The sequence below is a fragment of the Reticulibacter mediterranei genome, from assembly GCF_016587455.1.
In genome coordinates, this window is record NZ_BNJK01000001.1 from 3,571,647 (window position 1) to 3,686,989 (window position 115,343).

Annotated in this window: 106 protein-coding genes, 3 tRNA genes and 6 pseudogenes (2 of these 115 cut by a window edge); 76 read left to right on the plus strand and 39 right to left on the minus strand. The window is 52.6% G+C overall.

From position 1 onward, the window contains the following. From K3T83_RS15225 to K3T83_RS15250, 6 genes are all read right to left on the minus strand, one after another. Positions 1–275, minus strand: the 5' portion of a protein-coding gene (locus K3T83_RS15225) for an AIM24 family protein (RefSeq protein ID WP_220203824.1). Its footprint begins 688 nt before the window's first position; 275 of the gene's 963 nt are visible here — the first part of the coding sequence; the start codon lies at positions 273–275; its stop codon lies beyond the left edge, outside the window. 178 nt (positions 276–453) lie between these two features. Continuing rightward, positions 454–1,644, minus strand: coding sequence for a cysteine--tRNA ligase (gene cysS / locus K3T83_RS15230; RefSeq protein ID WP_220203825.1), 1,191 nt, complete (start codon positions 1,642–1,644; stop codon positions 454–456). Beyond that, the gene (locus tag K3T83_RS15235; RefSeq protein ID WP_220203826.1) at positions 1,631–2,416 is read right to left on the minus strand and encodes a TatD family hydrolase; all 786 of its coding nucleotides are present in this window, start codon (positions 2,414–2,416) and stop codon (positions 1,631–1,633) included. The genes cysS and K3T83_RS15235 overlap by 14 nt, the downstream gene beginning before the upstream one ends. 50 nt (positions 2,417–2,466) lie before the next feature. Beyond that, positions 2,467–2,619, minus strand: a complete 153-nt coding sequence (locus tag K3T83_RS15240; RefSeq protein ID WP_220203827.1) for a hypothetical protein — start codon at positions 2,617–2,619, stop codon at positions 2,467–2,469. An 82-nt stretch (positions 2,620–2,701) separates the two neighbouring features. Continuing rightward, on the minus strand, positions 2,702–4,729 hold the full coding sequence (locus K3T83_RS15245) for a TOMM precursor leader peptide-binding protein (protein WP_220203828.1): 2,028 nt from the start codon (positions 4,727–4,729) through the stop codon (positions 2,702–2,704). Next, on the minus strand, positions 4,729–6,918 hold the full coding sequence (locus tag K3T83_RS15250) for a TOMM precursor leader peptide-binding protein (RefSeq protein ID WP_220203829.1): 2,190 nt from the start codon (positions 6,916–6,918) through the stop codon (positions 4,729–4,731). The genes K3T83_RS15245 and K3T83_RS15250 overlap by 1 nt, the downstream gene beginning before the upstream one ends. A 117-nt stretch (positions 6,919–7,035) precedes the next feature. Here K3T83_RS15250 and K3T83_RS15255 point away from each other — a divergent pair, with 117 nt between their 5' ends. The 6 genes from K3T83_RS15255 to K3T83_RS15280 all read left to right on the plus strand — a co-directional run bounded on the left by K3T83_RS15255 (position 7,036) and on the right by K3T83_RS15280 (position 13,341). Next, positions 7,036–7,605, plus strand: a complete 570-nt coding sequence (locus K3T83_RS15255) for a hypothetical protein (RefSeq protein WP_220203830.1) — start codon at positions 7,036–7,038, stop codon at positions 7,603–7,605. 313 nt (positions 7,606–7,918) lie between these two features. Beyond that, positions 7,919–10,087, plus strand: a complete 2,169-nt coding sequence (locus K3T83_RS15260; RefSeq protein WP_220203831.1) for a peptidase domain-containing ABC transporter — start codon at positions 7,919–7,921, stop codon at positions 10,085–10,087. A 186-nt stretch (positions 10,088–10,273) separates the two neighbouring features. Continuing rightward, a tRNA-Met gene (locus K3T83_RS15265) sits at positions 10,274–10,349 on the plus strand. A gap of 223 nt (positions 10,350–10,572) precedes the next feature. Then, on the plus strand, positions 10,573–11,715 hold the full coding sequence (locus tag K3T83_RS15270) for a pentapeptide repeat-containing protein (protein WP_220203832.1): 1,143 nt from the start codon (positions 10,573–10,575) through the stop codon (positions 11,713–11,715). A gap of 198 nt (positions 11,716–11,913) precedes the next feature. Next, positions 11,914–12,831, plus strand: a complete 918-nt coding sequence (locus K3T83_RS15275) for a Dam family site-specific DNA-(adenine-N6)-methyltransferase (RefSeq protein WP_220203833.1) — start codon at positions 11,914–11,916, stop codon at positions 12,829–12,831. Positions 12,832–12,942: 111 nt separating this feature from the next. Beyond that, on the plus strand, positions 12,943–13,341 hold the full coding sequence (locus K3T83_RS15280) for a response regulator (RefSeq protein WP_220203834.1): 399 nt from the start codon (positions 12,943–12,945) through the stop codon (positions 13,339–13,341). A 154-nt stretch (positions 13,342–13,495) separates the two neighbouring features. Here K3T83_RS15280 and K3T83_RS15285 read toward each other — a convergent pair whose 3' ends face one another. Then, positions 13,496–14,158, minus strand: coding sequence for an NUDIX hydrolase (locus tag K3T83_RS15285; protein ID WP_220203835.1), 663 nt, complete (start codon positions 14,156–14,158; stop codon positions 13,496–13,498). Positions 14,159–14,336: 178 nt separating this feature from the next. On the opposite strand from K3T83_RS15285, the gene K3T83_RS15290 reads away from it, so the two are divergent. Both K3T83_RS15290 and K3T83_RS15295 read left to right on the plus strand, forming a co-directional pair. Next, positions 14,337–14,771, plus strand: a complete 435-nt coding sequence (locus K3T83_RS15290; RefSeq protein ID WP_220203836.1) for a nucleotide triphosphate diphosphatase NUDT15 — start codon at positions 14,337–14,339, stop codon at positions 14,769–14,771. 220 nt (positions 14,772–14,991) lie between these two features. Then, positions 14,992–15,330, plus strand: a complete 339-nt coding sequence (locus K3T83_RS15295; protein WP_220203837.1) for a hypothetical protein — start codon at positions 14,992–14,994, stop codon at positions 15,328–15,330. 69 nt (positions 15,331–15,399) lie between these two features. Here K3T83_RS15295 and K3T83_RS15300 read toward each other — a convergent pair whose 3' ends face one another. The 4 genes from K3T83_RS15300 to K3T83_RS15315 all read right to left on the minus strand — a co-directional run bounded on the left by K3T83_RS15300 (position 15,400) and on the right by K3T83_RS15315 (position 20,173). Next, entirely contained in the window at positions 15,400–16,266 is an 867-nt protein-coding gene (locus K3T83_RS15300) for a nucleoside hydrolase (protein ID WP_220203838.1), read from the minus strand. 487 nt (positions 16,267–16,753) lie between these two features. Beyond that, complete coding sequence (locus K3T83_RS15305; protein WP_220203839.1) at positions 16,754–17,878, minus strand: tyrosine-type recombinase/integrase; 1,125 nt, start codon at positions 17,876–17,878, stop codon at positions 16,754–16,756. Positions 17,879–17,897: 19 nt separating this feature from the next. After that, positions 17,898–19,646: a hypothetical protein gene (locus tag K3T83_RS15310; protein WP_220203840.1), complete on the minus strand. Its 1,749-nt coding sequence runs from the start codon at positions 19,644–19,646 to the stop codon at positions 17,898–17,900. Between the two features lie 110 nt (positions 19,647–19,756). Further along, positions 19,757–20,173: a hypothetical protein gene (locus K3T83_RS15315; RefSeq protein WP_220203841.1), complete on the minus strand. Its 417-nt coding sequence runs from the start codon at positions 20,171–20,173 to the stop codon at positions 19,757–19,759. Between the two features lie 101 nt (positions 20,174–20,274). On the opposite strand from K3T83_RS15315, the gene K3T83_RS15320 reads away from it, so the two are divergent. Next, a complete protein-coding gene (locus K3T83_RS15320) occupies positions 20,275–21,375 on the plus strand; it encodes a toll/interleukin-1 receptor domain-containing protein (RefSeq protein WP_220203842.1) in 1,101 nt (366 codons plus the stop codon). Positions 21,376–21,455: 80 nt separating this feature from the next. Here the strand turns inward: K3T83_RS15320 and K3T83_RS15325 are convergent, their stop codons facing one another. From K3T83_RS15325 to K3T83_RS15360, 8 genes are all read right to left on the minus strand, one after another. Beyond that, complete coding sequence (locus tag K3T83_RS15325) at positions 21,456–21,758, minus strand: hypothetical protein (protein WP_220203843.1); 303 nt, start codon at positions 21,756–21,758, stop codon at positions 21,456–21,458. 746 nt (positions 21,759–22,504) lie between these two features. Beyond that, positions 22,505–24,208 carry a hypothetical protein gene (locus K3T83_RS15330; RefSeq protein ID WP_220203844.1) on the minus strand — a complete coding sequence of 568 codons (1,704 nt, stop codon included), beginning with the start codon at positions 24,206–24,208 and terminating at the stop codon, positions 22,505–22,507. 67 nt (positions 24,209–24,275) lie between these two features. Continuing rightward, positions 24,276–24,635 carry a hypothetical protein gene (locus K3T83_RS15335; protein WP_220203845.1) on the minus strand — a complete coding sequence of 120 codons (360 nt, stop codon included), beginning with the start codon at positions 24,633–24,635 and terminating at the stop codon, positions 24,276–24,278. A gap of 18 nt (positions 24,636–24,653) precedes the next feature. Then, positions 24,654–25,172 (minus strand): hypothetical protein, encoded by a 519-nt coding sequence (locus tag K3T83_RS15340; protein WP_220203846.1) that lies wholly within the window; start codon positions 25,170–25,172, stop codon positions 24,654–24,656. A 20-nt stretch (positions 25,173–25,192) separates the two neighbouring features. Next, the gene (locus K3T83_RS15345; RefSeq protein ID WP_220203847.1) at positions 25,193–25,789 is read right to left on the minus strand and encodes a glucosaminidase domain-containing protein; all 597 of its coding nucleotides are present in this window, start codon (positions 25,787–25,789) and stop codon (positions 25,193–25,195) included. 139 nt (positions 25,790–25,928) lie between these two features. After that, a complete protein-coding gene (locus K3T83_RS15350; protein WP_220203848.1) occupies positions 25,929–26,381 on the minus strand; it encodes a hypothetical protein in 453 nt (150 codons plus the stop codon). A 12-nt stretch (positions 26,382–26,393) separates the two neighbouring features. Then, the gene (locus K3T83_RS15355; RefSeq protein ID WP_220203849.1) at positions 26,394–26,606 is read right to left on the minus strand and encodes a hypothetical protein; all 213 of its coding nucleotides are present in this window, start codon (positions 26,604–26,606) and stop codon (positions 26,394–26,396) included. A gap of 9 nt (positions 26,607–26,615) precedes the next feature. Then, entirely contained in the window at positions 26,616–26,843 is a 228-nt protein-coding gene (locus tag K3T83_RS15360; RefSeq protein ID WP_220203850.1) for a hypothetical protein, read from the minus strand. Between the two features lie 208 nt (positions 26,844–27,051). Between K3T83_RS15360 and K3T83_RS15365 the strand changes: the two genes are divergently transcribed. Then, complete coding sequence (locus K3T83_RS15365; protein WP_220203851.1) at positions 27,052–27,846, plus strand: helix-turn-helix domain-containing protein; 795 nt, start codon at positions 27,052–27,054, stop codon at positions 27,844–27,846. A gap of 96 nt (positions 27,847–27,942) precedes the next feature. Here K3T83_RS15365 and K3T83_RS15370 read toward each other — a convergent pair whose 3' ends face one another. Beyond that, on the minus strand, positions 27,943–28,260 hold the full coding sequence (locus K3T83_RS15370) for a hypothetical protein (RefSeq protein WP_220203852.1): 318 nt from the start codon (positions 28,258–28,260) through the stop codon (positions 27,943–27,945). 152 nt (positions 28,261–28,412) lie between these two features. Between K3T83_RS15370 and K3T83_RS15375 the strand changes: the two genes are divergently transcribed. The 4 genes from K3T83_RS15375 (at position 28,413) to K3T83_RS15390 (ending at position 31,879) form a co-directional block, all read left to right on the plus strand. Then, positions 28,413–28,634: a helix-turn-helix domain-containing protein gene (locus K3T83_RS15375; RefSeq protein ID WP_220203853.1), complete on the plus strand. Its 222-nt coding sequence runs from the start codon at positions 28,413–28,415 to the stop codon at positions 28,632–28,634. A gap of 397 nt (positions 28,635–29,031) precedes the next feature. Then, a complete protein-coding gene (locus K3T83_RS15380) occupies positions 29,032–30,486 on the plus strand; it encodes a CCA tRNA nucleotidyltransferase (RefSeq protein WP_236064903.1) in 1,455 nt (484 codons plus the stop codon). A gap of 134 nt (positions 30,487–30,620) precedes the next feature. Next, positions 30,621–31,385 carry a Nif3-like dinuclear metal center hexameric protein gene (locus tag K3T83_RS15385; RefSeq protein WP_220203854.1) on the plus strand — a complete coding sequence of 255 codons (765 nt, stop codon included), beginning with the start codon at positions 30,621–30,623 and terminating at the stop codon, positions 31,383–31,385. Positions 31,386–31,405: 20 nt separating this feature from the next. Then, entirely contained in the window at positions 31,406–31,879 is a 474-nt protein-coding gene (locus K3T83_RS15390) for a hypothetical protein (protein WP_220203855.1), read from the plus strand. Between the two features lie 174 nt (positions 31,880–32,053). Here K3T83_RS15390 and K3T83_RS15395 read toward each other — a convergent pair. Together K3T83_RS15395 and K3T83_RS15400 are read right to left on the minus strand one after the other, a co-directional pair. Next, positions 32,054–32,478: pseudogene (locus tag K3T83_RS15395) on the minus strand (cellulose-binding domain-containing protein). A 33-nt stretch (positions 32,479–32,511) separates the two neighbouring features. After that, positions 32,512–32,670 carry a hypothetical protein gene (locus K3T83_RS15400; RefSeq protein WP_220203856.1) on the minus strand — a complete coding sequence of 53 codons (159 nt, stop codon included), beginning with the start codon at positions 32,668–32,670 and terminating at the stop codon, positions 32,512–32,514. Between the two features lie 536 nt (positions 32,671–33,206). On the opposite strand from K3T83_RS15400, the gene K3T83_RS15405 reads away from it, so the two are divergent. The 5 genes from K3T83_RS15405 (at position 33,207) to K3T83_RS15425 (ending at position 41,157) form a co-directional block, all read left to right on the plus strand. Then, positions 33,207–34,280, plus strand: a complete 1,074-nt coding sequence (locus tag K3T83_RS15405; protein ID WP_220203857.1) for a LacI family DNA-binding transcriptional regulator — start codon at positions 33,207–33,209, stop codon at positions 34,278–34,280. 338 nt (positions 34,281–34,618) lie between these two features. Then, positions 34,619–35,947, plus strand: a complete 1,329-nt coding sequence (locus tag K3T83_RS15410) for an ABC transporter substrate-binding protein (RefSeq protein ID WP_220203858.1) — start codon at positions 34,619–34,621, stop codon at positions 35,945–35,947. Between the two features lie 123 nt (positions 35,948–36,070). Further along, entirely contained in the window at positions 36,071–37,063 is a 993-nt protein-coding gene (locus tag K3T83_RS15415) for a carbohydrate ABC transporter permease (protein ID WP_220203859.1), read from the plus strand. A gap of 36 nt (positions 37,064–37,099) precedes the next feature. After that, on the plus strand, positions 37,100–38,035 hold the full coding sequence (locus K3T83_RS15420) for a carbohydrate ABC transporter permease (RefSeq protein ID WP_220203860.1): 936 nt from the start codon (positions 37,100–37,102) through the stop codon (positions 38,033–38,035). Positions 38,036–38,067: 32 nt separating this feature from the next. Next, positions 38,068–41,157 (plus strand): beta-galactosidase, encoded by a 3,090-nt coding sequence (locus K3T83_RS15425; protein ID WP_220203861.1) that lies wholly within the window; start codon positions 38,068–38,070, stop codon positions 41,155–41,157. Between the two features lie 85 nt (positions 41,158–41,242). Here the strand turns inward: K3T83_RS15425 and K3T83_RS15430 are convergent, their stop codons facing one another. From K3T83_RS15430 to ftsH, 4 genes are all read right to left on the minus strand, one after another. Continuing rightward, complete coding sequence (locus tag K3T83_RS15430) at positions 41,243–42,289, minus strand: aldo/keto reductase (RefSeq protein ID WP_220203862.1); 1,047 nt, start codon at positions 42,287–42,289, stop codon at positions 41,243–41,245. 559 nt (positions 42,290–42,848) lie between these two features. Then, entirely contained in the window at positions 42,849–44,624 is a 1,776-nt protein-coding gene (locus tag K3T83_RS15435; protein ID WP_220203863.1) for an ABC transporter transmembrane domain-containing protein, read from the minus strand. Continuing rightward, the gene (locus K3T83_RS15440) at positions 44,621–46,369 is read right to left on the minus strand and encodes an ABC transporter ATP-binding protein (RefSeq protein WP_236064905.1); all 1,749 of its coding nucleotides are present in this window, start codon (positions 46,367–46,369) and stop codon (positions 44,621–44,623) included. The genes K3T83_RS15435 and K3T83_RS15440 overlap by 4 nt, the downstream gene beginning before the upstream one ends. Before the next feature lie 608 nt (positions 46,370–46,977). Continuing rightward, the gene (ftsH, locus tag K3T83_RS15445; protein WP_220203864.1) at positions 46,978–48,972 is read right to left on the minus strand and encodes an ATP-dependent zinc metalloprotease FtsH; all 1,995 of its coding nucleotides are present in this window, start codon (positions 48,970–48,972) and stop codon (positions 46,978–46,980) included. A gap of 400 nt (positions 48,973–49,372) precedes the next feature. On the opposite strand from ftsH, the gene K3T83_RS15450 reads away from it, so the two are divergent. From K3T83_RS15450 to K3T83_RS15460, 3 genes are all read left to right on the plus strand, one after another. After that, the gene (locus K3T83_RS15450; protein ID WP_220203865.1) at positions 49,373–49,573 is read left to right on the plus strand and encodes a hypothetical protein; all 201 of its coding nucleotides are present in this window, start codon (positions 49,373–49,375) and stop codon (positions 49,571–49,573) included. A gap of 18 nt (positions 49,574–49,591) precedes the next feature. Further along, a tRNA-Met gene (locus K3T83_RS15455) sits at positions 49,592–49,664 on the plus strand. A 22-nt stretch (positions 49,665–49,686) separates the two neighbouring features. Continuing rightward, positions 49,687–49,759: transfer RNA gene (locus K3T83_RS15460), tRNA-Met, on the plus strand. A 139-nt stretch (positions 49,760–49,898) separates the two neighbouring features. On the opposite strand, the gene K3T83_RS15465 is transcribed toward K3T83_RS15460, so the two are convergent. The 4 genes from K3T83_RS15465 to K3T83_RS15480 all read right to left on the minus strand — a co-directional run bounded on the left by K3T83_RS15465 (position 49,899) and on the right by K3T83_RS15480 (position 54,037). Then, positions 49,899–52,196: an amino acid permease gene (locus K3T83_RS15465; RefSeq protein WP_220203866.1), complete on the minus strand. Its 2,298-nt coding sequence runs from the start codon at positions 52,194–52,196 to the stop codon at positions 49,899–49,901. Positions 52,197–52,531: 335 nt separating this feature from the next. Then, on the minus strand, positions 52,532–52,672 hold the full coding sequence (locus K3T83_RS15470) for a hypothetical protein (protein WP_220203867.1): 141 nt from the start codon (positions 52,670–52,672) through the stop codon (positions 52,532–52,534). A 273-nt stretch (positions 52,673–52,945) separates the two neighbouring features. Beyond that, a complete protein-coding gene (locus tag K3T83_RS15475; RefSeq protein ID WP_220203868.1) occupies positions 52,946–53,797 on the minus strand; it encodes an SDR family oxidoreductase in 852 nt (283 codons plus the stop codon). Between the two features lie 54 nt (positions 53,798–53,851). Next, entirely contained in the window at positions 53,852–54,037 is a 186-nt protein-coding gene (locus K3T83_RS15480; protein WP_220203869.1) for a hypothetical protein, read from the minus strand. 87 nt (positions 54,038–54,124) lie between these two features. Here K3T83_RS15480 and K3T83_RS15485 point away from each other — a divergent pair, with 87 nt between their 5' ends. Continuing rightward, positions 54,125–54,313 (plus strand): hypothetical protein, encoded by a 189-nt coding sequence (locus K3T83_RS15485; protein ID WP_220203870.1) that lies wholly within the window; start codon positions 54,125–54,127, stop codon positions 54,311–54,313. A 111-nt stretch (positions 54,314–54,424) separates the two neighbouring features. On the opposite strand, the gene K3T83_RS15490 is transcribed toward K3T83_RS15485, so the two are convergent. The 3 genes from K3T83_RS15490 to K3T83_RS15500 all read right to left on the minus strand — a co-directional run bounded on the left by K3T83_RS15490 (position 54,425) and on the right by K3T83_RS15500 (position 57,381). Beyond that, complete coding sequence (locus K3T83_RS15490; protein ID WP_220203871.1) at positions 54,425–55,441, minus strand: zinc-binding dehydrogenase; 1,017 nt, start codon at positions 55,439–55,441, stop codon at positions 54,425–54,427. A 245-nt stretch (positions 55,442–55,686) separates the two neighbouring features. Further along, positions 55,687–56,022, minus strand: coding sequence for a DUF190 domain-containing protein (locus tag K3T83_RS15495; protein ID WP_220203872.1), 336 nt, complete (start codon positions 56,020–56,022; stop codon positions 55,687–55,689). 6 nt (positions 56,023–56,028) lie between these two features. Further along, positions 56,029–57,381 (minus strand): DUF190 domain-containing protein, encoded by a 1,353-nt coding sequence (locus tag K3T83_RS15500; protein WP_220203873.1) that lies wholly within the window; start codon positions 57,379–57,381, stop codon positions 56,029–56,031. A 353-nt stretch (positions 57,382–57,734) separates the two neighbouring features. Between K3T83_RS15500 and K3T83_RS15505 the strand changes: the two genes are divergently transcribed. The 3 genes from K3T83_RS15505 (at position 57,735) to K3T83_RS15515 (ending at position 61,463) form a co-directional block, all read left to right on the plus strand. Continuing rightward, positions 57,735–58,967: a right-handed parallel beta-helix repeat-containing protein gene (locus K3T83_RS15505; RefSeq protein ID WP_220203874.1), complete on the plus strand. Its 1,233-nt coding sequence runs from the start codon at positions 57,735–57,737 to the stop codon at positions 58,965–58,967. A 192-nt stretch (positions 58,968–59,159) separates the two neighbouring features. Further along, positions 59,160–59,621, plus strand: coding sequence for a hypothetical protein (locus K3T83_RS15510; protein WP_220203875.1), 462 nt, complete (start codon positions 59,160–59,162; stop codon positions 59,619–59,621). 423 nt (positions 59,622–60,044) lie between these two features. Next, positions 60,045–61,463 carry a DUF512 domain-containing protein gene (locus tag K3T83_RS15515; RefSeq protein WP_220203876.1) on the plus strand — a complete coding sequence of 473 codons (1,419 nt, stop codon included), beginning with the start codon at positions 60,045–60,047 and terminating at the stop codon, positions 61,461–61,463. 97 nt (positions 61,464–61,560) lie between these two features. Here the strand turns inward: K3T83_RS15515 and K3T83_RS15520 are convergent, their stop codons facing one another. Continuing rightward, positions 61,561–62,442 (minus strand): SDR family oxidoreductase, encoded by an 882-nt coding sequence (locus K3T83_RS15520; RefSeq protein ID WP_220203877.1) that lies wholly within the window; start codon positions 62,440–62,442, stop codon positions 61,561–61,563. A gap of 265 nt (positions 62,443–62,707) precedes the next feature. Here K3T83_RS15520 and K3T83_RS15525 point away from each other — a divergent pair, with 265 nt between their 5' ends. Beyond that, entirely contained in the window at positions 62,708–63,319 is a 612-nt protein-coding gene (locus K3T83_RS15525) for a TetR/AcrR family transcriptional regulator (protein ID WP_220203878.1), read from the plus strand. An 82-nt stretch (positions 63,320–63,401) separates the two neighbouring features. Here the strand turns inward: K3T83_RS15525 and K3T83_RS15530 are convergent, their stop codons facing one another. The 3 genes from K3T83_RS15530 to K3T83_RS15540 all read right to left on the minus strand — a co-directional run bounded on the left by K3T83_RS15530 (position 63,402) and on the right by K3T83_RS15540 (position 66,371). Then, entirely contained in the window at positions 63,402–64,022 is a 621-nt protein-coding gene (locus tag K3T83_RS15530) for a biotin transporter BioY (protein ID WP_220203879.1), read from the minus strand. A gap of 169 nt (positions 64,023–64,191) precedes the next feature. Further along, positions 64,192–64,851, minus strand: a complete 660-nt coding sequence (locus K3T83_RS15535; protein WP_220203880.1) for an SOS response-associated peptidase — start codon at positions 64,849–64,851, stop codon at positions 64,192–64,194. A 212-nt stretch (positions 64,852–65,063) separates the two neighbouring features. Beyond that, positions 65,064–66,371, minus strand: coding sequence for a helix-turn-helix transcriptional regulator (locus tag K3T83_RS15540; protein ID WP_220203881.1), 1,308 nt, complete (start codon positions 66,369–66,371; stop codon positions 65,064–65,066). A gap of 367 nt (positions 66,372–66,738) precedes the next feature. Between K3T83_RS15540 and K3T83_RS15545 the strand changes: the two genes are divergently transcribed. The 5 genes from K3T83_RS15545 to K3T83_RS15565 all read left to right on the plus strand — a co-directional run bounded on the left by K3T83_RS15545 (position 66,739) and on the right by K3T83_RS15565 (position 74,834). Beyond that, positions 66,739–67,161 carry a hypothetical protein gene (locus K3T83_RS15545; protein ID WP_220203882.1) on the plus strand — a complete coding sequence of 141 codons (423 nt, stop codon included), beginning with the start codon at positions 66,739–66,741 and terminating at the stop codon, positions 67,159–67,161. A 240-nt stretch (positions 67,162–67,401) separates the two neighbouring features. Then, a complete protein-coding gene (locus K3T83_RS15550; RefSeq protein ID WP_220203883.1) occupies positions 67,402–68,286 on the plus strand; it encodes a 4-hydroxy-3-methylbut-2-enyl diphosphate reductase in 885 nt (294 codons plus the stop codon). A 47-nt stretch (positions 68,287–68,333) separates the two neighbouring features. Next, complete coding sequence (locus K3T83_RS15555) at positions 68,334–69,677, plus strand: helicase-associated domain-containing protein (RefSeq protein ID WP_220203884.1); 1,344 nt, start codon at positions 68,334–68,336, stop codon at positions 69,675–69,677. A gap of 260 nt (positions 69,678–69,937) precedes the next feature. Further along, positions 69,938–70,432 carry a YajQ family cyclic di-GMP-binding protein gene (locus K3T83_RS15560; RefSeq protein ID WP_220203885.1) on the plus strand — a complete coding sequence of 165 codons (495 nt, stop codon included), beginning with the start codon at positions 69,938–69,940 and terminating at the stop codon, positions 70,430–70,432. Positions 70,433–70,652: 220 nt separating this feature from the next. After that, positions 70,653–74,834, plus strand: coding sequence for a tetratricopeptide repeat protein (locus K3T83_RS15565; protein WP_220203886.1), 4,182 nt, complete (start codon positions 70,653–70,655; stop codon positions 74,832–74,834). A gap of 73 nt (positions 74,835–74,907) precedes the next feature. On the opposite strand, the gene K3T83_RS15570 is transcribed toward K3T83_RS15565, so the two are convergent. Both K3T83_RS15570 and K3T83_RS15575 read right to left on the minus strand, forming a co-directional pair. Further along, positions 74,908–75,423 (minus strand): alpha/beta hydrolase fold domain-containing protein, encoded by a 516-nt coding sequence (locus K3T83_RS15570; protein WP_220203887.1) that lies wholly within the window; start codon positions 75,421–75,423, stop codon positions 74,908–74,910. 65 nt (positions 75,424–75,488) lie between these two features. Beyond that, entirely contained in the window at positions 75,489–77,051 is a 1,563-nt protein-coding gene (locus K3T83_RS15575; protein ID WP_220203888.1) for an acetyl-CoA carboxylase biotin carboxylase subunit, read from the minus strand. Between the two features lie 303 nt (positions 77,052–77,354). Between K3T83_RS15575 and K3T83_RS15580 the strand changes: the two genes are divergently transcribed. From K3T83_RS15580 to truA, 44 genes and pseudogenes are all read left to right on the plus strand, one after another. Further along, complete coding sequence (locus K3T83_RS15580; protein WP_220203889.1) at positions 77,355–79,556, plus strand: methyl-accepting chemotaxis protein; 2,202 nt, start codon at positions 77,355–77,357, stop codon at positions 79,554–79,556. 228 nt (positions 79,557–79,784) lie between these two features. After that, complete coding sequence (locus K3T83_RS15585) at positions 79,785–80,222, plus strand: RrF2 family transcriptional regulator (protein WP_220203890.1); 438 nt, start codon at positions 79,785–79,787, stop codon at positions 80,220–80,222. 100 nt (positions 80,223–80,322) lie between these two features. Beyond that, positions 80,323–80,718 (plus strand): response regulator transcription factor, encoded by a 396-nt coding sequence (locus K3T83_RS15590; protein WP_220203891.1) that lies wholly within the window; start codon positions 80,323–80,325, stop codon positions 80,716–80,718. A 20-nt stretch (positions 80,719–80,738) separates the two neighbouring features. Beyond that, positions 80,739–81,695: a cysteine synthase A gene (cysK, locus tag K3T83_RS15595; protein ID WP_220203892.1), complete on the plus strand. Its 957-nt coding sequence runs from the start codon at positions 80,739–80,741 to the stop codon at positions 81,693–81,695. Positions 81,696–81,919: 224 nt separating this feature from the next. Continuing rightward, positions 81,920–82,753, plus strand: a complete 834-nt coding sequence (locus K3T83_RS15600; RefSeq protein ID WP_220203893.1) for a hypothetical protein — start codon at positions 81,920–81,922, stop codon at positions 82,751–82,753. A 735-nt stretch (positions 82,754–83,488) separates the two neighbouring features. Then, complete coding sequence (gene rpoB / locus K3T83_RS15605) at positions 83,489–86,986, plus strand: DNA-directed RNA polymerase subunit beta (RefSeq protein WP_220203894.1); 3,498 nt, start codon at positions 83,489–83,491, stop codon at positions 86,984–86,986. A 182-nt stretch (positions 86,987–87,168) separates the two neighbouring features. Beyond that, positions 87,169–91,497: a DNA-directed RNA polymerase subunit beta' gene (gene rpoC, locus K3T83_RS15610; RefSeq protein ID WP_220203895.1), complete on the plus strand. Its 4,329-nt coding sequence runs from the start codon at positions 87,169–87,171 to the stop codon at positions 91,495–91,497. Positions 91,498–91,608: 111 nt separating this feature from the next. After that, the gene (gene rpsL / locus K3T83_RS15615; RefSeq protein ID WP_220203896.1) at positions 91,609–92,058 is read left to right on the plus strand and encodes a 30S ribosomal protein S12; all 450 of its coding nucleotides are present in this window, start codon (positions 91,609–91,611) and stop codon (positions 92,056–92,058) included. Positions 92,059–92,349: 291 nt separating this feature from the next. After that, positions 92,350–92,820 carry a 30S ribosomal protein S7 gene (rpsG, locus tag K3T83_RS15620; protein WP_220203897.1) on the plus strand — a complete coding sequence of 157 codons (471 nt, stop codon included), beginning with the start codon at positions 92,350–92,352 and terminating at the stop codon, positions 92,818–92,820. 9 nt (positions 92,821–92,829) lie between these two features. Further along, a complete protein-coding gene (gene fusA / locus K3T83_RS15625) occupies positions 92,830–94,905 on the plus strand; it encodes an elongation factor G (protein WP_220203898.1) in 2,076 nt (691 codons plus the stop codon). A gap of 369 nt (positions 94,906–95,274) precedes the next feature. Continuing rightward, positions 95,275–96,480: an elongation factor Tu gene (tuf, locus tag K3T83_RS15630; protein WP_220203899.1), complete on the plus strand. Its 1,206-nt coding sequence runs from the start codon at positions 95,275–95,277 to the stop codon at positions 96,478–96,480. 84 nt (positions 96,481–96,564) lie between these two features. Then, positions 96,565–96,870: a 30S ribosomal protein S10 gene (gene rpsJ / locus K3T83_RS15635; protein WP_220208233.1), complete on the plus strand. Its 306-nt coding sequence runs from the start codon at positions 96,565–96,567 to the stop codon at positions 96,868–96,870. A 105-nt stretch (positions 96,871–96,975) separates the two neighbouring features. Beyond that, positions 96,976–97,785, plus strand: a complete 810-nt coding sequence (rplC, locus tag K3T83_RS15640; RefSeq protein WP_220203900.1) for a 50S ribosomal protein L3 — start codon at positions 96,976–96,978, stop codon at positions 97,783–97,785. Between the two features lie 5 nt (positions 97,786–97,790). Further along, positions 97,791–98,516, plus strand: a complete 726-nt coding sequence (gene rplD, locus K3T83_RS15645; protein WP_220203901.1) for a 50S ribosomal protein L4 — start codon at positions 97,791–97,793, stop codon at positions 98,514–98,516. A 15-nt stretch (positions 98,517–98,531) separates the two neighbouring features. Then, positions 98,532–98,828, plus strand: coding sequence for a 50S ribosomal protein L23 (gene rplW, locus K3T83_RS15650; RefSeq protein WP_220203902.1), 297 nt, complete (start codon positions 98,532–98,534; stop codon positions 98,826–98,828). A gap of 81 nt (positions 98,829–98,909) precedes the next feature. Continuing rightward, positions 98,910–99,749 (plus strand): 50S ribosomal protein L2, encoded by an 840-nt coding sequence (gene rplB, locus K3T83_RS15655; protein WP_220203903.1) that lies wholly within the window; start codon positions 98,910–98,912, stop codon positions 99,747–99,749. Positions 99,750–99,752: 3 nt separating this feature from the next. After that, complete coding sequence (gene rpsS, locus K3T83_RS15660; RefSeq protein ID WP_220203904.1) at positions 99,753–100,040, plus strand: 30S ribosomal protein S19; 288 nt, start codon at positions 99,753–99,755, stop codon at positions 100,038–100,040. 18 nt (positions 100,041–100,058) lie between these two features. Then, positions 100,059–100,406 carry a 50S ribosomal protein L22 gene (gene rplV, locus K3T83_RS15665; RefSeq protein WP_220203905.1) on the plus strand — a complete coding sequence of 116 codons (348 nt, stop codon included), beginning with the start codon at positions 100,059–100,061 and terminating at the stop codon, positions 100,404–100,406. A gap of 27 nt (positions 100,407–100,433) precedes the next feature. Then, positions 100,434–101,246, plus strand: a pseudogene (rpsC, locus tag K3T83_RS56270) (30S ribosomal protein S3); the annotation flags it as partial. 378 nt (positions 101,247–101,624) lie between these two features. Further along, the gene (gene rplP / locus K3T83_RS15675; protein ID WP_236065121.1) at positions 101,625–102,005 is read left to right on the plus strand and encodes a 50S ribosomal protein L16; all 381 of its coding nucleotides are present in this window, start codon (positions 101,625–101,627) and stop codon (positions 102,003–102,005) included. Then, positions 101,992–102,201: a 50S ribosomal protein L29 gene (rpmC, locus tag K3T83_RS15680; protein WP_220203908.1), complete on the plus strand. Its 210-nt coding sequence runs from the start codon at positions 101,992–101,994 to the stop codon at positions 102,199–102,201. The genes rplP and rpmC overlap by 14 nt, the downstream gene beginning before the upstream one ends. After that, positions 102,201–102,563, plus strand: coding sequence for a 30S ribosomal protein S17 (gene rpsQ / locus K3T83_RS15685; RefSeq protein WP_220203909.1), 363 nt, complete (start codon positions 102,201–102,203; stop codon positions 102,561–102,563). The genes rpmC and rpsQ overlap by 1 nt, the downstream gene beginning before the upstream one ends. Positions 102,564–102,577: 14 nt before the next feature. Beyond that, positions 102,578–102,949: a 50S ribosomal protein L14 gene (gene rplN / locus K3T83_RS15690; protein WP_220203910.1), complete on the plus strand. Its 372-nt coding sequence runs from the start codon at positions 102,578–102,580 to the stop codon at positions 102,947–102,949. A gap of 59 nt (positions 102,950–103,008) precedes the next feature. Further along, positions 103,009–103,353: a 50S ribosomal protein L24 gene (gene rplX, locus K3T83_RS15695; RefSeq protein WP_220208234.1), complete on the plus strand. Its 345-nt coding sequence runs from the start codon at positions 103,009–103,011 to the stop codon at positions 103,351–103,353. 2 nt (positions 103,354–103,355) lie between these two features. Then, entirely contained in the window at positions 103,356–103,898 is a 543-nt protein-coding gene (rplE, locus tag K3T83_RS15700) for a 50S ribosomal protein L5 (RefSeq protein WP_220203911.1), read from the plus strand. A 14-nt stretch (positions 103,899–103,912) separates the two neighbouring features. After that, complete coding sequence (locus K3T83_RS15705) at positions 103,913–104,098, plus strand: type Z 30S ribosomal protein S14 (protein WP_220203912.1); 186 nt, start codon at positions 103,913–103,915, stop codon at positions 104,096–104,098. Positions 104,099–104,180: 82 nt separating this feature from the next. Continuing rightward, the gene (gene rpsH / locus K3T83_RS15710) at positions 104,181–104,576 is read left to right on the plus strand and encodes a 30S ribosomal protein S8 (protein ID WP_220203913.1); all 396 of its coding nucleotides are present in this window, start codon (positions 104,181–104,183) and stop codon (positions 104,574–104,576) included. A gap of 13 nt (positions 104,577–104,589) precedes the next feature. After that, the gene (gene rplF, locus K3T83_RS15715) at positions 104,590–105,165 is read left to right on the plus strand and encodes a 50S ribosomal protein L6 (protein ID WP_220203914.1); all 576 of its coding nucleotides are present in this window, start codon (positions 104,590–104,592) and stop codon (positions 105,163–105,165) included. Between the two features lie 165 nt (positions 105,166–105,330). Then, positions 105,331–105,510 (plus strand): annotated as a pseudogene (locus K3T83_RS15720) (50S ribosomal protein L18); the annotation flags it as partial. 261 nt (positions 105,511–105,771) lie between these two features. Next, a pseudogene (locus K3T83_RS56275) lies at positions 105,772–105,939 on the plus strand (50S ribosomal protein L18); the annotation flags it as partial. Positions 105,940–106,070: 131 nt separating this feature from the next. Next, a pseudogene (rpsE, locus tag K3T83_RS15730) lies at positions 106,071–106,568 on the plus strand (30S ribosomal protein S5); the annotation flags it as partial. A gap of 250 nt (positions 106,569–106,818) precedes the next feature. Then, on the plus strand, positions 106,819–107,004 hold the full coding sequence (rpmD, locus tag K3T83_RS15735) for a 50S ribosomal protein L30 (protein ID WP_220203916.1): 186 nt from the start codon (positions 106,819–106,821) through the stop codon (positions 107,002–107,004). 5 nt (positions 107,005–107,009) lie between these two features. Beyond that, positions 107,010–107,471: pseudogene (gene rplO, locus K3T83_RS15740) on the plus strand (50S ribosomal protein L15); the annotation flags it as partial. Between the two features lie 169 nt (positions 107,472–107,640). Next, entirely contained in the window at positions 107,641–108,969 is a 1,329-nt protein-coding gene (gene secY, locus K3T83_RS15745) for a preprotein translocase subunit SecY (RefSeq protein WP_220203917.1), read from the plus strand. A gap of 47 nt (positions 108,970–109,016) precedes the next feature. Next, positions 109,017–109,694 (plus strand): adenylate kinase, encoded by a 678-nt coding sequence (locus K3T83_RS15750; protein WP_220203918.1) that lies wholly within the window; start codon positions 109,017–109,019, stop codon positions 109,692–109,694. A gap of 2 nt (positions 109,695–109,696) precedes the next feature. Then, positions 109,697–110,449: a type I methionyl aminopeptidase gene (map, locus tag K3T83_RS15755; RefSeq protein WP_220203919.1), complete on the plus strand. Its 753-nt coding sequence runs from the start codon at positions 109,697–109,699 to the stop codon at positions 110,447–110,449. Between the two features lie 409 nt (positions 110,450–110,858). Next, positions 110,859–111,080 carry a translation initiation factor IF-1 gene (gene infA / locus K3T83_RS15760; protein WP_220203920.1) on the plus strand — a complete coding sequence of 74 codons (222 nt, stop codon included), beginning with the start codon at positions 110,859–110,861 and terminating at the stop codon, positions 111,078–111,080. Positions 111,081–111,279: 199 nt separating this feature from the next. After that, on the plus strand, positions 111,280–111,396 hold the full coding sequence (gene rpmJ / locus K3T83_RS15765; RefSeq protein WP_220203921.1) for a 50S ribosomal protein L36: 117 nt from the start codon (positions 111,280–111,282) through the stop codon (positions 111,394–111,396). A 79-nt stretch (positions 111,397–111,475) separates the two neighbouring features. Next, positions 111,476–111,859, plus strand: coding sequence for a 30S ribosomal protein S13 (gene rpsM, locus K3T83_RS15770; RefSeq protein WP_220203922.1), 384 nt, complete (start codon positions 111,476–111,478; stop codon positions 111,857–111,859). A gap of 21 nt (positions 111,860–111,880) precedes the next feature. After that, on the plus strand, positions 111,881–112,285 hold the full coding sequence (gene rpsK / locus K3T83_RS15775) for a 30S ribosomal protein S11 (RefSeq protein WP_220203923.1): 405 nt from the start codon (positions 111,881–111,883) through the stop codon (positions 112,283–112,285). Positions 112,286–112,328: 43 nt separating this feature from the next. Beyond that, the gene (gene rpsD / locus K3T83_RS15780; RefSeq protein ID WP_220203924.1) at positions 112,329–112,955 is read left to right on the plus strand and encodes a 30S ribosomal protein S4; all 627 of its coding nucleotides are present in this window, start codon (positions 112,329–112,331) and stop codon (positions 112,953–112,955) included. A 266-nt stretch (positions 112,956–113,221) separates the two neighbouring features. Then, on the plus strand, positions 113,222–114,202 hold the full coding sequence (locus K3T83_RS15785; RefSeq protein ID WP_220203925.1) for a DNA-directed RNA polymerase subunit alpha: 981 nt from the start codon (positions 113,222–113,224) through the stop codon (positions 114,200–114,202). Between the two features lies 1 nt (position 114,203). Further along, a complete protein-coding gene (locus tag K3T83_RS15790; protein WP_220203926.1) occupies positions 114,204–114,830 on the plus strand; it encodes a bL17 family ribosomal protein in 627 nt (208 codons plus the stop codon). Positions 114,831–114,839: 9 nt separating this feature from the next. Further along, positions 114,840–115,343: the 5' portion of a tRNA pseudouridine(38-40) synthase TruA gene (truA, locus tag K3T83_RS15795; RefSeq protein ID WP_220203927.1), read on the plus strand. It continues 303 nt past the right edge of the window; 504 of the gene's 807 nt are visible here — the first part of the coding sequence; the start codon lies at positions 114,840–114,842; the stop codon falls past the right edge of the window.

Here is a 115,343-nt window from a genome sequence, read left to right on the forward strand (position 1 = left end):
ATATCTACAACTGGCACCAGTTCCCCATCGATCGAGATCGTCATATCGCCGATTTGAAGCGGCCCTTTGGGGTTATGCAACTCACCTTTCGGCACCGCATTGCCAAACATGCTATTGGTATATTCTTCATATTGATTGGGGGGCGCATATCCACCTGTCGGGCCATAGGCAGTACCCTGCGGAGGGTGTGGTGGCCCTCCCTGCACAGGCGCTCCACATGCTGCACAAAACTTCACGCCTGGCGCGAGTTGACTCTGACAGCGAGGGCAAACCATATCGAGAACCTCCTTGTCAAACAACCAATTTGTGCCTCTGTTATATCAGTATTCAGAGGAATCGGCAAGAGAAAAATCATCTTTCAATAAACATCACTCCATGTAACAGTCAATGAGGAGTCTATCATTACATGAAGTGATGCTCGTATCGTGAGAGGATTTTATTACGTCAACTCAACTAGACGCATAGGCCCAGCACGTTAGTCAAACGGAGAATCTCCGCTCCGGTCTCAAGGTTCGGCTCCGCGATTACCTTCGCAGCTGCCTCTTTCAGCAGCACAACAGCCTGTGGCGTATCGAGATCATCATCCATCGCAGCAGTAAACTGATGGCGCAGCATGCTATCTTCGCCAGATGCACTGCGCCCAACCAGACGGCGCACATGTTGCAATTGCTCGACAGTTTGCGTTGCCACCGACAGATCTTCGGCAAAACACTCCCAGGGATGGCGATAGTGATGGCTCAACAGCGTCAAACGAATGGCATCGGCGCTGTAGTCTTTCAAGAGATTGCTTACCAGCGTCAGGTTGCCCAGCGATTTGCTCATCTTCTCGCCATCCTGATAGACCATCCCCGTATGCACCCAGAAGCGCGAGAAAGGAGCCTTACCAGTATAGTGTTCGGATTGCGCAATTTCGCAGGTATGATGGGGGAAGGCCAGATCAGCGCCACCACCATGAATATCGATCTGCGGCCCGAGATGACGCATCACCATCGAGCTACATTCGATATGCCACCCTGGACGCCCCGGACCCCAGGGACTCTGCCACGCCGGTTCGCCGGGAGCCTGCGCCTGCCACAGCACGAAATCGAGCGGATCTTTCTTGCGAGTATCATCAGGGAAGTTGCCCCGCTCGTTGGCAATAGTCAGCATGGATGCGTAATCCTCCAGGCCAATCGCACGAGCCATCGCGCCAAAATCGGGGTCTTTCTTAATGCTATAGTAGACACATCCCTCGCTGACGTACGCATAGCCGCGCGCCACCAGCGTTTGCACCACCTCGATAATGTGCGGGATCTCGTCAGTAGCACGGGCGTAGACGGCAGGACGGCGCACGTTGAGCGCATCCATATCGCGCAAAAAGCGCTCTGTTTCGCGCCGACCCAACTCGTCCCAGGCCATGCCAAGCTCACGAGCTTTGCGCAAGACATCATCGTCTATGTCGGTGACGTTCTGGACGTAGCGGACGGTATAGCCGGTATATTCAAGATAGCGCATCAGCGCATCAAAAGAGACGTAGGTAAAGGCGTGGCCCAGATGGGTTGTATCGTATGGCGTAACGCCACAGACATAGACGCGCACAGTATTGTCGTCAGACAATGGGGTAAAGGTTTCCAGGGATTGAGTCAGCGTATTAAAGAGCTTCATTATGTTCTCCTAGACCGAACAAGCGAACGGCGTTTGTGGTAGTAGCATGGGCGACCTCCTCCAGGGTCATGCCGCGAAGATCGGCCAATTTCTGGGCCACATGTGTCACGAAGAGAGGCTCATTGCGTCTGGAGCGAACAGGTTTCGGGATAAGATAGGGGCTATCCGTTTCGACCAGGATGCGATTAAGGGGGGCCATACGCGCCACATCCGGTAGCGCATTGCCTTGTTTAGTGAGGGGACCAGCAAAAGAGAGCATAAACCCATCAAAAGATAAGCACTCCTCAGCCTGTGCCACATCGCCGGAGAAGCAGTGAAAGACGCCACGCAATCCTTGCCCATGCGCACGTAGCAACTCCATCACGTCATCGTGGGAGTCCCGCACATGGATGATACAGGGAAGTTGAGTTTCGCGAGCAAGTTGTAGATGTGCGCAAAAGACGGCTCGCTGGACATCGCGAGGCGACAGCATCCGAAAATAGTCCAGGCCAAACTCGCCAATCGCCACTACCTCTGGCTCGCGTGCAAGGGTGCGCAGTTGCGCCTCCACGTCCTCCGTATAGGTGGTGGCATCATGAGGATGGACGCCGACACCTGCAAAAATGACGCCGGGATGCTCTTTTGCCAGGCGAAGCGCGAACTGACTGGAAAGCAGGTCGCAGCCTGGATCAACGATGCGGGTCACACCTCCTGAGATAGCAGCCTGAATGGTCGCTTCACGGTCGCTTTCAAAGCGAGCGGTGTCGATATGCGCGTGACTATCGACAAGCACAGCATGTATACCTTTCCTGATCTCTTTCCATCCGAGAGATCACCAGAATTTTACAACAAGCCCAACAAGCCAACGAGCGAGAAAACAGGCATGAGAGAGGCGAGCAAGGGAGGGAGTAAGAAGCTGCACAGACTATTCATCTTTTCCTGTTGATAACCCTGCATCAGCCTCTTCGTACGCTCGCCCATCTTACTCGCCATCATTAAATGCTGTATCCTCTATACTTCATTCGCTATAGTATAGATGACGGCAGACAGGGGTGTCAAATTCACTGATGTACCCGCTTTAAGAAAACGGATGCGGATGCGGATTGACCTCCGCATCTATCAAAGGATGATCCTGATAACCCAACGTAAATGGTACTTGATATAGCCTCTCAAGACCTGTGACGCGACGATTCTCCTGTCCAAAGGTCATCGGGAGCAGGCCGGGCATAAGGATCTTCACACAGTGCAAGCCGCACTGTTGATGCTCCGGCGCGGTTTGATCGATGGCGATGATGTCAGTCCCACGCTTGCCGTAGAAGTCGATCAGGCACTCAAGATCGTCTCGCAGATCCAGGCGCTCCGATGGATACTGATAGAAATCAGGAAAGGCTTGCTGAAAGGTGTGCGCGCGCGGAGTGTGATATAAGAAATCCAGGCGCTCAAACGCCTCTGGCAGAAAGTACACTAGCGGATGATCGTCTATCGTCTGCACAAGGCTCGCGTCTGCCAGCAGTTTCAATGCCTCTGCTCGCTGCTCCTGATCCAGATGGCGTGGGACAGCCAGAAACATCGCGAATTCGCGCAGGGCTTTCAACAACGCCTGCTCTGGATGCAGATGCGATCCCGCCGCAACATAGACCTTTGGCATCCCTTCTCGATCCTGCTCATCGACTCCCAATACACAGATGCAAGGGATCGTGTGATCTAAGGTGATATCAAAGGCATGGATTGTATAACCAGAACGATATTCAATATGCTCAACAAGCACACGAATCGTGGCATCCTCAACAGAACGGAGGTCAAGACGCGGCACGCCCAGTTGAGCATACCACATCAGCAAGAAGGCATCGCGCTCCACCACTTCAAGGATACCGTGAAAGATGGCCTCTTCAAGACAATTGCCCAGAGCACAACCATTGGAGGCATCAAAGACAAAGTGCGGATTTTCCTCACTGACAGGAACCCCATAATAGGCGCAGTGTTCCGGCACGAGCAGAGGCGAGCGTTGCTGAAACGAATATCCCCATACCCAGTTGCAGGTCAGATCGTGATGGTATGGCACTATCTGATCGCAGGTATGTTCTTTGTGTTGCTCGTATTGCTCCTGTGTATGCAATCCCAACGTTGTAGGATCAAGCACCGCTTTTTCCTGCTGTATCAGTTGCCGATAGCTTGCCTGTACTACTGTGTACTTCCTTCTGGGATACAGGCCCGCATAGCGCTCAATCGCTTCCAGCACAGCTACCAATTTGCTCTGTTCAGGGCGCACCGTGCAGCCAGTCCCATGAACCGTCTCCGTTGCCGAGGCCAGTTGTGAAGAGGCCAGCGGCAGCAAATGCTGGTTATCAATCGTAAGCGAAGGGACGAGGCCGATTTGCGGATCGACATAAGTAGCAAGGATCTGTTCAGCGCTTGCTACAGGCTGCTTGAGGCGGTAGGTGTGAACATCCACTTTGAGTCGCGATTGCAGGACAACGACCGCCTGTTCCGCGCTGTCTTCGGCCATTTCTCCACACTCAGCACACGAAGCCAGCGCAAGAAAAGGGTGCCGCGAACATTCCAGCGTCTCCAACGAGACGGTAAGTAAGGCGCAGGCCGTTTGTATGTGCTCAGGCCGCCGCAAATAAGTGCTGACCTCCTCAATAGCCAGCGCCGCCAATGTTCCCGCGCTGAACGACGAGAGCCAGGGTTGAGATATCTTCCCTTGATTGTCTTGCGCTTCTTGATCCTGATAGATGTAGCGCTGCAAAAGCTCGCGCTCTGCCTGCGAAAGCGCAGCCTCTAATAACCGCAGTTCGGCACAGTGCGTACAGCCCTTCTTCTGTGGCAGCACACAGGGTCCGATTATGCCCTGATCAAACTGCGTATACACAGGAAGCAGGGCTACCCGCGCCTGTAAACAGCGGTGATTGATCTCTTGTAGCATTCGCGGCGACCAGATATCGCTACAATAGACAATGATATCGCATGCTGCCAGTTGTTGAGGAGTACTTTCTACGCTGCATGAAACGATCTCATAGATGTCCGCTGTGAGCCGTTGTACATCCTGAAAGATCAGTCCTTCGCCGATCAGTCCAATCAAGCCTTTTTTAGCCCCCCTCACCATTATTCTCCCTCCTGCAACACTTTTCCACTCACCAGCACACGCACGATAAATGGCTCCATTCGCGCCAACGTTGGATCATGATCAAGCGGCGCAACAAATGCATGCATCCTATGCGACCACAGCTTTTGCAGCAACCATTTCTGCCGATCCAACCATGTCTCCGGGGCCACGCTGAATGAAGGGACAGACAGATACTTTCCACGCAAGGTTAATGGTAACGCAGGTAGCGGGGCCGCTGGATAGTCAAGTAGCGACAATCCCTTGTGGTTGTCGTGGGACAATCCCTTGCGGTTGTCGCTGTGCAATCCTTGACAGTTGTCGTGGAACAATCCCTTGCGGTTGTCGCTGTTCGGAGAATGTTTCGCTTGATGCCACCATAACGCCCGTTCCAGTCCTCGACAAAGCGCCTGCTTCTCGTCACAATCTGTACTATATGCAACGACCTGCTCGCCGGCACAGATTGCGAACGTGGGAACTTGCAACGCGCCTTTCACATCGTACGCCGTTATCTGCACGTCAGCTATCTTGAGCAGTTGATAGAGATAGTGGCCTTCCGAAGTCATGGGCATTTTGAGCAGATCGACCTGCTGAGCCTCCCTCATCTGCTCAATGGTGAGGAGGTTACACCAGTCCAACAGCGCCCGGCAGACCGCTTCATCCCACGACATTCCAGCAGCAATTCCTCGTTCATCAGAAGAGAAAACATGAGTCGCAGGCACAAGCACTGCTCGCTGCGTCTGCATATCCATAGCCCAGGTCCACATCCCATCTTCTGATGACGAAGTTTCTCCCCCCAGCAGTTGCTCGCCTGCGATGAAAGGATGCTGTTGCATCATTTCAGTAGAAAGCAAGCGCCGTCGATCCACAACAGTTGCCGCATAGCACACATACGCCTTTTGCGCGGCCTGGATGATAGCATCTCTTGCATCGAGATCTACAGTAACAACGCTGGCTGGTTCATGCCTGGATAGATGCACTTTATAGGTTGCGAGAGGAACCTGAACAAAATGATCGTCAACGGCTGTAAAAATCCCGACGTGCTCATCAACGTGGGTCGCAAAGTTTTCCAGAAACACGGCGGGATCGATTGGCTCCTGTCGCTGCACCTGCTGGATCTGTTCAAGAAACTGCGCTGCGGTTGGAAAGGTGGGACGCTGACAGGACCGACAATGAGGATGCGGCAAAAATGTATGGTCCTCGCTCACACCTGTTGCAAGATCAACCGCGATGAGATTTTCAGCCATTTCTGTAGAACCGGCCTGCGTAAAATAGCGAAACATCCCGAACATCAACAGGTTGCCGATCATGGTTGCTTTCGCCAGAGTAAGCGGCTGGCTGGTGTGAGACAACGATTGATCTTGAAATTCGTAGTGCGCACGCTGCTCAGCAGGGAGATTCGCCTGTAGCCGCCTCCATGCACATTCCCAGCACGCCCCGGTCTTCGACGAGACCAGCGGACCAGCCCAAACTGTCTTATCAACTACAATAGCCTGGTTGAGAAGCTTCTGTTGCTCAATACACAACCTGTTTAGCAATCGCGCCCGTGTTAATATGGGTCGTTCTACGATATGCACAATAGCATCATACGGCTGGATAAGCGCGCGTATCTTGTTCTCGTTTTCCCATGAAGGCGCTTCGATCAGACGTATTGTTTGTTCATCAGCACAGAATTCACGTAATTTCTGAAGAGATTGCAGAGCACTTTCATCTTCTGAGGCATCAAGCAGGTCAATATGTTTCACACCACATCGTATACTCGTCCTGACGAGCGCATCGAGGCTCAAACTGGACCCAATGAGCAGCAATTGTTTGTTGCGAAAAGCCTCGAACTGATGAGCAGCCGACGCTTGAAAGGAGTCAATAAAAACAATGTCGGGAGCATACGCCGCAAGCAGCGCCATGTCAGGAGCGGGCTGTTGATCCTGGCTTATATCTTTCAGAAAATCATGGGCCAGGAGCTTTGCCACCAGATTGGCGACCATCTTTTTTCGCTCTTCATCCAGCCCTTCCGTTATTTCCGCAAGCGTTACCTCGCCATTGAGATGAGGAACGAGGTGTACAAGCAATGCATACAGGCTTTTTCCTTTCAGCAAGAGGCTATTCTTGTTCCCTCGTAGATAGACGCCGTTCGACACAGCAATGTAATCAACATCTGCTTTAAATTTTGGGCGCATGCTTTGTGCCAACATGGTATGGTCCGTTCTTTAAAAGAAAAGTGTCCAGGCAAATAGGCGCTTCATCTCTATTTACATGGTTTTTATCGTAAAAGCAAAAGAGGTATAAAAAGCAGAGATAAACTGAAGGATGTGCTTATTTTTTCATGTACCCCTGTTCAAGATCTTTTTATCAATCTTGAACAAGGTATATTGTCAGCTACCGCAAAGAAATTAGCGGAAGCAACTATGACAACTCTGGTGGCAGCTGTGACAACTGCAACTCTGGTGACAGCTGTGACAACTGCAACTCTGGTGACAGCTCTGGCAGTTGTGGCAGCTCTGACAATTATGGCAGCTCTGACAATTATGGCAGTTGTGGCAGTTGTGACAATTGCAACTGTGACAGCTCAGGAAACGCCGATGGCAGTTACCAGTACCCCCCTGAATCTCTTCCAGGTTCTCGTCGGTCAGGTCGATGAAGTCAACGAACTGATTAGCAAGTTTCATGATATTGTCCTTTCAGTATCAAACGATATGTTTTTTCACTCGCTCTCAAATTCCCTGCGTCTTTTCGGCGACTCAATATCCATAAGCCGCTATAAAAACAGTATAACGAATCATACAATCGATTTTCTTTACATTTATAATTCTAATCTTTTTCATAATAAAAAGAGAAATATATTGATAAATTCTACTAATAGAGAGGTTTCAATTCTCTGAGGCGCTATACTGCTTTAGGAGTTACTTCATGGGTTGTAAAAGGAGATATCATCATATGGAGTCGCGACACTCTTTTTTCCGTCCGCAAGCAATACAGGCATATTTGCAGAAGCAAGAAAAGGATATTCTTCCCCGTTTTTTCTCTCCCTACACAGCTATCCTATCTTACCTTTTGCTCTTCCTCCTATTTATCATTGGACTATTTGCCTGGTGGACGGTCACAATACTGAGATAAAAACGTCATCTATCATCATCATTATCTAAAAGTTTCAAGCAAATGTGGGGCTGGTTTACATAGGAGATCATATTCAGTATGTTTAGACGTAAAATACCGGAAATCTTACAAATGAATGCCGTAGAATGTGGGGCGGCCTGCTTAGCTATGATTCTTAGCTATTATGGGCGTACAACAAGCATCTCGGAGCTACATCAACACGCGAATCCGGGTCGCGATGGTCTCTCGGCTCTCAGCATTGCACAAACCGCGCGACACTATGGTTTAAAGGTGAGGACGATCTCGCTGGCCGTTAACGACTTTCGCTTCATTCCTTTGCCTGCCATTGTCTACTGGGAATTTAATCATTATCTGGTCGTAGAGCGCTGGTCTCCATCTTTTGTGGATGTGGTCGATCCCGCTGTAGGCCGCAAACGTCTCCCAACCGAGGAGTTCGACGCTGGTTTTACAGGTATTGTGTTTCTCTTTGAACCGGGCACACTGTTTGATACTCGCAAACGCAAGCAAAAGATATCTTTACAAACATATTTGCTGCAATATTTCAAACAATCTCCTTTCGTGTTCCTGCAAATCTTGCTGGTCTCTCTTCTGCTACAAGCGTTTGGCCTGATCATTCCCATTGTGACCAAAATTGTTATCGACCAGATTCTCCCTCACAGGATGATCAATATTCTTCCTCTTCTGGGGATCGGCCTGCCGCTGATACTCCTTGCCCAACTTATCACCATGCTCCTACGCTCATCGCTGCTGGTCTATCTTCAGGCACGCGTCGATACCTCGCTCACCTCAAACTTTTTTGCTCATCTGTTGCAACTTCCCCTGCGCTTCTTTCAATTGCGTTCGAGTGGAGACATTCTGGCACGCGTAACAAGCAATACTATGATTCGCGATCTTGTCAGCAACCAGTTGACCGCCACCATTCTGGATGGCAGCATGGTGCTGATCTATTTGCTGATCCTGCTCTCACAATCGCTGGTCTTCAGCGGACTGGCCCTCACCATCGGCCTGCTTCAGGTGATCTTGCTGATCGTCACTAATGGCCCTATCCGTCGGCTGGCCCGTCGCGAGTTAGATGCGGAAGGAGAAACGCAGGGCTATGTAACAGAAATGCTCACTGGCATCGAAACGCTCAAGGCCATCGGCGCGGAGCAGAAAGCCTTTCAGCGCTGGTCCAATTTCTTCGTCAAACAGCTCAATATCTCCGTACGCCTGAGCTACATCACCTCAATCATTGGCGCATTCACCACAATTCTCAATATAACTGCTCCCCTTGCACTACTCTGGATAGGCACGACACTAATCCTTAATGGCTCCATGCAAACGGGAACAATGCTCGCGCTGGGCGTACTGGTTGGTGAGTTTCTCTCGCCACTGACATCATTAGCAGCCAGTGGACAGCTTTTACAGGTGACACGTTCCCACATCGAACGTCTCGCCGATGTGCTAGAAACCCAACCTGAACAATACGACCAGCGGGTGCAACAGGCTCCTCGACTGACAGGACACGTTACGCTGAAGCAGGTCAGTTTTCAATATACACCTGATGCGCCAAAGGTGTTAAACGACATCACAATAACGATAGCTGCCGGGCAAAAAATCGCTATTGTGGGGCGCACCGGATCAGGCAAAAGCACGCTCGGCAAACTGCTGCTGGGATTATATAGTCCAACCGAAGGGGAGATTCTCTTTGATGACATCCCCTTACAGAAGCTCGACTTTCAGACGGTGCGCGCCCAGTTTGGGATTGTCATGCAGAATGCACACACGTTTAGTGGCTCAATCCGCCAGAATATCACCTTCAACCATCCCGATATCTCGATGGAGCAATTAATCAAGGCGACACAGACGGCGGCCCTCCACGATGATATTCTCCAGATGCCGATGCATTACGACACATTTATTGCGGAGGGCGGTTATGCACTCTCAGGAGGACAACGCCAGCGCCTCGCCCTTGCCTGCGCGCTGGCCCACGAACCGGCCATCTTGCTGCTCGACGAGGCGACAAGCTCTCTGGATGTCGTCACCGAGCACAACATAGAGCAAAACCTGAAAGCGCTGCAATGCACCCAGATTATCATCGCCCACCGCCTCAGCACCATCCGTACGGCCGATTGCATTTTCGTGCTGGACGAAGGGGAGATCGTGGAATCCGGCACTCATCAAGAATTGTTGAAGAAAGACGGCTATTATGCCGAATTGATTCGCAACCAGCTGGGAGCAGAGCCAGCTTCGGCGAGCGGTCGGTGACAATCGGGTTAAAACGAGCGAGAGCTGAGGTATTCGCTCAATTTTTCAGCGCCCTCGTTGAAACGGCTGAAAAAAAGTATTGACGACCAGGGGGAGCTATGATATTATGGTTGGCGTAGAGCGAAGGACGTTCTAGCGGGCTTTCGTCGCTGGATATGTCTGGAAGGCTTCTACAGGCCGATTTAAGGCGGCTTAGCTCAGGTGGTAGAGCAAGGGACTCATAAGCCCTGTGTCACTGGTTCGAGTCCAGTAGCCGCTACCAATAAGCCCTCGATCCTATTATACAGTGGGTCGAGGGCGTTTTTTTAGCCTTCCTCCTTAATTCCATTATCAAGTATTTATTTCCAAAAGATGACCAGAAGTATAAGTTAGCCACAAAAAAGTTTGGGATCAAAACAAGCAATCAGTAATGAGAAAAGCGGCTTCATAGAATTTTGTAAATCTACTCTGTTTGTTCGTCTATCTTAATAGAAAGAGGAAAATGTATGGCAAACACAGAGCATACAGAGATTTTGAGGTCAGGTGTGGATATGTGGAACAGGTGGCGGAAGGGGCATGCTTCTATTCAACCCAACCTGAGAAGAGCCAACCTGAAAAGAGCCAATCTCAGAGAAGCCAATCTCAGAGAAGCTAATCTCAGTGGGGCAAATCTTAGTGGAGCCGATCTCAGCAGAACAGACCTCAGAAATGCCAATCTCGGCAGGGCCGATCTCAGCGGGGCAATCCTCAACAGAGCAAATCTTTACAGGACCAATTTCAGAAATGCCAACTTGAGAAGAGCCGATCTTAGAAATGCTGATCCTATCAGAGCCGATCTCAGTGGGGCCGATCTCAGTGGGGCCGATCTCAGTGGGGCCGATCTCAGCTTAGCTACGTTAGTGGAAACAAATCTTACAGAAGCGATCCTCACAAATTGTCGCATTTATGGGATAGCAGTTTGGAGTGTGGAGCTACAAGGAACAAAACAAAACAATCTGGTCATCACTCCTGACGATGAACCGATCATCACTGTTGACAATCTCAAAGTGGCTCAATTTATCTATCTCTTATTGAACAACGCAGAAATCCGTTCTGTCATAGATACCATCACCTCTAAAGTCGTTTTAATTTTAGGGCGCTTCAGTCTAGAAAGAAAAGTTATATTAGATGCTCTGAGGCATGAATTACGAAACCATAATTATTCGCCAGTAATCTTTGACTTCGCTCCACCAAAAAGCCTGGATTTAACAGAAACCGTTAGCACTCTAGCCCACCTTGCACGTTTTATTATTGTTGACCTGACCGATCCAAATAGCGCTCCCCATGAAATAGCAACTATCGCTCCTCAATGTATCAGGCCGATCAAACCAATTATCTCCAGTAAACTCATCACCAAAGATGGAAAAGAAGTAGAGCAGTGGCGCGAATATGAAATGTTTCGGGATTTAAGGCGACGATACCATTGGATACTAGACACCTTCCGCTATCAGGATATTCCTCATCTCATCAACTCACTCCAGGAGGATATTATTCAACCGGCAGAAGAGAAGATTCATCGTTGGGAACCAGAAAAAGAGAGGATCAAGGAATTAGAAGAAAAGAACAGGCAATTAGAGGAAGAGATAGAGAAACTAAAGTGGGGACAATAAGCTACCCTACAAAATTTTCTTTTCTACGAAGCTTTTTCTAAATTGGTCTATTTGCTCACCTATCTCGATAGAGAAGGTAGATAGCGTTGGAAATACTCTTCATCGTCAGCATGTCAGATCAAAAATAACTTGACGACTTTAATATACCCATGTATAGTATTAAAATCAGATTTTTGTTTCATTAGACTGGAAATCGTGTTGAAACAACAGGCTCTCATCGATGAAATTGCAACCACGCCCCTCAAAAAGCATACCTCCGTCACGATAGAGACATCTATCAAAGCATCCAGACAGCAACTTCTCAAATGGGTAGGCAATAAACAGCGCTTCGCCAGAGAAATCATCTCTTATTTTCCTACAGACTATGGCACATATTTTGAACCTTTTCTGGGTAGTGGCGCTGTCTGGGGAGCGTTAGAACCCGCAAAAGCACTGGTATCTGATGCATTTGCACCACTTGTAGAGATCTGGCAAATCCTGCAAAACGATCCAGAACAATTGAAGCAATGGTATGCAGAGAGATGGCACAGGATGATGGCTGGGGAGAAAGTGGCGGGCTATGAAAGCATCAAAGCAGCTTACAATACCGCTCCAAACGGGGCAGATCTCCTCTTTCTCTGCCGAGCCTGCTATGGAGGTGTCGTCCGCTTTCGCAAAAGAGATGGCTATATGTCCACTCCCTGCGGCGCTCATCAACCTATGCCGCCCACAAATTTTGCCAACCGCGTTGACAACTGGCACCCTCTTACAAACAATGCCACTATCGCTCACATGAACTATGCCGCAGCAATGCAGATGGCACAGGCGGGAGATATTATCTATTGCGATCCACCCTATAGCTTCAGTCAGACCATTTTATATGGAGCACAATCCTTTCATCTCGCCGATCTCTTTGAAGCAATTCGTAGTTGCAAAACTCGCGGCATCCGTGTAGTTCTGAGCATCGACGGAACAAAACGCTCGGGCAATACTATCTGCAATGTTTCCATTCCAGATGGACTTTTTGAACGCGAAGTGCTTGTGAATTGTGGTCATTCGATGTTAAAACGATTTCAAATGGACGGAAAGACGATGCAGGATGAAGGCGTAGCAGACAGACTCTTGCTCACGTACTAAAGCTTCACCGCTTCATAAAAGCTCTGCTATGCAGTGAAACTCTTCTCAGCCATATGACGTAGAGAAAGTGAGATTGTTTTCGGCCACGACCAAAATAAAAGGACTTTTTCCATGTCTGATGTCGATGAAGCTTCAGGGACATCTCAACCTGAGATTAAAACTATTCTGGTGGTGGAGGATGACGCTGATGTTGGTGAGTTCTTTGTCCTCGCGCTGAAACAAGAAACATCCTATCAAAGCCTCCTGGTCCCCAACGGCTTTGAGGCATTGAAGCTGGCCAATACCATTAAGCCGGACCTCTTCGTGCTGGATTATCAACTTCCCAGTATGAACGGCATCGAACTCTATGACCACCTCCACGCTATGCAAGGGCTAGAAGATGTCCCGGCCCTGTTCATGAGCGCCAACCTGCCCACTGGAGAACTGAGAAAACGTCGTGTCTACTATATCAAAAAGCCATTTGAACTAGAGGAGTTGTTGCAGACCATCGAAGATCTATTAGCAGAATAATGCACTCATTAGACCTGGAACGCCGCTTCACATTGAATATGTTCTTATAATGTGTATAAGCAGTACTCCACCGCCACATAAGTTGCCACTTAGTATACCTCTGGTGGAGTACCATTTTTCTGCCTACAACACTCTTCCCGACACAAAACTGCTGTCATCTATCGAAATATGCTCGTTGATCTCCTCGCCAGACGCGGAAAGCTTCGGGAATACGTTGTCTGTGGCCCGGATCTATATTTGAAGGCAGATCATGCTCGGCAAACCAACCACTGTCCAGCACCTCCTGTATGTGTGAAGGAGGTGTGACTACACTAATATGTAGAGGACGGCAGAGAAACAGGATATGATAGAGATGATGACGTGAGCGCGTTCCACACAGGCGAGAGTCGTTGATCCCAACCAGAGCAATCGGCTCACAGCTTACGCCAGTTTCCTCCAGCACCTCACGAACTGCTCCCTGAGCTGGCGACTCACCAACCTCCAGCCCACCACCAGGCAGAGCCCACAAACCGTTATCGGCTCGCCGAATCAACAAAATCTTGCCATCGTCGCCAACCACGGCCCCATCAGCAACGGGAAACGGAGCCGGACGTGCAAAAACGGTCGCACGCAACGGCTCAAGTGCAGATAGTGGCTCTCCCGTTGCCAGCGCAAGCAGTTCCAGCGCGACACTCTGGACTTTCCGATAATTATCGCGGTTATAGATAGTATCGGCATACTGCAAACCATTGGCGCTACAGTCTCGCAAAATATCCGCACACAGGGCCAGTTGTTGAGCAAGGCTCACTCCCGGCTTTTCGTCATCACGGGTGGTCATATATCCTTCTTTCATGCACTAATAGTAGTACTACCAACAACATATCATTACAGAGTATAGCAGATAATTTATGTTGGTATGGAAAGAGCAAGCATGTGTTATACTCTTTGTTGGAGAACTGTTGAGATGGTTTTCCACTGTATTCCATCCTGATCGTTAAAAGGAGAAGAAATACTATATGGCTCAACGACCAATGGTGGGGGTTGGTGTGATCGTTACCAGAGACGATTACGTGTTGCTCATGAAACGACATGGCTCTCATGGCAGCGGAACCTGGTCCATGCCGGGCGGACACCTGGAATTTGGCGAATCGCCCCAGGAGTGCGCCATCCGCGAGACGTTTGAAGAGACCGGCATTACCATTGATAATGTTGTATTTCGTTCCATCACGAATGATGTCTTTGAGAAAGAAGAGAAACATTACATCACGATCTGGGTGGAAGGTGCCTATGTTTCAGGCGAGGCTATCATCAACTCCGCCTACGAAATGACGGAAGTAGGCTGGTTCTCCTGGGGCTCCTTACCCGTTCCCCTCTTCTTGCCTTTCCGCAATCTGCTAGAGGGAGCAGGCATGCCTCCTTTCGAGAGGAAAAGTCTTTTAACGAGCGAATGAAGGTACGTCAGTATCTATCACTACTCTATAGATAATCGCATCTTCCCTTCGTTCTGCCATAACGCGAAAGACGTTGACGAAACCATCAGGGGCAGCCATGCTTCTTTATCTGTCATGAGTCACAATTAGCTATTTCCTCGTATAGAACATATAATTACTAATACGATTACAATTGATTCATACTCATTGCGCTCATCTTATGAGCGAAGAGGAGGCAGGGATGGCTCAACAACGGGTCAAGGTCTTGCGTCGTCAGAGAATCTTTAACCGGGCAGTATGGAGAAAGTCCAGCCGCTTTACAACGAGCGGTCTTGTTACAATGGGTATCGGCGTTGTCTTGATCAGCATTGGTGCCTCAATCAACACCGGTCCCTATTCAAGCGAAGGGTTGCTCATCGGCTTCGGTGCAATCATTGCACTTGTCGGCATCGTCAGACTGCTCATCGGCTTTATTAATCCAGCAATTCCAGAGGATCTCCAACCGCCTGCCGAGACCGAAGAGAACGTCGCACACGTAGAAATTCTCCCGAGAGAACCCGAGGAGGACGATTCTGTCTAACCCTGTTGTATAGCAAAATAGTGTAAAAGGAGCAAGGGCAGGGCGGCCTCTGCTCCTTTTTTCATCCTTTTATGCAAATGCTCCAAAGTAATGCTCAAAAAAGCGGTCTGGCCGCACCTGGGTCGCAACCTCATGCGTTTCACCCCCCTGCCAATGCGTCAGTCCCGCTAGCCGCTCGCTCGCAAGCTCAATTTCGACACTGCCGCGCTCAAACGTACAGATATCTGGTGCAAAGAGCGTGGTAGCCGCCAGGGGATCGTGAAAGGTCACGATATCGTTGCGCTGAAACCAGACATCGGCAAAATCCAATACTGGCCTCAACAGTGGTGTCTGACAACGCTGCCTGAACTGATCGGTCTGCATTGTCACCTGAAGCGTCACATCCAACCCGATTGAGCGATGCACAGGTGGAGCAGCACGATAGACAATTGAGGTCGCGTGAGGATCAACCAGAGCATTCCATTCGCACGCTCCGGGACCACCGCGCGAGTAGATCCCGCACATCAGAACCAGCCCTTTGAGCAGAGAGGGGATCTCAGGATCGCTGCGAAAGAGCAGAGCAATATTGGTCAATGGGCCAATACACAACAAGGTGATCTCTCCCGGATGCTGGCGAATGGTTTGACGCAGAAACTCAATCGCTGCCCCACGCGGGAAGGATGTCTCGTGATCCCACCGATCGAGCGCTCTGGCCTGAGGAACATCTGGCTGTTTCTGGGCTATCAACAGCGGATCGGGCGCGCCAGGATAGATGGGAATAGCTTTGCCAGCCACTTTACACTGCGCGCTTGCCAGCATAGCACGCTTTTCGACATCACCGGTTACGGTGGTAATGCCAAGCAGTTCACATTCTGGTTGTGCCAGCAGATAGGCCAGGCAGAGCGCATCATCGATATCGCTGCCAATATCGGTATCGAGTAAGACCTTGATCGACATAGGGAACCTCCATCGCTAGATGTAGATTTATCATAGCACAAATGGAGGATTGCAAAGGAATAGTTCCAGGCCCAACGAGCGAGAGGTGCGGAGTGTCCCTCTCGCTCATCCGGCGAGCGCCCCATAAAATGGAACGTCGCACCAGGAGGCATGGCAGCTTCTGGTTCCGAAAAGCCGCCATGACTGTATGAGTAGATACAGGAGAGATCAGCAGGAGATACTGATGGTATTCGTTCTCAAACTGCGCATCTCAATCCCATAACATTCTGCACTCGATGGGGATTACTTACAGATGTTAGTATAGAGGTCTTCTGTTAAAGCATGATTATTTGAAGGTAAAAAGTTTGCAATGCTCAAATCAAATAATACGCAGATCGACGATTAAAGCGCCTTCACAGTATAAATAAATCTAGCCCAATTATTCGCACTTTCACCAAAGTACCAATAATTGAGCGTAAAATCAAAGATTGCTGCTAATTAAGTCCTGCTATCTTCTCTTTCGAGAGTTACGCCAGTCGCGCAACTCTTGACGTTTCTCCTTAGATTTTTGGTGCATCCGCAGGCCATCAACAGGTGAAAACCGGGTGTACAGATCTTTATTATCCTGCTCAGCCAGGCGCACATACACCTCGATCATATCCCAACTCTCATGACCAAGTATCTCCTTCAGAACGACCGTAGGCATGCCATTTTTTATGCAGTTGACTGCAAACCAGTGACGGCATACATGAGGTGTAACCCGTTTGTCTTTAATGCCAGAAACTTCCTTGAGGCGCTCAAAGATGCGTTCTGCACTGGCTGTACTTAATGGCTTACCCCAGGCATTCAAAAACAGAGAGTCGTCATGCTCAGTAGAGCCGCCACGCCAGTATCTTATATAGGTATCCAGATGTTGGCGTGCCACCTTCCCAAACGGCACCTTTCGCTCTTTTGCTCCTTTCCCTCGAATATAGATCATTCCTTTTCCCCAATCAATGTCAGCAAAGAGTATCCCGCATGCCTCAGAAATGCGTACGCCAGTGGAAAGCAGTAACCATAAAAATGCACGATCACGAGCAGACAGAGCCTTACGCTCATCGGGAGTAAAAGACCTTCCTTTAGGAGCGCGATCACAAGCAGCATCCAACCTAAAAAGCTCTTCCTCAGTAAAAACACGAACAAGCACCTTTTCAGCTTTATACTTTTCCACATAAGCCATCGGGCTAGCTTTTAAGTAGCCATGCCGAACCAACCAGTTAAAAAAGATCATCAGGTAATTGCTATATGTTTCTACCGTGCGGCTACTATATGGCTTCCCCCGACTACTTACGGACGTACGAAGATGAGAAAGCCATTGAAGCACCTCAACCTCTTTAATCTCATCAATTCCAATATCATCAATCGTCCGTTTGCCATCATTATCTGATAATTCTTCATTAAATTTACCAACAACATAACGAAAGAAGAGAGGCATCACACGAGCATAATTGTTTTTCGTAATCATAGAGCGACCGGCAGCCGGTTGAGCAGCAACGTACATTTCCAACGCCTTCGAGAGCGTTAGAGATTGTTGCTTCTCTTCTTCCTGTTCAATAGACTCCCCAGGCTTCTGACGGCGTTTCGAGAATTTCATAGTTTCCTCCAACCTTATTTCAAGCGTTAGCAGCGGCTTTCATGCGGTACAGCACACGCTTTTTCTCAACAACTTCCGAGAACTCAATGCGACGATCGTTCATGTAGTGGTCCACTTCCCCAGCGACAAAGTGCAAGGTCGCTGAAACGTCAGATGTGACCTCCTTTTCCTCCTCAGAGAGATCAGTCTCATACCCACGTCGAAAGGCTTCAATGGTCGGGAGCCAGCCCGCCATCTGTGCAATCGCCCGTTCCATATTGGCCTCTCGCTTGCGTTTGCGCACAAAAGCTGCCAACTCTTCGACCGGCAGCGGTTCAGCAGAAGCAGCTGGGGCAACTGGACGAACGCGTTTCTTTTTCGCCGAGTGCAGATGCTCGACAGGAGGCAGCACAGGCGGGGAGAAGGGACGCGCTTCTAGTTCTTCATCGGCCAGGCGCAGCAGTTCTTCGCGTTCCCGTTGTTCCTGTTCATACTCGCTCTCAGGAAGTGGCTGCTCGACACATGCACGCTGGATGACTTCCCAGGCAGGATGCACCGGCCAGCGGGAACGATTGGTATCATCAGAGGGGATCACATAGCGCAGCCAGCCATCAGGCAACCCATCAGCACCGCCACCTGGATGCCCAACGGCATAGGTCCACAGGTCGCCAATATGCTCAAGCATTTCATAGGCACCAGAGACACCAGGGAACTCTCGAAAAGGCGTACGCGTGAAACGGACCTCGACGCGCCATACGATCATCTCAGGAGAGAACTCAATCCCTAGCTGTTCCGCACGTAGACGCCACTTGTCATAGAACCAGCGCTTTTCAGGCGAGTGATATTTGATTTCGTGTGTTTTGTTATAGATCACCGCCGAGACCGGCGAGGTATGCATACCAAAGGAGAGACCCGCTATCTTTTTCCAGCGCCGTTGTATGCTCGACGGACCATCAAGCAGCCCCGCATCGATTTCAGCGGGACGTTCCGTGTCAAGGACTGCACGCGAGAGAAAGCACTCTTTCAAATTGAGCGAGGGCAGATCCAGGTACAGCACATCGGCGGCCAGGTCCAGTGCAGAAAGATCGAGGAGAATGTGCTCTCCATAGAAGGTGCTCAGGAAGACATGCACCGCCGAGAGCGCCCGGCCCAGGTCGCCGCCACAATCCATCTGAAGGTATTCAGAAGAGAGGCGCACCCGGCCAATAATCCCGGTCTTCTTGCCCCGTCCGACTGAGAGCGTGATCTTGTCGTTTTCCAATATCCACTTGAATTGTGAGCCACCCTTATCACGCATGTGCAAGGTTTGCTCTTCTTTCTTTCCTGTGCCAAACACCCAGCGTGTCGGCACCAGCTCGTCAAGCTCCTGTGCCTTCTGCTTGAGGGCATTCAATTCCTCCTGCAATGTGACATCCAGTTCCACCCGCACCGGCTGATAGTCTCGATCAGTAGGCCGGATGGTATAGTACGCCGTGTCTGGACTAAAGGAGAGAACCACAGGCGAGGGAGCCGGTTCTTCGTCCTCATCATCAGCGGCAGCAGGGATCGGATCAAGAGAAGGTTTCTGCCCTGCTTCCACACCAAAGACCGGGAGCCGGTGCAGCCGTTCTTGTTTGCGCAGGTCTCGCTTGAGCAGCAGCGAGGAGGACGTTTCCCCGGTCTCTGCATGCCGATAGACCACATGCCAGGTTCGGGTATCAATTTCCTCTACATCTATGGGACGCAGTTTACTATAAGGCCAGGCCGAGCCAAGCCGCTGTAACAGCTTGCGTTTATACCATTCAAGCATGAGCATCACCTCCTTGTACAAAAGAGAAAAGAGAAAGAAAAAAAGAGACATCAACAACAATGTATTTGAAGCGGTCCGGTTCACTTGCGGGACCGCTTCGTGCAGCGTTATCAAGAGGCAACATCACAACATCCTCCTTCCTCATCAGCACCAGCAGGTATTCTGTCCATCAGGCAAGGGTAACAGCTTGTCCCGATCCACTCCTCTGCTACATCATCAAAGGGACAGACCCATGTACGAGGCACAGGACAACGGCCAGTGTCAGCAGCGCCAGGCACTTCTATCTCGATGAGAGAAAGCACTTCTAGCACAATGGAAGGATCAAGGACGACCTGGACCCCAAAGGCCCGATAGTGAAGCGATCCTCCGCATAGGTCAGAGGCCGCATAGGACACGTAGGAGAGTTGATAGGCGTGCATCGCCGTTTCGATGGCAGTAAAGGCGCTAGGAGCCGACACATAGACATCGACATCAGCCAGAGCAGAAGGAGAGAAGTTGCGCCAGAGGGCCACACCATACCGATTCATTGCACACCTCCTGCTTGATGAGACATAAGACAGTGAGAGACGAAAAGAGCAGAGACAATTCGTTTCTGTTGTAGAAAAGCAACACAGTAGAGGATGGAATAATGGCAGATCAAAAGCACCTTCAACAGCTTCAAAAGAGCATAAGCCAGTGGAACCAATGGAGAGCGAAACACCAAGAGATTGTACCGGATCTTAGCTTTGCCAATCTCAGTGAAGCCGATCTCAAGGGAGTCAAGCTCAGTGGAGCCGATCTCAGCTTTGCCAATCTCATCGGAGCCGATCTCAGCAATGTCAATCTTAGCTTTGCCAAGCTCAGTGGAGCCAATCTCAATGGAACCAATCTTAGGGGAGCCACTCTTAGAGGAGCCAAGCTCAGTGGAGCCAATCTCAGCATTGCCAATCTCAGTAGAGTCGATCTCATCGGAGCCGATCTCAGGGGAGCCAATCTTAGGGGAACCGATCTCAGTAGAGCCAATCTCATCGGAGCCAATCTCATCGGAGCCGATCTCAGTGGAGTCGATCTCAGTAGAGTCGATCTCAGTGGAGTCGATCTCAGTGGTACTACTATAGGCGGGACACCGTTCGGAGATCGTGATTTTCGCAAGATCAAAGGTCTTGCTTCTATTCGGCATGATGGCCCATCTCCATTGAGTATCAACAGCCTCTATCTTTCTGAGGGCAACATCCCAGAGGAGTTCGTGCGAGGGACAGGAGCGCCAGATGCCTTCATCGACTATATGCGCTCGTTGGTTGCTCGACCAATTGAGTACTACACGTGCTTCATCAGCTATTCCAGCCAAGATCACAACTTTGCCGAACGCTTGTATGCTGATCTGCAACACAAAGGGGTGCGTTGTTGGTTTGCTCCCGAAAACCTCAAAATTGGAGACAAGTTCAGATCGCGCATTGACGAGTCCATTCGCATGCATGACAAGCTGCTGTTGGTCCTCTCGGAACACTCGGTCAAAAGTGACTGGGTAGAAACAGAAGTCGAGACTGCTTTTGAGAAAGAATACCGCACGAACCGTCTGGCCCTCTTTCCCATCAAGCTGGATGAAACGGTCATGCATACCAACAAAGCATGGGCCGCTGATATTCGCCGCACGCGTCATATTGGCGATCTCACCCACTGGAAAGATCACGACGCTTATCAACAAGGATTGCACCGCTTGTTGCGGGACTTGAAGCAGGAGAAGGTATAGCCATACATTCTCTGTTTGCCCTAAGCAATACCGAGCAGTTCCGGGATGGACCCCGAACATCCGTGTGCGACTGCGAGAGCCTAAAATTGGACCTCTTGCACCGTCTGGTCCCCTGCGGGCGAACAGAGAGCGGGACTCAGGACTAATGCAGGTGGCAGGCAACCCCCGCTCTCTGTCCGGGCAAAGCCTACCAGACGCCACAAGAGGCAAGCGCAAGCGTCCAATTTCTTCACGGCTCTCTTGCGCAGAGTGAACGTCTCGGCACCTGGAAGAGCCTCCGGCGGGAACGAGAGGGGATCTAGGCCACAGCAGGTCAGGGCCAACAACAATCCCACTGTTTTTCGCCAGCATGAGACGTATTGCAGCAGGGCAAGATTGATCACAGCCAGGAATGTTTCTTCCTTCTGCTCGTGTGGACAGAGGGCCGAAATCAGCGGAAAACGGCCTTTTTTTGCCTTCTTGCACGTCAAAGATGCCCAAAATCGGCCCCAAGAAACTCGTAGAGGCATCGATACGTCTGGATATATAATCACCCTGCCAAGTCGAAACAGAAGCATTCTTGAGCCTCTCAGCGAGTGGGCCTCTATCCGCCTCTAGAGCCATTCCATAACAAGCATACGGCATATGAGAGATGTCGAAATCATAACCTATGGTTATGGATTGTGGATACATGTTTTGCATGTTTTTCTCCTTTCTTTTTAGATGGACATCGAAATAGTTTGGGATCTCCAAAGAGCGAAAGCGCACAGGGCAGAACCACGCGCAAACCATCGAGGCACAGGCCAGCACCAGCGTCGAGCGCCGAGCGCTATCGGAGACGGGAGACTTCCACCACTCCCCCACCTCCCCAGGAAGGAGACAGCGAGCAAGGAGAGAAGGCAACAGGCAACAACCAGACAGAGAGCACGCGAAGAGGCAGAGCGCACTCGTTGGAGCAATGCGCACCAGCGCGATCGCTGCAGACCAGAGCGCCAGGCCAGCAGTAAAAGCACCGCGCGACCAGGCGCAAGAACACCAGCGCAGGAGACACAGGCAGAGCAACCGAGCATAGCGCACCTCCAAGAGCGAGGAAAGCGCACCCAGCACGACCAGACGCCAGGCGCACACGTTCCTCAACACAGCACAACGATCAAGAACGAGGACCAGAGCCAAGCACACGCGCCCCCTTCTGAGAGTCATCACTGCGAGCAGCAGGACCACTTCGCCGTGAGAGAATATCAGCGAACACCTGGCGCTTGAGGGTGGCGAGAAATTCAGCATCTTCCCGTTCCTGCTGGACCTTGATTTGCAGAAGCAAAATGTCAGCTTCCGCTTTCGCCTCGACCATCTGACGTTCACCTTCCGCTTGCGCGATATCGCGATAGAGCGCCGCCTTTTCACGCTCACCACGAGCAATGAGCTTGAGCGCACTATTATCCACTTTAGCGAGGAAGAAGGCGGTCACGGCATCGCCCAGGAGAAAGCCCACCACACGCGAGGCGACGAAGACATAGAGCGTATTCATGTTGGCATTGCGAGAGGCTGAGATGATATGGAGCAGAAAGGCCGATTGACTGATGCCGTTGATAATGGCGAAGATCAGCCACATGAGCGTCCCAAAGGTGACTTCCATCTCTTCACGCTTGGAGACCGAGCCGTTCACCTCGCGCTTCTCGGCCAGGTCGCGCCGTTTGATGGCAACGCCAAAGGTCGTGAACATCATCGCCAGGTCAATGAAGAGTGCGCCGCCCCAAATGATATAGGTGCCGTTATCACCAGGGGCGACCAGGCTCGTGAGGATGTAAGCCACTTCTGAGGTTGTCAGGGCAACGAAGGCAATCGGCCCCACGAAGAGCCAGATGCGCAGAAAGAAGAGCATCACACTCTCATGAAATGGGCGACCATGACGCGCCGACTCGACCAGGTTCATACGCCGGACACGTAGTTCTTCTTGCGTCATCACAGAAGTTGATTTCGTTGGACCATCTGTGTAGACAGGAGGCAGAAGGCGACCGTTACCCACTGTGGCCGGTCCATCATCGGTGTTGCGCTGCCCAAAGAGGGAAGACGCCAGGCGAGCGAAGAAGCCTGGCTGATGAGCCCGTTCATTCGCCTGCTGAAGACGCTCAGCCGCTTCACGCGCTTGCTTTCGTTGCAGTTCCAGGTACTCCTCCTCACTCAAGCCCGACTCATGTTCTCGGCCACGCTGATCCACAAAAACCAGCGGTTGCTGTTGCTGTTCCATAGACAAAGCTCCTTTCTGTTGAGGACGGGAGGCACCCCGCACTCGTTCTTGTTCCAGTAACGCTAATGCTCGTTGTCGGGCCTGTTCGGTCAGTGCCTCGTTGTTACGGACACGCTCTTGTGCCTGATCAATCTCTTGCGCCGACCTTACCCCTTTTCCTTGTTCTGCACATGCACGACAGCACACCTCAAAAAAGGTATCCCTCCGGCAGTTTTGACAGACCGGACGCCGACACTGCCCACAGGTAGACGAACCGCCAGGCCCACCACAGAGAGCACAGGGTATCGCCTTTGGAAATGACGGCGCACCCATAGGTAATCCTCCTTTTTGTCCCGCCTCGCGAAACGGAACCCTGAGAAAGTACAAGCCCCTTGCTTCCCGCTCACGCAGGGCCGGGAGATAATTCCAGAAGTCTTGATGAAGCTGTGCCTTCTCCGTCTCCGTTGCCGCTTGGTACGCCAGTGCCGAGTCAGCATAGGGGTCATCTTCCACATACTCGGCCAGGCGATGCGGCAGCTCGGCGACGGTGATGCCCAGCGGGTGCCGATTGGTCTGTTGACAGAACTGTAAAAAGTCTTGCAGTGCTTGACGACGTGCGGCACGATCCATCAGAGCACCTCCCTTGTCAGGACAGGAAAGCGGCTATCTCAACGAGCGAGACAGCCGCAGCACACACCTACTCGTCGTCGCCAGGCACGCCCAGGTCTTCCAGACGTGCGACACGAATACGCACAATCGGCTCACTCTTGAGCACATTGCCCTCATCATCGGTGACATCACGCATGCCAGGCTGAACCGCCTGAATAATCGCCTTGACCTTATGGTCTGTGTAGTCCTTGAGCAGCTCGTTTTTCGAGCCGACAAGTTCTTTGTATTGAGGGCTGCGATCAGAGATTTGACAGGAATGCACACCAGAACGAGCGTCAGAAATTTCCAGCGAGAGGAAGCGCCATTTGGCACCAGCAGCATGCTCTTCATCTGCTTTATTGCCAACAACACGCATGCCTCGCACGATACCAGTTAAAACTAAAGCCATGATGTTTTATCCTTTCCTTCACATCAGGGGAGCCAGGCCAATGCAGGCACCATACTCTGCAATAGTGAGCAGGTCTCCCTCTTCTTTGCGATAATGGCCGTTACCCACGACCGCTAAAATGACAACTAACTGAATTTCGATGTCCACCGGATCAGGTAAGGCCGCAATCACATCGCGCAGGTCATCAAGCGTTTTTGCCATCTCCACCAGGACGCGTTGTCCCTTATACTCGATGTAGACTGAGGCATAGCCAACCGGCGTATGATAGCGTCTGCCACCTTTGCGCCGAAACTTCCGGTCAAAGCGACGATGGCAGCGCTGGCAGAGCACCATTGTCTCTGCATCCTCCTTCCAGGTCTCGTATTGCCGCTTGTGGGCAATCGAGAGATGCACCATATAGGGTTCATGTGTCTGCAAATTTTCGGCAATGCTCCGGTTCGGAGCGCCGCAGCCCTCGCACACATTCCCCGCCTTGAGCTTCTTCTCCTTTCCGTTGGGTTTCCAATCGGCGGGATAGATGGCCGGATTAAAGGGCATCGTCCTGCACCTCCCACCAACTAGACCAGGACGCGCCCGGAACGCCAGGCCGCCACGCTAGAGGTGACCGCCCGGATATAGGCTGACTCGTCGTTGTCATCAGCAGCAGGGGCATAGACCGGGATCACTCGCGCAATCGTCGTCAAGCCACGTTGCTTGATGTAGTAGTTACCGATCAACTGATACCAGGCTTCAAAGCCCTGTTCCCAGCTCCTAAAGAAGGCGTAACAGCTTTGACCTGGCTGACAGGAGTTGCCAACCGTGTTGACGCACACACTGCCAGAGAAGCACCTCAAGTTGCCGAGCGAATGTGTGATGACGGCCATTCCTTGTGTGCCGCAGGAACTTTCATGCAGAAAGAAGGCCAGCGGCCAGGCCGGATCGATGCCATACTGCACGCCCAGGTCATAGAGCGTTTGCCCTTTGCCATGAGCGGGAGAATGACAGGCGATCAGCACCTCGTTGATAAAGGAAGCCGAAATAGAGGGACGCCCTACTAGACTGTCAGCGGTAGCGGCGGGACTGGCCATCGATTGCCCCGGTTTGCCGCCTTGCATCATTGCCAGTCCGAAGAAAAGAACCAGCAGCAAGAAAAGGATGCCAAGCACTCGACCCATGATGTGACCTCCATTGTTGACTTGACAGCCAGGCTCTCACCGCCGACAATAGAGGGCGAGTGAGGAACCTAGCGACTGAAGACGCGATCCACAACTCAAACCGCCGACTGAGGTGTACCAGACCTCAGCCGGCACTTTGTTAGAGCAACCAGGTACGCAGACGCAGCCAGAAGAGGGCAAGAGCCAACTTTCCCAGGTCCACGAACCCGAAAGAGAGAGGCCCGATCTCCCTGACCTCCAAGTGCTTCTCTTGCGACCAGGGCGAACCGGCAGGACCAGCCCAAGCAGGCCGAGCAGCAGGCGAGAACACATCATCAGGTGGCTCAGGGATATACCCATGTGTTGCACAGTAATCATTGAATTGATCGATCAGGGCATCGAACTCAGAGAAGGTCAGGCTTACCTCATCCTCATCAGCCCCAGTCACTTGCCGCCGCAGGCGTACTTCAGACCCGGCATCAAAGACCACCAACAAGCGGTTGATATCATAGCGGCCCCACACAGCATCAGACGGCCCGTAGGAAGCCGACACCTCGACGTAACGCGTTTCTCCCTGTTCATTAAGAATATGCGGGCAATGACGATCAGACACGAATGTACCTCCTTAGCGATGTTTCGGACACCAGTACACAGAAAAACCTGCCAGCTTTACAGAGACAATATCCAGGCGGTTCTGACAGCCAGGGCAAACGGCCCGAGCGTTACAGGAACCAAACGAGCAGCGATAGAGCGAGACCGAGCCAGCAGGACGGACCCATTGATGCTGATGCAACTGCTTGAGCAGCTCAACGGCTGAGACAACCTCATGCTGCTTCATGAAGACCTCCTAACGAGAGCACGAAACCAGACGCGTGTACGAAGGCCGTTCCCGCCCGGTTCCACACTCGCCGCAGAACCGCGCACCTACCTCGTAAGCCGTGCCGCAAAGATCGCAGCGAGCAGGCGAATGAGCACTACCAGGACGATCTACAACAGTGATCTGAGATGCCGCCTCTCGCCTCGATATCGGTAAGATAATCGGCTGAGGTTCGCGACGACTTCCCAACATATTCATAATTGCCTCCTTACAACAGCGACAAGTGACTTTTGTTAATTGCCAATTGCCAAGTGACATTCACTAATCGAATTATAAACTGTAGAAACTCGTTTTGTCAAGGGTATAATTGCCAATTGCCAAAAGTCGTCTTTACTATTGACAATTGACAAGGTATAATACTAAGTAGACATGAGCTATAGCAAAAAAGAGAACAAGGGAGATAAACATGGAACAAGAATTCTATACAGCAAAAGAAGTAGCAGAAATATTAAAGAAGTCTATCAGGACAATTTACCGGGATGCTCAAAATGGAGAAATACCATCAGTTGGGAAGCGGCCTAATATACGCTTTCCCAAAGAAGCAATAGACATTCTTGCAGAGGTAAACCTTCAAAATGAGGATAACGCGCTTTCATTCTCTGTATCAACTGTTGCTGAGTCATGGGCCAAGCGAGAACTAAATAGACCCTATGAGGATGAAGACACTGTACCATTCAAAACTGTATTAGAGTGGAGGAAGAGGAACAATGATATCACGATGAACCTCAGGCGAGGCAAAACAGTCCTAGGTTGGGTAACATTCTTGCCACTGGATGAAGAAGTAGCCCTAAACCTCGTATATGGGCAAATAAGAGAAAAAGATATTCCACCACAAGCAGTGAAGAAATGGACTGATCCCAAGTTGTCCGTCTATGTTCCGGTGATAGAAGTTATATCAACCGGCAAACTTGGAAAAGATAAAATATTAGGAGCCGAGCTTATTAAAAGAACCATCAAATGGGCCACTTCCCTAACCATTCAACACGACATCAAAAACTGGTATGCGGTGGGAGCCACTCCCGAAGGGCAAAATCTACTGGAAGACTTAGGGTTCAAATTGCTCGTAACGCAGGATGAAGGCAAAAGAAAAGGCTATACGCTCGCAACAGGCGACCAACAAGCTAAACTCATCAACAAATTTGCTACAGAGATGGGCGGTACAAACGGCTCACCACAGACAAGCAAGAAAGCAAGCAATTAGAGGTGAAAAATAACCGCTAACACTGCACAAATAGCAACCAAACATAAAGCCCTTGCAGACCTTAATACAAGGTACGGCAAGGGCTTTTATCCAGCCCTATACAGTAAACGACTCATTGATATAAGAAAGAAGCTGTTCAGAACTCTCAAGCACGCCATCACGCCCTTTAGACCCAGGTATCCGACGCCCAACTTCAGAAATAAAGACACTCAAAGCAGCCTTCATCAACTCTAACTCTTCAACCAGCAAGTCCGCCGAACTCGCGTAGGACAACTTGAAGAGAAGCACCTGGAGCATCAGCATATCAGCGCTCCGTTTAGCAGAAGGCATCTTGTTCTGCATAAGATATGCTCCATAAAACTGAAGAATTGCCCGGAGCGCCAGGACATCATTTTGCGAAATCGGCACAGCCATCTATTTTCATCCTCCTATACCAATCACAGTCAGCAGACTGAACTTTAAAGATCAAACTCCGAATAGCACTATTATCAGTTTAAACCCACAAGCTTACTACTGTCAACAAGCTACTACTGATAAAATGGCTCATCATAGGCATGGAGAAAACAATGATACGACTTCGTATCAAAGAAATTGCAGAAGCAAAAGGGTTCAACCAATCATCTCTATCACGCGCAGCAGACATACACTTTATGACCGTCAAGCGCATTTATCAGAACCCATACAAAGAAGTCACAACAACAACTCTCGACAAAATCGCACGAGCATTAGGTGTGAGCGTTTGTGATCTTATAGAGGAACTGCCAGGAGACACTAAACCGGAAACCTAAGACCAAATCAAACGACATTTGCCAAATGACATTTGCCAAATGACATTTGCCATTTTTAAGATCCACAATCAAAGTGTTTCCATAGTCAGAGAAATGGCTTGAGCAGCCGTTGGACACCAAAAGTACCTTATAATTGCCCGCAGATAAGTTCTAAATATCTCTTCATTTTTTCTACTCTCCTATTGGCTTGTAGAGCCAAATGAAAGCAGCAAACAAGCATAGCAGGAGAACCTTAAAGCATGATAAAATAACGGTAAAGCTTTATTGAAAATTTCCTGTGTGTCGTTTTTTCATTGTTTACCTCTGCCGCTGAAAATCTGTGCCGCTATCCTCTTTATAGGAGCCATCCGACATGATACAATAGTCCCATTGTAATATGAAGGCAAAAGGATACCGTATGGTCTGGTCCAAGACAGCTTTCCAGACACGCGACGCAACACAACAAATACATAGTGCAGATATCAATAACAGCATGATAGATATTATTACAACGCTGGCGCATGAGTTTCGCGCACAGCACAAACAACTATATATGGTTGGTGGAACGGTGCGCGATGTCTTGCTTCATCGTGGCGAATCCGCTGATGCGGATCTGGCGACCGATGCTCATCCTGATGAGATTAAGCGTCTGGTCGCGCCCACGAAACCTGGTGCCGTCGTTCTGGTCGGCGAGCGCTTCGGGACGGTGCGCCTGCTCTATGATGCCAATATTGTTGAGATTACAACGTTCCGCACCGAACGTTACAACCCGGAGTCGCGCAAACCAGAGGTGTGCTTCGGCACTGATCTGGAAGAAGACCTGCGCCGTCGGGACTTTACGATTAACGCGTTGGCCCGCGATCCGCTAAACGGCCACATTATCGATCCGTTTGGAGGGCGACGCGACCTGGAAGCACATATCTTACGGGCCGTTGGCGATGAGCCGGACAAGCGCTTCGACGAAGATCCACTCCGTCTCCTGCGTGCGGTCCGTTTTGCAGCCCAGCTCGACTTCTCGCTCGAAGCGGAAACCCGCTTCTCCATCGCTCGTCAGGCAAACAAGCTTCAGAAGATCAGCCGCGAACGTATTCGCGACGAAATGAATAAGCTCCTCCTCTCGCAACATCCCGCCAAAGGTCTCGATTTGCTCGTCGAGCTGGGATTGATAGAGTGGATCATCCCGGAAGTGCTGGAACTGCGCGGCGTGAGCCAGCAACCTCAACCCCGTGCAGCGACCTCGAAAGATGTCTACGCCCATGTGCTGCGGGTCGTCGAACGTTCCTCGCCGCGCATGGCTACACGTTGGAGCGCCTTGCTGCACGACATCGCTAAGCCACGAACGCGTACAGTTGAAGATCATAAGGTCCATTTCTTCGGTCACGAGGACGTTGGCGCTTATATGGCTCGCGATATCCTGAAACGACTCCATTTCGACCGAGACTTTATCGAAAGCGTCTCACGCATCGTGCGCCTGCATATGCGCGCCAACGCCTACCTGTCCGATTGGACCGATGGCGCGGTCCGACGTTTGATGCTGGACAGCAACGACGATTTGCACGACCTGCTCGACCTTTCGCGGGCAGATATCACCAGCTATCGCGTTGACAAGGTGACGCGTGCGGTGGCCCGTGTCGCTGAACTGGCCGAGCGCTGCCAGCGCTTGAAAGAGGAGGCCGAACGTGTGCCGCTGAAGAGTCCTCTCGACGGCAACGAGCTTATGCAACTCTTTGAGCGTGGTCCCGGTCCCTGGCTACGTCCCATCAAAGAGCATCTGCTGAGCCTGGTTATCGATGGTGTACTCGCGCCCGATGATAAAGAGGAAGCCACGAAGATTGCCAGGACATTGCTAGCAGAGCAAGAAAAACAGGACTGATCATGTGCCTTTGATTTATAGCAATGCGAGAGCAGCACAATAGTGCTGTTCTTACCCGAAACATCGCTATAAATCGTTCGTTCTCTTTTTATTTTTCAATAATCGTCCATATGGTGGGTGCCAGGGAGAAAGAAATGACAGCATTACGCGACGATATTGTACAGTTTCTCAACACATACCTTACGATCGACACATTTAGAGATTATTGTCCCAATGGGATGCAGGTCATCGGTCGCCCCGAAGTCAAGCGTGTAGCGCTGGCCGTCAGCGCCAATCTGGAAAGCTTTCGCCTGGCAGCCGCCGGAGACGCGAATATGCTCATCACGCATCATGGCTTATTTTGGGAGAACATGCCACGCGAGATCGGTGCGATGATGAAGGCGCGTCTCAAAACTTTATTTGAGCATGATATTACTTTATTAGGATATCATCTCCCTCTCGATGCCCATGCTGAGTCAGGCAACAATGTGCTCTGGCTGAAACAACTCGGCTTCACGCTGGAAGGGATTACGCTGGGCAGTGCGCGCGGCAAAGCGATTGGTGCTATTGGCACGGCCCCCGGTCGGCACATATTACCCGACCTGATCGAACAGATTACAAGCGTATCTGGTGCCTCGCCACGAGTCTATGCTTATGGGCCACGCACGATTCGTCGGCTTGGCGTGGTCACAGGTGGCGGTCAGGGCTATCTGCTGGAAGCGATAGCGCGCGGTTGCGATACCTTCTTGACCGGCGAGACTGGCGAGCCGACCGAGGCGATTGCACGGGAAGAGGGGATTAATTTTATTGCGGCAGGGCATTATAATTCCGAAAAGATCGGCGTGCAGGCGCTAGGAGATCTGCTGCAAGCACAGTTTGGCGTAGAAACATTCTTCTGTGATGTACCCAACGCGGTATAGGCACAACGGAGGTCTTATATATGGCAAAAGAGAAAACACCTGAGCAAAAACTGGTCAATGAGGCGACCAGAACAACCCCGGCACCAACCAGCCAGCCGCGCAACAAAGGGAAGGGGAAGCGCAACGGGCAACAGCGCATCGGCGGCACAGCAGTACCCGGCGCGAAATCAACCATGCCAAAGCCCGTCTCGACCAGCAGCAATCCACAGCAGCAACAACAAGATTACTCGAACCGCATAATGCGCCGCCAGATGGTAAACAAAGGTCTTGGTCCACAGAACGAAGCAGAGCGCATGCAGGATGCTCAGGAGAAGCGTAAAAAGAAGATAGAACGCAAGAAGCAGCGCGTTGAAGAGAAGCGCCAGGAGATTCGGAGGTCGCTGCCTTCCGGCGGCTTCAAGCTCGGCAATAAAAATCTCTACTTCATCATCGGCACTGCCGTCGCCATCGTTCTGCTGATCGTCATCTTCCTGATTATCCGCCATCCATTCTAGACCGGTGGCCCACGAATGAGAACAGTGGAAAATCTATAGATTTCTATTGTTCACATCAAGAAGTATATACGCAAGCGAATCCCATCGCTTCGTAGTTGCGCGATTTATCGCGTGGTGTCGTGCCAGCGCGATAAATCGCGCAACTACGAAGCGATGAAAGAATGGCAAAATCAGTTATGCGGCTATGCTACATTGTCCGCCATTGAGCGTAAATGCGGCCGGGCTGGCGTTGCTGCCGGTCCAGGAACCGTTAAAGCCAGGCGAAACCGAACCACCAGCGGCAATCGTGCCGTTATAGCTGACGTTCTTGACCGTTACCTGCGCCCCTGCTGCGTAAACGTCCCGTTCCAGCCCTGCATCACCTGCTGGCTACCAGGGAACGTGAAAACCAGCGTCCAGCCATTGAGGGAGCTTGTGCCAGTATTCGTAATCGTGATATTCGCCGTGAAGCCGCCGGGCCATTGATTCGCAACAGTATATTGAACCTTGCAACTACTCCCCGTTACAGGCGTTGGCGAAGGTGTGGGAGAGGCTGTTGGTGACGGTGTGGGTGTTGTTGGAGTTGGCGTTGTCCCAATGGTGCCGCTTTTCGCCTGCATATTAGCTGAGTGCTGACGGAAAACTGCCAGTTCTTATGCGCCTTGCATCACACCGTAGTTGGGATCAACATCGGTTGGCCCGCCTTCATACCACCAGAAGAGGTCGCCGTCGCCATCATCTTTCTCAATCTCTCCCTGCATACCAGTCCACCACGCCGAGCGATCAACGCCCATCACGTTATACTCTCCCATGACAAACGGTTTTTCAACGACGTTATGTGCATCGCTGACACACTTATCGATAAGTGTTTGGGTCTGGGCAAGCGTACTGAATTCGCTTGTAGCACTCTCCTTTGACAGCTACAGGTAAAATGGATGTGCTATGTGCATAGACCATCTCACCTGGCAACATTCATTTCAATGATACATGCACCAAGTTCACTGAAATAATGAACAATGAAGGATGCCGCTGTCAAGCGAAACAGTGGAATTTTTCAGCATGTGACCTATAACTGACCAGGTAGAAGGGCATAAAAGAGATAAAGCTGTTAAAACTATGGAATTTTAACAGCACTCCTATGTTATAGTCGAGCGATTTATCGCGGAATTCCGTGATAAATCGCTCGACTATAACATAGGAACAGGCTATTTTTCACACAAATTTCATTGTAGAGCCTCTTGACAAAGCGACGCCAGCATATTATGATGAATTTCAATGAAACAATAAACTGTTTCATTGAGCGATTGCGGCGCAGGCAAAACGAGAGCGTATCTGGAGAGAGTTGGACATGGCTGGTTCAGTGACTATCAAAGACGTAGCATCACATGCCGAGGTCTCGGTCGGCACCGTTTCGCGCGTCTTTAATAACCATAGCAATGTGACAGACGAGATTCGACAGCGCGTCCTCAAAGCGGCCTCAGAGTTGGGCTATCATGGCCGCTCAACGCCTGACAATGCAGCACGTCCTCCCACACGTGGCCTGAAAGAAATTGGCTTTCTCTACTATTCTCACCTCGACGCAAACGTGGAGGGAAGCGTGGGAGTCAATCCGTTCTGGTCACACATCCTGCATGGCGCGGAAAACGAAGCGCGCAAGTCGAATATCAAAATGACCTATCGCTCCATTGGCGACGTGAGCTATTCGCAACAACTGCTGCTGAGTACCATTTATGACATGCGGCTGGGAGGCATTCTCCTGGTTGGACCAACGGAGCCAGAGGTGGTGAAAATCATCCAGATGGCGAAGTTGCCGCTGGTGCTGGTCGATAATTATGTGCCGCGCATCTCCGTTGACGCCGTCCTCTGTGACAATTTCGAGGGCGGGCGCGAAGCCGTTGAATATTTGATCAACTCCGGACATCGACAGATAGCCTTCATCGGCGGTCCTACGCTGCAAGGACCACGCCCCATCAACCAGATCTACCCTATCGAACGACGCGCCGCAGGCTATCGAACCGCACTGCTGGACGCTGGCATTCCAGTACGCTACGAACTCTACGAATCGGGCGACCTGACATCTGAGGGAGGCTATCAGGCCTGCCAGCGCCTCCTGGCAAAAAATATCCCTTGCACGGCGATCTTTTGCGCCAATGATTCGACCGCCATTGGTGTTCTCAAGGCTCTGCACGATGCCGGAAAAAGTGTTCCCGAAGACGTTTCATTGATCGGCTTCGATGATATCAGTACATCCGAGTATCTCTCCCCGGCCCTCACAACAATACGTGTCAACAAAGAAGCGCTGGGATCAACTGCCGTCAAGAATCTTGTAGCCCGCGCCGCCGATATGGATGCAGTGAGCGTTGCCAGCATCCTGGAAGTGGAACTGGTTGAGCGCGATTCGGTTCGTCGCCTGACGACGTAACGATGCATCTTAACAACTTTATGCCAGAATCGGAATCTCCCGTCGTTTCGTAGTCGCGCGATTTATCGCGCTCGGCTCGTCTCTCGCCTATCGTGGTGGGAACAGCGCGACTACGAAACGACGAGGCATCTACAGGAAGGAGGAGACAGACAGAGATAGCCAGCAATGCGCGTTGTTGTCTTACCCCGGGCTGGCATCTCAATCGAAAAATGCGAATATTTGCTTTCTCATCAGCTACGATAGCTGCAAGCATATCAGGTATTTCATACATGCGTTGTTTTCCTGATAGATAGTCACCGATTTCGTTTACCTATTTTTTACACGAAGGAGTGCATACTATGAACTTTTCGATGACGCGGCGTCGCTTTCTTACTCGCAGCAGTCAGGCCGTCGTTGGAACCGGATTGACAGGCGCTTTACTGGCAGCATGTGGTGGCAGCGGTGGTGGTAACAGCAGTAGTTCCTCTGGGCCTGTCACCATCACGTACGGATGGTGGAGCAACGGGCCAACAAAAGATAATGCGATGCTGGCCTGGGTGAAAGAATTTGAGAAAACGCACCCCAACATCAAAGTCAAAGCCGAGATTCTGCCCTGGGCCAACTACTGGTCCAAACTCCAGACAACGGTAGCTGGTGGCAACGCTTACGATATCGTCGGCATGGCCGGAGGTCAGGCCGCCCCCTATTATAGTCAGGGTGCGCTCTACGATCTTAGCACCATGCCCGGCTATCAGGATGTCACGAAAGGTCTCCAGGCAAACGCGGTGAAGCTCGGTAGTTGGGATGGCAAACAATATTCGCTGCCGGTTGGTATTTACGTACCGCTCATTGGCTATAACAAAACGATGCTCAAGGCTGCCGGCGTCCCCTTCCCCGATCCAGTCAAGCCGATGGAATTTGACGATTTCAAGAAAATGGCGGCTAAACTGGTGAAGCAGTCCGGCGGCAAATACACACAGTATGCCATCAATATCAGCGATCTGGACCCGTTGTGGACAGCCTTTGTGCAACTGGAGGGCGGCCAGGTCTACGACACCCCGGTCAATCCTAAGAAGATGACGCTCAACACCCCGGAGGGCATCAAAGGGCTGACTCACTGGCAGAGCATCTATACTGAACACCTCAGCCCGCCATTCGCCGAACAGGGCAACGGTCCCTGGGGCAGTGGCGACATCGATAGCCTGCTTACTGATAAGGTCGCCTTTGCCCGTGTAGGAGCCTTCGACTTCGCGCAAATTCAGGAGCAGAAGTTGGAGGACAAGATCGGAGCAATGCCCATCTTCGGAGTTAATGGCAAGCAGGTCACGCTGGGCAACGCCAATAGCTTCGGCATTTATAAGGGCAGCAAGTACGTCGAACAGGCCTGGGAGTTTATCAAATGGGTCACTTCAACCGATCCTGATAAGACCTTTGCGAAAATTAGCGATGTGCCCTCCAATACTGAAGCGTTCAATCAAATGGACTCCTACATCACACCGCAGCAGTATGTGCCAACGCTGACTTCAGCAATCAAAGGCTGGGGTCCAATCGTCATGACCCCCAATCAACAGTTTGGCACCGATCTTGGCAACATCTTAACCGATCTGGCGAACGGTAAACTGACGCCAGCGCAGGCTGCCAAACAGATGGAAGATAAAGGGAATGCAGATCTGGCCGCCAGTTCTTAATCAAACCCTTGACTCTGGCACCCATTCGCTCCTGTCGGGCAGCTGCCCGGCAGGAGTCCCCACACCTCTTGCACGTACGATCTTCATAGGCGATACATTACTCAATTGACAAGGAGCTATATTATGCTCACGCTGTCGCGCTCAGAGGCGCACAACAGGCGACCTCCTCAGAAAGATAGAGGGCCGATCTGGCGCTTCCTCCATAAAGAAGGGGTCTCGGGCTATCTCTTCATCTCGCCCTGGATCATCGGCTTCCTCCTGTTCTACCTGTATCCGCTGGTCAATACCTTCTACGATAGCTTTACCGATTACAGGCTATTCGGCGACCCGCAATGGGTTGGACTGAAAAATTATCAAAAGCTGCTCTTTCAAGATCAGATATTTCGAGACGCAACAGGCCATATGCTGCTCTATGTCGTGCTGGCGACCGTCATCTACATCGTTGGTGGATTGGGGCTGGCGCTTCTGCTCAACCGTGCATTTCCGGGCAACCACTTTTTCCGCACCGTCTTCTATCTACCAAGCTTGATGGTGGGTGTGGCAATTGGCTCAATGTTCGTCCAGGTCTTCCAGTCCGGCGATTTTGGCCTGATGAACGAGGTGCTCGGCATCTTCCATATTCGCCCGATCAACTGGCTGAATAACTATGATCAACCCATCATGGGACTGTTCGCACTGGTCCTCGTCAATTTCTGGTTTGTCGGCGGCACTATGTTGATCTTCCTGGCTGGCTTGAAGGGTATCGCCACATCCTACTACGAGGCGGCGCGCATCGACGGGGCCGGTCCCTGGCAATGTTTCCGTTTTATTACGTTGCCACTCCTGACGCCCGTTATCGTGTTCAATATGATCATGACGCTGATTGGACATATTCAGGTATTCGACACACCCCTGATCTTCGCGGGCGGCGGCTCCGGCTCCATCGGCGTGTCTACAAGCGTGCTGGGATATCGCAATACCCTCTCCATGTTCCTGACCTATCTCTACCAGGAGGCGTTTGTCAATCACAACTACGGCTATGGTTCAGCAATAGCGGTCGTCGTCTTTCTGATCACGCTGATACTGACCGGCGTGGTTCTCCTGGTATTCCGGCGTTCTACTACCAACGGCGCCTAGTCAGGGTGCGTGGCACAAGAAAGGACAGGTAAGGTTATGCTTTCCAGACAGCAAAAGTCACCCCAGCCACCATTTACACCGGGGGATTCTTCTCTCAACACGCACACCGGGCCGAGCAAACTCGATAAAGACCTCTACGAGCGGGGCCGTCTCTTTCAACGATTGAGCATGGTAATTACTTATGTAATACTCATAGTGGCCGCGTTTATCGTGCTGCTGCCGTTTGCGTGGCTCATCTCGGCATCGCTGAAGACCACCGGGCAATATTACGCCTCGCCGATTCAATGGATACCCAATCCGTTTGTCTGGTCGAACTATGCCGAGGCGTTCGGTGTGTACAGTTTCGCACGCTACATTCTCAATAGCGTGTTTCTGGCGCTCTATGCGATGGTCGTGAACACGATTGTCTCCTCGCTGGTGGCGTTCGGCTTTGCGCGATTCAAGTTCCCTGGACGCTCGTTTTTGTTTGTGCTGATGCTTTCAACGCTGATGTTGCCATCGCAGGCACTCACCATTCCGCTATACATCACCTTTAAGAACTTCGGCTGGATCGATACGTTTCTGCCGATCATGGTTCCGCAACTCTTCGGCTCGGCTTTCAACATTTTTCTGTTCCGTCAGTTCTTTATGGATCTTCCGCGCGAACTGGACGAGGCCGCCCGGCTGGATGGATGCAGCAACCTGCGCATCTGGTGGAACATCATTTTGCCTCAGTCGAAACCGGTCTTTATCGTGGTGGCGATCTTTACGTTTCTCTCAAGCTGGCGCGATGCATGGAACCCGCTGGTCTATTTGAGCAGTCAGGGCAATCGCACGATCCCGTTGGGCCTGCTCTACTTTAGTAATGGCTATACGACCGTCTATCCACAGATGATGGCGGCGACCGTTGTTGCGCTGGCCGTTCCGGTGATACTCTATGCGATTGGACAACGATACATTGATAGTGGTGTTGCCATCGCCGAAATAAAATAATGTCTTCTTACCAGGAGGCATCAAGGAAAACTATGTCGTACACTTACCCGGGCGCGGATCAACCATCCACGCCCATATCCATAATCGTTTTTCATGAACCATCATACCCGCATCTGTATACAGAAACAACGCTCGCCCGGATCATCCCAGGCGAGTTTCAGGTTGCAGATGCCGCAGAACTGGCAACGAAACTGGCTCAGGGTTGCCGCACTCTGATCTCGTTTCACGGCCCCTATTTTCCCAAAGAGGCGTGGAGCGCCATTCTGAGCTTTCTGGAAACTGGCGGCAACCTGGTTGTCTTCGGCGGCATGCCTTTTACGCGCCCAATCCGCTCAGATGGCGATACTGAACCTGAGCAGCAGACATATACCGACCAACTCTATCTCGGCCCCTTCTTTCAGCTTGATCTGGCATCGACCGACCTTCAGTTAGTCGCAGCCGATAGCGCCGCGTTTCTTGCCGATTGTCCGCTCTCTCTTGCTGAAGACGGCAAAAACGATACCTTCTGGTCCTGCTACCCCAAATTGTGCCAGGTCTCCGATCATCCCGAAGATTTAGGGTCAGGTGGGCCACTGGATACGCTATTGACGCCGCTCCTGTTTGCCACCAGCACATCTTCCTATGGAATGCTGCGCCGCGCAACCCCGGCATTCTTACTGGATCAACAACATGGACGCTTCCAGGGAGGACGCTGGTTGATCTCTCCCTGGCAACCAGCCACCGAACAGGCATGGTGCCGCAACGAAGAGGCTATTCGACGCATGATAGCTCTGGCAAACACAGGATGTACGTTGCTGGATGTGCGTCCGACGCTGGCCTCCTACTGGCCACATGAAGCCCCTTCGCTTGTCGTCTCAGCACGCTCCTATACCGAACAAGCGGCAGAGATACAGATCGATCTCACGCTACATACACCTTTTGCAGAGCGCGAGCCACAACATCTGAGAGTGACCTTGCCAGCCTCAACGCTCCGCCAGGAAACAACCGTTGCATTACCAGGGTTGCGACAGCCGGGCCTCTATCGCGTAGAGGGGCGCTATACTGTTGCAAATGGTCCGTCGCTCTTTCTAGAGACGGGCTTCTGGGTCTGGGACGAGGCGCTGGTCGAGAGTACGCACGGGAAACGCCTGACCGCTGGCAGAGATTATCTCTATCAAAACGGCGAGATATTTCCTCTCTTTGGCACAACATACATGGACAGCCGCGTCCAGCGCAAATTCCTGCATCTGCCTAATCCTGCACGTTGGGATGCTGATTTCGCGGAGATGAAGGCGTCGGGCATCAATCTTATCCGCACAGGTATCTGGTCGGCATGGCGCGAATTTATGCCAACGGTCGGCGTGACAAGTGAGGCTATGCTGCGAGCGCTGGATGCCTTTGTGCTAACGGCCTGCAAGCACGATATCCAGGTTATCTTCACCTTCTTTACGTTCTTCCCACCGCTTTTCGAGGGCAAGAATCCCTGGCTCGATCCGCGCTCTCTCCAGGGCCAGCGCGACTTCATAGCCACGTTAACGCGCCGTTATGCCGACGTGCATCTACTCTCCTGGGATCTGATTAACGAGCCAAGCTTCGGTGATCCCAAACAGATCTTTGCGGAGCGGGCTATACCAAACTATGATCGTCTTGAGCAGGCCGCGTTTCGTCGCTGGCTGGCCGAACGCTATACCCTGACCGATCTGCAACTGCGCTGGCGTTTGTCGCCCACTGATCTGGCAAGCTGGGAGCAGATCACGCCACCGGCTCTCAACGATTACAGTTTCTCAATCATGGATAACGCTGCTGCACGCCATATGCTCAAAGTTATGGATTTCACACACTTCTCTCAGGAGATGTTTGCTATCTGGGCGGCAGATATGTATGCAACAATCCGCGCTACCGGCAATCACATGCTGATAGGTGTGGGGCAGGATGAGGGCAGGACGCGCCCGACGCCGCAGTTCTACGCGCCCGCCGTCGATTATACGACCACACACCCCTGGTGGAATACCGACGATCTCCTCTGGGATATGCTGCTCGACAAGACCCTTGAGAAGCCCAATCTGATTCAAGAGACTGGCGTGATGCTGGTGCGCGATGTCGACGGTCGTCCCTGGCGCAGCGAACAAGAGTGCGCAGATCTGCTTGAGCGCAAACTGATCACGGGCCTGATCGGACGCGGAGCCGGACTGATCCAATGGCTCTGGCACATCAACAGCTATATGGATAACGACAACGAGAACAGCATCGGACTGGTGCGAGCCGATGGTAGCATCAAGCCCGAATTCGAAGCCATGCTAGGCGTTGGACAATTAATGCAAGCCCTCCAACGGCAACTCATCGAGCCTGAAAGCGTTCCCGATCTCTGGCTGGTGGTTCCCTACTCACAATGGTTCCTGCGCTCTGATCTCGCATTAGAGGTTACGCGTCGTGCAATTCGCACGCTGGGCTACGATCTCGGCATCATCCCACAGGTGGTGGGAGAGCATCAGTTGCAGGCTGCGCTTGCTGCGCAGCCTAGCCCACGCTTTTTACTCGTGCCAGGCGTGCAAACGTTCTCCGAACAGGCATGGCAGATCTTGAGCGACTATGTAGAAGGCGGTGCTACGCTGTTTGTCAGCGGAACGATCACCCGCGATATCCATAACCTCGCGATACATCCCGATCTCTTTGCAGGCCTTGAGAGCGATCTGATTGAGCAGCCGGTGAGTCGCTATGAAGAGTTGCACCTACCATCCGGCGAGAAGCTGCGCGTGACCTTTGGTGGCACAAAAATAGCCTATGTGCGTAAAAATCATAATCAGCTTCTCATCTCAGAACAAGGGAGCGGTCGTATTATCTGGTCCGGCCTGCCGCTGGAGCTATCCGACAGTCCCGGTGTTCTATGGCAGGTGTACCAGTTCGTACTGGGGGAAGCCGGTTTTGTGAGAGGAGAGACGCAGGCGGAGAGTCCTCTGCTCGTTGCCCGCAAGCCGCTCAAAGATGGCACGCTCATTCTGTTCGTATCCGAAAGCGCCGCACGTCAGCAGGTCACGCTGGACGAAGCTGGCATTCAGGTAGAGGTAGCTTCTAATCGAGCCGGTGCCGTGATCGTGAAAAATGATGCTACGTTTGAGGCTTTTGGTGGTGTTGCAATTGTATGATCAAATATGATTCTTTCAGGTAGAAGAATATGGAAGGGGCGATGACTTGTCCTCACCCTTTCCATATTCTTCTACCTGAAGTCAGTTAAACTCCCTGATGACCTAATGCCCGCTCTATCATACGATCGCGGCCACCTCCAGGTAAGAGATAAGGGTAAATTTCTTTTAATGCGGTCAGCGAGCCAAGCGCCTCGATTTCCTCTGGCGAGAGCGACAAATCGGCGGCTTTCACATTGTCCGAGAATTGCTCAAGCGTGCCTGCTCCTAGAATAACTGAGGTGACATACGGCTTTGTCAGTAACCATGCCAAAGCGATTTGAGAAGGGGTTGCCTCTCGATGGGCTGCGATTTCATGCAGTTTCTCTACGATGGCATTCGCAGCTTCACGGTCGGAAGCGCGTGCGGAAAAGGCCAGCCTTCCCTCTCGCCCGGCAACAGTACCAGTTGGATTCTCCTGAGTATATTTTCCGGTCAAGAATCCTCCTGCCAACGGACTATAGGTGAGCAGCCCTAACCCCGCATACTGTGAGAAAGGCGCAACCTCGTACTCAATACCGCGCTCCAACAAAGAATACTGCATTTGTCCAGCAACAAATGATGCATAACGATTCTGCTGCTGGATTGCTAGAAAACTGGCCGCCTGCCAGCTGGTGAAATTGGAGAAGCCAATGTAGCGAACGAGGCCGCGCTGAACCAGATAATCGAGTCCACGAGCCGTCTCCTCATATGGAGTGAGTGGATCAGAAATATGGAGATACAAGAGATCAATATAGTCGGTATCTAAACGCTTCAGGCTGGCCTCGACAGCGGCAATCACATTGCGATAAGAGAGTCCCGCATCGATGAGTGCATTGCTCGTGCGCCGACCAATCTTCGTTGCAAGAACCACCTCTTTGCGCTGCGCTCCCAGCGCACGCCCAAGAATCTCTTCAGAAAAACCAGATCCATAGACATTGGCAGTATCAAAAAAGTTTATGCCAGCCTCAATACTGGCCGCAACAATAGCGTCAGCCTGTTGTTGATCCACCATATGACCGGCACCGCCATGCTGTACACCTTTCCCAAAATTTCCTGTACCCAAAGCAAAACGCGATACAACCAGACCTGTCTTGCCTAACATTGCATATTGCACTATGCTTTACTCCTCATTTTTTCTACGTAAAGCGCATATCAAAATGCAGGGAGATATACATATAATATCTCCAAAAACAAGCGTAAACTTCTTTCTCATTGACTATAATGCTATACTGCTGATATGTCCAATACTTGTTTACTATGATGGTGAGATGATATATGCATAATCAAAAAGGTTGCTTTTCATCATTTGCGCTAATTTATTGTTGTAGACTTCAAGACTTCCCCAGAGTGCAGAAGAAGGCAGTGGTCGCAACCGTCATCACAACGGCGAGCAACAGGCTGGCAAATTGTCCTGAAAGCGGACGTAATGCTTGAGCGGCAATTGCATGTCCATCATTCCCGCTCGATAATGAATTTTAACAACCAAAATCGGAAACGAGGAGGAATCTGTGTATGGCAGGGGCGATGGCTTGTCCTCGCCCCAGGAGGCATGATGTGGGTCGCGGGCGAGGACAAGCCATCGCCCCTGCCATACACGGGATGTGCGCCCAGGAAAAGCCTTCCCGATCTTGATTGTAAAAACTCATCATCAACAATGGGCATGTAACCTCTATTTATGCCTCATTCCCATAATCGCCCCGCCACAACCGCCTCATCTCTTCACTGGTCACTAGCAGCTCATCCAATGTGCCCTCTGCATCGATTTTACCATCTTTAAGAACGATGATATGATCGGCACGTTGCAGAGCGGTACGGCGATGCGTGACCACCAGGCAAGTTGCATCGTCACGCTCAAAGATACGTTCCCATAGGATACGTTCGGTCTCGACATCCAGGGCGCTAGATAGGTCGTCGATCACCAGCAGCCCGGCACCCCGCATTAACATGCGTGCCGCCGCCGTACGCTGTACCTGACCACCTGAGAGCTTAACGCCGCGGGTGCCTACTGGCGTCTCCAACCCTGCCTCTAATGCCTGCACATCGTGTTCCAGAACGGCACTACGCAAGGCAGCCGCCAGGGCCGCAGAGTCGTCGGGTAGTCCCAGCAGGATGTTCTGCTTGAGCGTCTCGCTAAAAAGGCGTGGCACCTGTGCCGTGTATGCTGCGCGAGGCGGCACAAGGAAAGATGCAGCATCATCCACAACGTGGCTGTTCCACCAGATCTCGCCAGACTCACGGGGCAGCAATCCTAGAAGGGTCTGCAAGAGTGTTGTCTTGCCCGCACCAACACGCCCCGTCACTACCGTCAGGCTGCCGCGAGGCAAGTTCAGATCTACTTCGACGATACCGCGCCCCGACTGCGGATGGCGATAGGTCAACCCCTGCGCTTCGACAATGATCAACTGATCGGCATCGTTGCGCTCTGGAAGTGGCACGGCAGGTAGGGGACCATGCAAATGTAATTGTGTGTGTTCCACCAGTGCAGATGGTAGAGCATCACCCAGCAAAGCACCCATACGTGTAAAAGCAACGCCTGTTTGCCGATAGTGGGCCAGGAATTGACCGATTCCAGTAGTAAAGTCAGCAATGAATCCCAGATACGAGACAAACAGAGCAAAGTCACCCACCGTCATGCTCCCATTACTCATGCTACCAGCGGCCAGCAGCATGATCAAACCTGTACCCAGGCTGGCAGCGTTAGCAGTGATAGCATCTAGAGCCTGTGTCGCCAGACGATCAGCCAGCATAGTTGTACGGCGCTGATCGTTCAGTTGGCGGAAGTGCGCCATGATTCGCTCTTCGGCTCCCGTAGCCTGCACCGTCTCTACCGCCGTCAGAATATCGCCGATGGCTCCTGTAACCTGACTGGTAGCCTGGCTGCTGGCTGCACGATAGCGGCCCAAAGCTACGCTCGCCCGCTGTGCAATTATCGCCACGAGCACAAGGGGCAGAATGGTAATCAGGGTCATACGGGCGTCAATGTGCAGAAGCACCAGGAATGCCCCCACAGCAAACAGACCCTGACCCACGATCTCGTCGGTCCAATCAAGATTGTCCTCAGCTTGATGAGCATCGTCACGAAAGCGACTGATGGTCTCACCTATCGAGTAAGGCAGAGCATGAGCACCGGGACGTTTCAGAACGTGCCGCAGCAGGTTGAGGCGCAGCAGCGCACTCATCGTGAACCGCATGATGATTTCGACAAAGCCAGCTGTCAGCCACACAATCACACGGCTCACGGCGAGCACTACCAGTAGTACTATCAGCCCTGTTGCATCCACCGGCATATGTGCCTGCCCGGTAAGCGTATCGAAGAAGGCGCGGGCGATCAATCCCGCCAGCAGCGACGACATGTTGAATGTCCCCCACAAAACCCCATGAAGCAGGTAGAGCCAGGGCTTGTAACGGGCCATTTCCATCAGGTAGCGCCACGTTGGGAGTTGCTTCATAGGGGAACCTCCACAGTTGCGACCCGCAGCAACTCCGCAAAGCGCGAGGTGGGGTCAGCCGCGAGGGCAAGTCGCGACCCATATTCGCGCACCTGCCCATCCTCCAGAACCAGAATGTCGTCAGCATATGCGATAGTCGCCAGCCGATGTGCCACGATGATACCAGTACGACCCTTGAGCAGTTGGCCTAGGGCAGCCTGTACCAACTGGTCTGTAGCCGGGTCCAGGCGCGAGGATGCCTCATCCAGAATCACCAGATCGGGATCGTGCAACAAGATGCGGGCACAGGCCAACACCTGCGCCTGTCCAGCGGAGAGTCCAGCACCATCAGGCAAGAGCAAGGTATCCAATCCGTGTGGCAACTCTCGCAGCCAATCAGCCAGCCCTAGAGTATCCAATACAGAACTAATTCGTTCATCTGGCACGCTCTCATCAAAGAGGGTCAGATTATCACGTATGCTGGCATGGAAGAGATGGACTTCCTGAGTAACCAGGCCAATGCGAGAGCGCACCGCCGCAAGGCGAACCTCGCGCAGATCTACACCCCCCAGGCGAACAACACCAGCCTGTGGATCATAGAAGCGCAGGAGGAGCCGTGTCAATGTTGTCTTACCGCTACCGGTGCGTCCCACTACACCCAGCACGCGGCCCGGTGCAAGCGAGACGCTGATGTCGCGTAGAGTCGGAGCATCCTCTGCATAGCTAAATGAGACGCCGTCAAGTTCCACCGCTAACGGACCAGGCGGCAGCGCGGCTCCAGGTCCATCGATCACACGTGATACCGTACCTAGAAGCGACTCAATGCGAATCATGCTGGCGTCCGCCTGTTGCAAGTCCTGTACTTCGTTGCGGATCTGCTCGGTTGGCTGACGCAACATTTCAGTGCATTGAAAGATCAGATAGACAGTGCCGATGGTCAGCGTACCTTCCTTGAACAGCATAGCGCTCAAGGCAAAAGCAACCGCCGTACCAAGTGCAAACAGCCCCTGGCTGGTAGCGCTCATACCGTAACCCCACATCTGAGCCTTGCGTGTCACGGCCAGCCACGACCTCATTACTTCGGCGCAACGACGCAGCACGAAAGCGCCCGCCCCACTGGATCGTATATCCTGCAATCCGGCAATGTACTCGCCCAGGAAACCAAAGAAATCAGCACTGGCCTGGCGATCTGCGGCCCAGGAGGGTGTAGCAACGGCATGAATGCGCAGCATGGCGATTAAGGCCAGCAAGACAAAAGCGCTCATCCCCAGACCTACCCGCCAGTCCACGTGATAAAGCAGCCCAAGCACACCCACCAGCAAAATGCCATTACCGAGCACATAGACCACAAACCGTGAGAAGAAGCGAGCCAGGGTCGCAACGTCGCCATCCACACGCTCGATCAACTCGCCCGGCGTATGAGCCGTGTGAAACGTGGCATCCAACCGCAGCAGGTGAGCGACAAGATCAGCACGCAGCGCATTGGTAGCTGCCCAACTCACATTTTCGGCCACATAAGTTTCGGCGACGGCCAATCCCTGTCCCACCAGCGCCAGACCCATACTCAACAGTGCCAGAAAGATCAAATCACGCAGATTGCCGCCAGAGGTAGCCTGATCGATGAAATGGCTCGCCACCAGTGGTGTGAGCACCTGTAGACAGATAGTACCGATCAGAATTACAGCCAACAGGCCCATCCATAGCCACTGGGATCGTAGATAGTGAGCCAACAATCGCCAGTAGCGCCTCAATTGACCATATATCAATCTATTTTTCCTTTCGCTCAAAAGCGATATGAATGTATTTTGCGGAGCATGCATGCACACAGTATGAGCGTACAGCATGTTTCCTGCTCGACAGAAACAGAGAATAGCCTGCAATAATGCATGGCTATGTGTGGTGGAGAGTGGTGATGCTGGATGGGAGACCGTGCTACATACTGCGTACAATAATGAGCAGGCAAGCAAAAGTAGCCCTATGAGGCTAAGCGGTTGGCTGTGAAAAGCCAGAAAGAGGTCTACAGAAGCAAGAAAAATCAGTCTGTAGCTTATCTAAGAGAGAATATGGTTACACGTAAAAAGCGAAATCATCGCGATGATTCGCATAAAAACGACCTTGTTTAGTCGTAGACACAGCTCGCTTAGCCTAGCAACACCTTAGCTGTAACAGGCATGATGAATGATACCTCCAAAAACAAGATGAATGGATCATAACCTATATATATCTGAAAGTCAAGCCTTGAGAAGGCCTTGGGGCGATTGCGCACAGAGATGCAAGCTCTAGAGATAGCTGCTCTTTTGCTTCGCCAGAGAGATCAAAAAAGATCCCCGCTGAGAAAAGACTGATCTCAGCGGGGATCTTTTTATAGCTCGTATCAGCGATATGATGCGGGAGCGGCGTTGATTGAGCCGGTCTCGATCATGATATCGCGCAACTGTTTGGCATCGATGGTTTCGTACAGGCGCAAAGACTTGGCGATACGATCCAACGTCTCATGATGCTCGCTTAGCAGCGAGACGGCCCGATTGTGCGCCCAGTTGACGACGCGGCTGGTCTCCTCGTCAATGATTGCTGCCGTACGCTCGCTATATTCGCGGGAGCCTGTAGCCAGGGCGGTCCCGGCAAAGGGATCTTCGCGCTCGCTATAGGAGATCATGCCGAGGCGTTCGCTCATACCCCATTTCGTTACCATCTGACGTGCAATGGCTGTGGCACGCTGCAAATCGTTCTCCGCGCCGGTGGTGATGCGTCCAATCGCCACCTCTTCGGCGGCGCGTCCACCCAGCGCAGTTACCAGTTGCGCCTCCAGATAATCTTTAGAATAGTTATAGCGATCATCCAGCGGCGTGTATTGCGTCACACCTAGCGCCTGACCACGCGGCACGATGGTTACTTTGGTCACAGGATCAACATGCTCCTGCAACAGACCAGTGAGAGCATGACCACCTTCATGATAAGCAATGACGTTCAAATCTTCATCGCTCAAGATCAGAGGACGCTCCGCACCAAGCAACACTTTGTCCAGCGCCTCGCTGAAGCATTGCTGATTGACAGCATCTAGATTGCGCCGTGCTGCAAGCAACGCCGCCTCGTTGACCAGATTTGCCAGATCCGCACCAACCATGCCAGGGGTCGCACGTGCAATGGTAATCAGATCAATGTCGCCAGCAAGCGGCACATCGCGGGTATGGATCTTCAAGATCGCCAACCGACCGTTCCAGTCGGGACGATCAACGGTCACGCGGCGGTCGAAGCGGCCAGGACGCAAGAGCGCTTTATCTAGCCCATCGGGGCGGTTGGTAGCGGCCAGTACCACAACGGCCTGCCGTGCATCGAAACCGTCCATCTCGACAAGCAACTGGTTGAGCGTCTGCTCGCGTTCGTCGTTGCTATTAATGCTGGAACCGCGCTGACGACCAACGGCATCGATCTCATCAATAAAGATGATGCTGGGAGAGGCTTTTTTGGCCTGATCGAACAGGTCACGCACACGGCTGGCACCGACGCCGACGAGCACTTCGACGAACTCAGAACCGCTCATCGAGAAGAAGGGCACGCTGGCCTCACCAGCTACAGCACGCGCCAGCAGCGTTTTACCAGTTCCCGGAGGGCCAACCAGCAACACGCCACGCGGAATTTTGCCGCCTAAACGCTGGAACTTTTGCGGCGTTTTCAAAAACTCCACAACTTCTACCAGATCGTTCTTTGCCTCATCAACACCGGCGACATCGGCAAATGTAGTGCTCGGGCGATCCTCCAGCACCATTTTCGCCCGGCTCTTGCCAAAGCTGAAAATATTCTGCTGGCTCTGGGTTGCTCGACGAGCCACAAAGTAGAAGACGGCAAAGACCAGTACCCAGGGCAAGAGGTTAAAGACGATACCCAACAAGATATTGTTATCGTTCACAGGCTTGGCCTGGAAGCTTACATTATTCTTAATGAGTAACTCCGTCAGCTTGGGATCGCCCGTCGGCAATTGCGTAAAATGGAATTGCGTGCTGGTCTTACTATTGCCATTGGGATCAGTGACGGTTATAGCACTTTTAAAAGCACCAAAGGCATCCTGCCCCTGAAATGTTACCTTTTCCACATTTCCAGCTTCAACCTGCTGATAAAAAGTGCTATATGGCACCTCTACCGCGTTGGGATTGCTGGCGCTGTTACTGCTGGATGTGAAAAACTGGAAGAGATACCATGCGATCAGGACGACAACGACAATCACAATCGAGCGAATGAGCAGCGAAGTTCCGCTATCTCGTGGCCCACCGCCATTATTGCCGTTGCTACCATTGTTATCGAGGCGCGGTGGCACGCGGGGAGCGGGATCGTTCGGGTTGTTTTGGTACGTATATATAGCCTGAGCATCCATTGGTTCAGACCTGCTTTCTTCTTCTGTCAAGGCTTCCAACGGAAGATTCCGAACAGAGAGTGGATCTAGCGACACAGAATAATGATTTCTCTAGTATATTACACGGACATCTGATTTTCGTCCACCTCCCTGTCTCCTCGATCAGAGCAAAAACAGGCGAGCATACTGGAAAAACAACGTATACTAGAGATATGTTATGATTACGTTTCAGCTTAACAAAGGTTTCACCACGTTATCCTATGCTTCTACAATAGCTACGATTGAGCTTCTAAATAATAGAGAACATATTGTTTAGACGTTACGAATCTACGATTCGTGTACTCAATGAGAGAACATACTCAAACAGGAGGGCCAGAGGTGGGAAACCATTATGTACTCATCGTTGGTATAGACTATTACAATGATGCGAGCCATTTTATTCCCCTACCGTCTGGTTGCCCAGGCTGCTCTCTACGAACAGCTGATCGGGAGTGAAGAACAGAGATCATCGCAACATGACCAATCTTCCTGGAACGGCCATACGTCCGGCTGGAGTCTCGCTGTATCGTACGAAAATTACAAATCGGCCAGAGAAGTACTTGACAGACCACAACGAATGTAGTATTCTGTACATGTCCGACGCGGGGTGGAGCAGTGGTTAGCTCGTTGGGCTCATAACCCAAAGGTCGGAGGTTCGAGTCCTCCCCCCGCTATCATCACCTGACGGACATACGACGCGGGATAGAGCAGTGGTTAGCTCGTCGGGCTCATAACCCGGAGGTCGCAGGTTCGAGTCCTGTTCCCGCTATAATTTAATGGCATCCATTCACGCATAAACTCTGAAGATTTGAGCGTGAATGGATGCCATTTTTCATAGCAACTCCGACGAATTGCTACACGGCACCAATTTCTTCACCTTCTCAGCTTCGTGCCAGAACGTATGAAGCTCATTGAGAACCATCTTTGCCCAATGGGAGCGTCAAAGAGAATGTTGCGCCTTCGTTTTTGATGCCGCTGCTGACTACCCTGATGGTCCCACACATGGCCTCGACCAATTGGCGAGTGATAAAGAGTCCGAGGCCTGTGCCGCGAACCTCTCCATGCGTATCACGCTCCAGGCGCACAAATTTCTCGAAAATGATGCTTTGCTTCTCAAGCGGGATACCATCACCTTGATCGCTTATGCTGAGACGTACCATATCCCCATCTTCAATTGCAGCCGTAATCTGAATAGAGGTCTGCGCTGGCGAGTAGCGCAAGGCGTTAGAAAGCAGATTGTGCAACACCTGCTTTAAGCTGGTCTCATCCGCCCGCACGCAAATGTCGCTCTCACCATTGAACATGATGGTCCGTTGCTCCTGCTTAATGAGCGGCTCAAAGAGATCGACGATGGAAAGAACTGCCTCTTTTAATGGGATGCTGGTGAGGTGTAATGCAGCGGTATCAAGTTGTATGCGACTGGCATCCATAATGTTTGCCAGTAACACAACCAGTTCATCGCAAGCCCGGCATGCTTTTGTGAGAAACTCTCGCTGTTCTTCAGCACTGACATCCTCCATAATCTTCAGCAGTTCGAGATACCCTTGCACGATGGTCAGCGGTGTCCGTAATTCATGGCTGGTCGTGGTCAAAAAGGCATCTTTGAGCTGATCGAGTTCGCTCAGCCTGGTATAGGCCACTTGCAATTCTCGATAAAGTCGTGCATTTTCACGGGCGACGGCAGTTTGTTCTTCGATGTTGCTCAGCAGACGTGGATAGGCAGCAGCGATCATGCCAAGTATGAGAAAAACAATGGTACTGACCCCGATAGTCATGCGCCATTGCTCATCAGAAATCAGGCTGCTATCCCACGATGCACTCAGTGTAGTCCAGATCCCCATCAGGCTTGCCACACCTCCCACGAAGCAACAGAGATGCAGCACCCAGGGAGGGGCGATTAGCTGACTGACGCTTCTGGCAAGCAAGCGACGAAAGCGGATGAGTAAAATAGGCAGGTCAAGGAAGAGAATAACCATAGAGATACACCAGATGATGGTCGTGATGGCCTGCACCACATTATAGTTTCTGGCTGAGAGCGCTGCTCCATCCCCAGGATAAAGCAATGGACCGACAATATAGATCAAGAGCGTAATCAGCATCACAATAACCGTCTGAGTGTTGGTGGCCCAGGAGGGTGCGCCATGACGGTTAATTCTGGCAAGTTGGGAGGGCAGACGATAATCGAGAGCTGCGACAAACAAGATTCGTGCAAAGCTCATGTTATACAACATGATGACAAAGAGAAAGAAAACGAGAAAGATGAAACCGACCACAACAGCAGCAGGCATCCCAAAGACAAGAGTGACAGCGGTCAGCGTTGAGTAGGGTAAACTCGCAGCGCTTTGAGGAACAACCATCATGACGCCAAAGGTACCAACGAGATAGGCAACGAGTGCCATCAGTGGTCCCCAGCGTAGAAAAAGTTTCGCAGCATGAGGCTGACGAGCTTCAGCAGCCATATTGAGAGGAACTTCTACCCCAAGCAATGACAGGATGATCACGCCATACAGCCCAATGGCTTGTTGACCGATTCCAGTACTGCTCATGGTCGGTGAGACTTGTGGGGCATGCCCTGTTAGCAGCCAGACGAGACCAGCCAAACCAACCACCAGAATTGCTGCACAGTAGAACGTAATGATATTTTTTGCCCATTTCATCAGCATGGTGAGAGGAAATCGTGCCAGCCAACCTGAGAGGGATAATACGACCAGCACTGCAACTCCCTGCTGCCAGGGAGTTGCGAGCCAGTTCAGTCCACTGCCCTGGATTTGGACAGCAATACCATGCATGAGCGTGACAATAGTCGCACTGGCAGCAAGCATTCCCAGAAGACCCGGAAACCAGGCGCAGAAACCAGCTAAAAAGCCCCACAGTGGTCCCAATGCGCGATGGGTCCAGACATAGATGGAGCCATCAACCGGCAGAAAGCGATTCAGTTGCTCAGAAACGATGGCACCAGGAAGCAGAAACGTGACAGTACCGAGAACCCAATAGAAATATGTCGCAGTCCCAGCGCCTTGTGCCTGCACAACCGACGAGTTGGGAATAAAAATCACGATGGCAATAAAAAGAGCGAGCATATCTAATGGCGAAAGAACACGGGGCAATACCTCACCAGCTCGTTGCTCTGAATGCAATGGATGACCAAGAGCATTTTGCAAAACTGTCGGAGTGTACATTCCTACTGACATATCCTTGCTTTCCATAGACACCACCCCTCTCTTCAATTGTTAGAACGTAACACGAAATGCTATCTTTCTGAATATTTAATACAACTGCAAGCAATTGCATCATCAAAACGTAGAAGCTGGCTATCCTCTAAAACAGTTAACAGATCTCTCTTCATGTGTTGTCCCTCTTTATACAGTATATTTGCATGCATCTATATAATCACTGGTGATGGAGGTTACTCTAGCAGTGAAGGATCTCTATGTCAAGTTGTCTATCAAAGAAAGGGAGAAGTTTCTCAGGTAAATACGGTTACATTTTACACAAGATAAAACAGCGAGTGCCAGATAATACATCGCGTGTTCCTAGCGGATCATCTCCTCTTCTCCGCCTTGCTCCAGGCACCCCAGCCCATACTCGCGGATCGTATCGAGAAGCTGGACAAAGGGCGCAATGGTGACAGATCGAAACCATTGAGGCCAGGAACCGATGGGGGCACGAGCTGATGCGGCATGAGTTGATACTCCTCTATCATCCCTGCTGATGCCAGGGTCAGATGCAACATATAATATAGTAAATAATATGATGCAACAGAATAGAGCAGAATAATTAACAAGCTGAATACGAAAGATAATATCAAAATCAAAGAAAATAAACATTTAGAAGATAGAACGAGCTCCGCATGGAAAAAGTTACAACGGATCCTGTTCTCGCTATAAATACAAATGGCATCCATTCACGCTCAAATCTTCAGAGTTTGTTCGAATGGATGCCATTTGTATTGAGCCTAGGATCGAACCAGTTCCTCTGACACTTGCCAGAGACGTTTACGCACTGTCACGTCATAGGAACGTTTGGAGGAAGGTGTCTCCTTGCTCTTGGAAAAGTACTTCCCACTCACTCCCTCCACCTCGGGCGAGGTTGCCAGGTAGAGCGTTGTCTGCGCTCCTTTCTCCGGGCTTGTTCCCACAAAATTGTTGAACATCCCGATGAAACGCACAAAGCCTGTCAGACTGTCATTGAAATTAGTGGCTACGGCTCCTGGATGGAGCGCATTAACGGTGATGCCCGTACCTTTGAGCCGATCAGCCAGTTCATAGGTGTAATAGAGTTGCGCCAGTTTGGACTGAGCATAGGCTTTTGAGGGACTATACCGTCTTTCCCCTTGCAAATCAGTAAAATCGATGCTCCCGAGGGCATGCCCGGCGGAACTGACATTGATGATACGCGCTGGAACGCTGGCTCTGAGCGTATCCAGCAGCAGTTCGGTGAGCAGAAATGGAGCCAGGTAATTGGTGACAAAGGCGTACTCCAATCCATCAGATGTCACTTCCCATTCGCTCTTCAATCCGCCGGCATTATTGATCAGCACGTGAAGCTGCGTGTATTTTTGTGTGAACGAGTTGGCGGCATGGCGCACCTGGGAAAGCTCAGAGAGGTCGGCAATAATCAGGTCCACCTGCGCATTTCCGCTCGCCGCTTTGATCTCTACCTGTGCCGCTTCACCTTTCGCGCGATTGCGGCAGATCATCACTACCGTCGCACCCAACCTGGCCAGTTCTTTGGCCGTCGCCTTCCCAATCCCCGAACTGCTACCCGTCACCAGACAAACTTTTCCTCGCATGTTCATTGCTGCCATGATAAATATCTCTCCAATCCTGGAACTGAAACGCATTCCATCCACGATCTCAACTTACAAATGAGAGAACAGTTGCTCTGCTTTCTCGCGCAAACGAGCCAGTACCTTCTCCTTTAACCGTCGTCGATTCGTCAGGACGCCCTGACGTCTTGGTAGAATTTCGTTGATTGTTTGACGCTTCAGATTGATTTTGGCGGGTCGCCCGGCCAGTGCCTTTGCATGAAAGTGAGTCTCTCGCATCGACCAGGTTTCCTCTGTCATTACTAAGACAAAACAAAACGAGGGAATGTGACCGATGGATAGAGACACACATATCGAGGCTCCGATGTGGCAATCGTCGAGGGGACGGCGGAACTGATCGACGATCCACAGATAAGCGCGAAGATGCCCGCCTATCTGGGAAAATACGGTGCGCTCGTTCAGAGTATGGGATGGACGCCCGAATCGATGGCCGCTGACTATTCTCAAGCGATTCGGGTAACTCCTACGAAGATAACCGTCCATGTTGTACCGTGAAGGCAATTACAGAACCTGCACCAGAAGTGCTTCTGGTGCAGGTTCTTTCTGTCGTGTCTGTTGTTCTATCCTTTATTTGGGAAAGACGACTACAAAAAGTCAGGTACACTCTCAGGAGACATGCAAGATCGCCTTTCCTGTGATGCGACGGTCTAGAAGGCTCCGGGTAACTTCGGCCACATCGCTCCAGGAAGCCTCCAGGCCAATGTGCGGATGCAATTGATCTGAAGCCACCATCTGAGCCAATCTTTCCAGGTCTTTTGCCACACGCCTGGGCTTGATGTCACGAATGACTAATCCATTTTCTGGTGAGTCGAATGAGCCATATCGATTCTGCAACGTCATATCTGGATTTTCTGCGGCTCCCAGATTCACACAGATGCCATCTGTTTCCAGGAGTGTGACAGCGGTACGTAAAGAGTTCCCGCCCACTGTATCGATAACGAGGTGATAGGGGCCGAACGAGCGAGTCAGTTCGGCGTCTTCTCCTATGACCACCTCATGTACCCCCATTGCTCGCACACTGGCTGCACGCTCAGCACGTCGGACCAGGGCAACCACTTGAGCGCCTCCTTGCCGGGCCAGTTGGCAGGCAAAGTGGCCGACACCCCCTGAAGTCCCCGTGACGAGCACTTTCCGCTTGAGCAACATGGCCTCTCCTTCTAACCCATAGAGATGACCCACATTCTCCGGTCCCCCGGTGATAAGCACCTTTCGATTAAGCAGTATAGCCCCTCTCTCCAGCCCATAGAGAGCGGTCAGACCCGCAACCGGCAACGTCGCTGCCTGAGCAAATGTAACTCCATCAGGGATCTCTGCAAGTTGTGCGGTAGGAACCGCAACACGTTCCGCCCATGCCCCGAAACCGACCATACCAAAGACGCTGGCTCCAACCGATGGTCCTGATCCATCGGCAGCGGCCTGCTCCACCACACCAGCCAGTTCCCATCCTGGTCTCCATCCTGCTTCGGCGCGGAGAAGCGCCGTACGTACCTCCCCTAGATTGAGCGAGATGGCAGAGACACGAATCAGGGCTTCTGCTGGCGCGGGGGACGGGGACTCAACCTCGTGCAACGCCAGACGCTCCGGAACGTCAGGATCAACAACAACTGCACGCATAGTACTCATTAGTAAAGAGGCTCCTCTTTTCCTTCAAATTCTCTTTGCTAGTATAGGCGTAGGTTCATCGCACAGCCAGCGCTTGATTAATCGTATGATTAGAACTAGCAGGATAAGGAGCCGAAGAGGTGGATGCAAAAGAACATAGAGAGGCATTCGCCACTTTTCTGCACAAATCTTGAGCGTATATGCAAGCAGGGATATCAGGCCGTTTCCAGGCCGTTCAGTGCAGTTTGATGCTTCTCAATCAAAAGTTAATATTGTTTTTTAGAGATAATTTCAACAGAGGTAACTGTAATCATGCCCCGCTGAACCATACCATCGAGCAAGGGGAGCAACGCCTCAACGCGGTCTGTGCGCTCGATAATATCTATGAGGATGGGAAGATTTTCTGAGATATCGGGCAGGCGCTCCGTCGAGAGGTGATGCTCTGGTCCAAAGCCCTCGATGCCGCGCATCACTGTCGCTCCTGCTGCTCCATGTTGCTGCACTGCTTCCACGATGGCACGATAGAGTGGCTTGCCGTGCCATTCTTGCGCCTCACCAATGAAGATGCGGATACGTTTCCCCTTGCATGTCTGTATAATCATAGGTTGCTACCCTTCTTCCAGCAGCAGGTGGAGCAGATCAGAGCGCCCGATTACTCCCTGCAAATGTTCCTGCGCATCGACAACTGGCAGGATCTTGCGGCCCGTCGCCATCATTCTCTCAAGCGCCTGCTGAACGGTCTCGCTCTCCTCCCCCACCGTCACCACATCGCGGTTCATCACATCGGCGGCCACCCGCACCTTTCCAGTAGAGGTATGCAGCGCGCCGGTCGGCAGATGTCCGGGTTTGCCTCGCGCCCAGTTGGTAAAGAGGCGCACAATCCCTGGCCGCACCTCTTCCTGCAAGCGCGTGAGTATATCGATATCGCTAATAATACCTCGCACGCGCCTCTCGGCGTCTACAACAACGATTCGTTTCGTGGAAGATAGGATCAGAGCATCAATAACATCAGCGAGAAGCGTCTGCTCATCAACTGTTGCCACTTCTGTTTGCATATATGCGACAACCGGCTGCTGCTGCACCGGCATGTTGGCAAGCGGTTTTGTCTGGGTGAGCGGTTGGGTACGCGAGCTGGCCTGTGTACTCATCAAAGGACTGGTGACGATTACCTGCAACATATCGGAGCGGGAGAGCATGCCCTGCAAGGTCTGATCTGGTCCAACGACCGGCAAGCGCTTCAAGCCAGTCTCCACCATCATACGAGCCGCCTCACTCAAGAGGGTATCACGGGAGATGCTCCGCACCTGACGATTCATCACATCTTGTGCCTGAAGATTGCTGGCCTGAGCAAGCGGGTTGGCAACAGTTTCCGCTGTCCGGGAATCCAAGCTGAGCGCGGTCCGGGCCACACCTCGACGTACCGGCAATAGATCGGCTCGAATCAGATCACCAGTACTGATAATCCCCTGAAGATGTCGCTGCTCATCAACAACTGGCAACGCGCGAAAAGGTGCATCCATCAACAAGTTGATGATCATCGCAACTGGTGTATCAAGATGGACCGTTGTAACTTCTGTCTCCATCACCTGAGTTACTGGCAGATTGGTCGGCAGGCCACGCGAACGGGCATGTGTGTATTTGTGAACCTCGACTTCATACAACGTTATCAATCCCCCGCCGACCATTTCTTGCAAATGAGGGAGCAAACGCCGCAAACGTCCCGGCTGGTCGATTACTTGAATCACGACCGGCGCATCAGAGGACCAGCGCCCGGCCCCCCGTTCATGCAGCCGCAAACCTGCTCCATATCCCGCCAGCGCCCGCAACACTGTTGCCCCAGCACAGCGCTGCTCACGTAAGAATTGGACGATGGCAACATACGCTGGCTTGCCCTGCCATTGGTCTGATTCGCCCAGATAGATCGTCAGCACCAGAGCTGTTCCCCGACGAAGCAAGCTCATATAGCACCTCCCTTTCGTCCGCAAAGCTCCGTAACTAATGATAGGAACTACAAATACGCTCTTCATTCGGAAGCGAATTATATCTGAACTACCGCTGAGCCAATCATAATAGCGACAAGGATCATTTATTGCACCAGATAATAATACCACGCGGTAAACCTGCGTAATACAACTACGTATATAGAATATAGAGGATCGACAGGCAATAAATTGGGGATATCCAATTGAGCAGTTATTGGAGTATACTAAAGCTTATCAATAGAAGGCCAAATCGTCCTATTTTAGCTGAACAGCAAAAAACACATGTATGATGGTATCAGCCTGTCTAAATGTTTGTGTGAAAGAGAAAACCAATGCGTAACCAACCACCAAGATTTTATATTATCGGCAGTCTGCTACTGGTAGGTCTTATTCTCGCAATCTCTCTGATTGTTATAGGTATTCGACAAGTGGGAAATGGACCAATTACCACAGGAAACGGAAACACGAATGGGAACGCGAACGGCAGTGGCACATCGATTACAATCCCTCCAGTTCCCGGGGGCAGGGCACTCTACGTCTCTCCTTCTGGTAACGATGATAATGATGGCTCCGTAGCCCACCCTTTTGCGACAATCCAGAAAGCAGCCGATGAAGTGAAACCGGGAACGACGGTTCATGTGCAGCCTGGCACCTACAACGATGCGGTCCTTGTCGAGACAGATGGCACCGCCAATGCACGCATTACTTTTGTCTCTGATAAGAAATGGGAAGCGAAGATCAAAACCACGAACGATGATATTCCCTGGACAACCAAAGCCGACTATATCGATATTGTTGGTTTTGATATCAGTAGCGAGGGCAGCACCGATGGAGTCGTCAATTATGGCTCCTACACCCGTACGATTAGCAACCGTATTCATGATATTCCCGGCAAGTGCGATAACATTGGCGGCTCGGGTGTCACCGATAGCAACTATAACTCACATGATAATGATATTATTGGCAACGTCGTCTTCCATATCGGCGATACCTACCCCAAATTGTGCGAATACGTCCATGCTATCTATCACTCCAACGCGCGCGGCCATATCGTCAATAATATCGCTTATGATAACGCTGGAGTTGGCATCAATCTCTGGCACGCAGCAACCGATACGGTGGTCTCTAATAACCTTGTTTTCAACAATCAAGAACATGGCATCAGCGTTGGCACCAACAAAAGCGATAACGATGGCGACAAAGGCGATAATTTTATTGTGTCCAACAATATAGTCATTCACAATGCAATCCTCGGTATTCGTGAGCGCAAAGGTGTTGGCTCCCACGATCAGTTCTTGAATAATATCGTCTATGGCAACGGATACGCAGCCTTTGGCGATGAGGATCGCGAGTGGCCCTCGGCGGCAGATAGCAAAGACGAAGGTACAATCACGCAACCAATACAGTTTGTCAATTTTAAGGAAGATGGCACCGGCGATTTTCATTTGCTGCCTGGTAGCCCTGGCATCGATGACGGAACCAAAGTGGGTGCTCCCACAAACGATTTTGATGGCAAGCCACGACCACAGGGCAAGGGCATTGATATTGGACCATTTGAATCCTAGCAGGATGTGTAAAGTGGGATTGTATAGCCATTTTTTCGTAGCGCTAAATCAATCAGACATCAAGAAATTCGTGCTAGACTCTCCTGGCAGGCGAATCGAGATATGACTACAGTAATGCATTGCAACGTTTCTCTGCTTCAGGACGTTGTATGCTAATGAGTGAGTGTTGTCGAACACAAAGGAGAAAATGGCATGTCACAAGAGCAAGAGATGCGCTTTGAAGAAGGTCAGCGGGAAGAACCCAGGTCAACATTTAAGGACGAAATATTTGGATATCGCAGTTATGCCAGTGAGATTGCCGGTCAAAAGATCCAGCAAGTCAGCGAACAGAAGTCTCCCACGCACAGCCAGCGTCTATTCCTGGCTGTGATCTCACTGGGAATGCTCATGTTTATATCAATCACAGCGATGTTCATCTATGCTCGTATGGGCGCGGCTCCCGCTTTTGCCGGATCAGGACACATGATGTACACAGCGGATGGCGGGGTCGCCGTCTTTCATCGCATGGGCGAACACGGCATGGCGATGGCACGCTACTACAGTTCGACGGGCGGTGGAAATGAGTTAATCTCCTGGTTGCTGCTCGTTCCCCTGTTCCTGTTTTTTGTTGCCACTATCGCGGTCAATATGCTATTTAATCGCGGGTCAAAATAGTGCAAATCTTGAATATACCATTGAAAGGTCATCTTGTTTGAAAGATGGCCTTTCGTGTTTTTCACGACAAGTACGTGAACCATTTGAGCCAGGGCTTTCCAGTTCTCCGCTCAAAGGGGTGCAGGGTCTCCCTGCCGGGGTCTGGGGTGTCCCCAGTTTCCTTCCCTCCTTCGCGCGCCGCCTGCGACGGCGCGCAAAAGAGAAGAAAAAAGGTTTTTGCGGGGACACCCCGCACCCCGGCAGAGGGCTGCCGCCCTCTGCACTCCCGCTAGATGGGAGAATTGGAAAGCCCTGCCATTTGAGCGGCACTATTTGACGATTCCTCCATCGGCGGGTATAATCTCTCGGATAGCTATCAATAAAATCAGGGGTTGTGCAGGATAATCCCCGTTCCCCCCACAAAGTCTTGAGGAAAAGAATTCAATGCCAAAAATGTATGGATGGGTGCGTGAGGTTGTACCGGAAAGCCCGGCTGATCGCGCCGGATTACAACCAGGCGATCTCATACGAACGATCAACGGCCACCTGATACGCGATCTGGTGGACTATCGTTTCTATGTCGCAGACGAAGATTTGTTGATTGGCTTTGATCGCCAGCAAGAGCAGCATGAAGCGCGCCTCACAAAATCAATTGACGAGAATCTCGGCGTGTTGTTCGGTGAGGAGCCTGCACCCTTTATCCGCCAATGTGCCAATAAATGTGTTTTCTGCTTTATCAAAGGTCTGCCAGAACGCTATACACCCCAGCCGGGTCTGACTCACGGAATGCGCTCCTCGCTGTATATTAAAGACGACGATTACCGCTACTCCTTCCTCTTTGGGAACTTCATTACACTCACCAACTTAAAAGAGCAAGACTGGCAGCGCCTCGACGAACAAAAGCTGACTCCGCTCTACGTCTCGGTTCATGCCACCAATCCTGAACTACGCCGCAAGATCGTCGATGGTCCACGCGCAGGCGAGATCATGGAGCATATTCAACGTATTGGTAATCTCGGCCTGAGCTGTCATACTCAGCTGGTGTTGATGCCAACGATCAACGATGGCGAAGAGCTTGAGCGCAGCATCCGCGAGCTGACCGAGCTGCGCCCCATCGTCGAGTCGATCTCGGTCGTGCCAATTGGTCTGACGAAATATAACAACATGATCAAGACCGGAGACCTGCCGATCTTGCGCCACTATACACGCGAAGAGGCCGAGGATATCATTGAGCAGGTCGAGGTTCATCAGCGCAAGTTCGAGGCTGCCGATCCAGAGGGTTATCCCTTCGTGTTCTTATCAGACGAGTGGTACTACCTGACCGGGCGCGAGTTTCCGCCCGGCACGCACTATGGCGACTATTCACAGATTGAAAACGGCGTGGGCATGACGCGCTACCTGCTCGAACAATGGGGAAATGGCAAGCGCCGACTGCCACCAGCAATGCCAGAGCCGAAGCGCATCACGCTGGTAACAAGCACAATGGCCTACCCCGTCATTGAGCGATTGGCTGAGGATATTCGCCGCATCGAACAGATTGAGGTTCAGGTTATCGCCGTCACTAACAAGTTCTTTGGGGCCGAAGTCACCGTCGCCGGTCTGCTGTGTGGACAGGATGTACTGGCAGCGCTGGAAGAACGCGGCAACCTGGGCGATCTGGTTCTCCTGCCGCGCGTGATGCTGGATAACGAGGGCACCCGTTTCCTTGACGATATCACGGTCGCAGAATTCAAGGAGAAGGTTCCCACACGCGTAGAATTTGTGCGCAACGCTCAGGAAACGATCGGCGCGATCCGCGAGATGGCCGGTCTGGTGGCAACAGGGATAGGACGCAGACCTGTGCGCGTACAATCGCGTTTGTAACAAATCCCATTCGCGGGTTCTCTCCATTCGGAGAACCCGCGAAGCCGTTACACAGCATTCCTACTATCAATCTTCCTGATATGCAATCTACCTCCTCTCAAGACCTTGCCAGCTCGCCTCGAAACACGGCTGCGTTTCGGCGTGCAAATTCTGCGAACGTAGTAGGACGTACCTTCAACGCCGTATGAGTTTCAAGATGTACAACTGCTTCATCTCCTTGCCGACGCAGTTCTGCCTGCACATCGAGCGCGTCTAAGAAGTAGGAGGGAGTTCCCGCTGCCAATAACGCTTGCCTCCTTTCCGCTTGAGGAATGTTGACATATTGAATGGTTTTACCGATGGCAAGCGAAATCTGTGCCGCAATCTCAGCCATGTCCAGAGCTTCTGGCCCTGTCATATCGTAGCTCTTGCCCTCATGTCCTTGCGTATGCAGCAATATACAGGCAACCTTCGCGATATCCTCGATATCTACAGGAGCAAGCTTTGCATCCTCCAGAGGGAGAAAGAAGGCACTTTTGGCGACGATAGTTGGTACTTCTCGCAAATACACCTGCATGAATTGGGATGGTCGCAAGTGCGTCCACGCGATCCCCGAGCTTTCCAGATAGCGCTCAATTTCTGCATGCATCCGCGCAAAGAGAAAGGGCGAATCAAATGCTGTGTTCAGTCCAGAGAACTTGACAATATGGCACACACCAGCCTTTTTCGCTGCATCAATGAATGTACATTGAGTCTCCACCATTTGTTGGTCAGGGGAAGAGATCAGCAGCACACGCTCCACTCCAGCAAGCGCATCTGTAAGCGTGTCAGGACGCAGCATGTCCCCTTCTACAAGCTCCACAGTAGACAGCGCCTCCAATGCCTGTGCTTTCGCACGACTTCGGCTTCTAACAAGCGCCCTCACAGGATATCCCTGGCGCGCAAACTCGCGAACGACTATAGCCCCGCTTAGTCCACCTGCGCCGGTAACGAGAATCATGATAATCTCTCCTCTTGCTCAGCAAGTTTTACATGGCATGTATAGAAAACAGTGCCTCTTGAAAATCCTTCTTTGTATGGACAATGCCATCTTGCTGCGCTATACTAACTAAAAGGCGACTTTTTTGTCGCTTACAAAATTAATTATATGACAAAAAAGTCGCCTAAGTCAAGACATATAAGACTTTTTAGTCGTGTTTTGCAATCTTCATCAGAGACATGCCTTATTACTAAGATCTGTATATAAAGAAGATTTGGAGGATGCTATGGATCAGCAGAAAGAAGCACAACCGGTGCGACGAGCGCGAGGTTTACAGCGTATCGCTTCCATTCTGGATGCGGCTGAAACGGTCTTTGCGCGTATGGGTTATGGTGAGGCTACGACCCATCAAATTGCTGCCCAGGCCGGGATTTCGCCAGGGTCGTTGTATCAATTCTTCTCCAACAAAGAAGAAATTGCCAGGGCGCTAGTTACTCGTTATACAGAGGAACTCCAATGTGTGTATAGCACTGTTTTTTCCATCGAAGCCGCAACACTGCCCTTCTCGCACTGGCTAGACCAAATCGTTGACGCCCTGATCGCATTTCATCTGGCTCATGAAGCGTTCCATACCCTTTTCGATGCACCTCCTTCTTTGGAAGTTGCAGGTCTGACACATCTCCTACCCAAAGATCTGCAAACACACTTTGAGCTTGGTTTTCAGGTACGCGCGCCCCATCTTCCTGCGGAGCAACGTAGACTGAGCGCTACAATGGCAGTTGAACTCTTCAAATCGGTCCCTCGGCGGGTTCTCCAGGCAGAAGAGGCGGAACGAAAGTTGCTGGTAAGTGAACTGAAAACCTTGTTGCTGCGCTACCTTGAACCATATCTTGGTTAGGCACCAGCATATTTGCAGGAGGCGCTTCTCGCGCCAACCCGCCTAAACAGGTTGGCGCGAACGATCTGGAATAATGCTTGGTTTATGAACGCTTCAGGGCGTCTGGGCGCACCAGACGGACGAGCGACCAGGCGGATGGCAGCAGAGCGGTAGCGACCAGCAATTTGATCAAGTCACCGATCACAAATGGAACAGCACCGGCCATAAACGCTTTGTCGAGGCTCATGTGGAGGACGACGGCCAGCCAGGGCACACCCAGGGCGTAGATGATCAGCGTCGCAGGCAACATTGCCAGCAAAGAGGTCTGGAAGCTGCGATCCAATCCCCTTTCACAGAGCAAACCTGTCACAAAGGCTGCGATGGGAAACGCCCAGAGATATCCACCGGTATATCCAATAAGATGGATAAAGCCGCCAGCAAAACCCTCGAAGACCGGCAAGCCTGCCGCGCCCTCTGCCAGATAGAGCAGGACCGCCAATGCGCCACGTTTGCTACCCAGGGCCGCTCCGATCAACACGACGGCCAGGGGTTGCAGCGTAAAAGGAACGGGGGTAATAGGAAGGCGAATAGAAATTTGTGCACATATAGCGAGAAATATACTGGAACCAATTACCAGGATAGCATCACGAAGCAGTGCAGAGTTGCGCGAAATAGGTGCGGGAACAAGATAATCCGCCAGCGTCGAGCCAGTGGAAAGTGCCATGAATTGTCTCTCCTTACTTGCTTGGTCATAGTTGAAGATGTTCTTTACACGAAAGACATCTTAAAAAGATCATTCCTGGCAATAATTATACCCGATAATGCGACCCTTTGGAGAGAAGGCGAGCGAATAGATACACTGAAAAGGCTGCTGAGGCCGAGTTACCGCCTTCTCAGGCGATTAACTCGGCGCTATCATATTGTGGATTATTGACCAGGCGAGAGACCGGGCGTGCCTGCATCGCATCGTTATCGTACGACTTGAGCAGCGGAACCAGCGCATGTTCATCGTGTAGTTCCGGGTCCAGCCAGGCATCGCGAGCATCGGGGGCGATAATCGCGGGCATGCGATTATGGATGGTGGAGACCAGTTCGTTTGGGTCGGTGGTGATAATGGTGCAGGTGCGCAGTTGCTCTCCATCGGCATTTTTCCAGGTATCCCACAGACCAGCAAACGTGAACAGTTCGCTATCTTTCATCGTGATATACATGGGCGTTTTGCCGCCATGCTCTTTTTTCCACTCATAAAACCCATCGGCCACGATCAGGCAGCGCCGCGAGCGCAACAGCCGTTTGAAGCTGGGTTTCTCCGCTAGCGTCTCGGCCCGTGCATTAATCATCTTTGAGCCGATGCTCTCATCTTTTGCCCACGATGGAATCAGTCCCCAGCGCAGCAGATCGAGATGCGTGCTGCCATTCTCCATGAGGGTCACAACATTTTGCGTTGGCGCAATATTATAACGCGCTCCCGACTGTAATGATGCAGGCACAGGCACATGAAAAGCCTGAGCAACGGCATTGATATCGCGAGTCAGCGTAAAACGACCACACATAAATTTGCCTCCTGTCTGAAAATTGAAACCTTACTCTTATATCATAAATCGCGCGACGACGGCCACGAAACCATAATTGACTCATCCTCGAACTCCTCCGGGGTTGGACGAATATGGCAGGGGCGATGGCTTGTCCTCGCCCCTGCCATATTCGGGTGTCGTTCTGAGAAAATCCATCTCTTTAGTATTCTTTTTTAACACGGGAGATGCGGTTATGCGGATTGCGGGAGGCTGGCAACAGGGAAGAAATACAGATTGCTTTTTTTTATAGAGCGGGAAAATTGCTTTTTTTTATTGACAGAGGACGCGACTTTTTTTAAATCCGTTTTTTTTCTTTGAGCCATAAAACCAACGCTTTTTTTCTGCTGAGAAGGCGCTTTTTTTCTTTCGTTTCTGCTCTGCGCGACTGGTTTGCCACCATCCACCACCAGCCAGTCGCCGGTCTTTTTTAAAACTGATATAGCGTTTTTTTTGTTGCGAACATGAGGGATTGCTTTTTTTTGTTGAGTATGAGGTAACGTATGTCCTTTTTTTTGTTGTGGACGAGCCTGTACAAAAGCAGGATCTTTTTTTTGTTGTGAGCGACCAGTCTGTGTGGAAAGACGCCGTTTTTTTTGTTGGGGATGACGCCATCGAGCACCGTTGTCAAGAGATAAAACAGAGTTTTTTTGATGATACTGCTGAAAAGGAACGACCTGTGGTTGTACTTCTGGCTCTACGAGATCATCGCTCTCAACCAGCATATAGCCCCACTCGCTCAAGAGTTGTGGCAAGCTGGCTGCATCATCCGGTGCCAATCGCAGCGGAACAGCATAGGGAGGATGGTTCGTTTCGAGTTGCGCACAATACTCGCTCCAGTATTGAGCGAGGTTGAAATCAGCCACACGCGAGAACTGGTCGTCGAGCAAGGTTGCGCGGATAATGCGCGAGACACGTAACACATGATACGTGTTGTTACAGATACCGACCAGATACCAGATATCCGCTTTCGAGACCAGGCCGTATGGATCAAGCGCATACTCGCTCCAGGAAGCGTCGCTTTCACGGTACATCAGGCAGAGCTTGCGATCCTGCCAGAGCGCCTCCTGAATGGTCTGCAACGAGGATGAGCCATCGGCGGAGTGATACCACCAGGTAGTATCGAGGTGAAAACGCTGTCGGATCTGCTCAACCTTCACACGAGAAGCAGCGGGCAACGCAGCTTCCAACTTCAAAAGTGCATCGTCCAGAGCTTTGCCCAGACCAAGATCTGCCAGGGGACCGGCGAGGTTGAACAGGAAAAGCGCGCGTACCTCAGCATCCGTCAGACCAGTCAGCCGCGTTTGATAGCCATCGACAAGCGAGCAGCCGCCACCCGGTCCACGTTCGGTATACACGGGAACGCCAGCACTGCTAAGCGCTTCCAGATCACGGTAAATGGTCCGTTCAGAGACTTCAAGCTGACTTGCCAGATCGTGCGCGGTCATGCGACCCTTTGTTTGCAGTAGCATCAAGATCGAGAGGAGTCGATCTGCACGCATCAAAAAATGACCTCCATATGAAATCAGGGGTCTATCAGTAGCAGAACAAGTATACCATAGAACTTTATAAAGTTCTAGCCCGATACACTTCTCATGGTAATCTTCCCCTGTCGTAGTCGAGCTTCATTTGGCACATGACACGGGAAGTTCTCACCGCGTCATGTGCCAAATGAAGCTTGACAGAGGACTACGACGGCCAGGGAACAAAAATGAGAATGGATGAAGCACTAGGGGCCATCTGTACAAAAAAATACAGCGCTTACCCGATGACATTGCAAAAGAGTTGCGCTAGTATTAACATATGGTACTATACCAAAAATGTTCAGGTTTTCGTAGGTTAGATCGGCACGACAGAGGAGAGTAATCCATGTATGACGTTGCGCGTGAGGTGGTCTCTATCGCAGAAGCTTGTCTGGGAGGATTGCGGGGACGTTCGGCGCTACTGATCGGGCCAGAAGAGCAACTATCTCCTTTTATAAACCTCTTGCGACATGCAAATATGAAATATATCTATCAGGAAGATACAACATCGCGAGTATCCTATCTCCTTCCTTCTGTCCAATTAGTGATCATTCAACCGGGGTTGTCGAGAGAGGCAACTGAAGCGGTACAACTCAGTGCCGCAACAATAGCTAAAGGGTGCGAAGGACGGCGCTCTCCACTTCTTATCATGGATCTAGCAGCAACCTCTTCCGTCGAGGAGATGGCCGGGCTGCTCCCCACAGTGTGTCTTTATACCCCTGATGACCTGCGTACCATTCTGGCCAAACAGCAGGCAAAAGCATCTTGATAGATATGGTACACTCTAAGCGGCGAACAAACCAGATCGATGACGAACGACATAAGTGTATCACGAATTTTTACAAATCAACATGAGAGAAAACTTCGTAGTGGAGCGATTTATCGCGTTTGGTTCGAGATACTTCCCACGCGGCTCCAACGCGATAAATCGCTCCACTACGAAGTTTTCTCTCAGATTCAATGGTACAACCTCACAGTACAATAGAAATATCAGCTAGAAGAGGGAGCGATGGAAGTTATAAAGATATCTCCGCGTGGCTATTGCTATGGAGTTGTTGATGCGTTAAAGATCGTGCGGCAGGCGGCGAAAGATTCCACGCTACCTCGCCCTATTTATATTATCGGCCAGATTATCCACAACCGACACGCAATTGAAGAACTGAGCGGCATGGGCATTATCACACTGGATGGCCCAAACCGCCTGACCATTCTGGAACAGGTCAAAGAAGGCACCGTTATTTTTACCGCGCACGGTGTCTCGCCAATAGTCAAGCTGAGTGCGAAAGAGCGCGGCCTGCACTGTATCGATGCCACCTGCCCTGATGTGACGGTAACGCATGATCTAGTGCGTGACCTGGTCGCAAAAGGATACTATATTCTATACATCGGCAAAAAGGGACATCCAGAGCCTGAGGGCGTGATAGGCGAGGTGCCAGGACACGCCAGCCTGATCGAAACCGAGGCCGATGTGGACGCCCTGACATTGACAGCCGAGCAGGAGCAGAAGCTCGCAGTTTCCACGCAGACCACCCTCTCCTGGTGGGACACCCAGCGCGTCATCCAGTACATCAAAGCGTGTTATCCCCACACAGAGGTTTTCGTCGATATCTGCCGCGCCACTCAGACACGCCAGGAGGCCGTTGCGGAACAGGCGAAGGGAGCGGACCTGACCATCGTTGTAGGTGATCCACGCAGCAACAACACTAATCGGCTCGTCCAGGTCTCCGAAGAACTGGCAGGAGTCCCGGCGGTACGCATCGAAGATCTCTCTCAACTGAAAGAAGAATGGCTCCAGGGGAAGAAGCGTGTGGCAGTAACAGCTGGAGCCTCGACGCCCAGCCAGTTGACACGTGCCGTGATTCGCTTTCTAGAGGAGTATCAACCCCCAGCGTAGCAACAAAGCAAAGGGAAGAGGTTTACATCTTGAGTGAGGAAAACGCTATGTCTGTTGCTGAACCAGAAGAAGTGGCTCCCCAGATCATACATCCAGCTACAACTATTACGCAGTTTGATCTCGCGACCATCATCAATGCCATCTGCCAGCAAAATATTGAGCCAACACGCGCAAGAAGGGTTCCCAAACGCATCTTCAACAAACTACGCCCTTTGTTGAAAGGAAAAGGGCGCATGGATTACGAGGAGCAGGATGTCTATATAGAAATCCTGATCGATATTTTACAGGCGCAACAGATCGTTCAGCGTGTGCCCCCACTCGTTCCTACTGGAAAAGATACCTATGATCTGGGAGAGAAGCTAGCATGGTGGCAAGGAATGGATGTGGTGCAACAAACCTGTTATCTGATCGGGCTGTGGTGTACGCTGCGAGCCTGGCCGGATCTGGCAGGCGTCAATTTTGATCCCTGGGATTTTTATGGCTGGAATCACGTTATGGGACGGGACAAGCTCTTAGAATGTCTCAGAGCGTATACTCCTGAACGCTGGTACAGCATCAGTTCACTGCTAGACGAACTCTGGCAACAATACCCCTTCGCCATACGTCCGAAATCTGTCCAGACATACAACCAGAAGAAAAATGAAGCGCTTCATAAGAACTGGCTCACCTGCGAGGGCGAAATCTACACAGGCATGCTCTCCAGCACACTTCATGAACTGGGCCTCATCTCCATTGGCTACTTCAACGAAAAGGACACGAAACGATCTCACAATCCCGACGCCTTTCAAATTACCGCATTTGGTGCCAACATTTTCTCTCTCATCCAAAAACCTACCACGAGCTATGTACCCTCAGAAAACAACCATCGCACCCTGATTGTACAACCCAACTTTGAACTACTGCTGCTGGAACCCGATTTCCCCACGCTCTATAAGATATTACCATTTGCGCAGGTGCAACAGATCGACGTAGCGAGCCGTCTGACATTGACGCGAGCATCCGTACAGCGAGCCATTGATCGGGGAATAAAGATCAACGATATTCTGGCAACGCTAGAAGAGAATAGTCAGAAGGAGCTACCGCAAAACGTCGTCTATACGCTCAAAGATTGGGTGAAGGATTATAAAGAGGTGTTGATCTCTCAGGTCTATCTCTTAGAGGTAGATAGTGAAGAGGTTGCAGATTCTATCTGTCACGCATCCAAACTGAACAAGCAATTCTCAGATGAAGAACTACGCAAGATCGCTCCCTGCATCATTGCGGTAGACAGCAGCATCAATCTGCTCTCATTGAAACGCCTGCTGGAAAAAGAGGGTGTCGCCGCGCGGGTGAGCAACAACCTGATCCAGCGCCTGAACTCGCATGGGAGTATATACGGCATCTCGCGCTAAATGCTCAGTTTATTGAGGGGATTGAAAGGCACAGATGGTACACCGTGCTAAAACATGGTGTCCAATCGTTTATCGAGATGAACCAGGAACTACCGAGATGTGCCACTTGGGGGATAAAGTGGAAAGGATTGGAGAAATGCGTTACAATGCCAGCAAGAATGAGCATATGTCAAGCTGTGTACAATAAAGAGTAGGGTGGAGAGGCGACATTCCTCCCATAGCCGATTCGTACTAATCAAGAGAATAGAGAGGGGATTTTTATGGCAGGTGACAGTTCATTTGATATAGTATCGCAATTTGACGAACAAGAATTGGTTAATGCGATTGACCAGACCCGACGAGAAGTGCAAACACGCTTCGACTTGAAAGATACAAAGACCGAGATCACGCAGAACAAAGATAATGTTACCATCGTCACCGAAAGTACGCTTTCCTTGAAGGGGGTTCGGGATATTCTAGAATCGAAAGCGGTGCGTCGCGGTCTATCATTGAAGATCTTCAAACCAGGAGAGGAAGAAAATGCTGCCGGGGGCCGCATCAGACAGGTACTTCAGTTGCAGCAAGGGATTTCGCAAGAACTGGCTAAAGAGATCAGTAAATTTATCCGTGATAAATATCCAAAAGTACGGCCTCAGATTCAAGGGGAAGCGGTACGTGTCACGGCTAAAAGTCGAGATGAGTTGCAGGCAGTGATCACAGCCGTGAAGCAGAAAGACTTCCCAGTGGCCTTGCAATTTATCAATTATCGAGGATAGGCTAGCAGGCGACAGGACGAACGCAGGAGAGCGAGGAGAGATCTGCTTCCGCTACAGTTGAGGTACTTTAGTACCAAAACCGTGTTCACATGGGATATTTGTAGTACCCTGATTATGATTGAACCAAGCCTGCTAGCGCAGTTTAACTATACACAAGACAAGTAAGCAGGAAGTTGCTGTGTATAGTGCGATGGTGCATTCATGTAAGAAAGTGACGTTCATGCCTGGGAACCAAGATGTTTTTAGCGCTGCAATTAACGCTGCTGATCATCACCGCTGGGATAGCCAGTGGGGGGAAGCGTTAAAAGAATACCAGAAAGCACTCTCCGAGTTTCCAGAAGACGCAACTGCACGTAGCGGGTTGGGCTTCTGCTATATGCAAATGAAGCAGTGGCAGCAAGCCTTGAAAGAGTATGAGACGGTACTCAGACGCGATCCAGGTAATGTCATCGCATTAAGCAAGATGGCAGAGCTGTATGGCATACTGAACAGGCGAGAAGAGGCCTATAAAGGCTATGTCTATCTAGCAGATTTGTATGCACACGCGGGACAGGGAGCAAGAGCCGAGGCCGCCTGGCAGAAGGCAGTACAGTTATCTCCGGGTAATCCTGAGCCACACGAAAGGCTTGCCAGCTACTACTTCGAGAAAAAAGATATCGCATCAATGATTCAACAACGCCTGGCGGCGGCTCAAGGATATCTATCGCAAAAAGAGCCAGGACTGGCCCGCATCCAGTGTGAAGAAGTGCTGCGAGCAGATGAGAACAATATCCAGGCCCAACAGTTATTAGCGCAAATCGCAGGCAAGCTATCAGGAGGTGCGAATCCTACAGCCAATCCAGAGAGTGGTTCACAACAGCCACAGGGAACAGCACCCGCTGATAGCACCACTTCTGGTCCACTTAGTTCTAATAGTACAGGAAATTCATTAGCCGACACCGTTACAACAGGTAATATGAGCGGAGGTAACACTAGCATCATGGGTAACATGGGTAGCGCGGGCAACTTCGGCGGGGTGAGCAGTCCTGGGTCTTCTATGTCTATGCCAGGCACAGGAGGAGGTATGACTCAGGCACCACGCAAACGGATTACTGCCAGCCAGGTCACAGGAGTTCTGAGGCAAGCACAGACGTATCAGAACCAGGGTCGTTTCAATGATGCTATCGACCTCTGTGAACAAATCCTGGAGAGTGGCTTTGACCGACCGGACGCCCGCTATTTTTTAGGTTGGCTCTATCAAGAACAGCAACGCTGGGACGATGCCATTCGGCAGTTCCAGATGTTGCTCAATGACCCCGATTATGCACTCTCCTGCTATTATGCATTGGGACAGTGCTATCGTGCGCGCGGCGACTTACGGACCGCCACCGTCCACTTTGATGAAGCTGTTGACCGCGTGAACCTCGACGCGTTGACCGTAGAAGAGTCAGACCAGCTCGTCCAACTTTGTCAGGAGGCAGCGGAGGCCCATCGTCTCCTTGGCGAAACAGAGCAGGCATTTACCGTCTATAGCGCGCTGCTTGGTTTCCTGCGCAGCCGGGGCTGGAGCGAGAAAGTGGCCCAGGTTGAGTTCATGGTGCAACAGGCCCAGAACGCACCATCTATGCCGGGACGACAGGCAACACCACCACCCGGAAATCCGTTTGCGATGTCACAGGACGGCATGCAGTCGATGGATAACCCCATGCAGGGCAACTCCATCCCCGATGCCGCGACAATGGCCTTTAACGCCAACCAGATGGCAAACATGAGCGGGCCACAATCAATCCCGCCGGCCGCGCCTGCCACTACTCCCGGTCAGCCGGGAGGTGAATTGCCGGACTGGTTGACGGGTATCTTGAACGATTCCGAAAAGACACAACTGGTCAACAATAAGAAGCCAGCATCGGCCCCTCTGCCATCTCCTCAGCCGCAGAACAACCCGCCATCTCTTCCAGAGATGCCAACCACCATGCAGCAGCAGGTTCAGCCGGGCAATCCTGCACCGCCACAGCAGCCTGTAGAGGAGGCGAGAACGACAGTCATCGATCTAGCGCAGATGACGAACCTCGCGGCACAGCAAGCTGCTCCACCTGCTCCCGCGCCACAAGCGCCACAGGTTGCGCCTCCTCAGCCAGCTCCACAGGCTCCGGCCGCTTCTTCGTCCTGGCTTACAGAGGATGCTGCCAACGCGACACAGATTCGACCACCAGAGCAGATGCCGCCGATGCCCGCACCAGCAGCACAGGCTCCTGCTCAGCCAGCCGCTCAGCTTCCGGTACAACCTGTCGCTCAGGCACCTGTCGCGCCGCCGGTCTCTGCGCCATTGCCGCCTGCACAGCAGCCGGTTTCGGCTCCGTTGCCACCCGCACAACAGCCAGTCTCTGCGCCGCTGCCACCGCCGGTCACTTCTGGTGCGTTGCCACCTGTCTTTGAGCCGATACCGCCAGCTACCGCATCAGTTTCGCCGCTGGATCTTGGTTCCATCATCGCTGGCACTCAAGCGGCACCTGTTCGCGATCAGAGACCTTCGACCGAGCAGTTGCTCAATCAGATAGCTGGCCGCAAAGATCAGGATATCCCACAGGTCGCAGATGCGATTTTAGAGAGCACCGCCGTGCTGCCCGACAACATCCGGGCGCAGGTTGTACGGTCTATGCAGGATATTCAGCAATATATCAATCATGGCCTGCTCAATTCGGCAACCGACGAGTGTTTACGCGTGATCGATATGGCTCCTCAATACCTGGATGTCCATCAGGTCTTGTGCGAAATCTATATCCGGCAAGGAAAAATCGAGCAGGCCATCACGAAATACGCAATCCTGGTCGATACCTACATCGTTAATGGTCGCACGGAAGACGCCATCGCCACCTATCGGCGCATCCTGCAACTGGAACCGAATAACCTGACCTATCGCATGCGCCTGATCAATCTGCTCTCCTCGCAGGGCAACAAAGAGGATCTGTTGCGCGAACGCACGCAGGCCGCCGAGTCCTATCTGCGCCTGGGCTACATGGATCGCGCCTTAACAGAGCTTGAGCAGGCTCTCCAGGAGAGTCCGACCAGCGTACCAACGCGGCTCAACTACGCGCTGGCCCTGCAAAAGCTGGGACGCACACAGCAGGCTGTGACCGAATATCAGCGCGTTCTCCAGGTCCAACCGGGCAATATTACAGCGCTTATCCGCTGGCACATTGCAATGATCACCAGCATCGGTGCCCCGCGCTCCACATCGTTAGAGGTGCTGACTCGTATTCGCTGGCAGTTGCGCGGTGAGGGACAGCGACAAGCTGACGCAGTCATTCGTGAATATACACAGGCGGTCGAGATCTATCCCAACAACGCCGATGTGCATTATGCGCTGGGACAGATCTATCAACAGGCCGGCATGTTTGATCGAGCTATTGATTCGTATACATTAGCCATGCGAGATAGCGCGGTCGATGTTCTGGCACGTATGAGCGCCACCCAATGTCTGCTAATACAGGGAAAACCGGAAGCGGCCATCCAGCATCTTGAGCAGGCATTGCAGTCGGTGAAACGTTCGCCAACATCGCTTGACCCGGCTACCTGGGCAGCACGTCCTCGCGAAGAGGGAGAGATCCATCAGGCTCCCGAAATGGAGATCTCGCTGTTGCTGGCAAAAGCCTATGGGCGCACAGGCCGACAGGATCAGATGGACGCGATCATGCGTCAGATCAAGCAGGTGAAACCAGACCAGAGCGAGGTAAGTTCTGTTCTGGCGGAAATCTCGGCTCGCCAGCACGATCCAAACAGCACAGTGCAGGAATACCTGGATCTGGTGAAGCACTATCGCGAAAAGCATCAGGGAGACAGCGCGTTAAGCGTGTTGAACGAAATGGTGCGCATGCTTCCACAAGAGCCGCGTGCGCATGCAGAGCTGGCCGATATCTACATTGGCCGAGGCTTGCTGGATGAGGGTATCGCGGAACTGCGACTGCTGGCCGATATCTACCTGCGGAAGAACCAGTTGGAGGAGGCATCCGAAGCACTGCAACAGATCGGCAACCTCTACGACAACATGGGCAACAACGAGGAGGCGCTTTCGAATCTCTGCCGTGCCGCCGAGTTGAATCCCACCGGGATGGACCTGCTACGTGAGGTGGTCGGTTTCTGCTGGCGCATCGGACGCATCCCGGAGGCCATCCGCTATCAGGTCACGATTGCCCGCCATTACTTCGAGACCCATCAGGTCAAAGAGGCAGTAGCAGCGCTTCAACAGTTGATTGCACTTGATCGCAACAACCTGGATGCCTACGATATGCTGGGTCAGACCTATCAATCTGTAGGCGAATATGAGCAGGCAAGCCGCGTCTATCGCAACCTCGCGAAAGTCAATCCGGGCAGTTCCGTCGCCCGTGATCGCCTGGCAACACTACAGGAGTTGCGCTCACGATAAACAATGAGCATATAAAAAGGAGCGAGGTTTGGCCTTGCTCCTTTTTGTTGTCCATCAGGACAGTAATTTAGAGTCAGAGGGCAAACGCTTTTTGAAGAGCGGCGGCAGCTTCGGCTCGTGCTTGCTTGCTCTGATCAAAGGAATGTCGCACAAATTCATGAATCATCCCCTGGTAGCGGCTCACTGTCACCGGGACGCCCGCTTCTTCCAATCGTTGTCCATATTGCTCCCCTTCATCCCGTAGCGCATCATACTCGGCGGTAATGATGAGGGCCGGAGGCAATTCCTTGAGATTCGGGGCCAGCAAGGGAGAAACAAGCGGATTCAGCTTTTCCTCAGCACTGTTTAGATAATGGTCCATAAACCAGTTCTGGCTCTCTCTGGTAATATTGCCGTACTTACCAGCATACTCTCGAATAGAAAAGTTGGTCCTGCGAAAGTCCAGGTCAGGATAGATCAGCAGTTGAAAGGCCAGCGCAGGACCGTCCTGATCGCTGGCTGTTTGCGCCTCTCCCCACAGGTCGCCGATCCCTTTGCGCGTCTGTAATGCCTGCTCATAATAAAAGAAGCTTTGTTGTACATCTCTCATCTTTTGATACCAGCGGCCCAGTTTGTTTCTGCACAACACTTTTCACGCATTTTTTGTCGCTAATATTATAGCCGCCGCAATATATCAGCACGGCCAGCATCACGCCAGCGGCTCTTTTCTTCATTGCCATTGGTAATAATGCGGCGATGGCTCTTCTCTTCTTGCATCTGTTCGTGCATCAGCAGGCTTCCCACCAGCGCGGCAACCTGCGCCAGATCCAGTTCCTCGTGCTGCGGCTCCTCCTCAGAGTGGCGTTGACGTGCTCCCCATTCCTCAGCGATGAAATCGGTGGAGAAATCGCCGGAGAGAAAGCGGGGATGCTCCATCAGCCAGCGCGCAAAGGGCAGAGTGTTGTGGACACCAACGATCTGATATTCAGCGAGCGCCCGCCGCATGCGTGCGATGGCCTGAGCGCGATCTTTGCCCCAGACGATCAATTTCGAGAGCAGGGGATCATAAAACAATGGCACCTGTAAACCAGGATAGAGGCTGCTATCCATACGCACATCCGGCCCGGATGGTTCCTGCAAGGCAACAATGGTCCCGGTGGCGGGGAGAAAATTGTTCTCAGGATCTTCCGCCGAGATACGACACTCGATGGCCGCGCCGCGCAGTTCGATCTGTTCCTGCGTAAACGAGAGCGGCAGGCCAGCCGCCACACGCAACTGCTCCTGCACCAGATCAACACCCGTACACCATTCTGTGACCGGATGCTCAACCTGGATGCGAGCGTTAACCTCCAGAAAGTAGAAGTTGCGGTCAGGCCCGACCAGAAACTCAGCAGTTCCAGCATTGACGTAGCGAATTGAACGCACCAGATTGAGCGTTGCAGTTGTCATGCGTTCGCGCAATGCCGCATCCATAATGGGCGAAGGAGATTCTTCAATCAGCTTTTGATGGCGACGCTGGATGCTGCACTCGCGCTCACCAAGATGCACAACATTGCCATGCGTATCGGCGATAAACTGCACTTCAATATGGCGAGCGGGCGTAATGGCCTTCTCAAGATAGACGCGTCCATCACCAAAGGCGCTGCGAGCCTCGCTGCGTGCTGTCCGCAGTGCTGGCAGCAGCTCTTTGCTCTCGCGCACAAAGCGAATGCCTTTGCCACCGCCACCGGCTGCTGCCTTGAGCATGATTGGTAGCCCCAGCCGTTCAGCCATCTCCACAGCTTGCGCGTCATCTTCCACATCGCTCATTGCCCCCGGCACAATCGGCACACCGGCAGCCTGGGCAGTGCGACGAGCGGCGGTCTTCTCGCCCATCGCCAGTTGTGCTTCAGCAGGAGGGCCAACAAAAATCAGCCCCGCCTGCTGGCAGGCCCGGACAAAATCTGCGTTCTCAGCCAGAAAACCGTAACCGGGATGAACAGCCTGCGCTCCTGCACGTCGGGCCACATCGATCAATGTTGTAATGTTGAGATAGCTTTGTGTGGCCTGTGCTGGTCCAATGTACCAGGCTTCGTCCGCCTGTCGCACATGCAGCGCGTTACGGTCTGCATCGCTATACACCGCCACGCTGCGCAAACCGAGTTCGCGACAGGCGCGAATAATCCGCAGGGCAATCTCGCCCCGGTTGGCAATCAGTACCTTCTGAAAAGGCCAGTCTGCTACTGATACAATATCCATGAAGAAGGCTCCTTCGACTTCGCATAACCGTTTTGCTCACAGTATAGCACCTGAGAAACAGCCTCCGACAAGCATCCACCCTGCCCTATATTTCATGCAATCTTACGCAATCTCATGTATTCAATGCATTATACAAGAACTAGGAAAATAAGGCCATTGTGTCGAAGAATGTTTCAAATTGTATGAAACTGGAGTATATTTCAACAGAGATTGGCCCTGCACGAAGTAGGAAGTGCTTTGTTGCGTAAAAATATATGTTGCGAGGGTTAACAAGCGAGCTACTCCAGGAAGGAAGATGCGCAGATGTTAAAAGTAATTGCCAATATTCCTATTTTTCGTCGCCTCTTTTATGCATTCTTGTTGGCGGCAGTCATTCCTGGTTTTGTAATTACATTGCTGGGAGTTTCATTCATCAACACGCAGAATGCACGTGGGCAGGCGTTACAAACAAGCCTCCGGGCATTGGAGGCATCGGGGACTGTTCGTACCTATTTGCAAGATCTCAAGTGGCAGCGGAGCCTCTCCTCTATCGGCTGGTCTCATATGAAGACCTCATCGCTAGCCGCCACAGCCCCACAAATCGCGGACAACGTACACAATTTGGAACAACAATTTGAAGGGGCGGCGCTCAATTACAAGCAGAACTATCAACTTAACACCGCTTCACAGATGGTCGGAGTGCGCTCGCAACTCCTGAGAAACGATCCCGACTCTCCCTTGCCGGATCAGCAGCAGTTGCTCCTTGACCGCGTCCTCACAAAACAGCTGCCAGCCTATAAAGCGGCGCAGGAAGAGATGCTAAGCAACCTGAAGAAAGGAAAGCTACCCACATCGACAGCATATAATGATCTGGGTCAGAAGTATACAGATTTAAAGACAACCTGGGACCAGATAACAACGATTGACACCAATGTCAGCACGACCATTGCACAAACTGGACCCACACAGAATAATCCGATCCTCATGGCAACCATCATCTCCTTTCTAGGAACGATCCTGTTCGTGACCATCATTGGTTACGTCGTGAACCTGACCATCACGCGCCCATTGCGTCAACTGGCAATGCTAACGCGGCGAATCGCAAAGGGAGAGACGAACGCACGCGCCACGATCAACAGCCAGGACGAGATCTCGATGGTCGCCACCTCTATGAACAGCATGCTCGACAACATTGTGCGACTGATCCAGGAAACACAATCGCAGCGTGACTGGTTGCAGTCCCAGGTAGAGAAGTTGGTGAGCGAGGTCAGCGGCGTTGGCGAAGGTGATCTACGCGTTGAGGCAGAAGTCACAGCAGACGCGCTTGGCGTGCTGGCCGATTCTTTCAACTACATGGTCGAAGAGCTAGGCAGCCTCGTGGTGCGCGTCAAAACGGTTGCGAACGAGGTCGAACAATTTACAACAAGTATGCTCGATCACATGACGCAGCTTGTAGAAACGGGCGATGTGCAAATCGACCAGATCGAGGAATCGGTCGGCAACGTTGAACGCATGACTGTGCTAAGCCGACAGGTGGCCGAACGAGCGCAAGGGCTGTACGAAGTAGCGCGCGTGGCTCGTCACGACGCCCAGTTAGGACGTGAATCAGTGCAGCAAGCGGTTGAAGGAATGACCCGCATTAACGACAACGTGCTGGCAACAGCTGGTAAGGTGCAAACGCTGGGCGAGCGCTCACGTGAGATCAACGAGATCGTCGAGGTTATTTCCAGCATTGCTCATCAAACAAACCGGCTGGCGCTGGATGCTGCAATCCAGGCGGCAATGGCGGGAGAGAACGGCAAGGGCTTTGGCGCAGTTGCCGCCGATATCCGCCGTCTGGCCGAACGTGCGAAAGATCAGGCTAGCATGATCGGGCGGATCGTGCGCATCGTCCGCGAAGATATAGGAGCGGTGGCTCTCTCTATGCAGGACACCGAACGAGAAACCCGCGCGGGAAGCAAATTGACGCAAGATGCTGGCGTCGCGCTGGAATCGATCTTTGCCGCTGTCGAACATCAGGCCCATGAAATCGAAAGCATCAACCAGATGGCGATGCAGCAGTTGCAATCTTCAAGTACCGCCATGCGCATCATGCAAGGAGTCTCCACAGCAACTCAGGAGGAGAGCCACAGCACACGTCAGGTCTCGCATCACATGGAGCGGCTTGCACGGCTGGTCGAGCAATTGCGCACCTCAGTTGAAGCCTTTAAGCTGCGGGACAACCAGATCTACGCCGTCTCAACCACCAGCGGCAAGCTCTCGCTGGACGACGAGCCAGAGAATCCTCTGACCGTGAGCGGCGTATTTCGCACCGTTAGCGCCACCGCACGCACAGTCAAAACGGCAGCGCCGCCGCTAGCACCAGCAACGGCCAATACTATATTGCCCCCCAGAGCGAAGACCCCTTTGCTTTTTATCCCAAAACGCCCAATCAATACCATCCCGACACTTCCTGGGAATGGAGTGATCAACCCCAGCCACAAGGGGAAGACTATCGAGAACAGCAAGCAAACAAGCAATAATTGATAGAGTGATGGGTTGTGTGAGAGAGGGGCAATGGCCGGCCATTGCCCCTCTCTCACACAACCCATCACTCTATCAATTAGTCCCAGAAAACAAAAAGGATGTTTGTTATTCGAATATAATAGAGGAGACGAGAAACCCATTGACATGCATTCGTTACTGATATATCCTAACAGTTAGAAAAACGGTAGCGAAAAATCAGTCGCTTTGCCCTTAGAAAGGCTCCCATACATGAAGTTGACAATGAAAGGGGATTATGGCCTGAGAGCGATGCTCGACATGGCCGCATATTACGGGCAAGGGCCGATTGAAAGCGCGGATATTGCAAGCCGACAATATATTCCAGAGCAATATCTCGATCAAATCCTCATGGTACTACGCAAAGAGGGTCTGGTGAAAAGTGTGCGAGGGCCAAAAGGCGGACACATGCTGGCGAAGCCACCGGGTCAGATCACTATGGCGGCGGTTATGCAGGCGCTAGAAGGATATGTGCCTCCAATGGAGTGCTTACCCAATCCAGACTTCTGCAAACTTTCTCCAGGTTGTGCTTTGCGTGAAGTCTGGCAGAAAATAGACGCTATGACACAACAGATACTAGGCACCACCACCATAGAGGAACTGGCCCAACGTCACCGTACCGGCAGCACGGAAACAATGTATTACATCTAAATGTATTGCATCCATTCTGTTGAAGCTGATTAATATGGGGGTAGCATGTCTGAAGGCTGAGGAAGATGAATGTGTGAGTATGCAAAGGGGATGGTAGCACGTGGCAGACGCATCGGACAAACGCAAGCTAATAGCAATTGTTGAGGATGACCCGCGCCTGGCCGATATGTTTCACGACATGTTAGGCCGGTTTGGTAGCTGGCGACTCCACGTCTTTACAGATGGGCAGGCGGCTAAAGATCAGTTACCTGATATATGCGCACATCTCATTCTACTTGATGTTGGATTACCTAATCTTGACGGTGTATCCCTCTACAAGATACTGCGCGGGCACAGCAATACGAAAAATACACCCATCATTGTGATTACAGGCAGCTACGATTGGGAACTGCATCGCATGGGGCTGCAAACGGGATTTCTACTCCGCAAACCTTTTAGTATGAAAGAATTAATTGATATCATTCACGCCTTGCTGCCTGAAGAAAAGGATGGATGACGAAGGATGACAGAGAATTCATGACCGATTGGGAAAAAAGCGTGATCAACCTCATCGGTCGCACTCCCATCGTCGAACTACAGCGTTTTGTAACTGCGTCCGGGGGAACGGCAGCGACGGTGCTCGCCAAACTAGAGATGTTCAGTCCAGGGGGAAGCTCGAAAGATCGTGTCGCCTGGCAGATGATCCACGATGCAGAAACGCAAGGGCTGCTGCGGCCCGGCTCGATCATTACAGAGCCAACAAGCGGCAACATGGGTATCTCACTGGCTTGTATGGCGGCGGCGCGTGGTTATCGCTGCATTCTTACTATGCCCGATACGATCAGTTTGGAACGTCGCTTACTCATCCAACGTTTTGGCGCTCAGATTATCCTCACTCCCGGCAATCAGGGCATGCGCGGAGCAATCAACAAGGTGGTCGAACTGCGCACCACCCTCCCCAACGTCTGGTATCCCCAACAATTCTACAATCAGGCCAACCCACGTGCCCATCGCGAAACTACAGCCGTCGAGATCTGGGAGCAAACCGAAGGCCAGGTTGATATCGTCGTGATTGGCGTTGGCACCGGCGGCACGCTCACCGGAATTGCTGAGGGCTTACGCGAGCGCAAACCGTCCATCGAAGTTGTCGCCGTTGAACCGGCTTCGTGCGCCATCCTTTCGGGCAAGCGACCAGGCCCTCATCGCATCGAGGGGCTGGGGCCTGGCTTCATTCCCGATACCCTGCGCGTCGATCTCATCGATCGAGTCATCCCTGCCACCGATCATGACGCCGTTGAGACCGCAATCTGTCTGATGAAGGAGGAGGGTCTCTCCATCGGTATCAGCAGCGGCGCGGTTGCCTGGGCCACACTGCAAGAGGCGCGCAAAGAGCAAAATCGCGGCAAAGTGATTGTGACGGTCTTTCCCAGCGCCGCCGAACGCTATCTGCAAACCATTCTCTTCGATGACCTGCGCACCAACCAGCGCTCATAGCGTCCCCTTGCTTGCAAACCGGGCGGCTCCATCTGAACCCATCAATACGAGAGGATGAGTAAACGAATTTCTAATCGGGAGGCATTTTGCTGTAACCTATCCTTGCCCCTGAATCGTTCTAAGTATGAGGATGAAGAGACGAAGGCATTTCCTCTCTTCATATTGGACCTGGAACAAAATAATCCAGTTATTGTTCATGCGCGTTGGTATCTTTGAGGCAAAATATGATGCAGTCCGTTACAGAGATACACTGTTTTCGCCTGGGGCAACACGCATACAGGCGTATCTCTCTTCTCAGCTGGCTAATGGCAAGTGGCCTCCTATGCGGTGCCGCCCTTGCCGTGTTTCTCTGCGTCACTGTATGGCAAAGCTACGACCATACATTTACCTTCTACTTAAAATGGCAAGACGCTCTGGTCGCTTTATCCGCATTCACAACATTTCTCACACTTGGTGGTATCGCTCTCATTTTCCGTTTCCTGTTCGCCCTGCATTCCGGTTATAAGCACGACATGATTACACTCGAAGGCAGCCTGCTTACGGCGCGTGATCTCTCTCCCTTGAACCTTGCCAGCATCTTCTGGATGATGAATAGCGCCTTCTGGTGTGCCGTCGTCGTCGTGATTGGGCTGTTTCCCGCCATCTTGATCGGCTGGACGCTACACCTCTCCTCGCCGGTCTTATCGATTGTCCTGACAACGATTGTTGGTATCCTCTGCCTGGCTGGTCTGGCTGCAAGCATTGTTGCCGCTATCTTCATCGGCATCGGTTGCATCGGTGCCTTCAAATCAGCGCGCAATCTGGGGGAAGCACATAGATACGAGCTAAGCAGCCGCACCAACGTCAGCGTCGATAATTTCGAGTTGAGCATCATCCATCCTGGCCGCCCTGAATCGATGGTCGATCTCAACCTGCTGGCAAAAGAAGATTGGCACCAGTTGCTCGCACTACTGCACAAGCGCTGGATCGATACAGAGAAAGAATGGAATCCAGAACTGGGTGAAGAAATCAGTGCAGTATTACCAGAAGTTGAAGATGGTCTGTTAGCGACGGCGTGATGACTTTTCAAAATTCCGTCAAATTCATTAAAAAATGGGAATAATCTGGCACAGATTTCCGTTATTAATGATGGAATTGTCTTTGTCTAAAGCGAAAGTCCCACGAATGAACGTGATAGAACACCTTTCTTTAACCATACAGTGCAACCGACAACCGTAGGAGAGTATTGACATCTACTGGCAAAAGTAGTATACTTGCCTCTTGCCAGTGGATGTATACTAAAAGCATTGGTGGATGATATACAACCTGGGAAATCTCAACACAGATACGAGCCAAGAGAAGAAAATAAGCAACGTAAAGACACACATTACTTCCCCGATACATGAGGATATCTGTTATTGGTTATCAGCCGCACCGGGCTTCATCTTCGATTTACGAACACGATGCCGTAATGCGTTATGATGCAACAATGGGTCTATCCTGATCAGCAGTTGGAGAAGGAATGTGCCGTTTTTGCTGTTCACGGTCTATCTGTTTGACGTGTATACATTTCCTTATGAGGGGGGCTATGTGTGTGGACAGTTTTGCGAACGACTTGTTCAAGTAGAGGAGTAGGAGTAACCGCTTATGTGTAGCTATGAGCGGTTACTTTTCTTGTCATAGACCGTTTCACAACACAGGCATCATAGGCAATTATCTCATTTTCCGTTTTCCGTTACTTACACAGAGGGGTGCGCTTCTCCGTGCCTCTCGATTTCCTCTATGGGCGAATAGGTGAGAGGAGAATACCACATATGGCAGTAAGCACAAAGGCCGTTGCCCTCCCGGAACGTGTCTCTTTTGCACGTATCCCGGACATACGACCTATGCCTGGCCTGATTCAGATTCAGCTTGATTCTTTTGAATGGTTTAAGAAAGAAGGTCTGCGCGAACTCTTTGAAGAAATCTCTCCTATCGAAGACTTTACTGGCAAAAATCTCAGTCTAGAATTTATTGTACCACCTGAACCCTTCGGCAAGCCAAAATACTCAGAGGACGAGTGCCGTGACCGCGACGCCACCTATTCCGCTCCTCTCACAGTCAAAGCTCGCCTGATTAATAAAGAAACCGGCGAAATCATCGAGAAGGATATCTTCATGGGTGATTTCCCCCTCATGACACGCGAAGGCACCTTCATTATCAATGGAGCCGAGCGCGTCGTGGTCAGCCAGCTCGTCCGCTCTCCCGGCGTCTACTATACCGTCGATGAAGATGCAACCACTGGCAAAAAACTATACGCGGCAAAACTTATTCCGGGACGTGGTGCGTGGCTAGAGTTTGAGACCAGCAACAAAAATTTGCTCACCGTCAAGATCGACCGCAAGCGCAAGTTGCCGGTGACGACCTTGCTGCGCGCGATTGCGTCGCTGGCAAAAGAACACTGGCACGCCGAAGAGCTTGACCTCTCAACGGACCAGGGCATTCTCGATGCCTTCGCTGACGTGGATAACGATGCTAACGTTCGCTATATTCAGGCGACGCTGGACCGCGATCCGGTCAAGAAGGAAGACGAGGCATTGCTTGAGCTGTACAAAAAGCTGCGCCCGGGCGATCCGGCCACGTTGGAGAATGCGCGCTCACTGGTGCGCAACCTCTTCTTCAATCCACGCCGCTACGATCTGGGCAGCGTCGGACGCTACAAGCTCAATCGCAAGCTTGACCTGACCGTACCACAGCATCAACGCATCCTCACTCAGGATGATCTGGTCAATATTATTCGTCGTCTGGTATCTCTAAACCTGGGCCGAGGGCGCAAAGATGATATCGACCACCTGGGCAACCGCCGTGTACGCTGCGTTGGCGAACTGATCCAGACCCAGTTCCGCGTGGGACTGCTGCGTATGGAACGCGTCGTCAAAGAGCGCATGAGCATTCAGGAACCCGGACAGGCAACCCCTAACGCGTTAATTAATATTCGTCCGGTCGTCGCCGCAATGAAAGAGTTCTTTGGTGGGAGCCAGCTTTCCCAGTTCATGGACCAGACCAATGCACTCGCGGAGATCGGACATAAGCGTCGTCTCTCGGCACTTGGTCCTGGCGGTCTCTCCCGTGATCGCGCTGGATTCGATGTCCGTGACGTTCACCAATCGCACTACGGCCGCATCTGCCCGATTGAGACCCCAGAAGGTCCAAACATCGGTCTGATCGGTAACTTAGCAACCTATGGGCAGATCAACCCTTATGGGTTCATCGAGACCCCTTATCGCAAGGTTTATAAACGTCTGGCTGCTAACGATCCACGATTGGTGGGGCGCGAGTTCCGAGGCGTGATTGGTCACGAGCGCGAAGATGTGAAGCTACCCGATGGCACCGTTCTTGTCAAAGCTCGTGGCTATGTCCGCGTTGATGACATTCTCTTCAAGCAGTTGTCCGAACTGCTGGGCGATGCTCCCGTGCGCATCAAGCCCTTCGTTTCTGACGAGGTGGATTATCACACCGCCGATGACGAAGAGAACTACTGGATCGCACAGGCCAACGTCAAACTGACCGAGAACAACGAGTTTGCTGAAGAGCGCGTGCTGGCTCGCTACCAGGGTGAGTTTGCTGAAGAGCGCTCCGATAGCATCGATTTTATGGATGTCTCGCCTCGGCAGACCGTCAGCGTCGCTACCGCGCTGATCCCGTTCCTGGAGCACGACGACGTGAACCGCGCACTCATGGGCGCGAACATGCAGAGGCAGGCGGTCCCGCTGCTGCGTCCACAGTCTCCAATCTGCGGCACCGGCATCGAGCGACAAGTTGCCGTCGACTCCGGCCAGGTGATCCTGAGCCTGACAGATGGAGAGGTGATGTCCTCGACGGCGCGCAAGATCGAGGTGATGGACGAGGACGGCGAACTGCATACCTATCGTCTGCGCAAGTTCATTCGTACCAACGCTGGCACTTGCATCAACCAGCGCCCCATCGTTAACAAGGGCGACCGGGTGAACGCGGGACAGGTGATTGCTGATAGCTCCTCAACCGAGTTGGGTGAACTGGCGCTGGGTCAGAACATCCTGGTGGCCTTCATGAGCTGGGAGGGCGGCAACTTTGAGGACGCCATCCTGATCAGCGAGGGCATCGTGCGTGACGACTACTTCACCTCGATCCATATCGAAAAGTACGAGGTGGAGGCACGCGATACGAAGCTGGGGCCAGAAGAGATCACACGCGACATCCCTAACGTGGGTGAAGAGGGATTGCGCAACCTCGACGAGCGCGGCATCATCTATGTCGGGGCAGAGGTCGGCGCTCAGGATATCCTGGTCGGCAAGATCACCCCGAAAGGCGAGACCGAACTGACGGCAGAAGAGAAGCTGCTGCGTGCCATCTTCGGTGAAAAAGCTCGTGAGGTCAAAGATACCTCGCTGCGTGTACCACACGGCGAGCGCGGTAAAGTTGTCGAGGTCAAGATCTTCTCGCGTGAGGCTGGCGACGAGCTCCCTCCCGGCGTGAACCAACTGGTCCGGGTCAGCATTGCACAGAAGCGCAAGATCGGCGCTGGCGACAAGATGGCGGGACGGCACGGCAATAAAGGCGTCATTTCTCGCGTTCTGCCGATTGAGGATATGCCCTTCCTGCCCGATGGCACCCCGGTTGACATCATTCTCAATCCGCTAGGTGTGCCGCACCGCATGAATATCGGTCAGATCATGGAGACCCACCTGGGCTGGGCTGCCAACATGCTTGGTTTCAAAATCGCAACCCCCGTTTTTGATGGGGCCAGCGAGGAAGACATCGAAGAGATGCTGCGTCGCGCCAATCTGCCAGATTCGGGTAAAGTGCAGTTGTTTGACGGACGCACTGGCGAACCCTTCGACCATCCGGTCACGGTTGGCTACACCTATATGTTGAAGCTGGCCCACCTGGTCGAAGATAAAGTACATGCCCGTTCAACCGGCCCATACAGCCTGATTACTCAGCAGCCGTTGGGTGGAAAGGCGCAGTTTGGTGGGCAGCGCTTCGGTGAGATGGAGGTTTGGGCGTTGGAAGCTTACGGAGCTGCCCATATCCTTCAAGAGATCCTCACCGTCAAATCCGACGACGTGGTGGGTCGCGTCAAGACCTACGAGGCCATCGTCAAGGGCGAAAACATTATGGAACCTGGCGTGCCAGAGTCGTTTAAAGTGCTGGTCAAAGAATTGCAAAGCCTGGGCATTAACGTTGAAGTCCTCAACGAAGATGAACAGAAAATTCAATTCGTTGAAGACACTTCAAGTGATGTGATGCCGGAACTGGGAATTAATCTATCCGGTTTCGAGGGAGATCAATAACGTAGGGAATAATCACCTCAAGATACACCATTACCTTTTTATTCAGACTGACAACGACGCGGTGCGTCTAGCCTCCGGCTCAGTCAGTCAGAAAGGTAGCACCTGTTGTGCATGGTGTGCCCACTCCTCCACTAGCGGCGGAGTGGGACATCATGCCTATGTCCCTACTTGCAGGAGGTAGCATGCTCGAAGTCAACGATTTTAACGCTATCCGTATCAGCCTTGCCAGCCCCGAGCAAATTCGCAGCTGGAGCTATGGCGAGGTCACGAAACCGGAAACTATCAACTACCGTACACTCAAACCGGAGAAGGACGGCCTGTTCTGTGAGCGTATCTTTGGACCGACCAAAGACTGGGAGTGTTACTGCGGTAAATATAAGCGAGTCCGCTTTAAGGGCATCGTTTGTGATAAATGCGGCGTCGAAGTGGCACGTTCTAAAGTGCGACGCGAGCGCATGGGCCATATCGAACTGGCTTCCCCGGTCAGCCATATCTGGTACTTCAAGGGAACGCCCAGCCGCATCGGTCTGCTGCTCGACCTCTCGCCCCGTAACCTGGAGCGCATCCTCTACTTTGCACTCTATGTAGTGACCAATGTTGACGAGGAAGCCCGCCAGCGCGAACTGATGCGCCTGGACGAAGAGATGGTCTCGCTGGAACAGAATCTCGACAGCAAGGTGCTGGATCGCATCAATAACCTGCGCACCCAGCGCGATAGTGCTATTCAAGAGACGGAACAGCGCTATTCGCAGACCAGCCGTCAGGAGATCGAAGAGAAACGGGAGCAGGATCTCGAAGCAGCACGCCGCGCCGAGAGCGATACACTCTCCGAACTGCGCGACTCGATGGGTCAGGCAACCGATTACGATATCATCTTCGCTCCGACCGATACCGTCATCGTCAAAGCGAACGATGTCGTCTCACCCAAACATCTTGAAGTGCTTGAGCGCGTCGCGGAGACGGCCCGTAACGCCATCGCAGAACAGGCACGCCGCGAACTGGATGCCTCCCAATCAGAGGGACGACGCGAGACGGATCGCCTGGGCTTAGAGTTCCAGGGCAAAATCGATTCGGCTCAGTCGCAGCTTGAGAAGGAGCGCAACGAGAATCGTCAGCGCCTCGAACAGTTGCGCCGCGACCTGGAGGGGATCAAGAAAATGGATCTGCTTCAGGAAAATCGCTATCGCGAACTGAAAGATGCCTTTGGCGATGTCTTCCGCGCAGGTATGGGAGCCGAGGCTGTTCGTGAGTTGATCTCGAACATCGACCTGGATAAACTCTCAGGTGATCTGCGCCATGAGATCAGTTCGACGGTTGGACAGCGCCGCAAAAAGGCCACCAAACGTCTGAAGGTCGTCGAGGCTTTCCGCAAATCTGCCACTTCGCCGGAGTGGATGATCCTGACTGTACTACCAGTGCTACCTCCTGATCTGCGCCCAATGGTACAGCTCGACGGCGGACGCTTCGCAACTTCGGACCTGAACGACCTGTATCGCCGCGTAATCAACCGCAACAACCGTCTCAAACGCTTGCTTGAGTTGGGTGCGCCGGAGATCATCATCCGCAACGAGAAGCGCATGCTGCAAGAAGCCTGCGATGCTCTGATCGATAATGGTCGTCGCGGTCGTGCGGTGGCTGGCTCGGGCAACCATAAGCTCAAGAGCCTGTCCGATATGCTCAAAGGCAAACAGGGTCGCTTCCGTCAGAACTTGCTTGGTAAGCGTGTGGACTACTCCGGTCGCTCCGTGATCGTGGTTGGCCCAGACCTGAAACTGCACCAGTGCGGCCTGCCAAAACGTATGGCGCTGGAACTGTTCAAGCCCTTTGTCATGCGCAAACTGGTCGAGCAGAACTTTGCTCACAATATCAAGAGCGCAAAACGCTTTGTCGAGCGCGTCAAGCCGGAGGTCTGGGACGTGCTGGAAGAGGTCATTAAGGACCATCCAGTGCTGCTCAACCGCGCACCAACGCTGCACCGACTTGGTATTCAGGCATTTGAAGCCGTGCTTGTTGAAGGTAGCGCCATTCAGCTCCACCCGCTGGTGTGTTCTGCCTTCAACGCCGACTTCGATGGAGACCAGATGGCCGTTCACGTGCCGCTCTCCGACAAAGCGCAGGACGAGGCCCGTCAGTTTATGATGTCCAACCGCAACCTGCTCTCGCCCGCCGATGGCAAACCATCGATTGGTGCTAGCCAGGATATGGTGCTGGGCTGCTTCTACCTGACACAGGATCGTCCGAACAAGCGAGGCGAGGGTCGCGTCTTCACCGATGCATCCGAGGCGCTGCTGGCCTTCCAGCACGGCATCATTGAACTCCAGGCGCTCATCAAAGTGCGTATTGGCGATGTAGACGTGTATGACGAGCCACCTCCAGCCAAACCTGTCATTCATGGCAACGGCAAATTGGTAACAACGACGGTCGGGCGTCTGATCTTCAACGAAGCCCTGCCGGAGCGCATCCGTTACCGCAACTACGCCATGAAAAAGGAAAACCTGAAACAGATCATAGCCGACTGCTTCAAAGTCTATGGACGTGTCAAGACAACGGAGCTTGCCGACGAGATCAAGCGCCTGGGCTTCTCATATGCCACCAAAGCCGGTGCCACCATCGCCATTAGCGATGTCAAAGTGCCGACTGGCAAACAGGAAGAACTGGCAAAAGCTGACGCCAGGATCTCGGAGTTGGAAGAGCAGTATCGTGAAGGTCTGATCACCGACAACGAGAAATATCAGCAGACCGTTGATATCTGGAACGAAGTTACCGACAATGTAACTAAGATGGTGGAGGCCACGCTCGATCCGTTCGGCTCGATCTACACCATTGCAAAGTCGGGCGCGACCAAAGCAAAGTTCCAGCAGATCCGTCAGTTGTCCGGTATGCGTGGTCTGATGGCAAGTCCGTCTGGTAAGATCATCGCCATTCCTATTCGTGGTAACTTCCGCGAAGGCCTGAGCGTGTTGGAGTACTTTATCAGTAGTCACGGCGCTCGTAAAGGTCTGGCCGATACAGCCCTGCGTACTGCTGAGTCTGGCTATCTCACGCGCCGCCTCATCGACGTGGCACAGGATGTCATCGTCACTGAAGAGGATTGCGGTACAACTGAGGGCGTGTTGATTACCAACACCGATTCAGTTGGCATGGGTCTGGATAGCTTGAAAGACCGTGTCACTGGTCGTATTCTGGCTGAGGCCATTCCTGGCTTTGACCACATCCTGCCCGGCGACGAGCTAACCGACGAGATGGTTGACGAGATCGTCGCAGCTGGTGTCGAGGCTGTCCGTGTCCACTCGGTCCTGACCTGTCTGGCACGACGCGGTATCTGCCGCAAGTGCTACGGACGTGATCTGGCCGCGAACACGCTGGTTCGCCCCGGAACGGCGGTCGGTATCATCGCCGCCCAGTCCATCGGTGAGCCTGGCACGCAGTTGACCATGCGTACCTTCCACACCGGAGGTATTGCAGGAGCGCAGGGAGACATCACGCAAGGTCTGCCACGCGTCGAAGAGCTGTTCGAGGCTCGTGTGCCGAAGGACAAATCAGAGATCAGTGAGATCGATGGTGTGGTGGAGATCGTCAAAGACGAGTCTACCAATGCACGTACGGTTCGCGTCGTCTCTACCAACGTCTTCTTCGACGAGTATCCAGTGCCACAGGGAACGCAAACCCTGGTTGGCGATCACGATCATGTTCAGAAGGAACAGATCATCGCGCTCATGCCAGCCGAGAACGGTGGAGAGCCGGTCCCGGTCACGTCCCGCACGGAAGGCGTCGCCATCATCAACGCGGAAGGCTCGCTGGTCATCCGCTTCGAGGAGAGCGAAGAGCGTTCGTATCCGGTGCCAGCATCGCGCAATATCGTGGTCAGCAACGGCCAGAAAATTCAGGCTGGTACACCGATTACCGCCGGACAGCGCGACCCGCAGGATGTCTTGCGCATCCAGGGACGCGAAGCGGTGCAACTGTACCTGGTCAAAGAGGTGCAGCGTGTGTACCGTAATACTGGTGTGTATATCAACGACAAACACATCGAAGTTATCATTCGTCAGATGTTGAGGCGCGTCAAAGTCGATGATCCTGGCGACACCGAGATGCTGCCAAACGATCTGGTTGATCGCTTTGTCTACGCGGACACCAACGCACGCGTGCTGGCCGAAGGTGGAGAGCCGGCGACCGCACAGACCGTGCTGCTGGGTGTCACGAAGGCATCGCTCAACACAGATAGCTTCCTGGCTGCGGCCTCCTTCCAGGAGACGACCCGCGTGCTGACGGAGGCGGCAATCGAGGCACAGACCGATCACCTGGTTGGTCTGAAAGAAAACGTGATCATCGGTAAGCTGATACCAGCCGGTTCTGGTATCATCCAGCGGCGGCGAGAGCAGTTGGCCCGTCAACAGGCGGCTGCGGCCCGGCTCAACCCGATCCCGGTTGGGGTAGGAGTCGTCTCTGGCAGCACGGTTGGATCGAGTAGTCCACTTGGTCTAACACTTGACGGCAGCGATGAAGAATGATATCATATCAAACCGCGTAGTGTGATACAAAATGTCGCGGATAGCTATGCTATCCGCGCCTTTATTCCGTTATCAATAGATTTGTTGAACGAGGACAGGGAGGATCTTTCCTTGCCGACGATTAATCAGTTAATTCGTAAGGGGCGCAAGCAGAAGCAGAAAAAAGTGAAAGCCCCCGCGCTGTTGTATTCGTACAACGCGCTGAAAAACCGAACCTCACGTCTGCGGGGTTCCCCACAAAAGCGTGGTGTCTGCACCCAGGTGCGTACTATGACACCCAAAAAGCCGAATTCGGCAATGCGTAAGATTGCTCGTGTTCGTCTGTCGAACCAGATGGAGGTCACGGCCTACATTCCTGGTGAAGGACATAATTTGCAGGAACACTCGGTTGTACTCATTCGCGGTGGTCGTGTGAAAGACCTCCCAAGCGTACGTTACCATATTGTTCGCGGCACATTGGATAGCGATGGCGTTTCCAAGCGCCGCAGAGGTCGCTCCAAATATGGGGCCAAGCGACCGAAACCCGGACAGGCAGCGGCTCCCGCTAAAGGGAAGCGCTAAGCTCGTCTGGAATCGATAAGATACCGCCTGAGCGCCGTCAGGTAGGTCGGTCATCACGGTCATCGTGTTTCTCACATGGTGATAGTCGGGTGTCCTCCTGGTTTGCCAGCCATGAGGGATCGTTTCTGCGATTGGAATTTGGCGATAGAAGTGGAACCGTCGAAAGGATAGGCACCCGCACGTAGGCGTCCGAGAGCGATTGAGGGGAGAAGATCCTCGTCAATCTGATCGACGCCTTTTCTGGTGTCTGTAACAATCAGTCTCTTACATGGCAACTGAGGAGGCAACATAATGCCAAGACGAAAACGAGTAGTGCGGCGGCCTGATGTGCCGGATGCAAAATACAAGAGCCGCAATGCGGCCCGCTTCATCAACAAACTGATGTTGGATGGGAAGCGTAGCCTGGCTGAGCGTATTCTTTACGATGCGCTGGATGCCATTGAAGCAAAACAGAAGCGTGCTCCCATCGATGTGTTTGAGCAGGCTGTCAAAAATGCAACACCTAGTATCGAAGTAAAACCCCGCCGTGTCGGTGGTTCAACGTACCAGGTCCCGGTCGATGTTCGCCGTGACCGAGGAAATGCGTTAGCCATGCGTTGGTTGATTAAAGCGGCCCGCTCCCGTAACGGTCGCACGATGTCAGAGAAATTGGCTAATGAGCTAATGGACGCAGCGGCGGGTCAAGGCGCAACCATAAAAAAACGTGAGGAGACCCACAAAATGGCGGAGTCCAACAGAGCCTTCGCCCATTATCGCTGGTAAAAATACATCATGCCTAGAGAATATCCACTCGTAAAAACTCGCAATATCGGTATCATTGCTCATATTGACGCTGGTAAAACCACAACTACCGAGCGTATCCTCTTCTATACCAAAAAAATTCACCGCATCGGTGAGGTACACGAAGGGGCCGCTACGATGGACTGGATGCCACAGGAGCAAGAGCGCGGCATTACCATTACGTCCGCTGCTACCACCTGTTTCTGGCAGGATCACCACATCAATATCATCGATACCCCCGGCCACGTAGACTTTACAGCCGAGGTCGAGCGCAACCTGCGCGTCCTTGATGGCGGCGTGGTTGTCTTCGATGCTGTTGCTGGCGTAGAGCCACAGTCCGAAACCGTCTGGCGTCAGGCCAACAAGTATAACGTTCCCCGTATCTGTTTTGTTAACAAAATGGATCGCACCGGTGCTGACTTCTGGCGCACAGTCGATATGATTCGTGAACGCCTGGGCGCTGTTCCCGTGCCGATCCAGGTTCCGCTGGGCCGCGAAAACAATTTTAAAGGCTTCGTTGACCTGATGACCATGAAGGCCATCGTCTTCACCGACGATCTGGGTACCAAGTCGGAAAACACCGACATCCCAACCAGCATGGAGACTGAGGTTCAACAGCACCGCGAAGCTCTCATTGAGCGCATCGCCGAAACCGACGAAGAGCTAACCCTCAAGTATCTCGAAGGTGAAGAGATCACCGAAGAGGAACTGAAGGCAGCCCTGCGCAAAGCAACAGTTTCGTACAAGCTCGTACCTGTCCTGTGTGGCAGCTCCCTGAAAAATAAGGGTGTGCAGGCCATGCTGGATGCCGTCATCGATTACCTGCCATCGCCACTGGACATCCCGGCCCCTCACGGTATCAATCCCGATACCGATCAAGAGGAAGTGCGCGAGGTTCGCGACGATGCTCCCTTCAGCGCCCTGGTCTTTAAGATCGTTTCTGATCCCTTTGTTGGTCGTCTTTCGTATATGCGCGTCTATTCCGGCACAGTAAGCAAAGGTGCCTCGGTTGAGAATAGCACGAAAGACAAGACGGAGCGCGTCGGGCGTCTCCTGCGCATGCATGCCAATCATCGCGAAGATATTGACGAGATTCGAGCGGGTGATATCTGTGCCGCTGTGGGATTGCGTAATACCTTCACTGGTGATACACTCTGTACGGCACAGCATCCTATCGTTCTAGAGTCGATCTCCTTCCCTGAACCGGTGATCGAGATTGCCGTTGAGCCAAAGACGCGTGCCGACCAGGATAAGATGGCCATCGCCTTGAACAAGCTGGCTGAAGAAGATCCGACGTTCCGCGTCAACACCGATCCAGAAAGCGGCCAGACCATTATCAAAGGTATGGGCGAGCTACATCTGGAAGTCGTCGTGGATCGCATGTATCGCGAGTTTAAGGTCGAGGCCAACATCGGACGACCCCAGGTGGCCTATCGCGAGACCATTACTCGCCAGGCACAAGCACAAGGTAAACACGTTCGTCAGACCGGCGGTCACGGTCAGTATGGTGATGTCTGGGTACGTGTCGAGCCAAACGAGCGCGGCAAAGGCTTTGAGTTCGTCAATGCTATTGTCGGCGGCGTCGTGCCAAAAGAATATATCAAACCAACCGAAAATGGTATCCGTGAGACATTGGAGAACGGCATTGTTGCTGGCTATCCAATGATCGACGTAAAAGCAACTCTTTATGATGGTTCATATCACGATGTAGACTCCAGTGAGGCCGCCTTTAAAATGGCCGGTTCGCTGGCTATCAAAGAAGCGGTACGCAAAGCGACACCAATTCTCCTTGAACCTATCATGCTGGTGGAAGTGACCACTTCAGAAGAATTCTACGGTGACGTAATCGGCGACCTCAACCGCCGTCGTGGGACTATCCTGGGCATGGATAACCGTGGAACGATGTATGTGGTGCGGGGCCATGTTCCCCTTGCCGAAATGTTCGGCTATGTGAACGACCTCCGTTCAATGACCAGTGGGCGTGCAAGCTACACAATGGAATTTGCACTCTACGACCCTGTGCCTAAGAATGTTGCTGAAGAGATTATCACGAAATCAAACCGCTAGTGCGTTATAGTTCGCGTCCGGCGGCAATCTCTCATGGTTGTCGCCAGACGGATCGGGGCGCGTTACGTTGGGTGGGGAAACTGGACACGAAGTATCGAGTCCTTGCAATCCTCCTTTTTTCTTGAGAGTTATCAAGTCGGATCTCATTTCGACTGACAACCACCTAAAGGTGGCACGGCAACACTTCGTGTCTAGCCTTCGGCTCAGTCAGTCGTGTCGGAAGTAAACAGGCAGTACAATTTTTTTGCGCTCACTGTTTATCAACAAAAGCTCGGTGCCGAACTCAGGGACAGGCCTACCGAGCAAAGTATCTTTTCTTGTCCATTCTGCTACCACGCAGAATGAGGTTGAAAGCGAAGAGGAATTGAAATGGCTAAGAAAAAGTTCGAGCGAACAAAGCCGCATGTGAACGTGGGAACCATTGGACACATTGACCATGGTAAGACGACCCTGACAGCCGCCATCACCAAAGTGCTGGCCGCTGCTCAGCTTGCCAAATATACGGCCTTTGACCAGATCGACAAAGCTCCCGAAGAGCGCGAGCGCGGGATCACGATCGCGATCGCCCACCTGGAGTACGAGACGGAGAAACGCCACTACGCCCACGTGGACTGCCCCGGTCACGCCGACTACATCAAAAACATGATCACCGGAGCCGCCCAGATGGATGGTGCGATCCTGGTGGTGAGCGCTCCTGATGGCCCGATGCCTCAGACCCGCGAACACGTGCTGCTGGCCCACCAGGTCAACGTGCCAGCCATCGTGGTCTTCCTCAACAAAGCCGACATGATGGACGACGAGGAGTTGCTGGAACTGGTCGAACTGGAAGTGCGTGAACTGCTCTCCAAGAACGACTTCCCCGGCGATGATGTGCCCGTCGTGCGTGGCTCGGCCCTCAAAGCCCTGGAAAGCAAAGGCGATCTCTCGCGCAATGATCCCGATGCCAAATGCATCTGGGAGCTGATGGATCAGGTGGACAGCTACATTCCTACCCCCGAGCGCGCGGTGGATCTGCCCTTCCTGATGCCGGTGGAAGATGTCTTCGGCATTAAAGGACGTGGCACCGTGGCAACCGGGCGTATCGAGCGCGGACAGGTGAAGGTGGGGGAGAACATCGAGATCGTGGGCATGAAAGAGGAGACCCGCACCGTCGTGGTCACCGGCGTCGAGATGTTCCAGAAAACGCTGGACTCCGGCATCGCAGGCGACAACGTGGGCTGTTTGCTCCGAGGCGTGGAGCGTGCCGACATCGAGCGCGGACAGGTGCTAGCCAAACCCGGTTCCATCAAGCCGCACAAGAAGTTTAAGGCCCAGGTCTATGTCCTCTCCAAAGAGGAGGGTGGTCGCCATACCCCCTTCTTCAACGGCTATCGTCCTCAGTTCTATGTCCGCACGACCGACGTGACTGGAGCGATCCAGTTGCCAGAGGGGGTGGAGATGGTGATGCCGGGCGATAACATCGAGATGACGGTTGAGCTGATCCAGCCGGTGGCCATGGAAGCGGGCGTGCGCTTCGCCATCCGTGAAGGTGGTCGCACCGTCGGCGCTGGCAACTGCACCGGTATCATTGAATAACTAGTGGTGCATAGATCGGTGGGAAACACAGACACCCACCGATCTCTGTTAACACCACATCAGGAGACAAACATGGCTACGGGAATGAAACAGCGCATCCGCATTCGCCTCAAGGCATATGATCATCGGATTCTCGACCAGTCGGCGATACAGATTGTAGATACCGCGCAACAGACAGGTGCTCGCGTCTCAGGACCAGTGCCCCTGCCAACCGAGATTGATAAATACACTGTGATGCGATCTCCTTTCATCGACAAAGATGCTCGCGAACAGTTTGAGATTCGGACGCACAAACGCCTGATCGATATCATTGATCCGACAAACAAAACAGTAGAAGCACTGACACGTTTGAATCTGCCCGCAGGCGTAGATATCGAGATCAAGCTATAACGGTGACAACCGCAAGGGATTGTCGCTACGATAGCGAGAAAGAGACTACGTTCCATTCAGATGACGCGTAGCGTTTTTTCTGAATGAGTAGAGAGGTAAAAAATCATGCTAAATGCATTATTGGGCAGAAAGATCGGCATGACTCAGGTGTTCGGGGCAAACGGAACAGCAATTCCAGTCACTATTATCGAAGTTGGCCCCTGCGTCGTGACACAGATCAAAACGGTTGCCCGTGATGGTTATGAAGCGGTCCAGATTGGTTTTGAGCAACAAGCAACCAATAAGCACTCAACTCGTGCGGAGTTGGGACATCTAGGCCATAGCTTGCCATTGTTGAAGGCCCAGCGCAAACGCTTACAGACACATCAACAGCAGACGAAGGCGCAGGAAGGCGCGACAGAAGAAGGCAGCGAGACCGCAGCGAAACCAGACAAACAGGTGCGGAAGCTGCTCAAGGTCCAGCAGAACCGTCAGCGTCGCCCAGGGCCAGAGTTGGGGCCATTCAAGGTGTTACGCGAAGTCGGCTTACAGGATGGAACCACCAGTGCCAATATCCAACTTGGCACACAGTTTGATGCCAGCATCTTCAGCGATGGAGAGTCAGTTGATATCGTTGGCACCTCAAAAGGTAAAGGGTTCCAGGGTGGTGTCAAGCGTCACGGCTTCCGCGGTGGCCCCAAGACACACGGCCAATCCGACCGTCAGCGTGCGCCCGGCTCTATCGGCTCCGGCACAACTCCCGGTCGCGTTCTCAAAGGAACACGTATGGCCGGCCGCATGGGAAATGCGCGCGTAACAGCGAAGAAACTAGAAGTGATTCAATCTGATCCTGAGCGTAATCTGCTGGTGGTCAAGGGTTCGGTACCTGGTGCCAATGGCGGCCTGCTCACGATTAAGAAGCATGTGATGAGGTAACCGAAATGCCCTCGACTACAGTATATAATCAGGCCGGAGAGGTCGTAGAACAGCTCGAACTGAGCGAGCGGGTGTTCGGAGTTACTCCCAACATTGCGGTCCTGCATCAGGTGGTCACTGCCCAACTGGTCAACCGCCGTCAGGGTACTGCTTCAACCAAGACTCGCGCTGAGGTATCGGGCGGTAACAGGAAACCATATCGGCAGAAAGGGACCGGCCACGCGCGTCAGGGTAGCACCAGAGCGCCACAGTTCCGCCACGGCGGTGTTGTACATGGTCCCCGCCCACACGCATATCATCATGACGTGCCTAAGAAAATGCGCCGCCTGGCGATTCGCTCGGTCCTCTCTGATAAAGTTGCCAGCGAGAGCCTGATCGTCGTCAATGACCTGTCATTGGAGACACCACGTACAAAGGATATGCTTACCATTCTGGACAAATTGCCTACTGCGGACGGCAAAAAAGTCTTGATGATGTTGCCACAGCGCGATGAGAACGTTGTATTATCAGCGCGCAACATTGCAACGGCAAAGGTGCAGCATGTCTCCTCGATCAACGTAGTGGAACTGCTAAAGCACGATTACGTTGTCATGCCAGTCCAGACCGTCCGCTGGATCGAGCTGGTATTTGGCGAAGGCTTGAGCGCAGAAGAAGCGAGCCGCGCTATTAATAATAGCGCAGAAGAGACTCCTGCTGCCGAGACAGCGGCTGAGTCCAGTAGCGAAGAGTAGGCAGGAGGAGAAGCTGTGGAAATCACAGAGATACTGCGCCAGGGTATCGTCACCGAGAAAACGGTGAAGCTGCAAGAGCAAAACAAGTATACCTTTAAAGTGGCGTTGCGTGCCAATAAAATTGACGTACGCCGGGCCGTCGAGACACTTTTCGATGTGAAGGTCGTCAAGGTCAATATTATGCGCATGCCAGGCAAGCCCAAGATGATTCGACGGCGCGGGTCCGCACCTCGCCCGGTAGCACCTCGCGAGTGGAAAAAGGCGATTGTCACCTTGAAAGAGGGACAGACAATCGACGCATTGAAGGCGTAGCTCCTTATGCAGTGGCAAACGATCCTACGGATCTACGCTTCGCGTCATGCCACTGAAAGGAAGTAGGTAGGAGACTGAAAGATGCCAATTAGACAGTATCGGCCAACGTCTCCTGGGCGTCGTGGCATGTCTGTCTCGACATTCGAGGAGATCACAAAAACAAAGCCAGAGAAATCTCTGACGGTGCGACTCAAAAAGCACGCTGGTCGTAACAACCAGGGTAAAATCACCACCCGTCATCGTGGCGGCGGTGCCAAGCGTGCCTATCGCATTATCGATTTCAAGCGCAACAAGCTTGGTGTGCCAGCGAAAGTGGCCGCGATTGAGTATGATCCCAATCGTTCTGCCCGCATCGCCCTGCTGCACTATGTGGATGGCGAAAAGCGCTACATCCTTGCTCCGGTGGGACTCAAGGTTGGCGACCGTGTGCAGGCAGGCCCGGAGGCAGACATCCGCGTAGGCAACGCCCTGCCATTGAAGAATATCCCGACCGGCACTACCATCCACAACATTGAGTTGGAGCGTGGTCGCGGCGGTCAGATGGTTCGTGGCGCTGGCGTTGGCGCGCAGTTGATGGCGAAGGAGGGCGATTACGCTCAGGTCCGTCTGCCATCAGGTGAGCAGCGGCGCGTTCACATTCTCTGTATGGCAACCATCGGACAGGTCGGCAACACCGATCATGAGAACCGTAAGCTGGGTAAAGCGGGCCGCTCCCGTCACCTGGGTCGCCGTCCGACGGTGCGTGGATCTGTTATGAACCCCCGCGACCATCCTCATGGAGGTGGTGAGGGTCGTGCCCCAATTGGTGGCAAGCCGCAAACCCCCTGGGGCAAGCCTGCATTGGGCTACAAGACTCGCAGGAACAAGCGAACAGATCAATTCATTGTCCGACGACGCAACGCTGGCAGGAGGAGGAAGTAGTCCATGTCGCGCTCAAGGAAAAAAGGGCCATATATCCATGAATCGCTCAGGAAGAAAGTTCTGGGCATGCGACGCAGCGGCGATCGTCGGTTGATTAAAACCTGGTCGCGCGCATCCATGATCTTTCCCGAAATGGTGGGAATGACCATCGGCGTCCATAACGGCAAGACCCACATCCCGGTCTATATTACGGAGAATATGGTGGGCCATAAGCTAGGTGAGTTCGCCCCCACACGGCATTTTCGTGGTCATGCGGGCGGCAAGAATGAAAAGACCACATCAGTTCGATAGTGGCGCAAGAGGTGTGAAATGCAAGTCAGGGCAGTTGCAAAAGATATTGGCATTCCGCCACGCAAAATGCGCCTGGTCACAAATGCAGTGAAAGGGCTTCGCGTCAGTGAGGCTCTGGCAGTTCTTCAGTTCTTGCCTAATGGCGGGGCACAGCCGGTCAGCAAGGTTGTTGCCTCAGCAGCGGCAAATGCGGAGAACAACTACAATCTCGATCCTGATAACCTCTACATCCTTAATATTACTGCGGATGACGGCTTCAGGATTAAGCGCGTAAAACCCCGGTCGCACGGTCGAGCGGCACGTATTTTGCGTCGCTATTGTCACGTTACAGTCGTCGTCTCGGATGATCCGGCTGATAGGCGGTAATTCGCAACGTAAAGAGGAGGAACACTCTTGGGACATAAAGTACATCCCACAGGGTTCAGGCTCGGTGTGGTGAAGGGCTGGCAGTCTCGCTGGTATGCCGAGCGTGATTACAAAGACATCCTGGCCGAGGATTATCGCATCCGTCAGGCCATTCAGAAGGAACTCGTCAACGCGGCTGTCTCTGCGATTGAGATCGAGCGCGCCGCCGCCAACCAGGTTGCAATTCGCATCCGCACCGCCAAGCCTGGCATCGTCATTGGCAAGAGCGGTGAAAAAGTCGAGCGGCTCAAAGCAAAGCTGGAAGCTCTGACGCGCAAACGTGTCAAAGTTGAGATCCACGAGATCCGCCAGCCTGAACTGGACGCCTATCTGGTGGGACGCGGCATCGCCGAGCAGTTGGAGAAGCGCGTCTCTTTCCGCCGCGCCATGAAGCAGGCTGTGCAGAAGGCGATGCGTGCCAACGCCAAAGGCATCAAGATCATTGTTGGTGGTCGTCTGGGAGGAGCAGAAATTGCTCGCTCCGAGAAAGAGGTCGAGGGGAAGGTTCCCCTGCATACGCTGCGCGCCGACATAGACTACGGTCTGGCTGAAGCGCACACGACCTTCGGCGTCATCGGTATCAAAGTATGGATCTATAAAGGCGATATTCTGCCAACCAAGCGCCGCGAGCCGGGCGAGGCACCAGAAGCGTTGTCACAGCCAATTGCCCAGCCTCGTGAAGATCGTCGTGAGCGCCGCCGTGAGGGTGGCCCTCGTGGTGGTGGTGAGCGTGGTCCGCGTCCGCAAGGAGACCGATCACGTGGTGGAGAGCGCCGGGAAGGTGAGCGTGGCCCTCGCGGTCCTCGTCCGCAGGGCGAGCGTCCTCCTCGTCCACAGGGCGAGCGTGGCCCTCGTACTCCTCGTCCGCAGGGCGAACAGGGCGAGCGTCCTCCTCGTCCACAGGGCGAGCGTGGCCCTCGTACTCCTCGTCCGCAGGGCGAACAGGGCGAACGTCCTCAGCGTCCGCCTCGCGAGCCTCGTGCTGAGCAGCAGACGCCTCCTGTCAATCAGGCACCAGAGGCACCAGCTACGCAGCAGCAGACGCCACCTGATAATACCGGAGCTACTCAGAGCGAGTAAACGATAGGGGGCGGGGCTGTTATTCCCCGCCCAGGGAGAGCTAAGGTCGTGTTATTAGCACCGTCAAGAACAAAATATCGCCGCCAGCATCGCGGCCGCATGAAGGGTGAGGCCCATCGTGGCAACACCATTGCATTCGGCCAGTTCGCACTTCAATCATTGGAAGCCTGCTGGATGGAGGCCCGTCAGATAGAATCGGCCCGTATCGCGATGACCCGCTACATGAAGCGTGGTGGAAAAGTATGGATTCGCGTCTTCCCTGACAAGCCAATCACCGCCAAGCCTGCCGAAACCCGCATGGGTAGCGGTAAAGGTGCGGTTGACCACTGGGTCGCAGTGATTAAGCCAGGCCGCATCCTCTTTGAGATCGGCGGCGTCAGCGAAGAGATTGCGAAAGAAGCTGTGCGTCTCGCCAGCCACAAATTGCCGGTCAAGACCCGCTTTATTACACGAGGGGAGGCGGAGAGTGTCGAAGCTTAGTGATCGCCGCAAAGAGGTTCAGGAGATGACTGAGGGCGAGGCCCAGAAGGAACTCAAGGATCTGCGGCTCAAACTGTTCAACCTCCGCTTGCAGCAGCAGCGTGGTGAAGTGAAAAACAGTCGGGTGTTTGCACAGACCCGCAAAGATATTGCGCGCCTGTTGCATCATCTCACTGAGTTGGAGAGTGCAGAATAATGACAGAGCAGAACACCGCCACCACGCAAGAGGCTCCCGTCAAGAGCCGCCGCATCCAAAAAGTCGGGCGTGTGGTGAGCAATAAAACGGATAAGACGATTGTTGTAGTCGTTGAATCCCTGAAGAAACATCGCATTTACAAGCGTACGTTTAAGCAAACGAAACGCTTCCATGCCCATGATGAGAACAATAGCTGTCAGGTTGGCGATCTCGTTCGCATCGAGGAGAGTCGCCCGATCAGCAAAACCAAGCGCTGGCGTCTGATTGAGATTGTGAAGCATGGAAGTGGCATCGTTCCAGTTGAAGAAGTCCTGGCCGAGGCTGATCCAGACCTGGACGCGCGCGAAGAGTCGGCAGAATAAGGAAGGGATGATCCATGATCCAGCCACAGACACGCTTAAAGGTCGCCGACAACACTGGCGCGAAAGAAATCATGTGTATTCGTGTAATGAGCGGCGGCTCTGCCAAGCGCTATGCACAGGTAGGCGATATCATTAAAGCCTCCGTCAAGCAGGCCGCCCCCAATGGACAGGTGAAGAAGGGTGAGGTCGTGAACGCGGTGGTAGTTCGTGTATCCAAAGAATATGTGCGCGCCGATGGCTCACATATCCGCTTTGACGAAAACGCCGCCGTCATTCTTGCACCGGGCAACAACCCACGTGGTACGCGTATCTTTGGCCCGGTCGCCCGCGAGTTGCGCGAGAAAAACTTTATGCGACTCGTTTCGCTTGCGCCTGAAGTGCTTTAACGAGGGAAAAGATGGCAATTAAACAGAAAGAGAAAAGGCCTCTCCACCTCGCCAATAAGATGAATATCAAAAAGGGTGACACCGTTTTGATCATCTCAGGCAAGGATAAAGGCAAAGAAGGAACGGTTTCGCGGGCGCTCCCTCAAGTCAGCAAGGTCATTGTTGAGGGTCGCAATATCGTGAAAAAGCACGTCCGTCCACAGGGACAGACGCGTCAGGGCGGCATCATCGAGAAAGCCATGCCCCTTCACGTCTCTAACGTCATGCTCAAATGCACCGAGTGCGGAGAAGCTACCCGCGTCGCCCATGATCGCCGCCCGATGGGAGCCGATCAGAAGGAGCGCCCGGTGCGCATCTGCAAGAAGTGCAACAAAGTTATTGAAGATCGGACGAGGAGTAGTTAATCATGGCGTCACGCTTGAAAGAGAAATATCGCCAGGAGGTCGCCCCTGGCCTGCAAAAGGATTTCAACTACTCGAACCCGATGCAGATCCCCGGCGTAAATAAAGTAGTCGTGAACATTGGTATGGGCGAGGTCATCCAGAACGCCAAAGCGATGGATGCAGCTATCGCGGACCTCTCCACGATTACCGGCCAGCGTCCCGTCATTACCCGCGCCAAGCGCTCGGTCGCAGCCTTCAAATTGCGCGAAGGCATGCCGATTGGCTGCATGGTTACGCTGCGGGGAGAGCGGATGTATCAGTTCCTCGACAAACTCATTAACGTGGCTCTGCCCCGTATTCGCGACTTCCAGGGCATCTCGCCCGAAGCATTCGACGGGCGCGGCAACTACACGCTGGGTCTGCGGGAACAACTGGTCTTCCCAGAAATTGATTATGATAAGGTCGATAAGGTTCGCGGCATGGAAGTAAGCATTGTTACTACCGCCCGCACCGACGAAGAGGGACGACGGCTGCTCGCTTTGATGGGCATGCCCTTTAAGAAGTAGCGCTGGAGGGCGGAATGGCAAAAATCTCAATGATTGTGAAGTCGCAACGCAAACCCAAGTTCAAAGTGCAGCACCACAACCGCTGCCAGATCTGCGGGCGACCTCGCGCATACATACGTAAATTCGGCCTGTGCCGTATCTGCTTCCGCGAACGTGCGTTGCGCGGTGAGCTGCCTGGTGTCACAAAATCGAGCTGGTAGTCGCGAAGATGATTCACGCAAAGGACGAAGATGTACTCTCTGACTGAGCGTTTTCGCTCCTGCGTATAATGGAGGATGTTCCATGAACATGACTGATCCCATTGCGGATATGCTGACGCGCATTCGCAATGCGGCCACAGCACGACATACTCGCGTACTGGTTCCAGCGTCGAAAATGAAGCTGAGCCTCGCGCGCGTGCTGAAAGAAGAAGGCTATATTAAGGATATCGAGATCCTGAAAGATAATCCGCAGGGAACGCTGCGTCTCACTCTCCGCTATGTGGAGAAGAAGCCCGTGTTAACACAATTGAAGCGTGTCAGCAAACCGGGTCTGCGTGTCTATACAAAGAAGGCCGGTATTCCTCGCGTCCGTGGTGGCCTGGGAATCGCCATTCTCTCGACACCTCAAGGTCTGATGACAGGCACAAGCGCCTACAAACAGGGGCTGGGCGGCGAAGTCATCTGCTACGTTTGGTAGAGGGAGGTTTCACATGTCTCGTATTGGACGCGCTCCAATCGCGGTTCCGCCAAAGGTACAGGTGAACTGGACCGAGGACAATTATATCACGGTCAAAGGACCGAAAGGCGAACTGTCTCGTCAGATCGATTCCGATCTGACCCTCAAGCTCGAAGATGGCACGCTTACCGTCTCTCGTCCTTCGGACAGCAAAGAGCATCGGTCCAAGCATGGCCTGTATCGCACGCTGGTCAACAACATGGTTGTCGGCGTCACGACTGGTTACACCAAGCAGCTTGAGATTCACGGCGTCGGCTATCGCGCCACAAAAATTGGTGAGAATCTGATTATCCAGGTTGGCTACTCGCACCCCGTTCAGGTTCAGCCACCTGATGGCATCACACTTTCCGTCGATGGAGTTGACGCGGCCAGCAAAGCAACCAAAGTCAGCGTCAGCGGCATCGATAAACAGCTGGTAGGTGAGGTTGCCGCCAGCATTCGTCGCGTGCGCAAACCCGAGCCTTACAAAGGCAAAGGCATTCGCTACGCCGGTGAAAAGGTCCGCCGCAAAGCTGGTAAAGCAGGTAAAGTTGGCGGTAAGAAGAAATAACGGGAATACACGAACCTGATGTGCAAGAGAGGGGAACCAGGAGAACCGTAGTGCCGACCACGTTTCTCGGAAGTCCCTCTTTGTTGCATCTACGCGAAGAAAGGGGAGGGCAAAAGACATCGGCAAGCAGATATGTAGCCAGCTCTGTCTTTTGCGCTTAGAAAGATGATTAAGAAATTTCATGCAAACCAGGCGAGGCTGCGGCGGCACCAGCGCATTCGACGCCGTCTGGAAGGTTCCACAGAGCGCCCACGCTTGAATGTGTTTCGCAGTGGACATCATATCTATGCTCAGGTGATCGACGATACGACGGGCCGCACACTGGCCGCCGCTTCATCGCTCGACGAGAGCCTGCACGACTTCCAAGCACCTGCCCCGGTCGCGGTCGCATCGGCCAGCGAGACCCGGCAGGAAGAGGCTCCCTCTGTAGAGGCTGCAGCTGAGGCAGCCCCGGCCAAAGGAAAAGGCGCGAAAGCGGAGAAGGCCGCAAAGGGTGGGCAGGCTCAGAAGGGCGGAAAAGGCGGAGCGGCTGCTCCGGCCAAAATCGTACTCCCGCAGGCCGAGAAGGGCAGCACAAAAACGCCGGTTGAGGCGCTGGCCGCAATTGCCAGCAATCGTAAGGTTGCCCTGGCTCGCGAAGTAGGCAAACTGGTTGCTCAGCGCGCGAAGGAACAAGGTGTCAGTCAGGTAGTCTTTGATCGTGGTGGGTATGCCTATCATGGGCGCGTTGCTTCCCTGGCGGAAGGCGCTCGCGAGGCAGGCTTGAAGTTCTAAGGCCACGAACGATGTGACCTGCCATGTGTGCTGCCCGTAGATATTGCTAGTAGATATCTATACATCAAAAAGCAAGATCGTTCCCGATCTAGCGCGGCACATGTGGGGTAGAGGAGTTAAGACGGAAAGAAATGGCAAGAATAGATGCTTCAAAACTGAACCTGGAAGAGACGGTGGTTGAAGTCAGCCGCGTCTCGAAGGTGGTCAAAGGTGGCCGACGCTTTAGCATCCGCGCTCTCGTAGTTGTTGGCGATCACAATGGCTATGTCGGCTTCGGCTTCGGCAAGGCGAGCGAATATACAGAGGCAATTCGTAAAGGCGTTGAGGAAGCCAAGAAGCGCCTGATCCAGGTTCCCCTCTCCGGGACCACGATCCCTTATCTGGTGAAAACTACGTTTGGTGCTTCAGAAGTCCTCCTGAAACCTGCGGCCCCCGGTACTGGCGTGATCGCGGGTGGCGCTGTCCGAGCCGTCATGGAAGCTGCGGGCATCCGCGATATCCTGACGAAGACGCTGGGCAGCACCAACAAAGCGAATACGGTCCAGGCATGTATGGAAGCGTTGCGCGAACTGCGCTCCCCTGATGCCGAAGCAGCACGTCGCGGCAAGACCGTTGCAGACCTGCTTGGGAAAAAGCGTGCCGAGCAGATCGCCATTGCTACTGCCGCAGCAGCCGAACAAGCTGCCGCAGCGCGTGCCGCACGAGAAGAGGAATCGCGCGAAAGCCGAGCCTTCTCTGGTGACCGCCGCGGTGGTCAGCGTGGTGATCAGCGTGGCGGACAGCGCGGTGGCGACCGGGGTGGCCAGCGCGGTGGACAACGCGGCGATCAGCGCGGCGGACAGCGTGGCGGCGGGTATCGCAGCCGTTAGGAGATAAACAGTGGCAAAACTACGTATTAAATGGGTGAAGAGTTCTATCGGCTACCCACAGGATCAGAAAGATACAATTCGTGCGCTGGGCTTCCGCAAGCTTCAGCACACTGTAGAGCGTGAAGATGTGCCGACGATTCGCGGTATGATCCGTAAAGTCTCGCATCTCGTGAAGGTTGAGGAGGTCTCAGAGTGAGTCCGATAAAACTCTCCGATCTGCGCCCCACTCCAGGGTCGCACAAAACGGAAAGGCGTATTGGTCGTGGGCATGGCTCAGGACGTGGCAAAACCTCTGGTCGCGGTACCAAAGGCCAGAAAGCACGCTCCGGCGGTCATATCAACCGTTCGTTTAACGGTGGTCAGACCCGCCTCTCCAAACGCTTACCTTTCCTGCGTGGTATGGGTGCCGCACGCAACACCTTCCCATATCGCGATGAATATACTATCGTCAATGTCGTGGATCTCACGGCTTTCGAGGCCAATGCGCAGGTCCAACCAGAACTGTTCGTAAAGAAGGGTCTCATGACTCCTGCCGAGAGCAGGGGCTTGATTAAGATCCTGGGTGGTGGCGAAATTGATCGCCCTCTCACCGTACACGCGCATAAGTTCTCGGCCAGCGCACGCGAAAAGATCGAGGCGGCGGGTGGCAAAGCGGAGATCATTCCCGTGAAAGTCTACGAGAAGACCAAACGCCGTAAAGACGAGAAAGCCGGGACGCCAGCAGGAAAAGATGCCGGGGATTAATTCCCCCGGCGTCTCCTTTGTGCCGCACCTGTCTTTCTCTCTTCATTGCTTGTGTAGCGATGGAGATTGAATTTGGAAGGAGACTTCTATGTGGGAACGGCTGCGTACTATCTGGACCGTACCTGATCTACGCAACAAGATTCTCTTTACGTTGGCAATCCTACTCGTTACCCGTGTACTTGCCCACATTACCGTGCCATTAACGCAAACCGAGCAGAAGGCTCTGGTCGATCTTTTTAATACGAACCAAAATCAAAATCTTGCTCAGTTACTCGGTCTATTAGATGTATTTTCTGGTGGATCTTTACAAACATTCTCAATTGTTGCGTTAAGCGTCTATCCGTATATCACTGCAACCATCGTCATGCAGCTCTTGCAGCCGATCATTCCAGCCTTGCAAAACCTGTCGATGCAGGGTGAGGCCGGTCGTCTGCGCTTCAGCCAGATTACCCGCATGATTACGGTGCCGCTGGCCTTCTTGCAGGCTCTAGGACAGTGTGCCATCTTCCAGAAGGCAGGCGTTCTCACTAACTTTAGTCTCATCGATCCTAACTACGCACTGGAAACCTATGCAATTCTGCTCACGCTGACCGCCGGAACAATGATTCTGGTCTGGCTTGGCGAACTCATCACTGAGAATGGCATCGGTAACGGCGTCTCGCTGGTCATCTTCGCCGGCATTATGAGCAAGCTCCCTCAGTTGGTCAATCAGGGCTATCTGAGCAGCACCTCAAATGGCGGCAGTGGCAGCGGTATCGTCAGCCTGGCGATCCTGGGGGTTATTGGTATCCTCACCATCATTGGCATCGTCTACGTCTATCTGGGTCAGCGCCGCGTTCCGGTGCAGTATCCTACGAAACGCATGGTGGGTCGCGGACTGCTGGTCGGCTCGGCTCAGACAACCTACATCCCCATGCAGATCAATAGCGCAGGCATGATCCCGTTGATCTTCGCACAATCGATGCTGCTCTTCCCGGCTGTCATCTCTCAGTACCTGGCAACCAGCCAGACACCCTGGTTGCGCGACACCGCTCAGTGGATCGCAACCTACGCGGTCAATACGCAGTTGTGGTGGTACTGGGCCATCTACTTCCTACTGGTCGTGGCCTTTACGTACTTCTACGCCTACGTTGTCTGGCAGCAGCAGAACATTCCTGAAAACCTGCAAAAGCAGGGCGCGTTCATCCCTGGCTACCGTCCAGGAGAACCAACCAGTCGATACCTTGCAACCATCTTGAACCGTATCACGCTGGCGGGTGCTCTCTTCCTCGGTATCGTCTCGGTGATGCCATTTGTCGCACATACGCAGTTGCTCAGCGCGGCCTCCCTGCTCATTGCAGTTGGTGTGGTGTTAGATACAGTCAGACAGCTTGAATCGCAGATGGTTATGCGTAACTATTCTGGTTTCCTGTCTTAAGTGCATTACGAATCCAAGCAAGATTGAAATTCCGTCGGAGGAGAAACGTGAACATTATCCTGGTCGGGGCACAGGGGTCTGGGAAGGGTACGCAGGCTGCTCGGCTTGCGCAAGCTCTTGGAATTCGTCACGTTGCCAGTGGTGACTTATTCCGTAAAGCAGTAGAAGAGCAGACTGAACTGGGACTACAAGCAAAAACCTACCTGGATCGAGGGGATCTGGTCCCTGACGATATCACGATTGCAATGATCCTCAGTCGGATTCAACAACCCGATTGCGCGGCAGGTGTCCTTTTAGATGGCTTTCCGCGCAATCTTATCCAGGCGGAGGCGCTGGATAAAGGGCTGGCAGAGATGGGGCGAGTTCTCGATTGCACCGTATACCTGAACGTGCCCCGTGAGGTGTTGTTACATCGGCTCTCAGGTCGCTATATCTGTCGCGCACATCAGCATGTCTATAACATCGCAACCAAACCGCCAAAAGTCCCGGGCATCTGTGATCTGGATGGAAGCGAACTCTACCAGCGCCCGGACGATAAAGGCGAGGCGGTACAGCGTCGGCTGGAAATCTTTTTTCGCGAGACCATTCTCCTGCTCGACTACTACAAGCGTCAGGAGAAGCTGGTTGAGGTGAACGGCAACCAGAGTATCGAACAGGTACACAAAGATCTCGTCGAGGGCGTCCTGGGTCAGAAGCGCAGAACAGCTCGGGACCAGAAAGAGTAGTCATGGCACCTATCATCAAGTCGAAACAAGAGCGAGAGAAAATCCGTGAAACCGGCCATATCGTGGCAGCGATCCTGGCAGAATTGCGCTCTGCCGTCCGGCCCGGTATGACCACTGCCGACATCAACGAAATGACGGCAGCGGCATTACAGCGTTATGGAGCAAAATCAAGCTCTTTGGGCTATCATGGTTATCCCGGCTCGCTCTGTACGTCTATAAACGAAGAAGTTGTACACGGCATTCCCGGTCCGCGCGTCCTCCAGGATGGCGATATCATTACGCTCGATCTCGCCGCCAACTATAACGGCTGGCACGCAGACTCAGCCATCACGGTCCCCGTCGGCACTATCACACCAGAGGCGCAACGCCTGCTGAAAGTGACGGAAGATGCCCTCCATCGTGGGATCGCAGCTGCTCGTGCGGGCAATCGTCTACAGGATATTGGCCGGGCGGTGCAGCAGTTTGTTGAAGCGGCAGGCTTCTCCGTTGTACGACAATATGGTGGACATGGGGTAGGGCGTAGCATGCACGAAGACCCACAGGTTCTCAACTATGTCGAACCGGCCTACCCAAATATGTTGTTGAAGCCGGGAATGGTGATCGCTATCGAGCCAATGGTTATCGCTGGCAAGAAGGAGACGCTTGTTCTCGACGACGACTGGACAGTCATTACGACCGATAGCAGCAATGCAGCACACTTCGAGCATACCGTAGCCATTACCGATGGCAACGCAGAGGTGTTGACGGCTGAATGATTACTTGAGTTGATCGATGCACGCGTGTATGGCAGGCAGGTGTATCAGGGAGATTGGTCCAACGTGGAAATCCCAGGTTGTACCTGAGACCCCCTCGACTTCAAGTACAGAGTATGCTATAATTCGTAGTTGGCAGCAGCGGCAACTACCGCTGCCTTTTGTACTTCTTAAATTATCTATTATGTTGGGTATCTTATCTCAACAAGATTATGTTTGTCTATCAATCATCTGAGTTCATCTAATCTCAGGTTGGATGAGCCATGAAGCTGTCTGACGACTTTATGGCGCGTGTGATGGCTGCCATACGCGACATTCCTTGCGGCATTCCTTACCCCTTGAGAGAGAGGGAGAGACAAAAAGTACGTCCGACAGAATAGAGAAGAAAGTCCCACCACAGGGAAAGGATGCTATGCCAAAAAACGATGAAATTGCAGTAGAGGGAACGGTAACAGAGGCCCTCCCCAATGCCATGTTTAAAGTGAAAATCGACGAACAACATGAAGTCCTGGCGATCCTTTCAGGGCGTATCCGAATGAACTTTGTGCGTATCGTACCAGGCGATAAGGTGAGAGTTGTGCTATCCCCCTATGATCTGACACGAGGCCGCATTACATGGCGTGTAAAAGGCTGAGATAGAATCGGCATCCTTCATCGCTCCAGTGGCATCTGTCTGTCGGTTTATCTCTAAGATAGACGGATAGATGAAATTTGGACTCAGTGGCATCTTTTTTGTGTAGAAGCCAGGCAGGGGTACAGTAACCGGGTTGCTTGCTGTTGCCCATGTCTTTTTCCATAGTATCTCGATCACGAACGAACGAGGAGGGCAAGTCATGAAAGTACGCGCCTCAGTCAAACCGCGTTGCGATGGCTGCAAGATTATCAGGCGCAAACGCGTAGTGATGGTAATCTGTAGCAAAGATCCAAAGCATAAACAGAAGCAAGGTTAAAAAGTAGGCGTTTCGGGTTTCGAGTTTTAAGATGAACAGAGAGAAACTTGAGACTCGGAACTCAATGCTGGAGGGAAAGATGGCAAGAATTGCTGGCGTTGACATTCCACGAGAGAAGCGTGTGGAGATCTCGCTGTGCTATATCTATGGTATCGGGCTAACGACGAGCCGCAAGATTTTAGAGAAGACGCGTGTGAACCCGGATACCCGTGTACGAGACCTGAGTGAGGAAGAGGTCAATCGCCTGCGTGAGGTAATTGACCGCGAACATAAAGTCGAGGGCGATCTTCGCCGCGAAGTCAACGAGAATATCAAGCGCCTGATCGAGATCGGCTGCTATCGTGGTATGCGCCATCGCCGCAACCTTCCAGTGCGTGGGCAGCGCACGCGTACCAATGCACGCACGCGTCGCGGGCCAAAGAGAACGGTGGCAGGTAAGAAAAAAGCTGCGGCCAAGAAATAGCGCCGGGGAGGAACAGCAAGCATGGCAGAAAAGAAAAAAGCTGCAGTGGCAGCAAAAGTCAGACGGCGTGAACGCAAATCCATTCCGCGTGGACAAGCGCACATTCAGGCCACGTTTAATAACACCATTGTTACACTTACCGATCCCAACGGGAACGTCATTTCCTGGGGAAGCGCGGGTGGTCAGGGCTTTAAAGGCTCCCGTAAGAGTACCCCCTACGCCGCACAGGTCACAGCCGAATCAGCTGCTCGTAAAGCAATGGATCATGGCCTCAAGCAGATCGACGTATTCGTCAAAGGCCCGGGGTCCGGTCGTGAAGCGGCCATTCGTTCATTGCAGGCGGCAGGCCTGACAGTCACTTCAATTACAGATGTTACACCTATTCCGCACAATGGTTGCAGGCCACCCAAACGGCGTCGTGTCTAGTTCTGGGTTTACCACGCTGTGCGTGTGAGGAGGATTCGTTTACATGGCACGTTATACCGGCCCGGTCTGCAAACTGTGCAGACGTGAGGGGGTAAAACTTTTCTTAAAGGGTGACAAGTGCGTCACCAAATGCACACTTGAGCGCCGCAGCAGCCGCCCCGGACAACATGGGAGTGGCCGCGCACGTAAAGAGTCAGGCTACGCCAAACAGTTACGTGAGAAACAGCGAGTACGTCGTACTTATGGTGTGCTGGAGCGCCAGTTCCACAAGCACTTTGATGCTGCCGCCCGCCGCCCGGGAAAAACAAGCGAAAACCTTTTGCAGGTTCTTGAGATGCGCCTCGACAATCTGGTCTATCGCTTAGGTTTCGCCGATTCGCGCGCTCAGGCCCGCCAGATTGTCAATCATGGGCACTTTGCTGTGAATGGCCGCAAGACGGACATTCCTTCTTTCATTGCCAAGCCAAATGATGTCATTACCGTCCGTGAGCGCAGCAAAGGGCTGGAGTACTTCAAGACCCGCGCCCTGCTTCTGGCTCAAAAAGGGGTACCGACCTGGCTGCGCCTCGATATCAATGAGATGACCGGACGTGTCCTGAGCATACCCTCACGAGCGGATCTCGAACTGCCCTTCGATGAGCAGATGGTGGTTGAATTTTATCAGCGATAAGCTCTCTCATCAATCGGAAGGCGCGAGGCGCTGTTTCCGATTGCATGTGAGGAGTTGTCAATTTCTGTTATCGTTGAGTCGGCGGTGGGTCCATGCCGGAGCGACCCTTTCTACTGTGAATAGATTGAGTATGGGTCGCTTCAGGACGTAACACTCTTGGACTACCAACGTTTCGCAGCCTTCTCATCCTGTATGATGCGGCTGTCAATAGGAAGATGGTTTTTCCGAAACGGATAGTGGTGGAAAAAGAAAGGCAGGTTAGAACCTTGCTAGATATTACTCTGCCTCGCATTAAGAACACAAAAACACAGGGGAATTATGCGAGTTATGATATAGAGCCGTTAGAGGCGGGGTATGGAATGACCCTGGGCAACGCGCTCCGGCGTGTCTTGCTATCATCGTTGCCCGGCGCAGCGGTGACTTCTATTCGGATTGAGGGTGTGCAACACGAGTTTCAGGATATTCCTAACGTTATGGAGGACGTGACCGATATCGTGCTAAACGTGAAAAAGTTGCGCCTCCGCTGCTTCTCCGACCATCCCGTCTCGATGCGCCTGGAGGTCACAGGGGAGCGCGAAGTCACCGCAGCGGATATCATCGCACCCAGCACGGTGGAGATCGTGAACCCCGAATTGCACATTGCAACGTTGGACAACGAGAATGCGCGTCTCGATATGGAACTGGTTGTTGAGGGGGGAAGAGGGTACGTTCCCGCCGACTCCAAAGAAGATCAGCCAATTGGTGTCATTCCGGTCGATGCCATCTATACGCCGGTGCAAAAGGTCAATTATACCGTTGAGCATACCCGCGTCGGGCAGATGACCAACTATGATAAGATTGTGCTTGAAATTAATACGGATGGCACGGTGACGCCGGACGAGGCTCTGCGCCAGAGCGCGGACATCCTGGTACGGCACTTCTCTCTGCTCGCCAACTATCGCGCTTCCGTTCCTGAGATCGAGAAGCCGCCACTGAGCAGCTTGCCAATCCCGCAGAAAATCTATGACACCCCCATTGAGGAGCTTGACCTCTCGGTTCGCGCTTACAACTGTCTCAAGCGCAGCAATATTACCAAAGTGGGTCAGGTTTTGTCGATGAATGAAGAAGATCTGCTGGGCGTGCGTAATTTCGGTGAAAAGAGCTTGCAGGAGCTTCGCGAGCGTCTCCTCGCCCGCAACTTCCTGCCCAATCCGCGCACCAGCACTGTCGGAGCCGATTCGGACGGCGACCACGAAATGGAGGATTAAGTTGAGGCACCGAGTTGCCGGAAACCGAATGAATATGCCGGAGCCGCGCCGCCGTTCTGCGCGTCGCAACCTGATGGCCGGACTGATTCGGTACGACCGCATACAAACGACGGAGGCACGCGCCCGTGCTATCCGCGCTGAAGTAGAGAAACTGATTGATAAGGCTGTCAAAGCACGCGCAGCTGCCCGCAAACATCTGGCCTCTGTCGTCTCTGATGAAGAGAAGGCGAACCAGATTCTCGAATTTGCACGCCGGGGCCGTTTCTCTCTCCACAAAACCGTCGGCACCAATGAGGAGCGCCTGAATCAGCAGAAGGCTCCCCTGACCGACAAGGGCCGCAAATTCCTGGAAGATAAGCTGAAGGCTCGCCGCGAAGAGTTGCTGCGCATTATCTCGAATGAGGATGAGGCTGAAGAGGCTTTACAGGCTGCATATCAGGCGATGGTGATCGAGTTGCATGCTCGCCGCCAGATCTTGAGCGCCCTGCCCGATGAGCTGGTCGTGAAGAAGATGTTCGAGGAGCTTGCTCCCCGCTACGTCGGTCGTCCCGGCGGCTACACGCGCATCATCAAGATCGGACGCCGCAAAGGTGATGCTGCTGAGATTGCTCAGATCTCGCTCGTATAATTTGCTATCATGATCATTGCTTGCGGTATTGAGTATGATGGCACCGACTATCACGGCTTCCAACGACAGCCGTCGAGTCATGGGCCAACAATACAGGGAACCCTGGAAGAGGCGATTGAGCGGATATCCAGCGCGTTCTCAGTTGTGCATGGAGCAGGACGTACCGACTCCGGAGTACATGCAAGTGGACAGGTGATCCATTTTCACACCGAGTCCCGCCTGACGCCCGAAGTCTGGAAACGCGCTCTCAATGCAGTCTTACCCAATACTGTAGCAGTGCGGTGGGCGAGCGAAGTTCCTGAGCGCTTCCACGCTCGCTTTAGTGCGCAGAGCCGTTCCTATCGCTATACCGTCTGGAACGATTCCGCGCCATCGGCGTTACGTGGACGCTATAGCTATCACTATCCGCGCCCGTTACACATTGGCTTGATGCAAGCAGCTTGCCAATACTTAATGGGACGCAAGGATTTCGGGGCTTTCGGACATAGCCCCGACGATACGAATCCGACAAGA

Excerpts from the sequence above, each read along its gene's own strand:
- K3T83_RS15390 (WP_220203855.1), top strand. The coding sequence starts at position 31,406 with ATGGCAAAAGAGAAAACACCTGAGCAAAAACTGGTCAATGAGGCGACC.
- K3T83_RS15370 (WP_220203852.1), bottom strand. The coding sequence starts at position 28,260 with ATGGCTGTGCCGATTTCGCAAAATGATGTCCTGGCGCTCCGGGCAATT.
- K3T83_RS15380 (WP_236064903.1), top strand. The coding sequence starts at position 29,032 with ATGGTCTGGTCCAAGACAGCTTTCCAGACACGCGACGCAACACAACAA.
- rplF (WP_220203914.1), top strand. The coding sequence starts at position 104,590 with ATGTCTCGTATTGGACGCGCTCCAATCGCGGTTCCGCCAAAGGTACAG.
- K3T83_RS15515 (WP_220203876.1), top strand. The coding sequence starts at position 60,045 with ATGCCAAAAATGTATGGATGGGTGCGTGAGGTTGTACCGGAAAGCCCG.
- rpsJ (WP_220208233.1), top strand. The coding sequence starts at position 96,565 with ATGAAACAGCGCATCCGCATTCGCCTCAAGGCATATGATCATCGGATT.
- K3T83_RS15305 (WP_220203839.1), bottom strand. The coding sequence starts at position 17,878 with ATGAAATTCTCGAAACGCCGTCAGAAGCCTGGGGAGTCTATTGAACAG.
- K3T83_RS15500 (WP_220203873.1), bottom strand. The coding sequence starts at position 57,381 with ATGAGCTTGCTTCGTCGGGGAACAGCTCTGGTGCTGACGATCTATCTG.
- rplD (WP_220203901.1), top strand. The coding sequence starts at position 97,791 with ATGCCCTCGACTACAGTATATAATCAGGCCGGAGAGGTCGTAGAACAG.
- rpmJ (WP_220203921.1), top strand. The coding sequence starts at position 111,280 with ATGAAAGTACGCGCCTCAGTCAAACCGCGTTGCGATGGCTGCAAGATT.
- rpsK (WP_220203923.1), top strand. The coding sequence starts at position 111,881 with ATGGCAGAAAAGAAAAAAGCTGCAGTGGCAGCAAAAGTCAGACGGCGT.
- K3T83_RS15290 (WP_220203836.1), top strand. The coding sequence starts at position 14,337 with ATGGCTCAACGACCAATGGTGGGGGTTGGTGTGATCGTTACCAGAGAC.
- rplN (WP_220203910.1), top strand. The coding sequence starts at position 102,578 with ATGATCCAGCCACAGACACGCTTAAAGGTCGCCGACAACACTGGCGCG.
- rplE (WP_220203911.1), top strand. The coding sequence starts at position 103,356 with ATGGCGTCACGCTTGAAAGAGAAATATCGCCAGGAGGTCGCCCCTGGC.
- rpoC (WP_220203895.1), top strand. The coding sequence starts at position 87,169 with ATGCTCGAAGTCAACGATTTTAACGCTATCCGTATCAGCCTTGCCAGC.
- K3T83_RS15540 (WP_220203881.1), bottom strand. The coding sequence starts at position 66,371 with ATGCGTGCAGATCGACTCCTCTCGATCTTGATGCTACTGCAAACAAAG.
- K3T83_RS15550 (WP_220203883.1), top strand. The coding sequence starts at position 67,402 with ATGGAAGTTATAAAGATATCTCCGCGTGGCTATTGCTATGGAGTTGTT.
- K3T83_RS15450 (WP_220203865.1), top strand. The coding sequence starts at position 49,373 with ATGATGCGAGCCATTTTATTCCCCTACCGTCTGGTTGCCCAGGCTGCT.
- K3T83_RS15435 (WP_220203863.1), bottom strand. The coding sequence starts at position 44,624 with ATGAAGCAACTCCCAACGTGGCGCTACCTGATGGAAATGGCCCGTTAC.
- rplC (WP_220203900.1), top strand. The coding sequence starts at position 96,976 with ATGCTAAATGCATTATTGGGCAGAAAGATCGGCATGACTCAGGTGTTC.
- K3T83_RS15510 (WP_220203875.1), top strand. The coding sequence starts at position 59,160 with ATGTCACAAGAGCAAGAGATGCGCTTTGAAGAAGGTCAGCGGGAAGAA.
- K3T83_RS15520 (WP_220203877.1), bottom strand. The coding sequence starts at position 62,442 with ATGATTCTCGTTACCGGCGCAGGTGGACTAAGCGGGGCTATAGTCGTT.
- rpsM (WP_220203922.1), top strand. The coding sequence starts at position 111,476 with ATGGCAAGAATTGCTGGCGTTGACATTCCACGAGAGAAGCGTGTGGAG.
- ftsH (WP_220203864.1), bottom strand. The coding sequence starts at position 48,972 with ATGGATGCTCAGGCTATATATACGTACCAAAACAACCCGAACGATCCC.
- K3T83_RS15405 (WP_220203857.1), top strand. The coding sequence starts at position 33,207 with ATGGCTGGTTCAGTGACTATCAAAGACGTAGCATCACATGCCGAGGTC.
- secY (WP_220203917.1), top strand. The coding sequence starts at position 107,641 with ATGTGGGAACGGCTGCGTACTATCTGGACCGTACCTGATCTACGCAAC.
- K3T83_RS15705 (WP_220203912.1), top strand. The coding sequence starts at position 103,913 with ATGGCAAAAATCTCAATGATTGTGAAGTCGCAACGCAAACCCAAGTTC.
- K3T83_RS15410 (WP_220203858.1), top strand. The coding sequence starts at position 34,619 with ATGAACTTTTCGATGACGCGGCGTCGCTTTCTTACTCGCAGCAGTCAG.
- K3T83_RS15585 (WP_220203890.1), top strand. The coding sequence starts at position 79,785 with ATGAAGTTGACAATGAAAGGGGATTATGGCCTGAGAGCGATGCTCGAC.
- K3T83_RS15260 (WP_220203831.1), top strand. The coding sequence starts at position 7,919 with ATGTTTAGACGTAAAATACCGGAAATCTTACAAATGAATGCCGTAGAA.
- fusA (WP_220203898.1), top strand. The coding sequence starts at position 92,830 with ATGCCTAGAGAATATCCACTCGTAAAAACTCGCAATATCGGTATCATT.
- K3T83_RS15575 (WP_220203888.1), bottom strand. The coding sequence starts at position 77,051 with ATGGATATTGTATCAGTAGCAGACTGGCCTTTTCAGAAGGTACTGATT.
- K3T83_RS15490 (WP_220203871.1), bottom strand. The coding sequence starts at position 55,441 with ATGAGTACTATGCGTGCAGTTGTTGTTGATCCTGACGTTCCGGAGCGT.
- K3T83_RS15295 (WP_220203837.1), top strand. The coding sequence starts at position 14,992 with ATGGCTCAACAACGGGTCAAGGTCTTGCGTCGTCAGAGAATCTTTAAC.
- K3T83_RS15495 (WP_220203872.1), bottom strand. The coding sequence starts at position 56,022 with ATGATTATACAGACATGCAAGGGGAAACGTATCCGCATCTTCATTGGT.
- K3T83_RS15310 (WP_220203840.1), bottom strand. The coding sequence starts at position 19,646 with ATGCTTGAATGGTATAAACGCAAGCTGTTACAGCGGCTTGGCTCGGCC.
- K3T83_RS15385 (WP_220203854.1), top strand. The coding sequence starts at position 30,621 with ATGACAGCATTACGCGACGATATTGTACAGTTTCTCAACACATACCTT.
- K3T83_RS15365 (WP_220203851.1), top strand. The coding sequence starts at position 27,052 with ATGGAACAAGAATTCTATACAGCAAAAGAAGTAGCAGAAATATTAAAG.
- tuf (WP_220203899.1), top strand. The coding sequence starts at position 95,275 with ATGGCTAAGAAAAAGTTCGAGCGAACAAAGCCGCATGTGAACGTGGGA.
- rpoB (WP_220203894.1), top strand. The coding sequence starts at position 83,489 with ATGGCAGTAAGCACAAAGGCCGTTGCCCTCCCGGAACGTGTCTCTTTT.
- K3T83_RS15330 (WP_220203844.1), bottom strand. The coding sequence starts at position 24,208 with ATGGATCGTGCCGCACGTCGTCAAGCACTGCAAGACTTTTTACAGTTC.
- K3T83_RS15240 (WP_220203827.1), bottom strand. The coding sequence starts at position 2,619 with ATGATGGCGAGTAAGATGGGCGAGCGTACGAAGAGGCTGATGCAGGGT.
- K3T83_RS15250 (WP_220203829.1), bottom strand. The coding sequence starts at position 6,918 with ATGTTGGCACAAAGCATGCGCCCAAAATTTAAAGCAGATGTTGATTAC.
- K3T83_RS15415 (WP_220203859.1), top strand. The coding sequence starts at position 36,071 with ATGCTCACGCTGTCGCGCTCAGAGGCGCACAACAGGCGACCTCCTCAG.
- K3T83_RS15280 (WP_220203834.1), top strand. The coding sequence starts at position 12,943 with ATGTCTGATGTCGATGAAGCTTCAGGGACATCTCAACCTGAGATTAAA.
- infA (WP_220203920.1), top strand. The coding sequence starts at position 110,859 with ATGCCAAAAAACGATGAAATTGCAGTAGAGGGAACGGTAACAGAGGCC.
- rplP (WP_236065121.1), top strand. The coding sequence starts at position 101,625 with ATGAAGGGTGAGGCCCATCGTGGCAACACCATTGCATTCGGCCAGTTC.
- rpsG (WP_220203897.1), top strand. The coding sequence starts at position 92,350 with ATGCCAAGACGAAAACGAGTAGTGCGGCGGCCTGATGTGCCGGATGCA.
- rpsH (WP_220203913.1), top strand. The coding sequence starts at position 104,181 with ATGAACATGACTGATCCCATTGCGGATATGCTGACGCGCATTCGCAAT.
- K3T83_RS15470 (WP_220203867.1), bottom strand. The coding sequence starts at position 52,672 with ATGCCGCATCAGCTCGTGCCCCCATCGGTTCCTGGCCTCAATGGTTTC.
- rpsS (WP_220203904.1), top strand. The coding sequence starts at position 99,753 with ATGTCGCGCTCAAGGAAAAAAGGGCCATATATCCATGAATCGCTCAGG.
- K3T83_RS15425 (WP_220203861.1), top strand. The coding sequence starts at position 38,068 with ATGTCGTACACTTACCCGGGCGCGGATCAACCATCCACGCCCATATCC.
- K3T83_RS15400 (WP_220203856.1), bottom strand. The coding sequence starts at position 32,670 with ATGGGAGAGTATAACGTGATGGGCGTTGATCGCTCGGCGTGGTGGACT.
- K3T83_RS15340 (WP_220203846.1), bottom strand. The coding sequence starts at position 25,172 with ATGCCCTTTAATCCGGCCATCTATCCCGCCGATTGGAAACCCAACGGA.
- K3T83_RS15335 (WP_220203845.1), bottom strand. The coding sequence starts at position 24,635 with ATGGCTTTAGTTTTAACTGGTATCGTGCGAGGCATGCGTGTTGTTGGC.
- K3T83_RS15555 (WP_220203884.1), top strand. The coding sequence starts at position 68,334 with ATGTCTGTTGCTGAACCAGAAGAAGTGGCTCCCCAGATCATACATCCA.
- K3T83_RS15535 (WP_220203880.1), bottom strand. The coding sequence starts at position 64,851 with ATGTGTGGTCGTTTTACGCTGACTCGCGATATCAATGCCGTTGCTCAG.
- K3T83_RS15480 (WP_220203869.1), bottom strand. The coding sequence starts at position 54,037 with ATGCGAGAGACTCACTTTCATGCAAAGGCACTGGCCGGGCGACCCGCC.
- K3T83_RS15315 (WP_220203841.1), bottom strand. The coding sequence starts at position 20,173 with ATGAATCGGTATGGTGTGGCCCTCTGGCGCAACTTCTCTCCTTCTGCT.
- K3T83_RS15525 (WP_220203878.1), top strand. The coding sequence starts at position 62,708 with ATGGATCAGCAGAAAGAAGCACAACCGGTGCGACGAGCGCGAGGTTTA.
- K3T83_RS15375 (WP_220203853.1), top strand. The coding sequence starts at position 28,413 with ATGATACGACTTCGTATCAAAGAAATTGCAGAAGCAAAAGGGTTCAAC.
- K3T83_RS15345 (WP_220203847.1), bottom strand. The coding sequence starts at position 25,789 with ATGGGTCGAGTGCTTGGCATCCTTTTCTTGCTGCTGGTTCTTTTCTTC.
- K3T83_RS15565 (WP_220203886.1), top strand. The coding sequence starts at position 70,653 with ATGCCTGGGAACCAAGATGTTTTTAGCGCTGCAATTAACGCTGCTGAT.
- K3T83_RS15580 (WP_220203889.1), top strand. The coding sequence starts at position 77,355 with ATGTTAAAAGTAATTGCCAATATTCCTATTTTTCGTCGCCTCTTTTAT.
- K3T83_RS15530 (WP_220203879.1), bottom strand. The coding sequence starts at position 64,022 with ATGGCACTTTCCACTGGCTCGACGCTGGCGGATTATCTTGTTCCCGCA.
- K3T83_RS15320 (WP_220203842.1), top strand. The coding sequence starts at position 20,275 with ATGGCAGATCAAAAGCACCTTCAACAGCTTCAAAAGAGCATAAGCCAG.
- map (WP_220203919.1), top strand. The coding sequence starts at position 109,697 with ATGGCACCTATCATCAAGTCGAAACAAGAGCGAGAGAAAATCCGTGAA.
- K3T83_RS15420 (WP_220203860.1), top strand. The coding sequence starts at position 37,100 with ATGCTTTCCAGACAGCAAAAGTCACCCCAGCCACCATTTACACCGGGG.
- rplV (WP_220203905.1), top strand. The coding sequence starts at position 100,059 with ATGCAAGTCAGGGCAGTTGCAAAAGATATTGGCATTCCGCCACGCAAA.
- K3T83_RS15600 (WP_220203893.1), top strand. The coding sequence starts at position 81,920 with ATGATGCAGTCCGTTACAGAGATACACTGTTTTCGCCTGGGGCAACAC.
- K3T83_RS15545 (WP_220203882.1), top strand. The coding sequence starts at position 66,739 with ATGTATGACGTTGCGCGTGAGGTGGTCTCTATCGCAGAAGCTTGTCTG.
- K3T83_RS15570 (WP_220203887.1), bottom strand. The coding sequence starts at position 75,423 with ATGAGAGATGTACAACAAAGCTTCTTTTATTATGAGCAGGCATTACAG.
- K3T83_RS15245 (WP_220203828.1), bottom strand. The coding sequence starts at position 4,729 with ATGGTGAGGGGGGCTAAAAAAGGCTTGATTGGACTGATCGGCGAAGGA.
- K3T83_RS15465 (WP_220203866.1), bottom strand. The coding sequence starts at position 52,196 with ATGGAAAGCAAGGATATGTCAGTAGGAATGTACACTCCGACAGTTTTG.
- K3T83_RS15355 (WP_220203849.1), bottom strand. The coding sequence starts at position 26,606 with ATGAAGCAGCATGAGGTTGTCTCAGCCGTTGAGCTGCTCAAGCAGTTG.
- K3T83_RS15505 (WP_220203874.1), top strand. The coding sequence starts at position 57,735 with ATGCGTAACCAACCACCAAGATTTTATATTATCGGCAGTCTGCTACTG.
- rplB (WP_220203903.1), top strand. The coding sequence starts at position 98,910 with ATGCCAATTAGACAGTATCGGCCAACGTCTCCTGGGCGTCGTGGCATG.
- rpsD (WP_220203924.1), top strand. The coding sequence starts at position 112,329 with ATGGCACGTTATACCGGCCCGGTCTGCAAACTGTGCAGACGTGAGGGG.
- rplX (WP_220208234.1), top strand. The coding sequence starts at position 103,009 with ATGAATATCAAAAAGGGTGACACCGTTTTGATCATCTCAGGCAAGGAT.
- K3T83_RS15270 (WP_220203832.1), top strand. The coding sequence starts at position 10,573 with ATGGCAAACACAGAGCATACAGAGATTTTGAGGTCAGGTGTGGATATG.
- cysK (WP_220203892.1), top strand. The coding sequence starts at position 80,739 with ATGACCGATTGGGAAAAAAGCGTGATCAACCTCATCGGTCGCACTCCC.
- K3T83_RS15285 (WP_220203835.1), bottom strand. The coding sequence starts at position 14,158 with ATGACCACCCGTGATGACGAAAAGCCGGGAGTGAGCCTTGCTCAACAA.
- K3T83_RS15560 (WP_220203885.1), top strand. The coding sequence starts at position 69,938 with ATGGCAGGTGACAGTTCATTTGATATAGTATCGCAATTTGACGAACAA.
- K3T83_RS15300 (WP_220203838.1), bottom strand. The coding sequence starts at position 16,266 with ATGTCGATCAAGGTCTTACTCGATACCGATATTGGCAGCGATATCGAT.
- K3T83_RS15475 (WP_220203868.1), bottom strand. The coding sequence starts at position 53,797 with ATGGCAGCAATGAACATGCGAGGAAAAGTTTGTCTGGTGACGGGTAGC.
- K3T83_RS15360 (WP_220203850.1), bottom strand. The coding sequence starts at position 26,843 with ATGAATATGTTGGGAAGTCGTCGCGAACCTCAGCCGATTATCTTACCG.
- cysS (WP_220203825.1), bottom strand. The coding sequence starts at position 1,644 with ATGAAGCTCTTTAATACGCTGACTCAATCCCTGGAAACCTTTACCCCA.
- rpsQ (WP_220203909.1), top strand. The coding sequence starts at position 102,201 with ATGACAGAGCAGAACACCGCCACCACGCAAGAGGCTCCCGTCAAGAGC.